Genomic DNA, 115,343 nt, shown 5'->3' with positions numbered 1-115,343 from the left:
TGCCGACGGTCTGGCCATGTCGAGCCGCAACTCCTACCTGGCGCCGGACGACCGTGCCCGTGCTCTGGCGATTCCGCGGGCTCTCACCGCCGCCTCCGAGGTGGCCGAGCGAGGCCGTGGGACGGCGGAGTCCGGCACCGGTGGCGGTTCTGACTCTGGGGCCGGCGCCAGTGGTGTCTCTGCGGGCTTGCCCGCTGCCGTCGAGGCGGCCGCGCTCGCCGAGCTGGAGCCGGCCGCTGAACGCGGGGATCTCGAGATCGTCTACTGCAGCCTCGTCGAGGCCGCGACCCTTCGGCCGTGCCCACCGGACTTCACGGGACCGGCTCTGCTTCTCGTCTCCGCGACGGTCGGTGGGACTCATCTCATCGACAATCTGCCGCTGGAATTCTGATCACGCAGGTACGCCTCTGAACGCACCGGGCGACGATCAGCCTCGGCATCCGGCCTTTCGTTGTTCGGAGCGGCTCAGATGGGGATCGCGATGACGGCGATGCCGATGATGAGCAGGATGAGCGTGGAGGCGGCCTCGATGAAGAAATCAGCGCTGCGGTGGGCCATCGCCGACGCTGCGAGGCTGGCCAGGCAGGCGAGGATGAGCTGGTAGGACAGGAGCACGCCGAGGATCAGCGCGACGAGCACGGTGTAGTCGATGCCGGTAGGGGATGCGGGCACGAGGGTCGGCAGGATCGCGAGGAAGAACAGGCCGACCTTCGGGTTGGACAGCGAGGAGATGATGCCGCGGCGATAGGACACGAGCGAACGCAGGTGGCCCCACGAGGTCGATTCCATGACGTGGGCGATCTCGGTGACGGGGCTCTCGGGGGAGTCTGATTCGGACGACGGAGCCGGGGATGCGTTCGTGGTGGGTCCGTCTGTCGCCTCGGTGGCCTTAAGCTCACGGCGGAGGCGAAGGGCCTGCCGTCCCGCGAGGATGCCGAGGAGGCAGAGGTAGAGGCCGCCGCCGATCTTGAGCACCTGAACGGCGGCCGGGTAGACGGTGAGCAGGGCGGAGACGCCCGTGAGTGCGAGGATCATCCAGATCACGGTGCCCGTGGCAGTGCCGAGCGCATAGACGAGCCCGGCCTTGCGGCGCAGCGAGGACAGGCGGATCGTCAGGATCGTCTCGGGGCCGGGGGTGACGGCCAGCGCAGCCGCGGCGCCGGTGATGGTGAGGATCTCGGGTCCGGTCACGGCACTCCTTCGGGGGTGAGGACGGTCAGCGGGGATGAAGTATCACTGTGGTCTGCGATGTCGGCGGAGCCGAGCACCATTCTGCCGGAAACGATCAATCGGGAAAAGCAATTGATCGTGAATGATCATCAGGTCTTGCCTAATGATATTTCGGGTGGTCGGCGACTACTCTTGAGGGCATGTGGGATCTCAATCGTCTGCGGGTCTGGCGGGCCGTCGCGGCCACCGGCTCCGTGGTCGCCGCGGCGAAGAACCTCAACTACACCCCGGCGACCGTCAGCCAGCACATCACCACCCTGCAGAAGGCCGTCGGGGCACCGCTCTACCGGCGGTCGGGCCGCGGCATCGAGATCACCGAACTCGGCCGACGCCTGGCCGATGACTCCGCGGAGGTCTTCACTGCTGTCGGCCGCCTCGACGATCTGGTCGAGGGATTCCGCAACGTCAGCAGGCCCCGGCTGCGGATCGCGGCGTTCACCTCGTTCAACGCGCGTCTGCTGCCGGGCATCATCGATGCTGTGGCCCGGGGTCATCCGAATCTGCGATTCGATATCCAACTCAACGAGCCGGCGAAGAATCGGCGCGGGCACTGCCTCATCGAGATCCGCGCCGAAGCCCCGCAGGACGGGGAGAACCACCTGCCGGAGATGACGCGGATTCCGCTCTTCGACGATGACTATCGGGTCGTGGTTCCCGAGGGGCACCGGTTCGCGAGTCGTCAGTCCGTGCCGTTCATCGATCTCGAGGACGAGCACTGGGTCGACTACGACATGTGGGCCGGGCCCTCGAGCAAGGTCGTCGACCATGCGTGCGCCGCGGCCGGATTCGAACGCAAGAGCTTCGCCGCCTGCGAGGACGACTTCGCGGCTCTGGCTTTGGTGGCGTCGCATATGGGCGTCACGGTCCTCCCGCGGCTCTCGACTCTGCATCTGCCGCCGGGCCTGACCGCCGTTGACCTCACCGACCCCGTCCCGATGCGTCGAGTCGTCATGCACATCCGCGACAAAGACGCGCACTTACCCCACGTCCGTGCCTTCGCCACAGCAGCGAAGGAAGCCGTCGCACCCCACCTCACCCCTTAACTGCTACCCGACGGGGGCCCAGCAACCTCGCGCCAGGTTGCTGGGCCCCCGTCAGGTAGTCCTGGGAGGGGAGATGCGCTGTTCCTCATAGTGGGCTGAGACCCCGCCGGGAGGGTGGTGGGATAGGCTGTTGGGGTGAGTTCTGAAATCGAAATCGGCAGAGGCAAGCGCGGCCGTCGCGCCTATTCGCTCGACGACATCGCCATCGTCCCCGCTCGCCGCACCCGTGACCCCGAAGACGTGTCCCTGAGCTGGCAGATCGACGCCTACCAGTTCGAGCTGCCCTTCATCGGCGCCCCCATGGACTCGGCCATGTCCCCGGAGACCGTCATCGCCCTCGGTCGATTCGGCGGCCTCGGCGTCCTCGACCTCGAAGGGCTGTGGACCCGGTACGAGGATCCGACCCCGCAGCTGGCCGAAATCGCCCAGCTGCCGGCGGAGATGGCGACCTCCCGGATGCAGGAGCTCTACTCCGCACCCATCCAAGCCGAACTCATCACCGCCCGCCTCGAGCAGATCCGCGAGGCCGGAGTCACCGTCGCCGGTGCCCTGACCCCGCAGCGGACTCAGGAGTTCTACAAGACCGTCATCGACGCCGGAGTCGACATCTTCGTCATCCGCGGCACCACGGTCTCGGCCGAGCACGTCTCGACCCACACCGAACCGCTCAACCTCAAGCAGTTCATCTACGAACTCGATGTTCCCGTCATCGTCGGCGGAGCCGCCACCTACACCGCGGCCCTGCACCTCATGCGCACCGGTGCCGCCGGCGTCCTCGTCGGCTTCGGCGGGGGAGCGGCGGCCACGACGCGGAAGACCCTGGGCATACACGCCCCGATGGCCACCGCCGTCGCCGACGTCCACGCCGCCCGGCGGGATTACATGGACGAATCCGGCGGCCGCTACGTCCACGTCATCGCCGACGGCGGACTCGGCACCAGCGGCGAAATCGTCAAGGCCTTCGGCGTCGGCGCCGACGCCGTCATGCTCGGCACCGCCCTGGCCCGATCGACCGAAGCTCCCGGTCGCGGAATGCACTGGGGCGCCGAGGCCCACCACCCGGACCTGCCGCGCGGCCACCGCGTGGAACTGGGCACCGTCGGCAGCCTCGAGCAGGTGCTCTTCGGCCCCGGCCGCACCGCGATCGGCGAACTCAACCTCGCCGGCGCACTGCGTCGGGCGCTGGCCACCACCGGCTATCTCGACCTCAAGGAATTCCAACGCGTCGACGTCACCGTCTCGCCCTACCAGACTGGTTCGGTGGTCTGATCTGTTCCGCCTGGCACTGACCCCCAAATGGCTGGGGTCCCTGCTCCTCGTCCTGGTGCTCGTCACCTGCTTCGTCGGACTCTCCGCGTGGCAGGTCGACCGCGCCCAGCACAAGAACGACGTCACGGAATCCGCTGAAGTCGATGAGCTCAAGGACTTCAACGACGTCATGGACGCCCAGGCCCCGATGCCCGGCATCCTCGCCGACCAGCGGGTCAGCCTGTCAGGACACTGGATCCCCGACGCTCAGGTCGTCATCCCCGGACGCGTCCAGGACGGGGACTCCGGATATTGGGTCGTGACGATGTTCGCCCCGGACGGGGGCCACCTCGGTGAGGGTGTCAAGGTCGCGAACGCCGATGAGAAGACGATCGCGATCCCCGTCGTCCGCGGTTTCACCACCGACGAGGATACGGCGATGACCTCCGAGGCCCGGGACGGCCAGGTCGAACTGACCGCGCGGATCGGGCCCATCGAAGGCCCCGTCGAGGGCAATGACCTGCCCGAGGGTCAGGTGCACACGGTCTCGACCTCGCAGATCATCAATCTGTTCCCCGACCTGCTCACCTACTCCGGGTTCCTCATCCCCGAAACCGCCGACGGCGCGGCCGCCTCGGTGGGCACCGACGGCCTCGAACAGGTACCGACGACGACCACGCGCGACGAGGGCGGATTCGATCTGCAGTCGGCGGTCTACGCCCTCGAATGGATCATCTTCGCAGCCATGGCCCTCTACATGTGGGTCCAGTTGCTGCGTGACGACTTCGTCCGGCGCCGCCTCGACGAGGACTCCCAGGATTCGGAGAAGCGCGTCGAGTATGTTGTCGTCAAACCCGCAGGCGACGCGACCATCGACCCCGAGGTGATGTCCGGACTGACCGGACTGCCGGCCCATCGTCACGGTGGGAAGAAGCCGGGGAAGACACCCGGAAAGAAGGCCGGGAAGACGCCCGGAAAGACATCCGAACCGACCGACACTTCCACGACCGGAGGAAACTGAGCGTGAGCGAAGAACACGAGTCCTTGGACTCCCGCCCCGATTTCGACGAGAACGACGTGTGGAGCGTCAAACGCTTCACCTCCGCGCGCAATGCGCTGAAGTTCTACCGTGTGATGGCGTTCATCACCGGCACGATGCTGCTCATCCTCACGGTCGAGATGATCTACAAGTACCTCATCGCCGCCGACCCGGCCACCGCCCTGAATTTCGGCGGCTTCAACCTCGCCGCGGCCATCGCGATCTGCCACGGCTGGTGCTACGTCGTCTACCTCATCGGCTGCTTCTGGCTCAATCAGCAGATGCGCTGGAGCCTCGGCCGCTACCTCATCCTCGCCCTGGCCGGCGTCGTGCCCGTGATGTCGTTCATCCTCGAACGTCGCATCCACCGCCAGGTCGACGCGGAGCTCGAAGCCGCCGTCGTCGTCGCCCCCAAGTCCTAAGACAGAACCCACCTCCCCGAGGTGGCCCACCGATCCGTGCGCAACCGCGGTGGTGAGGCCGGCCCAGTTCACCCCCCACCGAGGCGACCGTGCCCTCGTCTCCCACCCTCACCGAGGTGGCTCGTCGATGCGTGCGCAACCGCACTGAGATGGCCGTCTGACCCGAATTCGGGCGTCCGGTCGCCGACGCTTAGAATTGGATCATGACGCAATCCCAGAGCACGCAGGTGCCCCCTGTCCTCGTCGTCGATTTCGGCGCCCAGTACGCCCAGCTCATCGCGCGCCGCATCCGCGAAGCCGGTCTGTACTCGGAGATCATCGCCCACGACGCCCCGGCGTCCGAGTTCGCCGCGAAGAACCCTGTGGCCATCGTGCTCTCCGGTGGCCCCTCGAGCGTCAACGACGCCGGCGCACCGAGCTTCGACACGTCCGTGTTCGACCTCGGAGTGCCCACGATGGGCATCTGCTACGGCTTCCAGCTGATGTCGACCGCGCTCGGCGGTCGCGTGGCCAAGACCGATAAGCGCGAATACGGATCGACCCCGGTCTCCGTGGCCCAGACCGGGGCACTGCTGGCCGAGACCCCGGGCAACTACACGGTCTGGATGTCCCACGGGGACTCCGTCGCCGAGGCGCCCACCGGCTTCGACGTGCTCGCCTCCACTCCGGACACCCCCGTCGCGGCCTTCGAATGCGCGGCGAAGAAGTTCGCCGGCGTGCAGTGGCACCCCGAGGTCCTCCACTCGGAGAACGGGCAGAAGATCCTCGAGAACTTCCTGTTCAACGTCGCCGGCCTCACCGCCGACTGGACGAACGAATCCGTCATCGACGAGCAGGTCGAACTCATCCGCGCCCGCGTCGGGAACAAGAAGGTCATCTGCGGCCTGTCCGGAGGCGTCGACTCCTCCGTGGCCGCAGCACTGGTCCACAAGGCCATCGGCGACCAGCTCACCTGTGTCTTCGTCGACCACGGTCTGCTGCGTCAGGACGAGCGCGTCCAGGTCGAGAAGGACTACGTCGATTCGATCGGCGTCCGCCTGGTCACCGTCGACGCCCGTGAGCAGTTCCTGTCCCAGCTCTCCGGAGTCACCGACCCGGAGGAGAAGCGCAAGATCATCGGCCGCGAGTTCATCCGCACCTTCGAGACCGCTGCCGCCGACCTCGTGCTCGAGGCCCAGGAGGGCGAGGGCGAAGAGATCGCGTTCCTCGTCCAGGGCACCCTCTACCCCGACGTCGTCGAATCCGGCGGGGGATCGGGCACCGCGAACATCAAGAGCCACCACAACGTCGGCGGCCTGCCCGATGACATCCAGTTCCAGCTCATCGAACCCCTGCGCGCCCTGTTCAAGGACGAGGTCCGCGCCATCGGCCGCGAACTCGGCGTCCCCGAGGTCATCGTCTCCCGCCAGCCGTTCCCCGGGCCCGGCCTGGGCATCCGCATCATCGGCGAAGTCACCGAGGAACGCCTGAACATCCTGCGCAAGGCCGATGCGATCGCCCGCGCAGAGCTGACGAAGGCCGGCCTCGACGGAGAGATCTGGCAGTGTCCGGTCGTGCTCCTGGCCGATGTCCGCTCCGTCGGCGTCCAGGGAGACGGCCGCACCTACGGCCACCCCGTCGTGCTGCGCCCGGTCTCGAGCGAAGACGCGATGACCGCCGACTGGACGCGCATCCCCTACGATGTGCTCTCCGTGATCTCCAACCGCATCACCAACGAGGTCGATGACATCAACCGCGTCGTCCTCGACGTCACCTCGAAGCCTCCGGGCACGATCGAATGGGAGTGATCCTCCGCGACCGTTGAGGGGGTCCTGCGCACGTGAACGTGCGGACACCCTCGCCGAGGCGGCCCCGACCGGGACCCCGACTACCGTTCCTGAACACCGTTCAGTTACAGTGGGAGGGTGCTCGGGGCCGCCTCGAGCGTCCCCGATCCCGGTCGGGGAGGATCACGACCGATGGAGTACTCATGACACCGACCCACAGCACCACCTCGGCGGGAATCACCCGTCCTCGCTCGGCCGGCAGCGATATCGCCCTCGTCGCAGTATTCGCGGCGATGCTCGCCGCCTTCGCGATGATGCCGCCGGTCCCGGTCGGTCCCCTCGGTGTGCCGATCACCCTGCAGACCTTCGCTATCGCCCTGTGCGGGATGGTGCTCGGACCCTGGCGCGGCTTCTCAGCCACCCTGCTCTACGTCGTCCTCGGGCTCATCGGACTCCCGATCTTCTCGGGGATGCGCGGCGGAATCGGCGTCCTCGCCGGCCCCAGCGCCGGCTATATCCTATCCTTCGCCCTCTACGCACTGCTCGCCGGCCTCATCGCCCGCTGGGCCGTGCGCCGCTTCAGCGGAATGAAGCTCGGTGTGGTGCTGTTCCTCGGCGGCTTCGGCGGCAGCCTCCTGCTCAACCACCCGCTGGGGATCCTCGGCATGTCGATCAACGGTGATCTGCCGCTCGGCGTCGCCGCGGTCGCGGACCTCGCCTACTGGCCCGGTGACATTGTCAAGAACATCCTGGCCGCCTCGGTGGCGGTGCTCATCCACCGTGCGTTCCCCGATGTGCTGCGTCGTCGCGGCATCAGCGTGGAATCGGCGGCGACCGGTCAGGAGCGGGACGCGAAGTGACACGTGAGATCCGGTTGAGCGACGTCGGCGTCGGAGTCATCGACGACGGACCCGACGGCGATGTCGTGCGCCCGATCCTCACACACATCACCCTCACCCTCACCGAGGATGTCGTCGCCGTCATCGGCGCCAACGGTTCGGGCAAATCGACCCTGCTGCAGCTGTTCAACGGGCTGGTCACCGCGAATGCCGGCGAGGTCCTCGTCGACGGTATCGACCCGCGCCGGCAGCCGGCGAAGGTGCGCTCTCGCGTCGGTTTCGTCTTCACCGATCCGGCCGCGCAGCTGGTCATGCCGACCCCGATCGAGGACATCGAGCTGTCCCTGCGCAAGTCCGTGCCCAAGCGTGAGCGGCGGGCCGCGGCCCTGGCGGTGCTCGACGAGCTCGGCATCGCCGACCTCGCCGAACGCAGCGTCTACGAACTCTCCGGCGGTCAGCGTCAGCTCGTGGCCCTGGCCGCGGTGCTCGCGGTCGATCCGCAGATCCTCGTCCTCGACGAGCCGACGACGCTGCTCGACCTGCGCAACCAGGAGCGTCTGCGCGTGCATCTGCAGAATCTCGTGTCCAGGCGCGGGGTGCGCATCATCCTCACCACCCATGACCTCGAGTTCGCGCAGATCGCCGAGCGCGCGATCGTCGTCGACGACGGTCGGATCGCTGCTGATTCCACCCCCGCCGAGGCGGTCGCCGCCTACCGGAACCTCATCATGAGCGATACGCCATGACCCGGTCGGTGACGTGGCGGACGAACGCCGGCATCAAGGCCAGGCCGCAGCTCTTCGGGAAGGTGGCGCATCCTCGGGGATGGCTGCATTCGGTGCCGACGGGGGTGAAGCTGGCGGTGATCGCCGTTATCGGCATCGTCGCGCTCATCTTCCGCGACGCGGCGATCAACTGGTCGATGTTCGCTGTCCTCGTCGTCGTCGGCTTCACCGCCCGGCTGCGGGTGACGCACTTCCTGCGCACATGGATCTATGTGGCGGTGCTCGTGGCCATCGTCATGGGGCTGCAGTACCTCTTCGGGTCCGTGGAGTCGGGTCTGGCCGTCGGCGGGACCGTGTTCGCCTGTGTGCAGGCGGCCCTGATCCTCACCCTGACGACGTCGGTGGCGCAGCTGCTCGACACGTTCACGGTGCTGGTCTCACCCTTGCGCTTCGTCGGCGCGAACACCGAGGCGATCGCACTGACCGCGAGCCTCATGGTCCGGGCGATCTCGCATATCTCCGGTCTGCTCGGCGAGGCCGAACGCGCCGCCCGAGCCAGGGGACTGGACTCGAGCATCAAGGCCCGAGTGGTGCCGGCGATCCTGCGGTCGGTGAAATACGCGCAGGACACCGGTCGGGCACTCGATGCCCGCGGCATCGTGGACTGATCGTCTCCATCGACCGCTCGAGTTGCCGTCGATCGCTCATCGCACAGCTTGATACAACGACGCGGACTTGAGCTCTCGGCGAAGCGTGTGAATGAAAAGCCGGCGGGGCGGTGCTGTGTCAGCACCGCCCCGTAGTGTTCGTCGCACGTTGTCGAAAACGGACAGCTGTTTCGGATGAGAGCGGAGCCATGTCGAGCCCGAGCCTGCAGGCGCCTGCACTGGAGAGGTTCTACCTCTCAGCTGCCCCGAACCCGATCGCGTTCATCGACGAGTCGATGAGGCAGCCGGCCGTCGCGGGGGAGGACAGAGTCGGGCAGGAGGTGTCGTTCTATCAGATGGCCGCGGTCATCTTCTCATCTGCTCGCTTGGACTCCGTTCGCGAGCGACTCGTGGATGTGGCCGGCGGAACGTATTGGCACACGAACAGGAAGTTCCGCGGAAGCGATGTCGACCGTGGTGACATCGTCGAGATGATCGAGGCGGTCACCGAGGAATCGGTGTGGAACGTCATCGCAGTGAAGATGCCGATGGCAGGTGACGCTCGGAGAGACATAGCTCGCGCCAGGGCGCTGTGCCTGGACCGGCTCGTCCGCAACCTCACGAGCGGCACCGGAGACGAGGCCGTGCGCGGGATCGTCGCTGACAACAACAGGGATCAGAAGCTCAACTCTGTTGATGAGCAGGTCGTCGACAAGCTGCGCCGGTCGGGTGCGATTCACTCCGATGTGGCGTTTGCCCACGGTCGAATGGGGTCTGAACCGCTGTTGTGGTCGGCGGACGTGATGTCATGGGCGGTGCAGCGGAACCTCGCCCGGGACGATACGAGATTCATTGAGCCGACACTGCGAGAGGGAAAGCTGACGATGGTCAATGCCGTCGATGGAAAGCCCTTGAATATGAAGCACCCCCTGGGTGCTTCCGCATTCACCAGGGGGCCGTCTTCCCAAGGGCCGGGATTATCCGGTAGCCCGGGGCATGACGTTGCTTCACCATCCATGATACCAGCGCGTTTTTGGGTCGACAACGGCGCACTGTTCGCTCCGGGCCAGTCGGCAGGCCGTGATCTGCAGCGACAGATCCGCGCCCTGGGTGAAGCGGCTCGGCGGGCAATCGGACGATGAACCCGAAGACCCAGCGCATCTGAAGATCGGTCTCAGCGGATCATCCGGTATGGGGAGTAGCCTCGGCGACAGAGGGGACGAACCCCCACCCGAACCGAAGGAGACATGATGACCGGCACCGCGAACACCGTCCTGTTGGCCATGGACTTCCAGAACGGCATCGCCGGCGACGAGGCTTTCGCTGCGACCGGTGTGCTCGAACGCGCACGGGACGCCGTCGCCGCGGCCCGCAGCCACGACATCCCCGTCGTCTGGGTGCGGGTGGCCCTGCGCGAGGGACACCCGGAGTTGGCCGCAACGGCATCGTTCGTGCAGATCGCCGCCCATGGTGACCTCGATGAGGCGCATGCCTCGACGAGCATCCACGACACCCTTGACCGTCATCAAGGGGAACCGATCGTGACGAAGCGCCGCATCAGCGCCTTCACCGGCAGCGACCTCGAAGTGCTGCTGCGCGGCTACGGGGCGACGTCGCTCGTGCTCGCCGGTGTGGCCACGAGCGGTGTCGTGCTCTCGACGGTGCGTCAGGCTGCCGATCTCGACTTCGAACTCACGGTGCTCTCCGACGCCTGCGCCGACCGCGACCCCGAGGTCCACCAGGTGCTCACCGAGAAGGTGTTCCCCAAACAGGCGGCAGTGCTCACCGTCGCCGACTGGTCGGCGAATCTCGGCTGAGTGCACCAGCTTTTCAGCGCCGACCGCTCACCTCAGCGTCGACCGCTCACCTCAGCGGCTCGCGCTTTCGCCGACCGCTCACCTCAGCGGCTCGCGCTTTCGCCGACCGCTCACGTCAGCGTCGAGCGCTCACGGTACAGCTTGATACAGCGACGGTAACCTGAGCGGTCGGTGAAAGACCCGCCGGCAGTCAGGCAGCGTGGGCACTGTCAGTAGGGCAGAGGGTTCTCCAGCCCGGAGTTGACCATCGAGCTGAACCCGCGGCCGAGCACCTGCGGGGCGGGATTCTCGATCGCCCGCGAATAGTGGCCGACGAGCTGTGAGCACACGCTCTTCCAACTCCTCGCCTGCACCTGCTCACGGCCGGCGACCCCGAAGGCCCGACGTTTCGCCTCGTCGCCGAGGAGGTCGGCCGCATGCGCTCGCATGGCACGCAGGTCCTTCGGGGTGTAGAGCCACCCGGTGCGTGAGGAGTCGACGAGGTCGAGCGGGCCGCCCCGGGCGGGAGCGATGACCGGCACCTCGGAGGCCATGGCCTCCTGGATGGTCTGGCAGAAGGTCTCGAGCTCGCCCGGTGCGACCATGAGGTCGAAGCTCGCCACCGCTTGGACCAGGGCATCTCCGCCGAGGAACCCGGTGAAATGCGCCTCCGGCAGCAGCCGCTGCAGGCGCGTCCGCCAGGGACCGTCGCCGACGATGACGACCTTCGCCCCGGGCAGATCGGTGAGCGCGGCAAGGTCGTCGACCTGCTTCTCCGCGGCCAACCTGCCGACGAAGCCGATGATCTTCTCCCCATTCGGGGCAACGCTTCGACGCCACGCCTCGGACCGGTGACCCGGGTCGAAGCGGGAGGAATCGACCCCACGGGCCCACAGGGCCACCTCGGCGACACCGAGCCCTTCCAGCTGGTCGATCGTGTACGACGACGGGGCCAGCGTCAGGGAGGAATGCTGGTGGATATTGCGCACATGGTTCCACAGCATGGCTTCGATGCCGTGCATGCCGTACCGGGCGGCATAGGCGGGAACCTCGGTCTGGTAGATGGCCACGGTCGGCAGATTGAGCGCCTGGGCGGCCAGCACCCCGCGCCAACCGAGGACGAAAGGGCTGGCCAGGTGGACGACGTCCGGGGCGAAGCGCTGCAGCAGCCGGCGGATGCGGGTGACGCCGCCGGGAGCCACACGGATGCGCCGATACTTCGGCAAGGCGATCGAGGGAACCCGGACGATGCGGGCGCCGGCGACCTCCTTCGGACCGTCCCTGCGCGTGCCCGGAGCGATGACGAGGACCTCGTCACCGCGGTCGGCCAGATGGTCGAGGACCCGTAGGAGTGAGTGGGTGACCCCATTCATATTGGGGAGGAAGGATTCTGCAATGATCGCTACTCTCACGATTCCCAGCTAAGGCCCGCCGGATGACGAATGCGTGACCCGAAGGCGACCGGTCGGCGACATCTGGCCGAAATCGGTCCAGCGCACAGACGCCCCGGTGTCCGGGTGGTGGCCTGTTCGCGACGAGTCTGAACCCCGCGTAAACTGAGGTGTCGGAAAAGCTCGCGCAGCACAGGGAACGAGGAGATCGGCCATGGTCTGGTTCATCGTCGGCGGTTGTGTACTCGCCGCCCTCATCGTCCTCTTCGTCGTCCTCATCGTCCTGCGCTTCAATCAGCTGTCCATGGCCCGGTCGCTGTGCGACGAGGCCAGACGCCAGCTCATCGGTGAGATCCGCGCCCGCCACGCTCTCGTACCCGCCTATATCGGCACGCTCCAGCAGATCGCCGGGCACGACCTGTCCCGGCTCGAACTCGCGCTCGCCTCCGCCGAACGGGCTCCCTTCGACCACCGTGGAGCCGCGGCCGAGAACGCCCTGACCGCCGCCGTCGACGACGCCGCCCTCATCCCCGCGACGCTGCCGGAGAGGTCCCTGACCTCGGACTCTGCCCGGTCCCAGCAGGCAGCGGTCAACGACGAGGTCGACACGACGATCCAGCTGCTGCACGGTCAGCTGCAGGTGCTCACCGAACGGATCCTCGCAGGCTCCCGCTTCTACAATACGAACGTCGACCGCTATCACCGACAGCGGGAGCGACTGGTCTCCCGTCTCTTCGGCGGGGTCTTCAAGCCCCGCGCCCCGTTCACCGAAGCGATCGATGACGACGGCGGGCCCGGCTTGGCGGGCCCCGCCTCGGCGAGGATGACTCCATGACCCGCTTCCGCCTCGATCTGGGCTACCGCGGCACGGATTTCCACGGGTGGGCCAAGCAGCCGGGGCTGCGCACGGTCCAGGCCGCCGTCGAATCCGGACTCGAGCGGATCGCCGGCACCGAGGTGGCCACCGTCGTCGCCGGCCGCACCGACGCCGGCGTCCACGCCCGCCGCCAAGTCGTCCACATCGATCTCGGCGATGAGGCGATCGGCAAGCTCATCGGCCAGTCGAATCGACCCGCCGAGGCGGCCCTCCTGTCCCGCCTTCGCGGAGTGCTGACCGCCGGTGAGTTCCACGACATCGTCGTCCACGCGGTGACCGAGGTGCCCGAGGACTTCGACGCCCGGTTCTCCGCGCTGTGGCGGTCCTATCGGTACCGATTGGCCGACCGCCGGTCCTTCATCGACCCGCTGCTGACCCCGGTGACGCCACGCCACAAGGGCGAGCTCGACGCCGAAGCCATGGCCGAGGCCGCGAGCGAGGTCCAGGGACTCCACGATTTCCTGCCGTTCTGCAAACCCCGCGAGGGAGCGACGACGATCCGCACGCTCCATGAGCTGCGAGTCGAGCGTGACCAGGACGCTGTGATCACCATCGATCTGCGCGCCGACGCCTTCTGCCACCACATGGTCCGAGCCCTGGTCGGTGGGCTCATCAAGGTCGGTTCGGGCAGCTGGGACGTCACCCGCCCCGCCGAGCTCATCGCCGAGGCGGACGCCGGGCTGACCCCGGATGTGCCCATGTTCGTCACGCCTGCCGAAGGGCTCGTCCTCACGGAGGTCGGCTACCCGGCACCCGAGGGCTACGCGGCTCGGAACGCCCAGACGATGGCCCGCCGCGACGAGGAATGAGCCGACGGTTCGCCGTGGGCGTCGGCCGAAGCATCAAGACGCCTTTTATCGCGCAATTCTCGATTATGTGAGAATTCCTCTTTCCAGGTGTGAGAATCCTGTGTAGATTCACATGTAAGTAACTTTCAGTTCGCATTGGCACTGCAGGATGGAACCTGTCTTCATCCCCACCAGCACGGTTGATGTGCGCCTCACTGAACGATCGAAGGAACCGAATCTATGTCGAAACTTGTGACCAAAGTGCTGGGTGCCGGCGCTGCAGTGTCGATGCTGACCCTGCCCGGCCTCGCACCGGCCGTTGCGGCCCCCTCTCTGGGAGACGGAAACTCCGCCGCAGGCAGCGTTACGACGCCGAGCGAATCGGCGCCCGCTGACCCCGAGCAGTCATCGAGCGAATCATCCACCGGCAAGTCCGAGACAGCGGAGGATGCCGCCGGCGATGAGCAGGACTCCGGCAGCGCTGCGCAGTCGGCGCCCGAGGGCACCGCGGTCCAGCTGCTCAACATCACCGACTTCCATGGGCGCATCTCCGAGGCAGGCACTCAAGTCGCCTCGGTGGTCGAAGACGAACGCGCGCAGTTCGGCACCGGCGGCGACAATGCGGGCACCGCGCTGCTGTCGACCGGTGACAACATCGGCGCCTCGACCTACACTTCCTCGTCGCAGAACGACACCCCCACCCTCGAGGTCCTGGGCGCCATGGGACTCGACGCCTCGGCTGTCGGCAACCACGAATTCGACAAAGGCCTCGACGACCTGACAGGCCGCGTGAGCGACGAAGCCGATTTCCCGTACTCGGCAGCCAACGTCTACGACAAAGGAACCCAGAACGTCGTCGACGGTCTCGACGAGTACTCCATCGTCGACGTGGCGGGGGTCGAGATCGCCGTCATCGGCGTCGTCACCAAGGACACGACCTCGCTCGTCTCACCGGACGGCATCGCCGACCTCGATTTCGGCGATCCTACGGACGCAGTCAACCGCGTCGCTGACGATCTCGAGAACCTGCCCGACGACGAAAAGCCGGATATGACAGTCGTCGAGGCCCACCTCGGCGCCTCATCGGCTGAGAGCCTCGAGGACGCGGAGGCGTCGAACGCCGAGTTCAAGAAGCTCGTGACAGAGGCCGACGCCTCGGTCGACGCCATGTTCACCGGCCACACCCACATGCCGTATGCCTTCGAAGCGCCCGTGCCGGGAGAGTCCGACCGAACCCGTCCCGTCATCGAAGCCGGCAGCTACGGCGAATACGTCGGGCAGGTGACCATGCGCGCCGACGGCAACGGCGACTGGCAGGCAGGCGGCATCAATCTCATCGAGACCGAAGACAAGAGCTTCGACTCCGAGGTCGTCGACAAGGTCGCCGCCATCGTCGACGACGCAGAGGACAAGGCCAAGGAGCTCGGCTCCGAGGTCACCGGCTCGATCAGCGAGGACATCACCCGCGCGAAGACGGACGGCGAGGAGGACCGCGGTGCCGAGTCCACGCTCGGCAACCTCGTCGCGGATGCACTCAAGGAAGGCGTCGAGGAGACCCAGCTCGAGGAAGCCGATTTCGGGATCACCAACCCGGGCGGACTGCGCACCGACCTGCTCTGCGATGACATCTACAACACCGAGGACGAGTGCGAAGTCACCGTCGCCGAGCTCAACAGCGTGCTTCCCTTCGCCAACGACCACGGGGTGGTGACGATGAAGGGGGCGGACGTCATCGGCCTCTTCGAGGAGCAGTGGCAGCCCGACGACGCGTCCCGCCCGTTCCTGCACCTGGGCATCTCCGACGACCTGGACGTCGTCTACGACACGGACGCCGACAAGGGCGAGCACGTGAAATCCGTCAAGGTCGATGGCAAGGACCTCGACCCGGACAAGGACTATCGGGTCGCGACGCTGAGCTTCCTCGCCACCGGCGGTGACAACTTCTTCTCCTTCGCCAAGGGCGACTTCGAACAGTCGGGGCTGACCGACTTCGAGGTCTGGGAGAACTACTTCAACAAGCACCAGGCCGAGGGCGAGGACGTCACCCCGGACAAGAACGAGCGCCAGGCCGATGCGGCCAAGGACGTCATCGACAGCGGCGACCTCATCGCGGAGCTGACCGGTCCGACATCCATCAAGCCCGGTGAGAGCGCTGAGTTCGCGCTCAAGACGAATGCGAAGTCCGAGGTCGCCGGCCCCATCGACGTCACCGTCGATCTGCCGGAGGGATACACCGCCGAGGTGGCCCAGCAGTCCGGAGCCCAGTCGGCTTCCGCGAAGGCTGCCAAGAGCGCGTCCTCTGAGGTCAGCGCCGAGGCGGCTGCCACGACGATCACGCTCGACTCGATTCCGGCGGGGGAGTCCGAGACTCCGGTGACCGTGACCGCGCCGGACGATGCGTCCGGCGAAGTGACCGTCACGGTCAGCGTGCAGGCGAACGCCGAGGGTCCGTGGTGGGATGACAACCCGCTGCCGCTGGCTCACGAGTTCGAAGCCACCGCTGCCGTCGGTGACGACGCGGACGCCTCGGCCGGCGACGACGGTTCGGCCGACGGCGGCAATGCCGACGGCGGTGCCGCTGACGGCGGAGACAGCGCGGCCGGCGGCAACGCTGACGGCGGAGACAGCGCGGCCGGCGGCAACGCTGACGGCGGAGACAGCGCGGCCGATGGATCCGATAACGGTTCGTCGAATGCCGGCAGCGGAGCCGACGGCGCGAACGCCTCGGCCGACGGCGGTGCGGCTGATGGTTCGGGCGCCGATGCGAACGGTTCGAAGGACGGCGGGGACCTGCCGCGCACCGGCTTCGAGACCGTCAACATCGTCGCCGCGGCCTTGGCGCTCATCGTCGCCGGCACCACTGCGGTCACGATCGTCCGCCGTCGCAAGCTCAGCCTCCAGAGCTGAGTCGGCTGCTCAGAAGCACCTGACACTCAGGCGAGACCATCGCCGAGACGGGCGGGGTCGGAGAGTTCTTCTCTCCGGCCCCGCCGTCGTCGGCCCTGCCGTCGTCCGCAGACGCTTTTCGATCGGAGAGTCGTCTTCGCGGGGTATCCCTCACCGGTAGTGCCGCACCCGCGCGCTGCTTGCAATAAGCGCCGCTGCACAGGGGCGTTGTGTCGCTGCGGGGGTGGTTTGCGAGGAAGTGCGGCTGCTGACGCTGCCGGTGCGTGATGCTCGCAGAGTCAGGAGTGCTGCGTTGCGTCACCGGAGGCGTCACCGGCCGCCGGGACCGGTGGGCGGCCGGCGCGGAAAGTCTCGAGGTGAGTGAGCACCGGGACGAGGAAGAGGATGCCGACTGCCGGGACCACGATGCCCGAGTCGTTGATGAGGGTGCCGACGCCCAGCAGGATCGCCGAGCTGATCATCGCAGCTCTCAACAGCGGAACCCGCCGGTAGGTGTCTTGGAGTCCCCGCAGCCGGAAACGCTGCGGATCCAGTGCCATCCAGAACACGCCGATGATGATGAGCGGGAGCACCAGAGTCATCCACGACTGGGTGAGGATGTCGATGTTCATCCCGATCTTGCGAGCCAGCACGCTGAGCGCCTGCCCGCTGATGATCGAATCGAAGAACCGTCCGAAGTGCGTGCGCTGATCGGCCGGTCGCAGCCAGTCGAGGAACAGCACGGCGAGCATGACGAAACCGGCGATGCCCACCGTCAGCCCCAGCCGTTTGAGTGAGAACCGGATGCTCGCCGCAGCCAGCACGAGGTAGGCCACCCCGATGATGAGCGTCGGCACGGACCCGAACTTCGTCCCCAACCCCGGAGCGGCCAAGATGACGCACGAGACGAGGACGGGCACAGTGACGATGAGAACACGGTGCAGCGGCTTCGACACCAGGGACGCGAAGCCTGCGACCGCCAGCAGCAGCGCACAGCAGTACAGCGCCAGCGCCGAGTTCCCGATCCCGTAGAACCGGGAGGCGATGAGCAGCGGCTCGCCCAGCAGCGTCGACATCTGCAGCTGGGACCCGGTGAGGACGTCGTAGGCGAGCACGGCGACGGTCACGGTGGACACGAAGAGCACCGGCCCGAACGTGTGCCGCCGCCAGGGGCCGAGCAGGGCCAGCACGCCGAGCAGCAGCGACCACCCCGCCAGAGCACCGAGCATCGCGATGTCCGGATTCGTCGCCCGCTCCCACGGCACGGTGTTGACCAGATACGTCGAGATCGGCATCGCCGCGAACACGACACCGAGGCGGTACGCCCCGGAATGGACGAGCTCCCGGTGGTTCTTGCGCATGAACCACGCCAATGCCAGCAGCCCGACCATGAGCGTGGCAACGACGGGGAAGAACCAGGTCGACAGATCGTCCTGCGTCTTCACCGCCACCTGGCGGTCGAGCACGGCCTGATAGCGCGAGTGCCAATCGGATCCGTGCGCTCCCGAGGTCATCGGTGCCCCGGCCGCATTGTCCATCTCCTCGGCCCCTGACAGAGCCACGAGCGTCGGTGCCAGGTCGGGCACCTGCACCAGCCCCGGCTGCCGCGTCGACGAGGAGGTGAGCAGCCCCGCCGGCGCTCCCGGTTCGACCATCATCGTCGCCTGCATCGACGAGCCTTCGTGCGTGCCGTCGGCGATCGAGGAGAACACCACGGGAACGGTTCCCTCGCCGAGGCGGTTCGGCCGATCCGCACTCATCCACCCCGTCGATTCGAGGATGTCCCCGACCTGTGCATCGAGATTCTTCAGAGAGTAGCCGTCGGCGGCGGTGTTGCCGAGATCGACGAGGGTGAGCTCACCGTCAGAGGCCGATTTCGCCACGTCCGTTCCCAGGTCGGGCCCGACGGGCGACCAGTTCTCGACATGGCCGGAAGGGGAGGCGGCGGCGATCGCGGCACCGTTGCCGAAGGCGCGGATATCGGGCACCGCCTCGGCCAGCGCCCCGAGGGACGCATCGTAGTTGTCACCGCGGGCCACCTGCGCGTAGACGTCCCAATCGGCGACCCAGCCGTCGAGCGGTGAGGCCGGTACGCGGCACTGATCGCGGGGTTCATCGGCGGCTCGCCGTCCCGATCCGAGCCCCAGCCAGCCGTCGACCGGGCAGCTCGTCGAGCGCACGCTGCGCGGGGTGATCGTTCCGATCTGCCCGCCCTTCATCAGCACCCACAGGTGCGGTGTGGTGCGCGGGTCGAGGTCCTCGAAGCGGAACCCGGAGACGTTGATCGACACGACCCCGGACTTCGCCGAGGCGGCCCCGCCCTCACCCTCGCCCGAAGCCGGGCCCGCGTCGTCCGACACTGCTTCCGCCTGTGCGCCGGCCCGTGCCGACGGGCTCGCAGCCGGGCCCGCGGCCGGGGCCGCCTGCCCGGCGTGGGGCAGGCCGATTACGAGCAGCGCGATGGCGAGCATCCCGAGGAGAATCCGGGTGGCTGGGGAGGTCGCGGGGGCGCTCATCGGTGGGCCTCCTCGGCGTGTTCAGCACTGAGCGCCAGCAGGAAGGGCAGCAGCACCATGGCTCCGGTCGAGGGCACGGCGACACCGGAATCGGTGAGCACGAGCCCGACGCCGAGCCCGGTGGCGGCGGCGAGGAATCCATAGTGCAGGTCGGAATCGGCGAAGAGCTGGGGGAGCCGACCCCGCCACTTGTTGACCAGGCGCCCGGTGCGGCTGCCCGCGTGGACGCGCGGGAAGTGAAGGAGGTAGCGGAGGAAGATGAGGATCGCGATGACCGCGAGCGGGGTGACGATCGCCAGGGCCGGGTTGATCTGGATGATGTGGAGGTTCGCGCCGAGCTTGCGGCCGATCACCTGCAGGGCCTCACCGGTGACGATCTGGTCGAAGAACGTGCCGAAGTGCGAGCGTGCCCCGGCCGGGCGCAGCCAGTCGAGGAAGGCGATGCCGATGAGGATCGCCAGCGAAGTCAGACCGATGAGGGCGAGGCGCAGCAGAGTCAGTCGGATCTTCGTCAGCAGCGCCACCAGGACCATGAGGCCGGCGAGGATGGCGATCGTGCCGCCGAATTTCGCACCCCAGGACGGGTTCCCGGAGACGAACACGGCGGCCAGACCGATGACGAGCGGCACGATGATCACGGCTTTTCGCCGGCCGCGCGCCCGCAGCCACGACACCACGACGCCTAGGAAGATGAAGAGGCTGACGATGAAGATCGCCGCACCCTGATTGCCGAGCCCGTAGTAGCGGCCGCCGACGATCGGGTTGTAGCCGAGCAGCGAGTTCGCCTGCAGGTGGGACCCGGTGGCCAGGTCGGCAGCGAGGATGAGCAGGTTCGCCCCGGCCAGGGCCCCGATCCGTCCCCGCCAGGTCCGCCCCCACGGCGGAATGAGGGCAAGGACGAACAGGACGGCGGCCGTGCCGAGGACCGAGAGGAACAGGCCGAGTCCGGGATCGGCCGTCCGCGACCAGGGGACGAGCCCGGCGAGGAACGCCCCCATCGGCAGCGACGCGACGGCCAGGGACACCCAGCCGAGGAAGCGGTGGACGTGGGCAGCTCGGGTGGCGCCGCCTCGGCGACCGAGGATGGAGCGGTTGAGCAGAACCGCACACGCGATGAAGAGGACGTAGAAGATGATGTCGAGGGTGATGGAGAACGTCGAGAGATTCTGGTGGATCGTCGTCGACTTCTGCGCCTCGGCGACGAGATCGTCGATGCGCTGCTGCGGATCATCATCGGTGGGGGTGGAATCGAAGCCGACGGCGCGCGGGGAATCGACGTCGAGGACATCGAGGATGCCGGGTGCCAGATCCGTGATCTGCAGCAGCCCCGGGGTGCGGGTCGTCGCCGAGGACAGCGACCCGGGTTCGAAGCCGGGGCCCGCGGCGATGAACGCGCGCAGCTGCGGCAGACCCGAACTGTCACCGAGGCCGGCGACGATGATCGTCGGATCCGCGGCCCCGTCCTTCGCGTTCTCCCGCATCTCCTGCAGACGCACGCCGAGGCGGCGGTCGGCTTCGGCGACGCGGGTGTCCCGATCGAAATCCGGCGGAACCGTATAGGAGTAGTTCGGGATCGGGTCGAACAGCCAGGAGCGGATGCCGATCGCACCGAGGTCGACGATGCCGAGGCGGCAGTCCGTGGCGGTCGCGTCCTCCGTGAAGTTCGTCACCACCCCGTCGTCGTCCGCGGTGGCATAGGCGGCGCCGGGGCCTTCGGCGGCGACGCAGGGTTCGTACGCGGAGTCCTCACCGGCTGCGTCGGTGCCGGCGGGCACGGCTTGACCGGCGCCGGCGACGGTGCGCGCGAGCATTCCGTAGTCGACGGTGTAGCCGGAGCCGATGTTGGGCTCCGTGACCGCGTCGAAGCCCTCGATCCGCGCGGTCGTCGCTCCCGCAGCGGATTCGTCGGCATGAGCTTCATCACTGTCGGCGGCGTCCTTCGCCGAGGCGGCCCCGTCCTCGGCGTCCACGGAACCGTCCGTGGTGGGGGCGATCATCGTCGGGCATCTGGCCGAGTCATCGGGGTCGGCATCCTCGGCGGCGGGTGAGGGACCGGCCTGCGCGCGGGCGCCCGCGCCGAAGGACAGCCAACCCGACGCCGGGCAGGTGGCCGCGCCGATCGTGCGCACGTTGAGGTTCGCGGCCGCACCCTCGGAGAGCAGGCGGTAGAGGTTCGGAGTGCGCTCGGGATCGATATCATCGATGGTCAGGCCCGGAATGCCGAAGACGACCGTCTGCCCGGCCGCAGGCCCGCCGGTGTCCGCGGCCTGCGCGGAGGATGCGCTGACGTTCGCAGCCGAATCGTCGGTCGATGCCGTGCTGTCCGTTGATGCCGACGCGGAGGCGGGGCCGAGTCCGAGGCCTGCCGTCAGGAGCCCGACCAGCAGACCCAGCATCAGGATTCTCAATGCGGGAAGTCGGAAGAGCAGGCTGGAGTGAGTCGGCACAGATCAATACTATCGGCTCAGGTTTCGAGCCGCCCTGAGACCGCTCTGGGCGTTTGCTCCCCGGGCCTGCGGCCATGTATATTTGATTGTCGTTGTGTGTGCTTGTCGCACTCCCTTACATAGCCTCATGCGTTGCAGGCCCGTAGGTGAGGGGAATGCGTCGATAGGCTCACCCGATTGAAGACAACCAGCGCTTGAGACCCATTGGACTCACGACCCGATGCGGACCCGGCGCTGCACTGAACACAGATACGAAAAGAAGGCTACTTTTGCGTACGTATACAGCTAAGCCCGGTGACGTTGAGCACCAGTGGCACGTCATTGACGCCACTGACCAGGTGCTCGGTCGCCTTGCTTCGCAGGTGGCACGCCTCCTGCGCGGCAAGCACAAGACCACGTTCACTCCGAACACGGACACCGGTGACTTCGTCATCATCATCAACGCCGACAAGGTCGCGCTGACAGGTGCGAAGCTCGAGAAGAAGCGCGCTTACCGTCACTCCGGTTACCCGGGTGGCCTCAAGAGCGTGAACTACGCCGAGCTCCTCGCCACCCACCCCGAGCGTGCAGTCGAGAAGGCTGTCGCCGGTATGGTCCCGAAGACTCGTCTCGGACGTGCCCAGATGCAGAAGCTGAAGGTCTATGCAGGTGCCGAGCACCCGCACGCCGCTCAGAATCCGCAGCCGTACGAACTCAGCCAGGTCGCGCAGTAAGCGCCTGAGCTCTAGACATCCCGAGGAGAACCGTGGCTGATACCACCAACGCGACAGAAACTGTCGAAGAAGAGATCACCGAATACACTTCCGAGACTCCCGCATCCGCTGGCCTGGGCGAAAGCACCGCCGGTGGACGTGGACAGTCCCTGACCGCTCCCGGCAACGGAGTCGGCCGCCGCAAGCAGGCAATTGCTCGCGTGCGCCTCGTCCCCGGCACCGGTGAGTGGACCATCAACGGACGTACTCTCGAAGAGTACTTCCCGAACAAGCTGCACCAGCAGCTCGTCAACGAGCCCTTCACCCTGCTCGACCTGGGCGGACGCTTCGACGTCATCGTCCGGATCTCCGGCGGTGGACCCTCCGGCCAGGCCGGCGCCGTCCGCCTCGGCGTGGCCCGTTCGCTCAACCAGATCGACGCGGAGTCCAACCGCGCCGAGCTGAAGAAGGCCGGATACCTCAGCCGCGATGCTCGCGTTCCTGAGCGCAAGAAGGCCGGTCTCAAGAAGGCCCGTAAGGCACCTCAGTTCTCGAAGCGCTGATCTCGCTGGCGAACCGACTGCGGCTGGTCTGCCACTGAGTCGCAGTCATCGACAGTTCAGCATCATGAACATGAGAATGCGGTCCCGAACCTGGTTCGGGGCCGCTTTTCTCATATCCGGACTCATCTCACACGGTCACTGACGTGGCCACGGGTGCACTCGGCCGCCTCGGTGAGGGTGCCGATATCACGGCCGACACCCCGCGGATCGACTAAGATCGACTCCGACATTGACGAAAGGATCCCCCACCATGTCTCGACTCTTCGGCACCGATGGAGTGCGCGGACTGGCCAATCGCGATATCTCGGCCAAACTCGCGCTCCAGCTCTCGGTCGCAGGTTCGCGCGTGCTCAGCCGCGGCTGGACGGGCGAGAAGCGCCCCTTCGCCGTGGTCGGACGTGACACGCGCGTGTCCGGCGAATTCCTCTCCGCCGCACTGAGCGCCGGCATCGCCTCGACGGGAGTCGACGTCCTCGACGCGGGCATGCTGCCGACGCCGGGCATCGCCCAGGTCGTCAAGGACACCGGTGCCGCCTTCGGCGTCGTCATCTCCGCCTCCCACAACCCCATGCCCGACAACGGCATCAAATTCTTCGCCGCAGGCGGAACGAAGCTCGACGACGCCGTCGAAGACGAGATCCTCGCCATCTTCGACCAGGACTGGGACCGTCCGACCGGCGCGGACGTCGGTCGCATCGCGCGCTACCCGGCCGCTGCCGACGAGTACACCGAACACCTTGTGCGCTGTGTCGACGCCGACAATGTGCGCCCGCTGTCGGGACTCAAGGTCGTCGTCGACTGCGCCCACGGTGCGGCCTCCGTCGTCGGACCCGCCGCACTGCGTCAGGCCGGCGCCGAAGTCATCGTCTCCGCCGCCGAACCCGACGGCTTCAACATCAACGACGGTGTCGGTTCGACCCACCTCGAACCGCTGCAGCGCCTCGTCGTCGAGACCCAGTCCGATCTGGGCGTGGCCTTCGACGGTGACGCCGACCGCTGCCTGGCCGTGGACTCGCTGGGCCGCGTCGTCAACGGCGACCAGGTCATGGGCATCCTCGCGATCGGGCTCAAGGAGCTCGGTGAGCTGCGTGGCAACACGCTGGTCACCACCGTCATGTCGAACCTGGGCCTGACGCAGGCGATGGACAAGTACGGCATCAACACCGTGCAGACGGCTGTCGGCGACCGCTACGTGCTCGAACGGATGCTCGCCGACGGGTATGCACTCGGCGGGGAACAGTCCGGACATGTGCTCATGCTCGATCACGGCACCACCGGCGACGGTGTGCAGACGGCCCTGCACCTGATGAAGCGGATGGCCGATGCCAAGCGCACCCTGGCCGACCTCGCCGCGGAGATCCCGCAGCTGCCGCAGGCGCTCGTCAACGTCAAGGGCGTGGACAAGAACAACGTCGATCACCCGCAGGTCGCCGCCGCGGTGGCCGCCGTCGAAGCCGAACTCGCCGATACCGGTCGCGTGCTGCTGCGTGCCTCGGGCACCGAACCGCTCATCCGCGTCATGGTCGAAGCTGCCACCGAGGACGCCGCCGCCGCCCAGGCCGAGCGCCTGGCCGCGTCGGTCAAGGAGCACCTCGCGCTGTAGAGCGGTCGTGCCAACGGCTGCGGCAGTGCCTTGCGGGGCGTCCTCAGCTCGAGGCGAACTGGGTGGCGTAGAGCTCGGCGTAGCGACCGCCGCGGCCGACCAGCTGCTCGTGGGTGCCGGATTCGACGATGCGACCGGCCTCGACGACGAGGAACGTGTCGGCCTGCCGGATCGTCGAGAGACGGTGGGCGATGACCAGAGCCGTCCGCCCGTGCATCGCCTGGGCCAGGGCCCGTTGGATCGCGGCCTCATTCGTCGAGTCCAACGCCGAGGTGGCCTCGTCGAGCACGACGATCTCCGGGGAGGCCAACAGCATCCGGGCGATCGTCAGCCGCTGACGTTCGCCCCCGGAGAGCCGGTACCCGCGCTCACCGACGACCGTATCCAGTCCATCGGGCAGAGCATCGATGACACCACGCAGCTGTGCCCGGTCGATGGCATCGAGCATCTGCTCCTCGGTGGCGTCGGGATTGACCAGCGCCAGGTTGGCCCGGATCGATTCGTGGAAGACATGGCCGTCCTGGGTGACGACGCCGACGGCCTCGCGCAGGTCGGCGAACGACAGGTCGCGGACATCGACTCCGCCGATGGTGATCGTCCCGCCCGTGACGTCGTAGAGCCGCGGCAGCAGCGAAGCGATCGTCGACTTGCCCGCACCTGAGGATCCGACGAGAGCGACGGTGTGCCCGGCGGGAATGGTGAAGCTCAGGTCGTGGAGAACCTCATCGCCGCCGCGGGTGTCGAGCACGGAGACGTCCTCGAGGCTGGCCAGGCTGACCTGCGAGGCGCTCGGGTAGGCGAAGTCGACGTGATCGAATGTCACATCCAGTCCACCGGCGGGCAGAGCCTTCGGCTGCGAGGGTTCCTTGAAATAGGGCACGAGATCGAGGATCTCGAATACGCGTTGGAAGGACACGACTGCGCTCTGGATGTCCAGACGTGCGTTGGCGAGCATCGTCAGCGGTGTGTAGAGCCGGGTGAGCAGCAGTGCCAGGGTCACGACCTGACCGGCGTTGAGGTTGCCGACGACCGCCTGCACACCGCCGACACCGTAGACGAGGGCCAGCGCCAGTGCAGAGACGAGAGTCAGGGACGAGACGAACGTCGACTGCAGCATTGCGACCTTGACGCCGATATCGCGGACCTGACCGGCGCGGTCGGCGAACTCCTCGTTCTCCTGCCGGGGATTGCCGAAGAGCTTGACCAGGGTGGCCCCGGCGGCGGAGAACCGTTCGGTCATGCGCGTCGACATATCGGCGGAGTTGTTCGCCGCTTCGAACTGCAGGGACGCGAGCTTTCCGCTGAGCATGCGGGTGGGGATGATGAACAGCGGCAGCAGCAGGATCGACAGCACGGTCACCTGCCAGGAGATCGTGACCATGACTCCGACGGTCAGAGCCAGGGAGACGAAGTTCGACACGATGCCGGACAGGGTGTTCGAAAATGCCCGCTGCGCACCGATGACATCCGTGTTGAGTCGGGAGACCAGGGCTCCGGTGCGGGTGCGATTGAAGAACGCGATCGGCATCGACTGGACGTGATCGTAGACGGCCGTGCGCAGATCGAAGATGAGTCCCTCGCCGATCCGTGAGGACAGGTACCGGTTCGTGATCGAGATGGCCGCATCGGCGATAGCCAACCCGCCGATGGCCACGGCCAGCCACACGACCGTGGACACGGGACCGCCGCCGGTGATGGCGTTGACGACGTCACCGGCGAGCACCGGATTGAGGACGCCGATGCCGGCGGTGAGCACGGACAGCAGCAGAAAGACGATGAGTTTGCGCTTGTGGCGAGTCGCATACCCGCCGATCCGCTTGTAGATACCCGGTTGGATGCGCGTCTCGGGGGTCTTCTTGCTCTTGACCGAGGAGTACATGAGGTGATGTGCGGACGGCACACTCATAGTGGGTCCCTTTCTGCTGCCGAAACGACCGAGCATGCACGGGGACTCCCGTGACGGCGCGGGGATCGCCCGCCTCCGGTCGCCGCCGCAGGCAGGTGGCCTGCTGACGGTGAGTGGTTCAGTGCACCCAGTGCAACCGCCGGAGGGGTGAAACTATTTCCTCACCGCCCGGCGACTCCAGTCAAAGAGCCCCGCCCGGCAGCCCTGCTCACAGCTTCCGCAGCTGCACCTTCCGGATGGTGTGGTCCGAGGACTTGTGGAGCACGAGGTCGGCGCGGCCGCGGCTGGGTTGGACGTTCTCGCGCAGGTTCGGGAAGTTGATGGAGTCCCAGATCTCCGTGGCCAGGGTGATCGCTTCGTCATCGTCGAGCTGCGAGTAGCGGTGGAAGTAGGAGTCCTCGTCCTGGAACGCGCCGTGCTTGAGTTTGAGGAACCGCGAGATGTACCACTGCCGGATATCGCGGGAGCGCGCATCGACGTAGACGGAGAAGTCGAAGTAGTCGCTGATGGCCAAGCCCACGGTTCCGTCCTGACGGGGGCGGGCGGGTTGGAGGACGTTGAGGCCTTCGACGATGAGGACATCGGGGGAGCGCACGACCACCTCGGCGCCGGGAACGATGTCGTAGGTGTGGTGCGAGTACACGGGAGCGCGGACCTCGGGGGCCCCGGATTTCACGGCGGAGATGAACTTGAGCAGCTTGCGCCGGTCGTACGATTCGGGGAATCCCTTCCGCCCGTTGAGGCGGCGACGGTCGAGTTCGGCATTGGGGTAGAGGAATCCGTCGGTGGTGATGAGCTCGACGCGCGGGGTGTCGGGCCAGCGGGCGAGCAGTTCGCGCAGCACACGTGCCGTCGTCGACTTGCCCACGGCCACGGAGCCGGCGACGCCGATGACGAAGGGCGTGCGTTTGGCGTCCTGCGGTTCCAGCCCGCGTTCGTGCAGCGGAGAGAAGAACTCCCTGGTCAGGTCGTGTTTCGCTCGACGTGCGGAGACGTAGAGATTGAGCAGACGGGACAGGGGCAGGTAGACCTGAGCCACCTCGTCGAGGTTGATCCGATCGCCGAGCCCGCGCAGCCGTTCGATGTCGCGCTGCTTCAGCGGCAGGGGAGTGGCCTGGGCGAGCGTGCCCCACACCTCCCGGTCGAATTCCCAGAACGGGGACGTCGTGTCCGGTTCGCTGCGCCGGGCGGTATTGAGTCCGGCGAGCTTGCGCGCACGGTCCAACTGAGGGTCGACATGGCTCATTCCCCCATTGTGTCACGCGTCATGTTCTGCCCCCGCGCCAGGTCGGGCAATGCTCTCACCCGCGACAGGTCGGGCAATGCCCTCACCCTCGCCGAGGCGGTCCCACCGTGCCCGCGTGCGCGTGCGGTTGGTCACGTTGACCCGATCGTGACTCGCCGAACTATACGAGAACGGGCGGGAGTGCGTAAAATCTCCCTCATGTGTGGAATCGTTGGCTATGTATCCAAGGCCCCCGTTGACAATGCCGATCACACGGCGCTCGATGTCGTGCTCGGCGGCCTGAAGAGGCTCGAATACCGCGGCTACGACTCGGCCGGTGTCGCGCTCGTGACCGAAGACGGTCAGCTCGCCTCGGCGAAGAAGGCCGGAAAGTTCTCCGCCCTGACCGAGGAGATCGAGGCCAACCCGCTGCCGGCGGCGCAGACCGGAATCGGCCACACCCGCTGGGCCACCCACGGTGGACCCACCGACGTCAACGCCCACCCGCACCTGGCCGACGGTGGGAAGCTCGCGCTCATCCACAACGGGATCATCGAGAACTTCGCCCACCTGAAGAAGGACCTCGTCGCCGAGGGCGTCGAATTCCTCTCCGAGACCGACACCGAGGTGGCCGCCGCCCAGCTGGCGAAGAACTACCGGGAGACCGGCGACCTCACCGCCGCGATGCGCAGGACCGCGACCGAACTCGAGGGCGCGTTCACCCTGCTCGCCGTCCACGCCGATGCTCCCGGTCAGGTCGTCGCCGCACGCCGGAACTCACCGCTGGTCATCGGCCTCGGCGAGGGGGAGAACTTCCTCGGCTCCGACGTCGCCGCGTTCATCGACTACACCCGCACAGCCGTTGAGATCGGCCAGGACGAAGTCGTCACCATCACCCCGGAGACGGTCACGATCACGGACACCGACGGCAACCCCGTCGAAGGTGAGCAGTTCGAGGTCGACTGGGACACCGCATCGGCGGAGAAGGGCGGCTTCGCGTCGTTCATGGACAAGGAGATCCACGATCAGCCACAGGCCGTGGCCGACACCCTGCTCGGCCGTCTCGACACCGAGGGCCGCCTGACGCTCGACGAGATGCACATCGACGAGAACGTGCTCAAGTCCGTGGACAAGATCGTCGTCATCGCCTGCGGCACCGCCGCGTACGCCGGTCAGGTCGCGAAGTACGCGATCGAGCACTGGTGCCGCATCCCCACCGAGGTGGAGCTCGCCCACGAATTCCGCTACCGGGATCCGGTGGTCACGGAGAAGACGCTCGTCGTGGCGATCTCGCAGTCCGGGGAGACCATGGACACGATCATGGCCGTCCGCCACGCCCGTCAGCAGGGCGCGAAGGTCATCGCGATCTGCAATACCTTCGGCTCGACGATTCCGCGCGAATCCGATGCCGCGCTCTACACCCACGCCGGCCCGGAGATCGCCGTGGCTTCGACGAAGGCCTTCCTGTCGCAGGTCGTCGCCTGCTATCTGCTCGGCCTCTACCTCGCCCAGCTGCGGGGCAATAAGTTCCGCGATGAGATCGCATCCATCCTCGCCGAGCTGCAGTCCATCCCGGAGAAGATCCAGCACATCCTCGACGAGACGAAGTCGCAGGTTCTGGCGCTGGCCGACCGCAATCAGGACGTCGACTCGGTGCTGTTCCTCGGCCGTCACGTCGGCTACCCGGTGGCGATGGAGGGTGCGCTCAAGCTCAAGGAGCTCGCGTACATCCACGCGGAGGGCTTCGCCGCCGGTGAGCTCAAGCACGGACCGATTGCGCTCATCGACGACGGTCAGCTCGTCATCATCGTCGTCCCCTCCAAACGCGGCCGCGATTCGCTGCATGCGAAGGTCATCTCGAACATCCAGGAAGTCCGCGCCCGCGGTGCGAACACCGTCGTCATCGCCGAGGAGGGCGACGAAGAGGTCGATCAGTTCGCCTCCGAGGTCATCTACGTGCCCGAGACGACGACGCTCATGGCGCCGCTGCTGACGACCGTTCCGCTGCAGATCTTCGCGATGGAGCTGGCCACGGCCAAGGGCCTCGACGTCGACCAGCCGCGCAACCTCGCGAAGTCGGTCACGGTCGAATGATCCGCCTCGGTGCCGGGCACGACAAGGGTCGGTCCGGCACCTGAGTCGGTCGGGTATCTGAGGAGGTTCGAGTATGGCGATTCTGGGCATCGGCACGGACATCGCCGACGTGCCGCGTTTCGCCGAGCACATCGAACGCGTGCCCGAACTCCTCGATCGCCTGCTCACCCCCGGTGAACAGCTCAAACGCAACGGCAAACGTCGGACCGATGCCTCCCTGGCTGCGCGGTTCTCCGCCAAGGAGGCGCTGAAGAAGGCGATCGGCTTCCCCGGATGGCTGCCGTGGCAGTCCGCCGAGGTGGTCCCCGCCAGATCCGGTGCGCCGAGTTTCCGTCTGCGCGGGCTCGTCCTCGAGCATTTTCGTGCCATCGGGGGCACGAACATCCACCTGTCGATCACCCACGATGCGCACCTGACGATGACGTTCGTCATCGCCGAGGGTGACGGGCCGTCGCTGAGCCGCGGGATCGAAGGCGCCGCTGAGCACTTCACCCACTCGATGTACGGGAAGGTATCGCGCCTGGGGGAGCGGCCGGAGCAGTAGTTGTTTCGGGGCGCAAGTCAGTGAGCAGGGTCGACATCCCGGCTGCGGTGGCAGCCGGTGGTAATAGACTCAAGGCATGAGCTCACTTCCCAACGCCGCCACCACCGCCGCCGACGACACCGTCACTCACACGGTCCCGACCCCCGTCGAGGCGGCCGCCACCTCCGTCCACCTGCCCACCGCCGATGACGCGAATGACATCGCGCCCGGCCTGGTCACCCTGCGCCGGGCGCTGCACGAGAACGTCGAGGTCGGACTCGACCTGCCGGTGACGCAGAAGCTCGTCCTCGACGCCATCGAAGGCCTCGACGTCGAGGTCACAACGGGGGAGAGGCTGTCGTCGATCGTCGTCGTCCTGCGCGGCGGTGCCCGCAAGGAGGACTCGACCGGCGTCGTGCCCGCCGTGCTCCTGCGCGGGGACATGGACGGACTGCCCGTCACCGAGGCGACCGGATTCGACTTCGCGGCCACCTCGGGGAGGATGCATGCCTGCGGCCACGATCTGCACACCGCCGGCCTCGTCGGGGCACTCAAACTCCTCCACCGTGACCGCGACTGCCTGCCCGGCGACGTCGTGTTCATGTTCCAGCCTGGTGAAGAGGGCTTCGACGGTGCCGGAAAGATGATCGACGAAGGAGTCCTCGACGCCGCGGGTCCCCGCGTCAAGGCCGCCTTCGGCATCCACGTCTCCGCCGACGCCGACCTCGGGGTCGCCAGCTCCCGTCCGGGTTCGTACATGGCGGCGTTTTCGAAGATGACGATCACCGTCAACGGCAAGGGCACGCACGCCTCCCGCCCGGCCACCGGCAAGGACCCCATCCAGGTCGGCGCGATGCTCGTGGGCCAGCTGCAGGAATACGTCACCCGCCGCTTCGACATCTTCGACCCGCTCGTGATCACCGTCGGCCAGTTCAACGGCGGCACCGCCCCCAACGTCGTCCCCGACTTCGCGACCTTGGTCGTCAGTGTGCGCACGTTCTCGGAAGCTGTGACGTCCCGCGCCGAGGCGGAGCTGCCTCAGCTCGTCCGTGACCTCGTCGCCGCCCACGGCCAGTCGGCCGACGTCGAGTACGAGCAGATCCTGCCGCCGACGATCAACGACGATGCCGAAGCCGAATTCTTCCTGGCGACCTTCACCGACCTCTTCGGTGAGGAGAGGACCGTGCGCAAGGCGAATCCGCTGCCCGGGTCCGAGGACTTCTCCCGGGTACTGGACGCCGTGCCCGGAGCCTATGGACACTTCGGAGTCGCGTTGCCGAATCTGCCGGTCTCCGAACGCGAAGCCAATCATTCCCCGCGCGCCCGCCACAGCGACGACGGCCTGGCCGATCAGGCACTGTTCCTCGCGCATCTGGCCGGGCGCCGGTTGGCGCAGTTGGCCGAGAGCTGAAGCGTTCGACCCTGGCACCGGTGCGTGAGAAGGCATACGGTGCAGGGATGAGCCCTGTGCAGGGCGACAACGAAGCAGGACCCGCGTCGTGAAGAGGAGCAGTCGATGAGTGTGTTCGCCTACCCGAGCGAGACCATCAGGGAGGCCGAGGTGCCTCTCCTCGAGGCCGGTGTCCCGCTCATGGCCCGGGCGGCCCGAGCGCTGGCGAACAGTGCGGCCGCCATGCTGAAGGCCGACTACGGACAGGTCACCGGCACTCGCGTGAGCGTACTGGCCGGGCCGGGCAACAACGCCGGGGACGCGCTCTTCGCCGCGGCGACACTGGGCAGGCGCGGTGCCGCCGTCACCATCATCACTCTCCTCGATCGCACTCACGGTGAGGGGCTGACTGCCGCGCGCCGTGCCGGGGCACAGGTCATCGCGTTCACATCGTCCGAGACCGAGGCCGACGCCGAGGCCGCCCGGGCCGACGCTCTGCGCGAACTCTCCCGCGCCCATCTCGTCCTCGACGGCATCCTCGGCACCGGCGGGCGACGCGGACTGCCCGACCACATCAGCTCACTCATCGCCGACTGGGCCCCGCACCGCACCGGCCGCCTCATTGCCGTCGACATCCCCTCCGACCTCGACCCGAACCACACCGGGGCCGAGAAACGACTCCACGCCGACCGCACTGTGACCTTCGGCGGACTCAAGACCGAACTCATCGATCCGCGCGTAGACGAGTTCACCGGAACCATCAACGTCATCGACATCGGCCTCGGCCTCGACCCCCGCTCGGCCGCCGCAGAGTTGCTCGATCGCGATGATCTCGTCTCCGAATTCCCCCGCCCCGATGCGACCGGGCACAAATACTCCCGCGGTGTCACCGGGGTCCTCGCCGGATCCGAGGACTACCCGGGTGCTGGAGTGCTCACCACCACCTCGGCGGTGAACACCGGAGCAGGGATGGTCCGTTACCTCGGCTCGCCGCTCGTGGCCGAATACGTCCTCGGACTCCACCCCGAGGTCGTCAGCGCCTCCGGCCGCATCGACGCCGTCGTCCTCGGCCCGGGCGACTCCGAGACCGAATTCGTCGACAACGTCGCCGAGGCACTGACCGGCAACCGCACCCCGGTCGTCGTCGACGCCGGCGGCCTCGACATGATCGCCCGGGCCGAATCGATGGCCGGCACCTGGCTGGCCGACCGACCGCTCATCATCACCCCGCACGCCGCCGAGCTGGCGCGGCTGCTCAGCCGCCTCCTCGGCGAGATCATCACCGCGGGTCGGATCGGGGCGAACCCGATGTGGTGGGCACAGCGGGCCGCGGAGCTGACGGGTGCGATCGTCCTGCTCAAGGGCCATCACACGGTCATCGCCGCTCCCGACGGACACCTCGTCCTGCCGGCACCTGGGCCGGGCAGCCTGGCCACGGCGGGCTCCGGGGACGTGCTCGCCGGTATCCTCGGCACGCTCGCCGCGATCACCGCCGCCCACAGTCGCTACGACAGCGACGACCGGATGCATCCGCCCCGCGAGTGGGCTCGCCTGGCCGGACTCGCAGTGCTTTTGCACAACGAGGCCGGCCGGCGTGCGGTGACCGCGTCCGGGTTCGCCGATGCCCTCGCCGAGGTGGTCGGCGAACTCATCCACGGCACCGACGCTGTGGGATCGGCCTCGTCCGGCCCCGGCAGCAGATCCCGATACTGCTGACGGGCGAGGGTCGGCGGTAGTCTTATCCAGTGACATCTTTCGACATCCCCGAGGCTCTCGTGCGGGCCGAGATCGACGAGGCGGCCCTGCGCGACAACGCCGCCGTCCTTGCCGATCGCCTCTCACCGGCCCGCCTCAAATGCGTCGTCAAGGCAAACGCCTACGGCCACGGCATCGACCTCATTGCACCCGCCCTCTTCTCGGCCGGATGGCGCGAGTTCTGCGTGGCCACGATCCCCGAAGCCCTTCGTCTGCGCAGCCTGCTCGGCCCCGAAGCGCAGATCCTCGCCTGGCTCTACGGACCCACCACCGACCTCGACGAAGCGGTGCGCGCCGACATCGAACTGGGCATTTCGACGGTCGGGGCTCTCGAACGGCTCGCCGAGGCGGCTCGCCGCACCGGCGTCACCGCCCGAGCCCATCTGAAGATCGACACCGGTCTCGGCCGCAACGGTCTGTCCCCGGAAGCCCTCGTCCGCGCCTTCGACTGGCTGCGCCGCCACGCCGACGACAGCCGCACTGATGACGCCGAAGCTCGCGCCGCCGCTGCCGATATCCGCGTCGTCGGGATCATGAGCCACTTCGCGGTCGCCGACGAACCCGAACGCCCAGAGACCGCAGCGCAGAGCGCGGTCTTCTCCTCCGCCCACGGGCAGCTGCGGGCAGTGCTCGACGCCGCGGACGGCCGCCTCGGCGAATCGGACGACCTGGATGTGCACATCGTGAACTCACCGGGTGCGCTCACCCTGGGACCGTGCCCGGGCACCTCGGCGCGGGTGGGGCTCGCCCTCTACGGTCTGTCCCCGCTCGACGACGGCGATCCGACGGTTCTCGGACTGCGACCGGTCATGCGGCTGGTCTCCACCGTCATCAATCTCAAGGACATTCCCGCAGGTCACGGTGCTTCCTACGGGCTGACGTTCACCGCTGCGACCGACACCCGGTTCGCGCTCGTGCCCGGTGGGTACGGGGACGGACTGCCGCGGGCGGCATCCAACCGCGCCGAGGTGGCCATCCGGGGTCGCCGCTATCCCGTCGTCGGGCGCATCGCCATGGATCAGATGATCATCGACATCGGCGCCGGCAACGAAGAGGTGGCCATCGGCGACGAGGTCGTCATCTTCGGTCCCGGTGGGCCGAGCGCGGCCGAATGGGGGACCTGGGCGAACACGATCAATTACGAAATCGTCACCCAGCTCAGCGCCCGCGTCGACCGGGTCGCCCGGAAGGGAGACGGACGATGAGGGTCCATCTCGAATCCCTGGAGCAGATGCGCACGTTCGCTGCGGCCCTGGCCGAGCACCTGCGCGCCGGTGACCTGCTCATCCTCACGGGCAACCTCGGTGCGGGGAAGACGACATTCACCCAATCGCTGGGCAAGACCCTCGACGTGGCCGGGCGGATCACCTCACCGACGTTCGTCATCGCCCGCGAACATCCGTCGCGGACGGGCGGACCCGCCCTCGTCCACGTCGACGCGTACCGCTTGGCCGACGGGGAGGAGCTCGAGGACCTCGACCTCGACTCCGAACTGGACGAGTCGATCACGGTCGTCGAATGGGGTGCCGGGATGGCCGAACAGCTCAGCAGCGATCATCTCGACATCACCATCACCCCGGTATGGGACGAGATCGCCGAGGGCGGGAAGGCCGACGGTGAGCCGGTCGGCGCGAATGACGAGGACGAACCCGAGGACGAGCCCGAGGACGAGCCCGAGGACGCACCCGAGGACGAGCCCGAGGCCGAGCGGCGCACCGTCGACCTCACCGGTCGCGGAGCTGCCTGGGCCGAGCGGATGCCCGCGGTTGAGGCCGCTGTCTCAGCACTGGCAGGCGTGAGAGTCGACGACCTGAGCCCTGCAGATCTGCCTGCCGAGGACTTCGCGAATGAGGGAGACGAATCATGATCATTCTGGCCATCGACACCTCGCAGTCGGCCTCCGTGGCGCTGGTGGACACGGACACCGGTTCGATCATCGCTGCCGAACACGCCGATGACCAGCGGCGGCATGTCGAGTTCATCGGTCCCGCGCTCGCCAGTGTGCTCGCCGAGGATTCCCAACCCGAACTCGTCGTCGTCGGCATCGGTCCTGGTCCCTTCACCGGACTGCGGGTCGGCATCGCCGCCGGAATCGCCGTCGGTCAGGCCCACGGGATCCCCGTCAAGGGACTGCTGTCCCAAGCCGCGATCGCCGAAGAGTTCGTGCGCAGCGCCGCTGACCTGGCGACGCCTGCATCTCAGGTCGCATCGCCCGCGGCGAACGAATCCGGCCGGCCCGTCCTCATCGCCTCCGACGCCCGCCGCAAAGAGGTCTACTTCAGCGTCTACGACTCCACCGATGCCACACTGAGCGCAGGACCTTTTGTGGCGAAACCGGCCGAGGTCGCCTCGGTTCTCGCCGACAACGGCTTTCGGCTCGAAACGATCGAGGAGAGGCTCGGCCGTGGGTTCCTCCTCTATCCGGACATTCTCGGAGAGCCGAGCGTCGAGTTGATCACCGATCCCCGTGCCGAATACCTCGCCCTCGCCGCGGCACGGGAACTCACCGCCGGCCGAGAACTGCGCGAACCGATTCCCGAATACCTGCGCGAAGCCGATGCGAAGGCAACCCCGGTGCGGGAGAGCTCACTGAGATGACGTCCACGACCATCGCTGAGCTTCCCTGGTGGGACCTCGCCGAGGTGGCCGACCACGATGCGGCGATCTTCGGCCCGACCGCGTGGACGCTCGGCTACTACTGGTCGGTGAAGGCACAGAACGGCACGATCATGCTCGCCGCCAGAGCCGCCTCGGCGGACGATTCGGATGCGGACTCCACAGCCTCAGGCGAGGACGCCACCGCCTCGGCGGGGGAGCTGGCCGGATGGATCGTCATGTCAGGGGCCGGTGCGGAAGCCGATGTGATGACGATCGCCACCACCGAGGCGGCACGCGGCCAGGGCATCGGCCGCGCCCTGCTGCGGGCGGGAATCGACTGGGCGAAGGACCGCGGGGCCGAGGTCGTCCACCTCGAAGTCGACGAACGCAACACCGCGGCGCTGGAGATGTACGCAGCCTTCGGATTCGAGGAATGGGGACGGCGCCCGGACTACTATCCGGGAGCCGCGGGAATCCTCATGCGTCTGCGGATCCGAACCTAGGCCACCGCAGCCGCGCGGTGGCCGGTCGCCTCGGTGAGGCCGACCATGAACACGGTGTGCTCGGCATCAATGCACAGCGATGCCGTGGCCTGACCCGAGCTCCGGGTTGATGATCCGGTCCCGAAGTCGTGGAGGTCGAACGGGTAGTCTGGAGGGTATGACACGTGTGCAATTGGCAGATACCGATCTCTTCGTCCACCCTCTTCAGCTGGGCGGCAACCCCTTCGGCTGGGGTGCGGATCGGGATCAGAGCTTCGCCGTCCTCGACGCCTATGCCGAGGCCGGTGGAAATTTCATCGACACCGCGGATGCGTATTCGGCCTGGGTCGAGGGGAACTCGGGCGGAGAGTCCGAGACCATCATCGGCGAATGGATGAAGGCGCGCGGCAACCGCGACGACATGGTCATCGCCACCAAGGTCGGCATGCACCCGAAGGGCCGGGGCCTCGACCCGGCGAACATCCGCAACTGCGTCGACGACTCGCTGCGCCGACTCGGCACCGACCACATCGACGTCTACTACGCCCACAGAGACGATGACGAGGTCGACCAGGTCGCCGTCGCCGAGACCTTCGACGCTCTCGTCCGCTCCGGCAAGGTCAGCTACCTCGGAGCATCGAACTTCAGCCTCGAACGTCTGCAGAAGGCCCGGAAGATCTCGACGAAGTTCTCGCTTGCCTGCTATCGGGTCGTCCAGGACCGGTTCAACCTCGTCTCCCGTGCCGCCGTCGATCCGCAGAAGCAGGCGTACCTGCGCGCTGAGGGCATCGCCGAACTGCCGTTCCACTCGCTGGCGTCGGGGTTCCTCACCGGCAAACACACCGGCGGAGACGCCACCGGCAGCGTCCGCGGTGACCGTGTGGCCGATTTCGTCGACGACCAGAAAGCCCTCGGCGCCCTCGAAGCCCTCCATGATGTCGCCGCCGACCACGGAGCGTCGATGACGGCCACGGCCATCGCCTGGCAGCTCACGCACGATTTCATCCCCTCGACGATCGCCTCGGCACGTGTGCCCGAACAGCTCACCGAGCTGCTTGCCGGCACGGAGCTGCAGCTGAGCGCGGATGAGAAAGCCACCCTCGACGGAGCCTGGGTCGAAGCATGAGCGAGCCCAGCCCCCGCCTGGTCACCTGGGAAAACGGCACCGACCTCGTCATCGAGCTGCTCCTGGCCCGCGACGTCGAAACGGTGTGGAACGCACTGACCGATGCCGAGACCGCAGGAACATGGTTCGCGCCGTTCCGCCTCGGCGAGGAAACGGCAGATACGGGCGACGACGGCGATGGGCCAGCTTCCCGGCCGCTGACCTTCGAGCTCGAAGACGCCGACTTGGACGGCTCCGTCCTCAGCTGCGACGACTACGACCACGTGCTGCTCGAACTCGAAGCCTTCGGAGTCCTCGGCATTCGACTCCTGCCGGTCGAAGGAGATTCGGGTGACGAGAGCCTGCTGGTGTTCACCCACACCGCCGCCGATGTCGAATCTGCCCGAGGCCAGGCAGCCGATTTCGGTCCCATGTGGGACACGCACCTGCGCCTGTTCGCCCGCGCCCTCGGCATCGACATCGCCGAGGCGACCGAACCCGAACTCGTCGCCGCCTATTCCGATCTCTCGCTCGAGGCTGCGGATTCCGGGGACGGCACGGATTCGGCCGACGCTGACGAGGACGAAGCATGAGCGAACCACTCGTCCTCGGCATCGAATCCTCGTGCGACGAGACCGGGGTCGGCATCGTCCGCGGCCGCACGCTGCTGACGAACACCGTGTCCTCGTCGATGGACGAACATATCCGCTTCGGCGGAGTCGTGCCCGAGGTCGCCTCCCGCGCTCATGTGCAGGCCATCGGCCCCGCCATCGCCTCGGCATGTGAGGCCGCCGAGGTGGAGCTGTCCGACATCGACGCCATCGCCGTCACCGCCGGGCCGGGTCTCTCCGGTGCACTCATGGTCGGGGTCGGCGCGGCCAAAGGCCTTGCCGCCGCTCTGGGCAGACCTCTCTACGGCGTGAACCATCTGGCCGCGCACGTCGCCGTCGATCTCGTCGCCGAGGATGTCGACGGGCTGACCACGCCGACCATCGCCCTGCTCGTCTCGGGCGGTCACACCGAGATTCTGCGCATCGGAGATGTCGTCGACGACATCGAGCTCCTCGGCGCCACGATCGACGATGCCGCAGGTGAGGCCTTTGACAAGACCGCGCGTCTGCTGGGGCTGAACTATCCCGGCGGCCCGAACATCTCGAAGGCGGCCCTCGGTCTGCTCGACGGCACCGGAGTCCCCGGCGACCGGAAGGCAGTGAAGTTCCCGCGCGGACTGGCGAAGAAACAGGACCTTCGGGACCCCGAGCGTCGGTATAACTTCTCGTTCTCCGGGCTCAAGACCGCTGCACTGCGCGAGGTGACGAAGGCCGAGACTCTGGGCGCGGACCTGCGGGTGGCCGATATCGCCGCCGGGTTCGAAGATGCTGTCGTCGACGTGCTCGTGACCAAGACTCTGCTGGCGGCAGCCGACACCGGCATCAACCATGTCGTGCTCGGGGGAGGAGTGGCCGCGAACTCGCACCTGCGTGAGGTGCTCGCGGCTCGCTGCGCCGAGGCGGGCGTGACTCTGCGGGTGCCGCCCTTGACACTGTGCACGGACAATGGAGCCATGGTCGCAGCCCTCGGCGCGGAGCTTGTCTCCCGCGGAATCGGGCCGAGCGACCTGTCCTTCGCCGCCGTCTCCTCTTTGGATGTCGATCATGTCCTCGTCTGAGAACGAAGAGACCCGAGCCGGCGACGAGGCTGCCAGCAGCGCTGCGCACGATGCGGCGATCGACGCCGCCGAACGCAACGCACAGGCGGCGAAGTCCACACATCTGCCTGACGGTCGGCCGCCTCGGCGATCCGGTGATGGGTGGACGTACGGGTCCGATGGGAAGAAGCATTGGGGGCTCAATGGGGCCGCGGGGCTCATGCTCGTCGATCCCGAGCGCGGGGTGCTCATGCAGCACCGGGCGCTGTGGTCGGTCGAGGGCGGGACCTGGGGCTTCCCCGGCGGCGCCCGCGATATGGGCGAGTCGGCCATCGACGCCGCGGTCCGGGAGTCGTGGGAAGAGGCCGGGGTGCCCGACCAGGACGGATCGGGCATCGAGATCCTCGAGACGCATGTCCTCGACCTCGGCACCTGGAGCTACACCACGGTGATCGCGAAGACCCTGCGCCGCTTCGACGCCGTCATCAACGACCCCGAGAGCATCCAGCTGTCGTGGGTGCCGGTGGACGAGCTCGAGGATTTTGAGCTGCACCCGGGAGTCGCCGCTGCGCTGCCGACGCTGCTGGAACTGCTGCGCCCGCACCTGTGACCGGGCGCCCGCCTGCCTGCTGCCGCCTGCTTGCTGCCGAGAAACGGGTAGCGTGTCGAAAAACGGGTGCGCACGTGCGTTTCTCGACACTCCACCCGTGTCTCGACGGACGGCTGCTCGCCCAGCCCCTCAGCTGTACGAGTTGCGCAGGTCGCCGATGAGCGAGCGGGTCACCTCGGTGAGCGAGCCCGTGGTCCCAAAGACCTTCTGTAGGCGCTGGTAGGGCACGCCTCGTTCGATGATCGAGGTGATCGAGTGCAGCTCGTCGACACAGCCGAGGCGTTCGGCAACGGGCGTGAGTCGTTCGACCTCGTCGGCGAGGCACTCGGTGACGAGACGCTCGTCGGCCGCGGCGTTTTCGATGATGATCGCGTCCATGCCGTAGCGGGCGGCGCGCCATTTGTTCTCGTTGTGGAACCAATCCGGCATCGTCGGCAGGGTCTCACCGGCGTCGAGGCGTTCGGACATGTCATCGACGAGGCACTGGATGAACGCAGTGACAGCGAGGATCTCCTCGAGGGTCGGCAGTCCGTCGCAGACGCGGACCTCGACGGTGCCCCAGTGCGGGGCGGGGCGGATGTCCCAGCGGATCTCGTTGATATTGTCGATGATCCCGGTGGTGAGCATATCGTCGACGTACTTCTCGTAGTCCGCCCACGCATCGAACTGGAACGGCAGACCCGCCGTGGGCAGCTGCTGGAACATCATCGCCCGGTTCGAGGCATAGCCGGTGTCAGTCCCGCCCCAGAACGGAGACGATGCGGACAGTGCCTGCAGGTGAGGGACATAGGCGAGCAGCGCGTTGACGATCGGCAGCACCTTGTCGCGCGAGTCGATGCCGACGTGGACGTGGACTCCGAAGATCAGCATGTTCCGCCCCCACCACTGGGTGCGATCGACGAGTTCGAGGTAACGGTCCTTCGCCCTGACCTCCTGCGACTGCCACTGGGCGAACGGGTGGGTGCCCGCCGACATCAGTTCGACGCCGCGCGCCTCGGTCAGCGTCCGCAGCGCTCCGAGCGAGGTGGCCAGGTCATCCGCAACGGTCGACACCTGGGTGTGCACGCCGGTGACGAGTTCGATGGTGTTCGTGAGCATCTCACCGACGATGTGCTTCTCGAACTCGGGCGCATGCTCGGCCACATCCGCCAACAGAGTCTCGGCAGCCGGAGTCAGGTCCAGGCTGCGAGAATCCAGCAGAGCCAGTTCCCACTCGACACCGAGGGTGGAGCGGGCAGAGCGTGCGAAATCGACCATGATCCGATCATAATCGCGCACGCTCGATTCGCCTGACTCAGCGGCGAGATTCGGCCTGTGTGATGTCCCGCATTCGCTCCCCGAGGCGGCTCTGCCGTCCCGCGATGCGCTCGCTTCCCTTGCCCCGCCGATCACGGCGCCCGACCAGCCAAGCATGGCCCCCGGCTCGCCGATCACGCAGCGCGACCCGTCGATCACGCAGCGCGACCCGTCGATCACGCAGCGCGGCGTGCCGTACGCTCGCGTCCCTCGCCCCGCCGAGCACGGCGCCCGGCCCGCCGATCACGCAGCGCGGCGTGCGTCCTCGGCCAGGCGGCTGCCCGAAGCGGTGTCGAAGAGGTGCAGGCGTGCGGCATCGGGAGCCACGCGCACGGTGTCACCGCGGCGAATGGTCGACCGACCGGCGACACGTGCCACGACCGTCTTCACGCCCGAGGCCAGTCCCGCACGACCGTGGACGAAGGCATCGGCGCCGAGCTCCTCGACGAGATCGACGGTGACCTCGAGGCCTTGAGTCTCGGTGACCTGCAGGTCCTCCGGTCGGATGCCGACGGTGACGGTCTCACCCGTGACCTGGTCACGCTGCTCCGCCGTCAGGGACAGTTCGACATCGCCGAGGCGCAGCGACGTTCCCTCGACAGACACGTCGATGAGGTTCATCGCCGGCGAGCCCATGAAGCCCGCGACGAAGAGATTCGCCGGACGATCGTAGAGATTCGCTGGAGTGTCCACCTGCTGCAGCCGGCCATCGGCGAGGACCGCGACCCGGTCGCCCATCGTCATCGCCTCCACCTGATCGTGGGTGACGTAGACCGTGGTGACACCGAGGCGGCGAGTCAGGGAGGCGATCTGCGCGCGGGTCTGCACACGCAGCTTCGCATCGAGGTTCGACAGCGGCTCGTCCATGAGGAAGACCTGCGGGGAGCGGACGATGGCGCGTCCCATCGCCACCCGCTGTCGCTGACCGCCGGACAGTGCCTTGGGTTTGCGGTCGAGGTACGGCTCCAGGTCGAGCAGCCGCGCGGCTTCGGCGACGCGCTGATCGCGTTCCTGCTTGGCGACTCCCGCGATCTTGAGCGCAAACGCCATGTTCTCGCGCACGCTCATGTGCGGGTAGAGCGCATAGTTCTGGAACACCATCGCAATGTCCCGTTCCCTCGGGGAGAGGTCCGTGACATCGTGGTCGCCGATGCGGATGTGCCCGGAGTCGACGGGTTCGAGCCCGGCGAGCATGCGCAGGGTCGTCGACTTCCCGCAGCCCGAGGGGCCGACGAGGACGAGGAACTCCCCGTCGGCGATATCGAGGCTGACCTCGTCGACGGAGGGTTTGAGCGCCTCGGGATACTGACGCAGTGCTTTGTCGAAGGTGACAGTGGCCATTGTTCTCAACCTTTCACGGATGCGTGCGCACCCGAAGATCCACGGTGATCGGGCAGTGATTGATCGGACGATGAGCGTTCGGACGTAGAGGACTTGGACGAAGACCGTTCCGACGTAGAGGACTTGAACGAAGACCGTTCCTGCGTTGTGCGGTCGGGCGAGACGAGACCCGCCGTCTGCTGAGCAGCAGTCTGCTGAGCAGCCGTCTGCGCTGCAAAGGACCGGTACTGCTGCCGTACCTGGGATGGCCGCGGATGCAGCGTGGCGACCAGCTCGACGGTCCAGTCGGGCAGGGCTCCCGACAGTGTCCACGCCGCCTGCCGAGCCGCCCCGATGGCGACGTATTCGGCCTGTTCGGGAACGTCGATGGGTACGGTGAATATATCGCGGGCGACCTCCCGGACGGCAGGATTGCGCGCCGCCCCGCCGATGAGCAGCAGCCGTCCGGCCTCCAGACCCTGCGCCTGCACGGCATCGAGTCCGTCGGCCAGACCGCACAGCATGCCTTCGACGAAGGCACGAGCGACGTTCTCCGCCGAGGAGTTGCCCAGAGTCATCCCCTCGAGGCGGGCCGTGGCATCGGGCAGGTTCGGGGTGCGCTCGCCCTCGAAGTACGGTACGAGCGTGAGCCCGTCCGCTCCCGGCCGGGACGCCAGCGCCAGGGCCGCGAGTTCGTCGTGGCTGACCCGCAGGAGCGTCGCCGCCGAATCGAGGACCCGGGCGGCGTTGAGTGTGGCAACCAGCGGCAGGCGCCCGCCGTCGGCGGAGGCGAATCCGGCCACCGCTCCGGACGAATCGGCGATGGGCAGGTCGGTGGTCCCGAAGACAGTGCCCGAGGTTCCGATCGAGATGACGAGATCCCCCGAGGTGACCCCGAGTCCCAGTGCCGCGGCCGCATTGTCGCCGGCCCCGGGCCCCACGACGATTCCGTCCGGGCTGTGCCCGGCCGCCTCGTTGGGGGTGAGGACGCGGGGAAGGATGATCGCCGAGGCGGCGTCGCCCTTTTCGTTCACGTCCGGTGAATCCGCCTCGACGTCCGTATCCGCGGCACATGGCAGACCTGCGGCCTCACGAGCGGACGCACCGAAGGCGATGCGGAAGAGATCGAGATCGTAGCGTGAAGTGGAGGGGTCGAAGTAGGCGGTGCCGCTGGCATCGGAGGCGTCGGTGACCAGAGCATCGAGCACGGGACCGCGTGCGGAGGATTCGGCGGGGCCGTATCCGAGGAAGCGCCAGCTCAGCCAGTCATGGGGCAGGGCGACGGCGGCGACCCGGGCGGCATTGTCCGGTTCGGCGACTCGGAGCCATCGCAGCTTGGCGGCGGTGAAGGAGGCGACGGGCAGGATCCCGGTGCGTGCGACATAGTCGGCGGCTCCGACCTCGGCGATGAGGTCTCTGGCCGCGGCCTTGCTGCGCAGATCGTTCCACAGCAGGGCATCGCGGATGACCCGGCCCTCGGCGTCGAGGGCGACGAGTCCATGCTGCTGACCGCTGATGCTCAATCCTGCGACGTCGTCGAGTCCGCCGGCGGCCGCGATCGCCTTCTGCAGGGCAGTCCACCATGCCTCGGGGGCGACCTCGGTGCCGGGAGGGTGCGGGGCCGAACCGGTGCGGATGATGTCCCCGGAGTCCGGGTCGGCGATGACGACCTTGCAGCTCTGCGTCGAGGAGTCGACACCGGCGACGAAACGACGGATGCTCATCGGGACTCCTCGGCGGCGGCCGAGGCGACCTCGGACGGTTCGGCGGAGGAGGGAGCGAACTCGGACGGTTCGGCTGCGGGCGCACCGGGGCCGACCGCCTCGGCGAGGATCTCATCGGCCAACGCTCGGTCGATGATCGCGATATCGAGGATCCCGGCAGCACAGGCCGCGCGGACCGCGCGGGCGCGTTCGGCTCCGCGAGCGACTCCGACGGTCCTCGTGGCGCGGCGGAGCTGATCGAGGGTGACGGCGATGACGCGGTCGTCGATCGTGGTGACATCGGATCCGTCGGCGGCGAACAGACGTCCGGACACCTCGGCGATGGCACCGTCATCGATGCCCGCCTGCCGCTGGGCGGGGGAGCACTTCCCCCACACCGAGGACAGGCCCTCGGCCCAGGAGGCCACGGAGACCACGGCGAGGTCGAGGTCATCGGCGGCGGCCAGGGTCCCGGAGATCTCGGGCAGGGCACGCAGGTCATCGGCGGTACCGGCCTCGGTGACGAGCAGCGGGGCGGGGAGCCGAACCATGCTCACGGCCGGATCCTGGCCCAACCGGGTGAAGATCTCCGAGCTGGGACGATGCGATTCCAAACGGAGGGCACCGGCGAGCTGGACGATCGTGCACCGGGGCAGAGCCGGGGTGAACGCGGCCGCCGAATCGAGGGTGCGTGACCAGGACAGGCCGATGCGCATCCCGGCGCGAGCCTGCCGGCCGACCAGTGACAGGGCGGCGCGGCCCATCTGCTGGGAAGCCTGGGAGGCATCGGGGATGTCGACGATGACGACCGAGTCGAGACTCAAGGTCGCGGCGACCTGCTCGGCCACGCCGTCCTCCTCACCGGCATCGGCTTCGATGGTGATGGTCACGACGCCGGTGTCGACGGCCTCTTGGAGGAGGCGGGCGACCTGGAACCGGCTGAGTCCGTGCGCCTTGCCGATCTCGACCTTGGAACGGCCCTCGAGGTAGTGATCGCGGGCCAGCTGCGCGAGAAAGCGGCGGTGGCGGGCGGTGGGCACCGTGGGCATGGTCCTCCCTTCGGCGTCGACGTCTCTGTGTTCGCTCATATGTGAAGTGTTGCACATCTGATTGGTTCGTGACACAGTATTGCACATATGAGCACAGATGCTCATATGATTTTCTCGCAGCGAACCGATGGCGGGCTGCAATCCCGCAAGGACGAGGGAAGGCACAACGATGAAACACCTGATCACAGGCCGGAGAGTCACATGGGCGGCCATCGGCATGGTCGGAGCGCTGGCATTGTCCGGCTGCGGCGGCGCCGGCGGCAGCTCGGCCGGAGGCGGCGGCGATGAAGTCAACGTCCTCATGGTCAACAATCCGCAGATGCAGGATCTGCAGAAGCTCACGGCCGACCATTTCACCAAGGACACCGGCATCAAGGTCAACTACACCGTGCTGCCTGAGAACGAGGTGCGGGCGAAGATCGGCCAGGAGTTCGCCGCTCAGGCCGGCAACTACGACGTCGCCTCGCTGTCGAACTACGAGATCCCGACCTATGCGAACAACAAGTGGCTCACGCCCATGGACGAAGGCGTCGCCGATGCCGAAGGCTTCGACCAGGACGACATCCTCGCCCCCATGGCCGAATCGATGACGGTCGACGACAAGATCTACGGTGAGCCGTTCTATGGTGAGGGCTCGTTCCTCATGTACCGCACGGACATCTTCGACAAGGCCGGTGTGGAGATGCCGGAGAAGCCGACCTGGGACGAAGTCGCGAAGCTCGCGGCGAAGGTCGACGGTGCGGAGAAGGGCACGAAGGGCATCTGCCTGCGCGGACTGCCCGGCTGGGGTGAGATGTTCGCCCCGCTGACGACCGTGGTCAACACCTTCGGCGGAACCTGGTTCGACGAGGACTGGAATGCCCAGGTCGACTCCAAGGAATTCAAGGAAGCGACGAACTTCTACGTCGACCTCATCAAGGACCACGGCGAATCCGGCGCCCCGCAGGCCGGCTACACCGAATGCCTGACGAACCTGCAGCAGGGCAAGGTCGCCATGTGGTACGACTCGACGGCCGCCACCGGCACCCTCGAAGCCGATGACTCTCCCGTCAAGGGCAAGATCGGCTACGTCGCCGCCCCGGTGAAGGAGACGGATTCGAGCTCCTGGCTCTACACCTGGGCATGGGGAATCCAGGCAGCGGGCAAGAACCAGGACGCGGCGAAGCAGTTCGTCGCCTGGGCCTCGTCGAAGGACTACGAGGAGACCGTCGCCGAGGAGCTCGGCTGGCAGCACGTACCGGCCGGCAAGCGCACCTCGACGTACGAGAACCCCGAGTACCAGAAGGCCGCCGAACCCTTCTATCAGCAGACGGAGGACGCCATCAACTCGGCCGATCCCGAGAACCCGGGCGTGCAGCCGCGCCCGACGCTGGGCGTCCAGTTCGTGACGATCCCCGAATTCGCGGACCTCGCCACGGGCATCTCCGAAGACGTCAGCTCCGCCATCGCCGGACGCACGACCGTCGACAAGGCACTGGAGAAGGGACAGAAGGAAGCCGAGAAGGTCGGAGACAAGTACAAGAAGTGACCGATCGCCTCGGGGCGGGTGACGATTGCCCTCCCCGAGGCGGCCCCGGTCGGTCCGTGACACCGGACCGGCCCCGGCCCTGCCGAACCACTCACCCGACGAAGGATGTTCGAAGTGTCAGCTCCCGCCGCCGAGCGTGCATCACAGCCGATCACGCCGCCGAAACCCCGTGCCAAGGACCGATGGCTCAAACGTGCGCCCATGCTGCCGGCGCTGATCTTCGTCATCCTCGTCACCCAGATTCCGTTCGCGATCACGATCATCATCTCGTTCATGAACTGGAACGCCGCCTACCCCGATGACATCAGCTTCGGCACCGTGGCCAACTATGTCACCGTCTTCACCGATGCAGACCTGCTCAAGGCCGTCATGGTCACCGTCGGGCTCACCGTCGGCGTCGTGCTGGCCTCGGCACTGCTGGGCCTGGGCATCGCCCTGCTGCTCGATCGGAAGTTCATCGGCCGCGGCTTCGTCCGCACCCTGATGATCACCCCGTTCCTCGTCGTCCCCGTCGCCGCGGCACTGCTGTTCAAACATGCGATCTTCAACCCCTCGTACGGACTGATCAACGGGCTGCTGACGACCGTGTTCGGTGACAACGCCCCGCAGCCGGACCTCATGACCTCGAACCCCCTGCTGGGCATCGGGATCGTCCTCGTCTGGCAGTGGACGCCGTTCATGATGCTCATCATGCTCGCCGGACTGCAGTCACGACCCATGGACGTCTACGAGGCGGCCCTGGTCGACGGGGCCGGACACTGGCAGACCTTCCGCTTCATCACGCTGCCCCACCTGCGCCGATACATCGAACTCGCCGCACTGCTGGGCACGATCTACATCGTCCAGAACTTCGACATGGTCTTCACCATGACCTCCGGCGGGCTCGGCACCGCCACTCTGCCGTACGTCATCTACCAGGAGTTCTTCGTCGCCCAGGACTACGGAGTCGCCTCCGCCGTCGGCGTCATCGTCGTCATCGCCTCGCTCATCATCGCGACCTTCGCCCTGCGCACCGCATCGACCCTGCTCAAGGAGGAGAACTCATGAGCACCCACGAGACCCGGGCGCCGTTGAACACGCGCCCTGCCCCCGGCGTCACCCCCGCCGCGACCGACCCCGGCTCACCCGGATCGGTCGAGCCGCCTCGGCGAAAGGCGAACGCACCGAGGCGGCCCGGCCAGGGGCGGGCCGGCAAGATCCTGCTCGGCCTGTTGGCCTGGTGCGTCGGACTCCTGTTCGTCTCACCCCTGCTGTGGATGCTGCTGACCAGTCTGCACGCCGAAACCGACGCCTCGACGAACCCGCCGAGCTACTTCGCCCCACTGACGCTGGAGTCCTTCGTCAACTTCTTCGGCGGCGGCAACGGCGCGAACCCGTGGCCGTTCCTCATCAACTCCGCGGTCGCCGCGATCGTCTCGACGCTCATCGTCCTCGTCCTGTCCACGATGGCCGCATACTCGCTGGCGATCCGCCGCATCGAACGCTGGTCGGACGTGCTGTTCTTCCTGCTGTCGACGAAGATGCTGCCGATGGTTGCGGGCCTCCTGCCCGTCTACCTCGTCGCGAAATCCTTCGGCATCCTCGACACCTGGCTGCTGCTCATCATCATCTACTCGGCGATGAACATGCCGATCGCGGTGTGGATGATGCGCTCCTTCCTCGCCGAGGTGCCCGTCGAAGTCCTCGAAGCCGCCGAACTCGACGGTGCCCGTCTGCCGCGCGTGTTCGTCCAGATCCTGCTGCCGCTGACCGCCCCCGGACTGGCCGCGACCGCACTGATCTGCTTCATCTTCTCGTGGAACGAACTCCTCTTCGCCACCGTGCTCACCTCCACGGCGGCGTCGACGGCACCCGTGTTCCTCACCAGCTTCGTCACCTCCCAGGGCCTGTTCGTGTCGCAGGTGTGCGCTGCCTCGCTCATCATCTCCGTGCCCGTGCTCGTGGCCGGAATCGCCGCCCAGGACAAACTCGTCCAGGGCCTGTCCATGGGAGCCGTCAAATGACCGCACCACACACCGCACCGTCCGATCCTCGCCGAGGCGCGACCCCCTTGGCCCTGACCACGGAGAACCTCGCCGAAATGGCCGACCACGGCATCGCCGTTCCCACCTATGATCGCTCGGCCGTGAGTCCCGGCATCGTCCACTTCGGAGTCGGCGGATTCCACCGCGCCCATATGGCGATGGTCCTCGACGACCTGCTCGGTGCTGGACTCGCCGCCGACTGGGGGATCGTCGGAGCCGGAGTGCTGCCCCACGATGTGGCCATGCGCGATGCGCTCGCCGACCAGGATCACTTGTACACGCTCACCCTCAAACACGCCGATGGAACCAAGGAACGGCGGGTCATCGGGTCGATCATCGACTACCGATTCGGACCCGATGACCCGGCCGGACTGCTCGATCTGCTCACCGATGAGGCGATCCGGATCGTCTCGTTCACCGTCACCGAAGGCGGATACAACGTCAACCCCGTCACCGGAGAGTTCATCACGCAAGAGCCGACGATCGTCGCCGATGTCGAGGCGTTGCGGGCGGGCGCACTGCCGGCGACGGTTTTCGGCTATGTCGTCTCCGCGCTGCGGGCGCGACGCGCGGCCGGTATCGCTCCGTTCACCGTGCAGTCGTGTGACAACATCTCGGAGAACGGCGATGTGGCGGCGAAGATGTTCTCGGCCTTCGCTCGTCTCGTCGATGCCGAACTCGCCGACTGGATCGCCGAGTCCGTGGCGTTCCCGAACTCGATGGTCGACCGCATCACCCCGGCCACCACCGACGGTGACCGCGCCGATCTGGTGGCCGACACGGGCGTGGCCGATGCCTGGCCGGTCGTCGCCGAACCGTTCTTCCAATGGGTGCTCGAAGACGAATTCACCTCTGGTCGTCCGCCCTATGAGGAGGCACGGGTGCAGGTCGTCGACGATGTGCAGCCCTATGAGCACATGAAGCTGCGCCTGCTCAACTCCGGGCATCAGGGGCTCGCGTACTTCGGCCTCCTCGGCGGATACACCTTCGCCCACGAGGCGATGGCGAACCCGGACATCCCCGTCTACCTGCGCCGATACATGGATGAGGAAGGCACACCGAGTCTGGCACCGCTGCCCGGAATCGACCTGGACGCCTACAAGGACTCCCTCATCGAACGGTTCAGCAACCCGGAGATCCGCGACACCCTCGCCCGCCTCGGCGCGGAGTCGTCTGACCGGATCCCCAAATGGCTGCTGCCGGTCGTCAAGGACAACCTCGCCTCGGGCCACCCGATCGAGGTGGCCGCGGCGATCTGCGCCTCGTGGGCCCGCTATGCCGAAGGGCATGATGAGACCGGCGGTCGGTTCACCATCGTCGACCGCTATGCCGACGAACTGCAGACAGTGGCGGCGACACAGGGAGAGGACCCGCTGGCATTCGTCCGGCAGGAACAGTTCTTCGGACCGCTGGCCGAGGAGCCGAGGTTCACCGAACCGTATCTCAAGGCACTGACATCGCTGCACGAACGGGGAGCGAAGGAGACCGCACGCCGCCTGGCCGCTCACGACGAGCTCTGACCCAGGCGACACGCAGGCGAGAACGTCTAGCATGGGGACATGTTGCGTTCTCGCCTGAGCATTCTGGCCCTGACCACGACTCTCTCGCTCGTCGGTTGTTCCGGCGGAGCGTCAGCCCCCGAATCCTCCACGGCCGGACAGAATTCCTCCGCCGATTCGGGTGCTCAGACCCAAGCACAGTCTGAAGCCCAGACCGAATCGTCCCTCGACGACCCTGCCGACGCGGATTCGGCCGATTTCGAGGACGAGGCCGCGGACATCGTCGCAGGCTTCTCCGACGAGGAGCTCGCCGGGTCTCTCATCATCGGCACCTGGGAAGGCACGGACACGCAGACCCCGGTGGACATGGTCAAGCAGAACCACCTCGGCGGGGTCATCGTCATGGGCTACAACCTGTCGGAGAACCCGACGAAGGACCAGGTCACGGAACTGACCGGTCAGATCTCCGGGGCACGGACGAAGGGCCAGCCCGTATCGATCGGCGTCGACCAGGAGGGCGGCCCGGTGTCACGCCTGGGCACCGCTGCGCTGCCGTTCCCGCCGCTCATGGGCTTAGCCGCGACTGATGATTCCGATCTCATCACCGACGCCACGACCGTGCAGGGGCGGAACCTCACCGATCTGGGCTTCACCATCGACTTCGCTCCGGACTCCGACGTGACGGTCGGGCCGAAGGACAAGGCGATCAACGTCCGTTCGGGCGGCACCGACCACGAGGATGTCGCCGAGGTCGTCGCCGACGCCGTCGAGGGATACCGGTCCGGTGGAGTGTCGAGCTCGGCGAAGCACTTCCCGGGACACGGCCGCCTCGGCGTCGATTCGCACGAGAGCCTGCCGGTGTCGGAGAAGTCGATCGAGGAGATGCAGGATTCGGATCTCCTGCCATTCAAGTCCGCGGTCAAGGCCGGAGTGCCGATGGTGATGATGGGGCATATCGGTCTGCCCGATGCGAAGACGACGCCCGCGACGTTGAACAAGAAGGCCTACTCGGCGCTGCGGGAGACCCTCGACTATGACGGTGTCATCACCACGGATGCCCTGAACATGAAAGCCGTGCCGCAGAACCTCAAGGGCGGAGAGACCGTCAAGGCGCTCGCCGCCGGAGCCGATATCGCGCTCATGCCCCCGGATTCGGCGGCCGCGCAGAAGGCGATCGTCACGGCGATGGGGGACGGGACGCTGAAGAAGAAGGACCTCGTCGAGAAGTCCGAACGCGTCGTCGCCGCACAGCTGGCCACCGCCGAAGCGCAGAAGAGCGTGCGGGCCGGGGACTCGGATGCGAAGGATCCGCAGAAGGTCCTCACCGAAGTCGCCGACAAGTCGCTGACCGTGCTCAAGGGCGAATGCTCCTTCACAGGCACCGATTCGATCTCGATCGTCGGCGGCAGCGACAAGGAGAAGGCAGCGCTGAAGGAAGCGGCCGAGGCCGAAGACCTCACCGTCGGATCCGGTGGAACCTCCGTGAGTCTGAGCCCGTCGACGTCGGCCGAGGTGGCCGTCGGCACCGCCGCTCCGTGGACGATGCGCAGCACTCCGGCGAAGTCTGCGGTGACCGCATACGATTCGAACCCCTATGCGCTGCGAGCCGTGGCGAAGTGGCTGAAAGGCGACCTCGAAGCATCGGGTCAGCTGCCTGCCGAATACGACGGCAGCGACAAGGCCCCCGACTGCGGGTGAGCACGGCCGGCCGGGGCTGACCAGGGCCGAACGGGGCCGACCGGGGCTGACCAGGGCCGACCAGGGCCGACCGCAGCCGACTGTGCGAGTTCCGGACGATGCGTGCTGGAAAACCACCTGGAATCCCGCACGGATCGTCCGGAACTCGCTCCTGTGACCCCTCGGGGCCGAGAAGCCCCGCAGCGCCAAGGATTCGGAGACGAGAACACCCCTCGCCAGCCGGCGAGGGGTGTCCCTGGAGTTGAGGGGCTCCTCCGAGTTGAGAAGACAGCTCAGAGCCGCTGCGGGACTCAGTGCTGTTGTGGGAATCAGAGGACGCGGACGAACTGGGCGCCCTGCTGAGTCATCCAATCGACGCTGCGGTAGCTGGTGTTCACGCGCGTGTTCCCTGCGTCGTACATCATTCCGTCGCCCGCGTAGATGCCGATGTGCCCCGGCGACCAGATGATGTCTCCGGCCTTCGCCTCGGATGCCGAGACGATCTGCCCGGCACCCTTCTGAGCCGAAGACGTCCGCGGAAGATTCACCCCCACCTTGCCGTAGACGTATGAGGTGTAGCCCGAGCAGTCCCAACCGCTGGGCGACGTCCCGCCCAACACATATGGCGTGCCGACGTACTGTTTTGCGATGGCGATGACCTGCTCGGCCTTCGAGCCGTCCGGGACCTCGACACCCCCGGAACCCGAGTCCGCGCTGTCGTCCTTGCTCTTGTCATCGCCCGAATCGGCTGGACCCTCATCGCTGGTGCCGGGGGAATCGGACGAACCATCGTCCGAGGACTCGCTCGGCTCCTCCTCCGGCTCCTCCTCCGGCTCCTCGGCAGGCGCCGGCTCTGCGACGGTCGTCTCCGGCTCCTCCTTCGGCTCAGGTTTCGGCTTCGGTTTGGGCTTCGGCTTGGGAGCGGCTTCGGCGGTGACGAGGTCTGTGTCGACGGTGACCTCAGCCTCCTGGTCGCCCTTCTCCGATGAACCGCCGGCGTCGATCGTCGGTGTCTGGTTCTTGAACTCGACGGGCGCCTGCTTCTCGGACTCAGCCGCGACCTTCGCCTCGTCGTCGGTTCCCTGTCCGGCAGCGGGGAGGACCGCTGCGGTGAGCAGTCCGCCGCTGGCGGCGACGACTGCGGCGCGGCGGCCGAATGCGCCGGAGTTCGCAGCGAGCAGTTCGCTCAACTCGGTCAGTGGTGTTTTGGCCTTGACGTTCGCGGCGCGGCGGCCGTGCTGCTGAGATGCCACGATTTCCTCTCGTTGCCTGGCTGTCTGTGACGATGTGCTCCACTGTAACTAATTCGTGATCTTCTGTCACGTTTTTGTTACAGAAGGATTCCGCGGCAGGGGCGGATGCATAATCCCAGGTCACACGCTTATTGCTGGAAGGAATGGCTGGTGAGGGGCCGTGTTTCCGTCTGCTTGTGCCTGTGACTCGGCACGCAGTCGCAGCCGTGAATAACGGTTCGTGACATTGGCGAAGCGTGATTCTCAGGACGATCCGCGTCGTTTTTCACGCCCAGACGGCAGTGGATCGACCCAAGAATGCCGCGGGCGTCGGTGGCGGTGGTGAATGAGTCTCAGGCTCCGGTTTCGGCAGGTCGGTCGGGATCGGACGACCAACCGGACCAGCTCGCGGGGTAAAGGCTGGCGTCGACTCCGAGGGTCGCCAGCGCCAGAGCATTGTGGCAGGCGGTGACTCCCGAACCGCAGTACACGCCGACGGGACCATCGAGGGCGCCCAACTCATCGAAGCGTTCGCGCAGCAGCGCCTCGGGCAGGAATGTCCCCGCGGGGACGTTCTCCGTGGCAGGGGCACTCTTCGCCCCGGGAATATGACCGGCCCGCGGATCGAGCGGTTCGGTCTCCCCACGGAAGCGCTCACCGGCGCGGGCATCGAGCAGGACTCCGTCGAAGCCGGCCGCCGCCTCGGCACCGATGACGGGCAGCGAGTCCGGGCTGATCTCCACGGCACTGGGGACGACGTCGGGGGAGTCGCCGGTCTCGAGTGTCCCGCCGGCATCACGATAGGCGGCGAGTCCGCCGTCGAGGACCCGCGCGCTCAGCCCGGCCCAGCGCAGCAGCCACCAGGCGCGGGCCGCGCCGAGGGAGGAGTTGTCGTCATAGACCACGACCTCGGTGCCTTCGTCGATGCCCCAGGAGCGTACCGTCTTCTGGAAGGCTTCGGGGCTCGGCAGCGGGTGGCGGCCGGCCGTGCGGTCGGTGGTGTCGTGGTCGGCGAGTTCGGTGTCGAGGTCGACATAGAGTGCGCCGGGGATGTGTCCGGCGGCGAAGTCCTCGCGGCCATCGGGTTTGGGCAGGGTCCAGCGGACGTCGAGCAGTCTCGGCGCGGGGGAGTCGGCCATTCGGGCGAGCAGGTCATCGGCGCTGATGAGAACGTCGGAGCGGGTCATTTCGATCTCCTTCACGGGCAGGTGGGGCAGGGTTGCACCGGTGGGCGAGCAGAGTCGTACCGGTACTGGGACGGGGTCACACCGGTTGGGTGAGCAGGACGACGTGCTTGTCGCCGAGCCGGGTGAACACGAGTGTGGCTTTGTCGCCCTTGGGCAGTTTGAGTTGGCGTCGGACCTGGTCGGGCACGATGTCGGCCCCGCGCTTCTTGATCACGACCGAGCCGATTCCGCGGGAGACGAGCTCCTTGCGCAGGCTCGGGACCTTCGCGGGCAGAACGTCGACGACCTCATAGGCGGTGACACCTGCCGATGCTGGGCCGCTCGGTGCGACATCGGTGGTCAGATACGCGATCTTCGGGTGGAGTCGGCGGGCCTGCAGCGGTGCGCACAGGGCGGCGACGAGTCCGGCGCGCACGATCGCCCCGTCGGGTTCGAGGAGGTACTTTCCGAGCTCCCCGATGCCCGCTTCGTCCTCGTCGGGCAGGTCGTCCTCGTGGACGAGGAGGGTGCGCTCGCCCATGACGAGGGCTCCGCGGCCCGGTCGCTGCCGGGCAGCACCGAAGTAGAGGCAGACCTCGACGACCTCTCCGTTATGGGAGACCCACTGGGCTTCGGCATCCTCGGGCACGAGGTCGTGGTCGAGTGCCGGGCCGAGCTTCACTCCGGCCGACTTCGCCGCGCTCGCCTGCTCGATCACCCAGGACAGTGAGGGGGAGAACGCCTCGGGGTCGGTGATGCGGGCGGTCGATCCGCGTTTGTCGGCCTTGCCGACGGTCCGTCGGGCCGGATCGAACCAGAGGGCATCGAATCCGCCTAAGTCGACATCCTCAGCGCGAGTGTGTTCGACGGCGGCATCGGGCAGATGACGGAGGTTGAAGGCGGCGATGGCGGCGGTGACCTCGTCGGCGTCGACGGCCGAGACCTGCGCGCCCATTCCGGCGAAGGCGACCGAATCCGCGCCGATCCCGCATCCGAGATCGGCGATGCGGAACGACTCACCCTCGGCCGCGTCCCCGATGAGGCGACGCGCGTGATGAGCGGCGACCGGCAGCCGCGTGGCCTGGGCCAGCCCGTCCCGGGTGAAGAGCATGTCCTCGGCGAAGGGACCGAGCTTCGCTGCCGCCTCCTGCCGCAGCCGCGCCTGAGTGAGCAGGGCCGCGGTCACCTCGGCGGAGTAGCCCTCCTTCCGCAGGGCCGTCGACCGGGCGAGCTCATCGCCTGCGAGGTCGTCGATGCGGTCGAGCCGGTCGAGGACGGCGACGTCGAGCAGTTCGGTCAGTGTCTGCGGATCCATAGGCTTCACCCTATCGTCTGCGCGGTGGGGTCTTCCCTCGCCGAGGCGGCCCGGCCGAACCGCAGGGCCACTGCGGTGATTGTGCGAGCCGACCGTTGCGGTAAGTTGTTGGCTGTGACGTTATTGACCGCCCGCGATATCCGCGAATTAGCCGCTGACATCGGTCTGCGCCCGACGAAGCAGAAGGGCCAGAACTTCGTCATCGACCCCAATACCGTGCGCTCGATCGTCGCTGCCGCAGGACTTGCGGAGAACTCGAACGTCGTCGAGATCGGTCCGGGGCTCGGTTCGCTCACCCTCGGTCTGCTCGAAGCCGGCCACACCGTCACCGCCGTCGAGATCGACGAACTCCTCGCGCAGAAGCTGCCGAGCACAGTGGAGACGTTCGCCGGCAGCGACGCTCCGTTCCGGCTGGTCCACGCCGATGCCCTGCGGGTCACGAGGCTTCCCGCGCCGCAGCACACGACCGAACCCGTGGCAGGCACGCCCGACGCCGGTGAGAACCAGCCCGATGCCCTCGTGGCGAACCTGCCCTACAACGTGGCCGTGCCCGTGCTGCTGCACTTCCTCGAGACCTTCCCGAGCCTGACGACCGTCCTCGTCATGGTCCAGCTCGAAGTCGCCGAACGGCTCGCCGCCGCACCGGGTTCCCGCACCTACGGAGTCCCCAGCGTCAAAGCGCAGTGGTACGGGGATGTGCAGCTGGCGGGCAAGATCGGCAAGAACGTGTTCTGGCCGGCCCCGAACATCGACTCCGGACTCGTGCGCATCGACGTCACCCGCACCGACCGCGACCCGGTGACCCGCAGCCGCCTCTTCGCCCTCATCGACTCAGCCTTCGCCCAGCGCCGCAAGACCCTGCGCGCCGCCCTGTCCGGCTGGGCCGGCAGCCCCCAGCAATCCGAAGACCTGCTGACCGCGGCCGGAATCGACCCGAAGACCCGCGGCGAGGCACTCACCGTCGCCGACTTCGAACGCCTCGCCGCCGTGGCCGTCGACGATGAGGCCTCCGCGCCGACCACGCCCACCGAGGATCCCTCACCATGACCGTCCCGCTGCGCCCGCGTATGACGATCCCGGCCCCGGTGAAAGTGTGGGCGCCGGGGAAGATCAACATTCACCTCGGTGTGGGCGCGGTCGACGACGGATTTCACGAGCTCGCGACCGTGTTCCAAGCGCTCAACCTCGGCGAGACGCTGACCCTCATTCCCGGCGGAACACGAACGATCATCATCCAGGGCCGCTACGCGGATGCCGCGGTCCCACGCGATGAGTCGAACGTCGCCAGACGCGCCGTCGACCTCCTCATCACCGCACTCGAAGACGATCGTGACGTCGCCGTGCTGCGTGACCTCGACATCGTCATCGACAAGCAGGTGCCCGTGGCCGGCGGAATGGGTGGGGGATCGGCCGACGCTGCCGCCGCCCTCGTCGGAGCCGCCCACCTCGTCGGCGGCGTCGACGAGGCGATCCTCCACGAGTGCGCGGTCGCCGTCGGCGCCGACGTCGCGTTCCTCCTGCGCGGGGGCACGGCCATCGGCCACGGTCGCGGGGAGAAGCTGAGCCCCGTGCTCACCCGCGGAACCTTCCACTGGGTGATGGCCACCTCGGCGTCGCCCCTGCCCACCCCGGACGTCTACGCCCGCTTCGACGAACTCAACCCCGACCCGGCGCCCGCGACCGTCCCCGACCGGGTGCTCACGGCGCTCGCCGCCGGTGAACCGGACACGCTCGCGGAATCCGCGGCGAACGACCTCACCGAGGCGGCCGTGTCCTTCATGCCCGAAATCGCCGAGGTGATGGAGGCCGGCCGGGACGCCGGAGCGCTCCTGCCCCTGCTCAGCGGGTCCGGCCCGACGATCGGCTTCCTCGCCCGCGATGCCCACCATGCCCTCGACCTCGCCGTTCTCCTGCAGGCCACGAGAGGCGTCAACGAAGCGCTGCGCACCACCGGGCCCGCCCCCGGAGCGCACATCGTGGACGGCAGCTGACCGTGGGGAGAGGAACGGCACCCCCGCCGAGGCGGGCAGTGCCGCACCCATTTAGGCTCAGCGCCGCCTCGGGGAGGGGCGAAACTGACGTTCGGCCACCTTGGTGACGGTCGAACTGATCTCACCCACCGACGGCGGTGGCCCGGATGTCGGACTGTCGATATGTTAGAGCCATGACTTTGCCACACGAAGATGTTGACCCAGACGGCCTGCTCGAATACTCGGTGGTCTTCACCGACCGATCGCTCAACCACATGTCGCAGCGATTCGTGTCCGTGATGCAGGAGATCAACCGGATCCTGCGCTCGGCCTACGATGCCGATTCCGCAGCCATCGTCCCCGGCGGCGGCAGCTACGCCATGGAATCCGTGGCTCGCCAGGTGGCCACCGGCAAGAAGGCGCTGATCGTGCGCAACGGTCTGTTCTCCTTCCGCTGGTCGCAGATCCTCGACGCCGGAGCCATCGCCTCGGAGACGACCGTGCTCAAGGCCTCCCCGGACAGCGCCGAGCACCAGTCGCCGTGGTCGCCGGCCCCCATCGCCGAGGTGGTCGCCGCTATCGAGCGCGAGAAGCCCGCTGTCGTGTTCGCTCCCCACGTCGAAACCGCCTCGGGAATGGTCCTGCCCGATCACTACGTCCGCCAGGTTTCCGAGGCCGTGCATTCGGTCGGCGGAATCTTCGTTCTCGACTGCATCGCCTCGGGTGCGGTGTGGGCATCGATGACCGACCTCGGCGTCGATGTGCTCATCTCCGCCCCGCAGAAGGGGTGGAGCGGATCGCCGTGCGCCGGATACGTCATGCTCAGCAAGGCCGGCCGTGCCGCCGTGGAGGCGACGACGTCGACGAGCTTCGCGATGGATCTGAAGAAGTGGCTGTTCATCGCCGACGAATACGAAGCCGGCCGTGCGCCGTACCACGCGACGATGCCCACCGACGCTCTGGCGCACAACGCCAAGCTCATGGCCGAGAGCGAGGAGCGCGGCTTCGACAAGCTCGCCGCCGCGCAGGCCGAGCTCGGGCAGCGCGTGCGCGCGGTCTTCGCCGAACGCGGACTGCCCTCGGTGGCGTCGGACGAGTTCGCCTCGCCGAGCGTGGTCGTCGTCCACACCGACAACCCGCAGCTCGCCACCGGCGCCGGCTTCAAGGAGGTCGGCGTGCAGATCGCCGCCGGCGTGCCGCTGCAGTGCGATGAGCCCGAGGATTTCTCGAGTTTCCGCATCGGCCTGTTCGGTCTCGACAAGCTCGGCGACATCGACGGCACGATCGCTCGCCTCGAGGCCGCTCTCGACTCGATCGGCGTGACCGCCGAAGCCTGAGCGGCGCGCACGAACCTGCACCGGCAGCGCCCGCGCCCACAGGCAGTCGCAACTTACACAGTCAGCGCCATAACCTCCCGTTGCATCGAGAGGTTATGGCGCTGACTGTATGGTGTGACGCTGACGGTGCAGGCCACCATCAACGGTGAGGGAGGCTCGGAGAGGCTCGCGCGGCCGCCACGGGTTGAGCCGCGCGCAGCCGAGTTCAGCAGTGCTCGACGCGACCGCCCGATTCTCCGGGAGGTAATTGCAGAAATCTTCGTGGGAAATCAACAATTACCTACCGGAGAATCCTGCGCGGGCACGTTCCGGCCCCGGGCACGCTGCGCCGCCGGGCACCCTCGCCGGGCGGGCCTCGGCTCTGCGCTCGGCCTCAGGCGGAGTCTCCGAGGGCGACGACGTTGTCGGCGAGCCGTTCGTTGCTGCCGTACATGAAGTGGTTGGCCATGTTCTCGGAGAACCGGCTGGCTTCTGTGGTCAGCCCGACCGCCTCGGCGACCTCGCGGATGTGCATCGGGGTGGCGCCGCAGCACACGCCGATGTAGTTGACGCCCAGGTCGTAGGCCTCCTTCGCGAACGCACCGATCTCGTAGCGGTTGGTCTGCAGGGGATCGAGAGCGGTGGGGAACGTGCGCCCGTGCGGGGAGGCCACCTCGGCGCGGGGGTCGGAGAGGTTGAAGAACGTCGGCTCGTCCTCCGTGGTGCGGTAGGGGATCGGCAGGGCACCGACGTGACAGGACACGGCCGCTCGGATCTCCTTGAGCCACGGCAGCATCGTCGTCGGCCCGCGGAAGCAGTTGAGGCCGACGACATCGACGCCGAGCTGCTCGAGGCGCTGCGCGGTCTCGACGATCCCGACCCCGTCGGCCATCTCCTGGAAGGCCATCGGTGCCAGTGTGAGCACGACGGGCAGTCCGCTGGCCTTGGCGATCTCGGCGGCGGTGATGGCCTCACCGGCGAAGTAGAAGGTCTCGCCGATGATGAGGTCGGCACCTTCCTCGACCGCCCAGCCGACCATCTCGGCGAACATGGCCCGCACCTCGGCCTGCTTGGACTCATCGGCCGGGTCCCAGATGTTCGAGTTCGAGATGTTGCCGGCCATGAAGTTCCCGGGCTCGGCATCGGCGACGGACCGGGCGATCTGCAGGGCGGCGCGGTTGAGAGGCTCGAGCAGGTCCTCCTTGCCGATCACGCGCATCTTCTCGCGGTGTCCGTTGTAGGTGAAGGCCTCGACGATGTCGGAGCCGGCCCGCTGGAAGTCGACGTGCAGCGACCGCAGGGCATCGGGGAATTCGAGGGCCACCTCGGGGACGAACTCGCCGGCGGACAGGTATCCGCGTTTCTCGAGCTCGAACAGGAAGCCTTCCGCGCAGATCACGGGGCCGGCATCGAGGCGTTGGGTCAGTGCGTTGGTCGCGGTCATGGTTGCTCTCCGATTCGATGATGTGGTCGAGCCCGGGCGAGCGGCCCGAACCTGGGTATCACACCATCGATCGGCGCAGCGACGTCCGTCACATCGACATAAATCGTCGCCGATCGCCATGAAAGGACACGACATTCGCCGAGGCGGCCCGCCGAAGAGCGCTCACAGCTGGGCTCCGGTGGGGCCCGGTCGGGGGCAGGCACCGCCGGTTGCGGACCGAGGGTCAGCTGTCCTCGTCGCCGCTGAGGTAGACCGGCAGGCGACGGTAGCGCATTGCCCGCTGGGCGGCTCCGGCGGGAACCTCCTGCGTGGTTTCGTACGTGGCGTTGTTCTGCGGAACCTCGTGCGAACCCGGCAGCGGGTACGCCTCGCCCGCGACCGGTGCCGGCGAGGCGAAGGACTGCTGCTGGCCCGGCTGCTGTTCGAAGCCGGGGGAGTGCTGGTAGCCGACTCCGGGCAGCGGCTGCAGGCCGAGTCCCTGCCGGTCCGGTCCGTCGCCCTCGCTGTAGGCGTTGCCGGGGTGATGAGCGTCGCCGGAGTAGTAGGCATCTCCACGGCGGCCACGTCCGCCACGTCCGCCGCGCCGGTCGGAATCCTCCGGTCGCAGGAATGGGAACGGTTTGAGCAGCAGGCCCGTGACGGTCGAGGACCACCAGCGCAGAGCGCGTTCGAAGGGCCCCCAGGACAGCACGCCCGTCCACACCACGGCCAGGGCCACGCAGATGAGGAGGACGACGGCGTCGTGGAGGACGGTGCGGCTGTCGTCGAGGACCGGCTGCAGACCGCGGACGACGAAGCCGTGAAGGATGTAGACCGCCAGGCTGTGCTTGCCGATCGTGGCGATCGTGTCCTTCGTGTTCGACAGCCACGTCAGCAGCGCCAATGTCAGCAGCACCGCTCCGAGGTCGACGATGAGACGCAGGCCCACGCCTTCGGGAACGCTGACGCCGAAGTGGGCGAAGTTGAGGCTGCCGTAGAGCCAGTAGTGATCGACCTGGTCGAGGTAGAAGTATCCGACGGCGGCGAGTGCAGCGACGCTGAGGCCGAGCTTCTGCCAGAGGGCAAGGCTGCCCGCCCAGCCGATGATCTGCTTGCCGTAGAGCTTGCCGATGACGAAGAACGGCCAGAACGCCATCGTCCGAGCCGCGGAGAGTTCGGTGTCGAGGATCGGCAGGAGTCCGCCGAAGAGCCCGACGACGAGCGAGGCGACGAGCATCGTGCGGGGGAAGCGCTCGATGAAGGGGACCGTGATCATCCACCACGCCATCGACAGCAGGAACCACGTGTACCAGAACGGTCTGAGGAAGTCGTAGTCGGGATTGAGCCCGAAGATCCACATCCACCCCCACATGAGCGGCAGCACCGTGGCGAGGAGGACGAAGTAGGTGAGAACCCGCTCGGCCAGCTTGTTCGACTTCGCCGTGATTCCGGCGAGGAATACGAACGCCGGCATGTGGAACATGTAGATGAAGTACATCGGTGCGCCCAGGATCGGCGACTCCCACGGAGAGGTTCGAGCGAGAAGGTGGCCCAAAACCACCAGGAAGATCAGTATTCCCTTGGCGCGGTCGATGCGATAGTCCCGTGTTGACACGCCGATACACTACCGCACCCGGCAGGCTTTGGGGAAAGATCACACCATCGCCGAGGTGGTCGCCCGGTCATGTGGGACGCTGGCCTCGCGTGTGCGACCAGCGATGGAAACGACTAGTCGCGGGCGGCGCAATCTACGCATTTGGCCGCATAGGGGCGGGCCTCCAGCCGCGCCTCGGCAATGGGTCTGCCGCATTCGATGCAGATCCCGAACGTGCCCGCGGCGAGGCGGTCGACGGCCTCGGCGATCTCATTGAGGCGATTTTCGGACTGTGCGAGCAGGGTCGCGGCCTGCGACCGTTCGAAGGCGAGCGTCGCCCCTTCCGGATCGTGTTCGTCGTCGCTGTTGTCACCGTCGCGGGCGGCCGAGACCTCGTCGATACCTTGGGTCAGGCGGCCGATGAGCGCCTGCGTCTCCGCCCGCTCATCCTCGAGCCGCTCCCGCATCTGCGCTTCGTCGATCATCGTCGTCTCCTCGGCTTCGACTGGTCCGTCGTCCCGCGTTATCGTCGTTCGTCGCCTCGAACCCTCAGGCTTCCAGCGCCTCGGACGCTTCGAGCCAGCGCATCTCGAGCTCGTCGAGTTCGTCCCGGGACTCGCGGATCGCTGCCGTGAGCTCAGCCAGTCCTTCGAAGTCGGTCTGGTCGTGGGCGGCCATCTCCTCGTGCTTCTGCGCGATCTGATTGTTCAGCTTGTCCATCCGCCGTTCGATCGCGGACACTTCCTTCTTCGCCGCCCGGGCTTCCGCACCGGACAGTTTCGGAGCCGACGTCACTCCCTCGCTCGCCGAGGCGGCCCCACCGGAACCGTCCCCGCCGGCTCCCGTCGCGGCCCCGTTCGAACTGCCGGACGCCTTGTTCGAACCGGCGGCACCCCGGCGTTCCTCTTCGGCTCGCAGTCGCAGGTACTCCTCGACGCCGCCGGGAACATGGCGCAGTCCGTGATCGAGGATCGCGTACTGCTGATCGGTCACGCGCTCCAGCAGGTACCGGTCGTGGGAGACGACGATGAGGGTGCCCGGCCAGGAATCGAGGAGATCCTCCATGGCCGCAAGCATGTCCGAATCGACGTCGTTGGTCGGCTCATCGAGGATGATGACATTGGGTTCGGCCATGAGCAGCAGCAGAAGCTGGAGGCGGCGCTTCTGTCCGCCGGAGAGCTCCTTGACCCGTGCGGACAGATGTTCCTTCGCGAAGCCGAGCCGTTCGAGCAGCTGAGCCGGGGTGAAGTCCTTGCCTTCGATGGTGAACGACGTCTTCGACTCGGCGAGGACTTCGCGCACACGGGAGTCGGCGATCCGGGCCAGATCCTTGAACTGCTGATCGAGCACGCCGATCTGCACGGTCTTGCCGCGCTTGACCCGTCCGGCATCGGGGTCGATCTCTCCCGAGATCAGACCCAGCAGGGTCGACTTCCCGGCGCCGTTGGGGCCGAGGATTCCGGTGCGTTCGCCGGGACCGATACGCCAGGTGACATCGTCGAGGATCGTGGTCTCACCAAAGTGCTTGGACACGTCGAGCAGATCGACGACGTCCTTGCCCAGGCGGGCCGTGGCCATCTTCTTCAACTCGATCGGATTGCGGACCTCGGGCACGTCGGCGATGAGCTGGTTGGCCGCCTCGATGCGGAACTTCGGCTTCGACGTCCGAGCGGGTGCGCCGCGCCGCAGCCATGCGAGTTCCTTGCGCATGAGATTCTGTCGCTTCGCCTCGGTGGCGGCAGCGATCCGGTCGCGTTCGACGCGCTGGAGGACGTAGGCGGCATAACCGCCTTCGAAGGGCTCGACGATGCGGTCGTGGACCTCCCAGGTCTTCGTGCACACCTCGTCGAGGAACCACCGGTCGTGGGTGACCAGCAGCAGGGCTCCGGCGTTCTTCGGCCACCGGCCGCGCACATGCTTGGCCAACCATGCGATGCCGTCGACGTCGAGATGGTTCGTCGGCTCGTCGAGGATGATCATGTCCCAATCGCCGATGAGCAGCGCCGCCAGGGCCACCCGGCGGCGCTGACCGCCGGAGAGCGAGGAGATCTGCGCATCCCAATCGAGATCGGCGATGAGTCCGGAGATGATGTCACGGGCCCGCGGATCGGCCGCCCATTCGTGATCGGCGGCATCGCCGACGACGGAGAAGCCCACGGTCGCTTCGTCATCGAGGTCATCGCTTTGGCCGAGCATGCCCAGACGCAGACCGCCGCGATAGGTCACGCGTCCGGAATCGGGTTCGATGGTGCCGGCGAGCATGCCGAGCAGACTCGACTTGCCGTCGCCGTTGCGGCCGACGATGCCGATCATGTCGCCGGACTCGACGCCGAGGGTGACGGAGTCGAAGACGACGCGCGTGGGATATTCGAGGTGGAGGGCTTCTGCCCCGAGGAGATGTGCCATAGCGCTCCCTAGCCTAGTTCACGATGACCGGGTCCCGGCCACTGCTGGGGCTCTGCTCTGTGCCCCAGCGGAGTGTCTGCTCTGTGTCGGCAGGCGGTCTCCGCGCCACGGTCGACTGTCTCAAAGATGGAGGTCTGTGCGTTCGCATTGCGGACCGCGAACGGCCGTGCGTGACGGAATATTTCTTTTTCATATCGGTGTCCGTGATTGAGGTGCTAGCGGAGCCGCCGAAACGACTTCGGTGCATTAGACTGACCGAAACTCATCAAAATATGACAGTTCGTCCAGTGGTTTCACATCTTCGGTAGGGGCAGACAGCGCCCTCATCCGTGTGCACTGTCTGTATCAGAAAAGAGAAAACGTGAAGAAGCTCGCTTCAGCGGTGTCGATGATCGCCGCATCCGCCCTCGTCCTCTCGGCCTGTGGTTCAGGTGAAGGAGGCGAATCCGGCTCCGACTACCTCGCCTGCATGGTCTCCGACTCCGGCGGTTGGGACGACCAGTCCTTCAACCAGTCCGGTCGGGAAGGTATGGAGAGCGCGAAGAAGAACCTGGGAATCGAAGAGAAGCTCGCCGAATCGCAGGGCGACGCGGACTTCGGGCCGAACGTCGACAACATGGTGCAGCAGGGCTGCAACCTCACCTTCGGCGTCGGATTCCTCCTCGAGGACACGATCCAGGAAGCCGCCGAAGCGAACCCGGACCTCAACTTCGCGCTCATCGACTCCACGTTCTCCGACGCCGACGGCAAGCCGGTGACGCTCGACAACGCCAAGGCAGTCGTCTTCAACACCGCCGAGGCCGCGTATCTGGCCGGCTATGTTGCGGCCGCGACCTCGGAGTCGGGCAAGGTCGGCACCTTCGGCGGCATCCAGATTCCGTCGGTGACGATCTTCATGGACGGCTTCGCCGATGGCGTGGACAAGTTCAACGAGGACAACAACAAGGACGTCAAGCTGCTCGGCTGGAACAAGGAGAAGCAGGACGGATCGTTCTCCGGTGACTTCGAGAACCAGGGACAGGGCCAGGAACTGACCAAGCAGCTCATCTCGCAGGGCGCGGACGTCATCATGCCCGTCGCCGGACCCGTCGGCCTCGGTGCCGCAGCGGCGGCGAAGGAAGCCGGCGACGTCAACCTCGTGTGGGTCGACTCTGATGGCTACGAGTCGACCGAATACGGCGACATCATCCTCACCTCGGTGGTCAAGCAGATCTCGCAGGCCGTCGAAGACACCATCAAGGAAGGCACCGAGGACAACTTCACCAATGAGCCCTACGTCGGCACGCTCGAGAACGAAGGTGTGGGCATCGCTCCGTACCACGACTTCGAGGACAAGGTTCCCGAAGACGTGAAGAAGGACGTCGAAGAGCTGAAGAAGCAGATCATCGACGGCAGCCTCGTCGTCGAGTCGGAGAGCACACCGAAGTAAGCTCGTCGGATAAACTGCAGGGCCGAGTTCTTTCGGCCCTGCAGTTTTCAAGTTTGTGAGGAGAACCGGAAGCAGTGAAACTCGAGCTTCGCGGGATGACCAAGGTGTTCGGATCGTTCGTGGCCAACGACCACATCGATCTCACCATCCAGCCGGGCGAGATTCACGCCCTGCTGGGTGAGAACGGCGCCGGCAAATCCACCATGATGAACGTCCTCTACGGACTCTACGACGCCGATGGAGGAGAGATCCTCATCGACGACGAGCCGGTGAAGTTCTCCGGCCCGGGCGATGCTGTGGCCGCGGGAATCGGCATGGTCCACCAGCACTTCATGCTCGTGCCCGTGTTCACCGTGGCCGAATCCGTGGCGCTGGGCTACGAACCGACGAAGAGCCTCGGACTCCTCGACATCAACGAGGCGCGGAAGAAGGTCGAAGAGATCTCGTCGCGCTTCAACTTCAATATCGACCCCGACGCCCTCATCGAGGACCTGCCGGTCGGCGCCCAGCAGCGCGTGGAGATCATCAAGGCCTTGTCCCGGGACGCCGAGATCCTCATCCTCGATGAGCCCACGGCCGTGCTGACTCCGCAGGAGACCGACGAACTCATCTCGATCATGCGCCAGCTCAAAGAGCAGGGCACCTCGATCGTGTTCATCACCCACAAACTGCGCGAGGTCCGCGCGATCGCCGACGCGATCACCGTCATCCGCCGCGGCAAGATCGTCGGCGAGGCCTCCCCGGATTCGACCGAGACCGAACTGGCCAGCCAGATGGTCGGCCGCGCCGTGTCCCTGACGACCGAGAAGGACGCCGCCGATCCGGGCGACGCCACCTTCCAGGTCCGCGGACTCACCGTCGTCGACAAGGCCGAGAACGTCGTCGTCGACGACGTGTCCTTCGACGTCCGTCGGGGGGAGATCCTGGCCGTCGCCGGTGTCCAGGGCAACGGGCAGACCGAACTGGCCGAGACGATCATCGGCGTGACCGAACCCCGTCTGGGCTCGATCACCCTCGACGGCAAGGACCTCACCGGGAAGTCGGTGAAGGGCCGCCTCGGTGCGGGCATCGGATTCGTTCCCGAGGATCGGTCGACCGACGGCATCATCGCGGAGTTCGCCATCCGCGAGAACATGATCCTCGACGTCTACGACCGTGAGCCCTATGCCAAGGGCCTCAATCTCAAACCGAAGGTCATCACGGAAGAGGCGAAGAAGAAGGTCGACGAGTTCGACATCCGCCTCGGAAGCGTGGTCGACCCGATCGCGACCCTGTCGGGAGGCAACCAGCAGAAGGTGGTGCTCTCCCGCGAGCTCGGTCGTGACCTGCGACTGTTCATCGCCAGCCAGCCCACTCGCGGACTCGACGTCGGATCGATCGAGTTCGTGCACAAGCGCGTCATCGCCGAACGCGATGCCGGCACTCCCTGCATCATCGTCTCGACCGAACTCGACGAGGTCTACGGCCTCGCCGATCGCATCGCCGTGATGTACGCCGGACGCATCGTCGGCATCGTGGGACCCGAGACCTCTCGTGAGGCACTGGGCCTGATGATGGCCGGCGTTCCCGCCGACGAAGCCCTCGAAGCCACGGCCGGCAGCACGAGCACCGATGGTGCCGCGACCCCGGCCGCCGATGCGGAACCGGTCGCCACCTCGGCCGATTCCGCATCCACCGCCACCCCGGCGGACGACGACTCAGCCACCACCTCGGCGGAGGAGACCAAATGACGACTGATATCGCACCGACGGCTCCTTCGCCGGCACCGCCGCCGAAGGCCGAGGCCGCAGACGGCAAGGAACAGACCCTGCTGCAGCAGATCATGTCGGGTTCATGGCTCGTTTCGCTGCTGGCGATCGTGCTCGCCCTCCTGTTCGGCGGCGTCCTCATCGCCGTGTCGAACGCTGAGGTCGTCGCGGCGGCCGAGAACTTCTTCGCCGCTCCCGGCGATTTCTTCGCCACGCTCTTCCAGACCGTCGGCAACGCCTACTCGGCGCTGTTCCGCGGAGCCGTCTTCGACTGGGAAGCACGCACCACCGAACGCGCCATCCGGCCCCTGACCGAGTCGATGGTCTCGGGCACCCCGCTCATCCTCACCGGTCTCGGCATCGCCCTGGCCTTCCGCTGCGGTCTGTTCAACATCGGCGGTCAGGGCCAGGTCATCCTCGGCGCGACCATCGCCGGATTCCTCGGCTATGCGCTGCCGCTGCCTCCCGTCGTCCACATGCTCGTCGCAGTCGTCGGCGGCATCATCGGCGGTGCGATCTGGGCCGGCATCGCCGGTGTGCTCAAGGCGCGCACCGGCGCCAACGAAGTCATCGTGACGATCATGCTCAACTCGATCGCCGGGTATGCACTGGGCTACCTGCTCAAGCAGAACTGGTTCACGCACACGAGCTCGGCCAACCCGCAATCACGTGTCATCGATGACTCCGCGCAGATGTTCTTGCTGCTGCCTGCGCCGTTCCGCCTCCACTTCGGCTTCATCATCGCCATCCTCGCCACGATCTTCGTGTGGTGGCTGCTCGAGCGGTCGACGATCGGCTTCGAGTTCAAGGCCGTCGGTGCGAACCCGCACGCGGCCCGGACCGCCGGCATCTCCGTGTCCAAGGTGACTGTGACGGTCATGATCGTCGCCGGCGCCTTGGCCGGACTCGGCGGTGCCGCCCAGGTGCTCGGCACCGAATACAAACTCACCGGCGGCATCAGCGGGTCGATCGGCTTCGACGCGATCACCGTCGCCCTGCTGGGACGGTCGAAACCGCTGGGGACGTTCCTCGCCGGTCTGCTCTTCGGTGCGTTCAAGGCCGGCGGTTACCTCATGCAGTCCCAGACCGGTACGCCGATCGACATCGTCCTCGTCGTCCAGTCAGTCATCGTGCTGCTCATCGCGGCCCCGCCGCTGGTGAGGTCGATCTTCCGGTTGCCCACACCGGTGCTCAAGCGGAAGGAGGACTGAGATGACCGCTCAGACCATGGATAAGACACCTTCGACCCAGGTCAAGGCGCTTGCGCCGATCGCCTGGAAGTTCCCGATCGTCTATACGATCCTGGCGCTGGTCTCGCTCGTCTTCTTCGGCCTCATCGGCCGTGACGGAGAGACGACCTTCCGCGTGGCCACCGGCGGAGACTTCTTCGCCATCCCCGACTTCGCCGTGTCTTCGACTGCGGCGGGGCTGACGCTGGGCATCCTGCTCGTCATCATGGCCGCCGTGTCGATCTATGTGGCGATCAAGCGCATCGACACGGGCTCCTGGTTCCCGATGCTCTTCGGCGTCATCTTCGTGCTGTCCTTCCTCGCCTGGGCCGGCGGCGGATCCGGTGGCGTGATCCCGCTGACCACGCTGCTCGCCGGTGCCCTGGCACTGTCCGTGCCGCTGATCTTCGGCGCCATGTGCGGACTCGTGGGAGAACGGTCGGGCATCATCAACATCGCCATCGAAGGCCAGCTGCTGGCCGGCGCCTTCCTCGCCGCGGTCGTCGCCTCGGTGGTGAAGAACCCGTACGCGGGTCTGCTCGCCGCCCCCATCGCCGGGGCGCTCGTCGCCGTGGTGCTCACCTTCTTGGCGGTGAAGTACTGGGTCAACCAGATCATCATCGGCGTCGTCCTCAACGTCCTCGTCGTCGGCATCACGAGCTTCCTGTACTCGACGGTGCTCACCCAGGACCCGGGACTGTGGAACTCCCGGCAGAAGCTGCCGAATCTGCCGATCCCGCTGCTGTCGGACATTCCGGTGCTCGGGCGGGTGCTGTTTGACCAGAACATCCTCGTCTACATCATGTACGTCGTCGTCATCGCCCTGCAGATCTTCGTCTTCCGATCGAAGTGGGGACTGCGGATGCGCGCCGTCGGTGAGCACCCGAAGGCCGCGGACACCGTCGGCATCAAGGTCAACTTCACCCGAGTGCGCAATACGCTGCTCGCCGGTGCCATCGCCGGTCTCGGCGGTGCCTTCTTCACCGTCGGCTCCGGACTGGCCTTCGGCAAGGAGATGTCGGCCGGGCAGGGCTATATCGCCCTGGCCGCGATGATCCTGGGCAAATGGAACCCGAAGGGTGCGCTGCTGGCGGCTCTGCTGTTCGGCTTCTCCAAGAGCCTCGGCAACACTCTGCAGTCCATCGGCACCCCGGTGGCCAACGAGCTGCTGCTCATGCTGCCCTACATCGTCACCGTCTTCGCTGTCGCCGGATTCGTCGGTCGGGTCCGCCCGCCGGCCGCGGAAGGTGTGCCCTACGTGAAGTGAGTCCCGCCTCGGCGACGGATCGGTCAGCCACCGTCCCCGACGAACCGGCACGACCCCTCGAGCACCCCACAGTCACCACCCGAAGGAAGAGGTCTCCCCATGACTGTCCCCGAACCTCACCCGACCGACCCGGCTTGGAGCGAGGAACCCACCCCGGTCGCCCCCGAGGACCTCAGTGAGGGCACGTGGGAGCTGCTGCGGGCCGAAGCGAAGCGGGCGATGGCGCGGGCCTATGTGCCCTATTCGAACTATCCGGTCGGGGCGGCCGGTCTCGTCGACGACGGGCGCATCGTCGGCGGCTGCAATATCGAGAACGCCTCGTTCGGGGTGACTCTGTGCGCGGAGTGCTCGCTCGTCTCCGAGATGTTCATGACCGGCGGCGGCCGCCTCGTCGCCTTCGACTGTGTGGACGGGGAAGGCAACACCCTCGTTCCCTGCGGACGGTGCCGACAGCTGCTGTTCGAACACGGCGGCAACGACCTCGTCATCAACATGCCCAGCGGACGTGAGCCGATGTCCGTGGTCCTGCCCGAGGCGTTCGGACCCGATCACCTGGCCGCCGCACGCCGCGACCATGAGGCCAAGCACTGACCGATCGTCCCCTCACCGAGGCGGTCGTGGCCGGAACGAGACGGCAGGGCCTTGAAGGCGACGGCTGAGCTGACAACGAAGATTTCGACGACAACGAAGGATTGAGACCGTGAGCGTAGAAGCATTCGACACCGTCGACGTCATCGCCGCCAAACGCGATGGCCGGGCCCTGAGCAAGGAGCAGATCGACTGGGTCATCGGCGCCTACACCCGCGGCGCCGTCGCAGAAGAGCAGATGGCGGCCCTGGCCATGGCGATCTTCATCAACGACATGGCACCGGTTGAGATCGCGCATTGGACGCAGGCGATGATCGACTCCGGTGAGCGCATGGACTTCTCGTCCCTGACCCAACCGACGTCGGACAAGCATTCGACCGGGGGAGTCGGCGACAAGATCACCCTGCCCCTGGCCCCGCTCGTCGCCGTCTTCGACGTGGCCGTCCCGCAGCTCTCCGGCCGCGGTCTCGGCCACACCGGCGGCACCCTGGACAAGCTCGAATCGATTCCCGGGTGGCAGGCGGGACTGAGCAATGAGGCGATCGTCGCACAGCTTGACGGCGTCGGCGCCGTCATCTGCGCGGCGGGATCCGGTCTGGCTCCGGCGGACAAGAAGCTCTACGCCCTGCGCGACATCACCTCGACGGTCGACTGCATCCCGCTCATCGCCTCCTCGATCATGTCGAAGAAGATCGCCGAGGGCACCTCCGGGCTCGTCCTCGACGTCAAGGTCGGCTCCGGAGCGTTCATGAAGGACCTGACGAAGGCCCGCACGCTCGCCGAGACGATGGTCGAGCTCGGCAAGGCCGCCGGGGTGAAGACCTCGGCGCTGCTGACCGATATGTCCACACCCTTGGGTCTGACCGTCGGCAATGCTCTCGAGGTCCGCGAATCCGTCGAGGTCCTGGCCGGCGGCGGACCCACCGACGTCGTCGACCTCACCGTCGCCCTGGCCGAGGAGATGCTGCGCCTGGCGGGCAAGACCGATGTCGACGTCCGCGCCGCCTTGGCCGACGGGCGCGCCATGGACAAGTGGAAGCAGATGATCCGCGCCCAACACGGCGACCCGGACGCCGCTCTGCCCGTGGCCGAGCACACCGAGGTCGTCACCGCGACCGATTCCGGGGTGCTCACCTCACTCGATGCGCTCTCGGTGGGAGTCGCCTCGTGGCGGTTGGGTGCCGGGCGGGCGCGGAAGGAAGACCCGGTCCAGGATGTGGCCGGAATCGAACTCCACGCGAAACCCGGGGACACGGTCACGGCCGGACAGCCGCTCATGACACTGCACACGGCCACCCCGGAACGATTCGACCGGGCGATCGAAGCGCTGGAGGGCGCGGTCGAGATCGGCGGGGACGCCGCCTCGGTGCCGGAGTCGATCGTCTTCGACACGATCACCTGAGCCGAATCGCACACTCTCAGCACTGCCGCGCGGCCGCTGGCCTCGCTACGCTGGACCTGACGATACTTCGCGCGTCATCTGCACGCGCAGCCATGCACGACCATGCAACCTTGCTCGACCACGCAACCTTGCACGACCACTTCTGGAGGACCGAATGACCAGCCGCACCGATGTCGCGAACATTATCGACCACACCCTGCTCAAGCCCGAAGCGACCCCCGCCGACGTCGACGCCCTCGTGGCGGAAGCGAAGGAGCTGGGCGTGCTCGCGATCTGCGTGTCACCGTCCATGCTGCCGATCACCGATCCGGGTGAGCTCGTCGTGGCCACCGTCGTCGGATTCCCCTCCGGCCAGGTGAAGCCGGAGATCAAGGCCGCCGAGGCTGCTCAGGCCGTCGCCGACGGTGCTGCCGAAGTCGACATGGTCATCAACATCGGACAGGCCGTCGCCGGGGACTTCGACGGACTCGAGGCCGATATCCGCGGCGTCGTCGAGGCCAGCGGGGACGCCCTCGTCAAGGTCATCATCGAGTCGGCGGCGCTGGGCGATGAGCAGATCGTCGAGGCCTGCCGCCGCGCCGAGGCCGCCGGAGCCGGATTCGTCAAGACGTCGACCGGGTTCCACCCCGCCGGAGGCGCCAGCGCTCACGCTGTGTCTCTGATGCGCGAGACCGTGGGCGACCGCCTGGGAGTGAAGGCCTCCGGCGGAATCCGCACTGCCGAGGCAGCCGAAGAGATGATCGCCGCCGGCGCGTCCCGCCTGGGCCTCTCCGGCAGCCGCACCATCCTCAACTCCCTCTAATTACTACCTGACGGCGGCCCAGCAACCTCGCGCGAGGTTGCTGGGCCGCCGTCACGTGGTAATTGGGGTCAGAGGCCGAAGAAGGTTTTGAGTTCGGTGCTCAGCGAGGTCAAGCGTTCCTTGAGGGCCGGTTTGAGGGAGGCACTCGCCGAGGCGGCCGGCAGACGCACTCCTGCGCTGGCGGCCGCACGGGCATCGGCATCGGTCGCAGCCTGGAGCTCGGAGGGCTCGGCGACGACTTCGAGATAGCACTTGAGCTTCGGTTCGGTGCCGGAAGGACGCACGATGACCCGCGAGTTCGACTCCGAGAGCAGCAGGATTCCGTCGGTCGGAGGCAGCCCCTCATACCCGGCTGCGAGGTCGTGGACCTCGGCGACGGGGGAGCCGGCCAGCGTGGCCGGAGGATTCTCGCGCAGCTTCGCCATCGCCGTGGCGATGAGGGAGACATCGTCGAGGCGGAAGCTCAAAGGAGCGGTGGCGAAGTAGCCGTCGCGGACCCGGATCCGATCGAGTTCGGCCTCGATGCTCGATCCCTCGGCTTTGAGCCGGGATGCCAGAGCCGCGAAGGTCACGGCCGCCGAAATGCCGTCCTTGTCACGGACCGCAGCCGGATCGACGCAGTAGCCGAGCGCCTCTTCATAGCCGAAGACAAGGTTGGGAACTCGGGAGATCCACTTGAACCCGGTGAGCGTGTTCACCGCTGCGAACCCGTGGCTGGCGGCAGCGGCGGCCAGCCCACGGGAGGATACGATCGAGTTCGCGAACACCGGAGCCTCCGCCCCCGCCGCATGATGTGTTCCCGCAGTCAGGCGCGTCGCGGCATCCTCACCGAGGAGGAGCCCCACCTCGTCACCGGACAGCTGTCGGTAACCGGTCGCGGCAGAGTCATCGGGAATGGCCGCGGAGAACCGGTCGGCGTCCGGGTCGTTGGCGATGATGAGCTCGGCGCCGACCTCACGGGCCAGGGCGAAGGACTCGTCGAGAGCCCCGGCCTCCTCGGGATTCGGGAACGACACGGTCGGAAAATCCGGATCCGGTGCCTGCTGGGAGGTCACCGGGTGAAGGTTCGTGAACCCGGTGCGGGTCAGCGCCGCCTCGGCGACACCGGCACCGACACCGTGCAGAGAGGTGAGCACGATCGACAGATCCGCTTCGGCCCGCACCCTCAGATCATCGATGCGAGACAGGTACTCCTCGACGATCGACTCGTCGAGGTGCTCCCACCCTGATTCGGCTCGTGCCACCGAGGCCACGGATTCGACCGCGGCGATCTTCTCGGCGATGAGCGCATCTGCCGGGCTGACGATCTGCGCCCCGGCACCGGCGAGGGCGGCAGCAGGCTCGGATTCGATGGCCTGCAGCGGACGCTGTCCCAGGTAGACCTTGTACCCGTTGTCGGCCGGGGGGTTATGGCTGGCCGTGACCATGACACCTGCATCCGCTCCCCGCTGTGACAGCGCGAACGCCAACAGCGGGGTCGGCAGCTGGTCGGGCAGCTGGATCGCGACCCCGCCGGCGGCGGTGATGACGGCGGCGGTATCTCGAGCGAACTCCGCGGACTTGTACCGGGCATCGCAGCCGATGACGACGCGGAAACCCTCACCGACGGTTTCGGCGAGGAACGCGGCCAACCCTGCGGCAGCCCGGATGACGACGGCCCGGTTCATCCGGTTCGGGCCGGCGGCGATCTCGCCGCGCAGGCCGGCGGTGCCGAAGACGAGGGGACCGGAGAATCGGTCCTCGAGGTCGGCGATCGCCGCCTCGTCGCCGTCCTCCGCGGAGGCGAGGATGTGTTCCACGGTGGTGGCCGTCTGCGGATCGGGGTCATCGGCGATCCAGGCGCGGACCACCTCGGCGTCGAATCCATGTCTGAAGCGATCGGCTACGCGGGTCATATGAGTCCTTTGCGTGTTCGCGGTGGCGGGTTGGGGGAGTGCGGAGTCGGCCGGGCCGTCTCAGAGCTTCGCGACGATGTCGGCGAGCAGACGGGAGATGCGCGGGGCCGCTGCGGCTCCGGCTTCGATGACTTCGGCATGGGAGAGCGGGGTCTCCTGGATGCCGGCGGCGAGGTTCGTGACCAGGGAGATGCCCATGAGCTCGAACCCGGCCTGACGTGCGGCGATGGCCTCCAACGTCGTCGACATGCCCACGAGGTCGGCACCGAGGATCCCGGCCATGCGCACCTCGGCGGGGGTCTCGTAGTGAGGTCCGCGGAACTGCGCGTACACGCCTTCGTCGAGCGTCGGGTCGATCTCCTTGGCGATGGCGCGCATCCGCGGGGAGTACAGATCGGTGAGATCGACGAAGTTCGCGCCCTCGATGGGGGAGGCCCCGGTGAGGTTGATGTGATCGGAGATGAGCACCGGGGTGCCGGGTGCCCAATTGCGGTTGAGGCCGCCGCACCCGTTCGTCAGCACGAGCGAGGAGCAGCCGGCCGCAGCGGCGGTGCGCACACCGTGAGCGACTGCGCGGACCCCCTTGCCCTCGTAGTAGTGGGTGCGCGATCCGAGGACGAGCGCATGCTTGCCGCTGGCCTCGATACGCACCGTGCGCAGGGTCGCGCCGTGGCCTTCGACGGCCGGAGCATGGAATCCGGGGACCTCGGCCGCGGAGATCTCGGCAACGGTCTCGCCGAGGAGGTCCGCCGCCCCGCCCCAACCGGAGCCGAGGACAAGCGCGACGTCATGGGCGTCGATGCCCGCGTTGGCGTTGATGGTCGTGGCCGCGGCGTGCGCGGCGGCGGTAGGATCGCTTAAGTCAGTCATGACGCCAAGATTATCAAGTTCCCCACCGCCCAAGGAGCGAGCACATGCCGATTCGAGAGCTGACCGACGGTGACGATCTGCGCCTGAATGAGGTGTTCGCCGATGCGACCACCCCGGCCGGTCATATGGCCAGGTCCCTGTTCCGTCCGTCCTCGGATTCGCCGCTGATCCGCTCCGTCATCGCCGAGGTGGTCCCCGACGTTCCCGTCGGAGCCGCCGCAATCGCCGAATCCCCGCTTCACCCCTACCGGGCATGGGTCCATGTGGAGGTCGCCGCCGAGGAACAGGGCCATGGTCAGGGGCGAGAACTCTTCGAGGCGGTGTGTGCCGAGACGCGGGGAACCGCGCTCGAAGGCCTCGATCTGCGCGCCCGTGTGCACGCCGGCAGCCCGGGCGAGGGCTTCGCGCAGGCACTCGGCTTCACCCCGCTGACGACGACTCGCGTGATCAAGGTGCCCGCCGGTGCTCTGCCCCCGGCAGGAGGCGGTCGGGCCGAGGACCTCGAGATCGTCGCCACCGGTTCGGTGAAGCTGACGAAGGCGTTCCTCAACTGGTACACCGCAGTCAACCGCGACGATGCCGTCGGCCCACTGACCATCGGACAGGTGAACAACGCGTTCCTCTCCGAGGCGGCCGGTGCTCACGGTGCTGCTCTGCTGAACGGCGCGGCCGGAACCGCCGAGGCGGGTGGGCTCAGTGCCTTCGCCGTGTCGTATGCGAGGGAAGCCGATGAGACAGCCGGTGTTCTGCCCTCGGCCGGTGAACCAGGTGCCGGAGACGGACCCGGTGACGGGTCCGCTGTCGTCGATCAGGTCGACGAGGAGCCGCCGACCGAGCTCATCCTCGGATCGATGTTCGAAACCCGCGATCATGCCGCCGACACGACGGGCGAGGACTTCGCCGCGGCCGTCGCCGATGCCGAACTCCTGCTGGCCCGGCTGTCGGTCGATGCCGATGTCGTCATCGAAGTCACGAGCGGAATGCCCGTGATCTCCGCTCTCGCCGACCGGCTGCTCGAAGCGGGAACCGCGACCGAGCTCTACCGCTACGAGACTCTCTCAGGACCTCCTGCCGACGTGAGCTGAGTCAGGTTCGACTCCCATCGAGGCTGACGACGCGGACGGGGCGGGCCTGATCCTCGGTGACGAACCAGCCCGTCCCAGCCAGCCCGTCGAGCGGAGCCTGTCGCAGCACTCCGAGCGCGGTGAGATCCTGCCCGGTGTGTACGCCGAGCACGAGCAGCGGCCCGAGATTCTGAGCCTTGGCCAGCGGGGAACCATAGCCGGGAGTGAACCGTGTCGGCGCGGTGAGCACATGGTCGTGTCCGTCGAGCAGATCCCAGTCGAGCGGGTCCGACTCCAGATGCGCATCATCGTGGACATCGACCACGCCGAGGCTGCCCAGGTAGGTCGCGAATCCGGTCTTGCCGCTCTGCGGAGAGCCGCGAACCGTGAGCACCGAACCGTCCCGCCGGGGATCCCACATGACAGGGTCGCCGAATGCGTCGACACCGATGGGGATGCCGCCCGGCATGCTGCCGAAAGGTTCCTCGGACGCGACCGCAGGTTGGTCAAGACCCCGCCAGCGTGGAGCGAATCCCTTTCGGGACTCCGGAATGCCGGGTGGTCCGCCGAGGATGCTCGTGCCCGCCCCGGACATCGACGAATCGAATCGTGCCGCGACGTCGGGTGCGAATTGCACATCGGCACCGTCCCCGCCGGCAGCCTGTGCGCAGGGGCCGCGGATGACGGCGCGCAGATCCGGCCATCTGCCGGCGAATCGCTGGCGGCTGAGTCCGACACTCGTCCCGTCGTCCCCGGCCTCGGGAGGAAAGACGATCTGAGTGGCGAACCGCGAGCTTCTGCTCGTCATGTTCCGGCACCCGGCGAGCAGGAAAACGAGATCTGATCCGGCACCGTGCCCGAGCAGACGTTCGGCTCGTTCGGCCCAGCAGTGGTCGAGCGAGTCGACGAATTCGGCCCAATTGCTGCACACGAGCAGGCTCGGCGGCTGTCGACTCGGCCCCGAACTCGTCGGGGCATCGGCGCCTCTGCCGTCGTGCAGGAACCTACCCGGATCCGCACCGGCCGCGAGATGGTCGAGAACCGCCTGAATCTGCCAGCCCGTGTTCATGCCGCAGCTGATCTCGGCCCAGTCGAGGGCTGGGGCGATCCTGCCGATTGCGATGATCCGTCGGGTCGGGGCGGCCGCTCGTGCCATGGTCGCGAGCACGGATTCCACGGTGTCCGGGCTGCCGCCCGTGAGGATCGTGGAACCGTCCGCATCCGGGTCGAATGTCCACTTCTCCTGCAGCTGCTGACTGGGAACATCGACGATCCCTGTGACCCCGGCGAAAGGTTCACCGCCTGCCACCTCATCCGGTTCCGGCAGGGGCGGCAGCACCACCTGCCGCTGAACCGACGGTTCCCCGGGATCGGCACTGTCCCCGGCCGCTGTGACGATGTTGTCGACGTCGACGCCGACGACGCCGCCGGCCAGGGACGGAACCGGTCCCCGACCCCAGGAGCGAATACGGGGTCGGAGGGCCGCCTCGGCGTGGGTGTCATGTCCGAACGGCACCGCCACGCGGAACCGGGTGACGCTGATCCCGGAGTCCAGGCAGGCGGCGCCGGGTTTGTCCGCGGGCAGGAACGCGCCCGCCTCCGTGCCGATGACGTCGAAGGAATCGGTCTCATCGCGCACTCGCAGGCACACGCGGACGTTGATGTTCGCCTTCATCTGCCCGGTCACGACGCCCATGGGGCGCTGAGTGGCGAGAATGAGGTGAACGCCGAGGGACCTGCCCAGGGCGGTGAGGTGTTCAAGCAGGTCGGCGGCTCGCGGGTGGGTCGCCATGAGTGCATGGAACTCGTCGATGACGACGACGAGGCGTGGGGGAGGGTCAGCGAGGTCGGCGACATCGGCGCACCCGTGATCGGCCAGCAGTCGTTCCCGATGGGTGATCTCGGCGCGCACCGAGACGAGAGCGCGAAAGGCCAGACCGGAGTCGAAATCGTCGAGCACACTGTCGGTGTGCGGCAGCTTCTGTAGTGGTGAGAACGTGGCCCCGCCCTTGAAGTCGATGAGCACGAAGCGCAGTCGCCGCGGCGGCTGTGCCAAGGCCATCGACAGCAGCCATGTCTGCAGGAGCAGGGATTTCCCGCTGCCCGTGGTGCCGGCGACGAGAGCGTGGGGACCGTCGGAGAACAGATCGATGCCGGTCTCACCGTCGGTTCCGCGACCGATCGGCACCGGCCCCGCGGCGGGAGACCGCCACCGGTTCCGAATGGATTCGGGCGCATCGTCGCAGAGTTCGCCGAGCCCGTGGTCGGGCCAGGCGCGGGTGCCGGTATCGGCAGAGCGGCCACAGTTCAGGGTGACGAATCGTGCGGCCGGCATGAGCGTGGCGATGAACGTCCGTCCGGGTACCGGGCCGCCGGGGGCGGTCGAGGAGTCGGCGCGAGCCTGCGCGAGGGTGCCGACCGTCATCGAGACCGCAGAGCCGGCATGCGGGGCGGTGAGCGTGAGAACGGCGGGGTCGACCTCCTCGTCGAGGGTGACCGAGATGGGATCGTCCATGTTGGTGTCTGCGCGGGTACCGGACCGGACCGTGGTCGATGCGCAGTCGTCGGAGAACTCGGTGCCTGCCAGTTCCGGCAGCAGTGCCAGTTCGGACTCCGGCCGCCATCTGAATCGCCGGTCGGCCAGCCAGGCAAAGGCCATAGTGCGCAGGACTGTCGGTGTCCCGCTGACGGTGACCGTCGTTGTGCGCGGATCGATGCGGATCGGCATATCGGCGCAGACGACTCGACCGTCGACGTGGTCGGTTCCGTCCTGCAGCTGTTCGTCGATGGTGAGGTCGCTGAAGACCGTCCCGAAACCCAGGCACAGGCCAGGGGAAGAGAAGATCCTGTGTCGCTGCGCCGCCTCGAGCCGGCGCAGCCTGGCTCGCGCCTCGGCCAACGCTTCGTCACGGTCGAGTCGGCATTGTGCGCTGTCACGAGTGAAGCGCTTCTTCTCCACCAGGTAGGCGACCCACCCGGAGAGCGGGGCCGAGACGCTGAAGAGGAGGAACCACCACATTCCGGTGGCCACGGCCAGCACCACGCCGATGCCGACGGGGATGAGGAACGTCCACCATTGTGGGGGTCTGGCCGGCCGAGGATCGTCGATCGTCTTCGGGGCGATGTGGATGTCATCGCTGTGGTGCAGCGGCGGGGACCGGATCGGCGGAGTCGAATGGGCGGTCGAGGACGAATCACGGGCGGACGAACCATCTGCTGTGCCCGGTGCGAGCACAGTCGTTCCCAATCGCATTGTGGGCTGATCTCCTGTGGCATCGAGTCGCAGCGGCTGTGGGGTGCGGGAGATGCTGGGGTCGATGACGGTCAGGCAATCGGTGTGGGACAGTCGGGCCAGGCAGGCTCGCCGAGGGTCGAGGCTCAGAGTGAAGCCGGAGTCGGGCCCCGCCAGGACGGATACGCTCGTCCGTGCGGAGACGGCACAGGTGTCGGCAGTGCGCAGAGAGTCCGCCCCGACGACGGTGATCGGATTGAGTCGCTGCCAGTGACCCCAGCTGATCGACTCGACGCTGCGATTCTCGAGCCGGTTGCCGGTGATGAGGTCCTGATGCATCAACTCGGGTCCGAGAGCAGACCGGAAGACGGCGACGGCCGGTTGGGCTGAATCAGCTTCGAGGCTGATGCTCGTGACGGCTCCGTTCGTCTCGAGGCGGTGGACGAGGCCCAGAGTTCTCATGCCCACAGACTCACCGCGATCGCACTGTTCGGGCAAGAGAGAGAAGACATCCTGTGGAAACGGTGCGGGCATCCACAGCCTCAAGGCGTGTGAGTGGGCCCGGAATCCACAGGTATCGGAGGCGAAGTGACGACGACGGGCCACGATCAGTCGAGGCGCAGGGCGCCCCGGGCATAAGCGGTGGCGTGGAGGTCGATGAGACCGGGCACGAACGGTGAGAGCAGCGCCGGAGAGTAGCGTGCCTCGATGCGGATGCGCACCGAATGCGCCCCATCCGCATCGGCACTCAACCGCAGATCGCCCATGTCCTTCGGAGTCGGCACCGCGTCGAGGTACCGTCCGGCGGCGCGTTCGGCCGCCGGAGGTGAGAACACGAGCCCGGGATCGTCACCGGGAGCCGGTTCGAACGAGTCGGAGGCAGCCAGCGCCGCAGAGTCGGCCAGCCCCTGCAGCTCACGGCGGGCCATGTGCAGATCGGTCAGGGCTGCGATGAGGAAGGCCAGCAGCAAGGCGATGACGACGAAGCCGATGGCCAGCGGCGTGATGGACCCGGCATCCGAATCATGATCCGACTCTTGACCGCGCGTCGAATCCTCGCGTCGTTCCGATCTGTGCTCTCCCGTGGTCGACATATCACTGGCCGCCTGCGGCGACGACGTCGGTATGGTTCGCGCGCAACGTGATGTGCGGCGAACGGTCGGGGCCGAAGAGGAGCGGGAACCCGGGCAGAGACACCTTCGTTTCGACTCTTGCGGTCACGAGGGACCCGGCCTGTCCACAGGGCCCGGCGCACGAGTAGGTGATGGAAGTCGGCGCATCCCGCAGCCCGAAGTCCGCGAAATGCATCTTCGCGACGGCGTGGGCTCGAGCCTCCGAAGGGTTCGCGTCGCGGGCGGCGATGCGTGAGGCCGACATCGCCGCCGAGGTGGTCGCATAGCTGGCCGCCTGCAGCTGAGACAGGGTGAGCATGAGGTAGATGACCGGGATGAGCAGGACGATGGAGGCGAAGACGAACTCGATGACCGCTGTTCCCTCGTCTGCGTCGTCGGCCGCGACTCCCTGAGCAACCTCGGGCTCAGTCACGGTCGATGTCCTCGACGATGGATCGACCGCGCAGGTCCCAGACCTCGGGCGGTCCCCACAGGCCGAGGACCGGCAGCGGGGTCGTCACCTGCACCTCGACGATCTCGACGGCACCGCGCTGCGACGTCGAGACGGTGACCTTCTGGGCATAGCGCTCGCCCACGGACACACGGATGAGGTCGCGGGTGAGCTTCTGTCCGTCGCGGGGAGTCTGATCGGCCAGGCTCGCCTGCCTCGCTCCGGCGATGGCGGAGTCGATGACCGTGTTGCGGACATGGATGACGAGACCGATCTGCAGGGCTCCGGCCAGGATGAGGGCCAGCAGCGAGGCGATGAGCGCGAACTCGGCGACGGCGGATCCCGAATCGCTGCGCTCGCCTGCCGCCGTCACCGAATCAGCCCTCCTCCGGCCGCCCGGTTCCGTCTCGTCATCTGTGGTCACCGCCTGGTCACCCGGCCCCGCGGACCTTGTTCATCGCATCTTGGAACATCGAGGTGAAGGCTTCGCCGGCCAGCGCCCACAGGGCAACCACCAACCCTGCGGTCATGAGAGTGATGAGGACCCAGCCGGGAACGTCCCCGCGATCGGGTCGGTCGACATCGGTGGTGAGGTTCGCGTCGATGTCTGTCTCGGCCGCCTCGGTGATGGTGGTTCCCCCTGGTGGAGGGGGACCGGGGATGAGCCCGAGCATGAACGGGACGAGGCGGTAGGTGAACTGGCGGAACATCGTGTCTCCTTCATCGGCGAGGTCGAGGTTTCGATCCGCGTGGTCGGTGGTGCGGGACTGGCTTTGGGAGCGGGGAATGGTCGGTGGTGCGTGGCGTGGACGTTACGGACTGAGGTCGAGGACGGTCAGGGACGGGAAGACGGCGAAGATCACGGTGACGGGAAGCACGAAGACAACGACCGGAATCAGCATCCCGATCTCCTTCTTCCCGGACAGTTCGAGCAGCCGCCGTCGGGACTGTTCGCGCACGTCAGCGGCTTGGGAGCGGAGCACTTCGGCGAGCGGCGTACCGCGGGTCATCGACACTGCGAGGCCGTCGACGAATTGGACGATCTCCGGGATGGCGATACGCGTGGCCATCGCGTCGAGCGCTTCGACCAACGGCGTGCCGGTGCGGGTGTCCGCCAGAGCCGCGCGGAGTTCGTCGACGAGCTCGCCGGAGCAGGTACGGCACACGCGTTCGAGGGCCTCCACGATCCCCTCTCCTGCGGTGATGGACAGTGCGAGGAGTTCGGCGACGGTGGGGAATTCGGCGAGCACGCGGGATTCGTGGCGGGCGATGGCCTGGCTGAGTCGCCAATCGTTGAAGACGTGCCCGGCGATGCCGCCGCTGATGACGAGGACGACGGTGACGATGGGGGAGAAGCCGCGTTGTGCCGACAGCGCACCGGCCGGACCGCCGGCGACGATCATCCCGACGAGGATGCTCAGCACCTGGCTGATGCGGAACCGTTCGACCGTGGCATTGCCGCCGAGGCGGTCGATGCGCAGCCGCAGACTCGCATCCGTGGTGATGCGCGACGTCACCCACAGGGTCGAGGTGACCAGCCATGACTTCGCCAGCCCCCAGAAACCGTCGGCGCGCGGGGTCGGCGGAGCGTAGATGTCGACCAAAGACTCCTGATCCCGCAGGTAGGGTGCGATCCGTGAGGACAGCGTCGGCCTGCGCAGCGGCGGAAGGGAGAGGACGAAGACACAGAGAGCGAAGCCGTTGAAGAGTCCGAGGGCCAGGATCGACAGTGGCTCGCCGAGGAGACTCATGCTGCCCGTCCGTCCGAGGAGTCGTCGCTGTCGGCGGAGAATCCGCTGCTCAGGCCGGCGTTGTCTGCGAAACGTCGGTGGGCGGCGCTGAGCGAGGACCCCTCGATGACCCGGGGTTCGGCCGGGAGCCGGCCGATGCGCTTCATCGCCTGATATGCCAGCAGAGACACGACGAAGCCCGCCGCCAGGAGGATCAGCCCGGTTCGCGAGTTGTACGCAACTGCCGTTTCGGGTCGAGTCGACAGGAATGCGAGGACCACCCACGGCGCTGCGACGGCCAGTCGGGCGCCGTTGACCGTCCACTGCTGCCGGGCGGAGAGCTCGTTGCGGGTGCGGGCATCATCACGGACGAACTGTGCCAGGGCCCGCAGCATGGTGCCCAGGTCGCTGCCGCCGACCTGCCGGGTGACGCTGAGTGCGACGACGATGCGGTCGGCCACCGGGTCGGCGCTGACCTGTCTGAATCGTTCCAACGCCAAGGCGAATGACCCGCTGGCCCGATATTCCTCGGCGAAGACTTCGAACAGCGGCCGCAGCGGTTCGGGTCCGCGATGGGCCAGAGAGCTCAGCGCTTCGGGCAGAGACAGTCCCGCGCGGACTCCGGAATTGAGATGGTCGAGGGTTTCGGGCCACAGCTCACGCCGCATCACCTGTCTGCTGCGCGCCCGATGCTGCAATGCCCGGTGCGGCAGCCAGGAGGCGAAGAGGCCGAAGCACAGCGCGATCGCCCACGATCCTGTGAGCACCGTCGAAACGACGGTCACGATACAGAACGCCGCGACCGAGATGAGCAGCAGATGGGCCGGACGCAGCCTGGGGAATCCGGCACCGGTGAGCATGTCATCGAGTTCGCGCACCCACCGCGACTGAGTCCGCTTGCTCTGCGGTCGCTGCCACAGTGACATCCAGATGAGGAAGAGCCCTGCCCCGAGGCAGGCACCGCTGAGCAGAGCGAACTGCGAATAGCTCATGCCGCCTCCAGAATGGAGTGCAGATCGCGGCCGATGGCCGCAAATCGCTCGCCGAGGTGGCCGAACCCCTGACCGCGGATGAGCTGTCCTCGGGGCGAATGGAAGATCGTGTCGAGTTCGACGACGTCGCCTTCGACTCCGCCTGGCACCGCGCAGATCTCATCGACCCGGCGTACCCCGGACGGATCCCTGCGCAGGTGGACGACGACGTCGAGGCTGACGGCGACCGTGGGAACGACGAACGCCGAGGAGATGTTCGCTCCGGCCAGCAGCGGCAGAGTGCAGATCTTCGTGATCGCCGCCCGGGCGGAGTTCGCGTGGATGGTGCCCATCCCGGGCAGCCCCGAATTCAACGCCACGAGGAGGTCGAGGCTCTCGGCCTCTCTGACCTCGCCGACGATGATGCGCGTCGGCCGCATCCGCAGTGCCTCTTTGACGAGGGCGCGGAGGGTGACTTCGCCGGTGCCTTCCAATGAGGGCTGGCGACACTGCATGGGGACCCAGTCGCGGCTGGGCAGATTCAGTTCGAAGACCTCTTCGCAGGAGATCGTGCGTTCACGGGCCGGAATCGAGCCGGCCAAGGCGTTGAGCATCGTGGTCTTGCCCGCCTGAGTGGCCCCGGAGACAAGGATATTGGCCCCACTGGCCACGGCAGCGTCGAGGAACTCGGCGGCCCCGGCCGTCAGCGATCCATGCGCGATCAGATTGGCGAGATTGCGCGGTCGGGCGATGAACTTGCGGATATTCACGGCCGGATGGGTGCGAGTGATATCGGGCAGCACCACATGCAGACGGGACCCGTCGGGCAGGATGGCGTCGACGAACGGCTGCGACAGATCGACGCGGCGGCCCGAGGTGCGCAACATCCGCTCGATGAGGTCATCGAGTTCACCCGAACTGAGTTTCGTCGTCGTCAGCTGATGGATTCCGTCGACGGCGATGAACACCTCGCTCGGTGAGTTCACCCAGATCTCTTCGACGTGCGGATCGTCGAAATAGTCCTGCAGGGCACCGAAACCCGAGAGCTGATGATCGATATGCCGGAACGTCGCCTCTTTGTCCTCGAGCAGGGGGAGATCGGCGACGAGGCTGCGCTCGTCGTATTCGGCGATGACGGTGCGAATGAGCTCACGAGAGCGCTGAATATCGGCGCGGGGATCCACATCGAGATCTCTGATCCGTTTGTGAACCTCGCTGGTGATGACTTCGGTGGCTTCCACTCTGAACCCTTGCCTGATCATTCAATAGACAGCGTGATTTGCTGTTTAACCTATCTGTAGTCGAATGAAGAATCTAGTGAAAAACCAAATCTGTGGATAACGGAGAATCGGTTCGGCAAATGCCCGCCGTGTAGTTTCACGAATGTCACTATGGGGCTGTTCGTCTTGCGCAAGGGTGGGTTTCGATCTATATTTCCCTCACCAGTCTTCGTGTGAAGCGATGTGAGCAGCGCCGCCGGCGGGATGAATGAGATCTCCCGCCGGCGGCGCTTTGTTCTGATCTCGAAGGGATCCTCGCCTTCCGGCTGGTACGAAGAATCTCATATTCTACAATGCGTAGAATTCGGCGTTGTGGTCCGATTACGATCGAAACTGCCAAGAAGAACAGCGACCTGGAAGGGCCGTTCCCGCTGCGCGGCGCACCGGTGCCGCAAAAGGAGCACAAGTGATCTCCCGACCCGCTCTCACCAGCGTCAAAGGCACCCTTCCCGTCATCGGATCGGCCATCGGCGACATCACCCCGATCTTCTATGACCGGATGTTCACCGCCCGTCCCGACCTGCTTGCTGACCTGTTCAATCGCGGCAATCAGGCCCAAGGCGAACAGCAGAAGGCGCTGGCCGGCGCGATCGCCGCCTATGCCAGCCTGCTCGTGTCCGAGGATGCGCCGAACATCGACGCGATGATGAGCCGGATCGCGAACAAGCACGCGTCGCTGGGCATCACCGAAGACCAGTACCCGATCGTCTACGAGCACCTCTTCGCGGCCATCGGCGAGGTCCTCGGCGAGGCGGCCACCCCCGAGGTCGTCGACGCGTGGACCGAGGTCTACTGGGATATGGCGAATACCCTCATCGCCGCCGAACGAACGCTCTACGCCCACCACGACGTCGACCCCGGTGACGTTTGGTCCGACCTGGTCGTCAGCCGCCGCCGGCAGGAATCACCGCACACCGTCAGCCTACTCCTCGCTCGCCCCGATGGTGGAGCTCTGCCGCAGGCCCGTCCCGGGCAGTACATCTCAGTCCAGGTGCAGCTGTCTGACGGGGCGCGGCAGATCCGCCAGTACAGCCTCACCCGGACGAGTTCGAACGACTCCTGGGCGGTGACGATCAAGGCCGAACCGGGCCGCGCGGAAGCGGGCGTCCCTGCTGGTGAGGTGTCGAACTTCATCCATGAAATGTCTTCGAAGGCGACCGGGTCCGCTGCTCGCTGCCCTACGGCGACCTCGTCGTCGAAGAGGCCGAGACCCCGCTGCTCCTCGTCTCTGCGGGCATCGGCTGCACCCCGATCCTCGGTGCGCTCAATGACCTCGTGTCCAAGGAATCCCGGCGCGAGGTCACGGTCCTCCACGCCGACCAGTCGATGGCCTCCCACGCCCACCGGCAGGAGATGGTACAACTCGTCGCCCAGCTGCCGGGTGCCCGGATGCACCACTGGTACGAACAGCTCGGTGCGCGCACGGCGACTGAGACCGTCCATGAAGGCTTCATCGATCTCGCCGAGGTGGGCGTCCCCGTCGACGCGCAGGTGTACCTGTGCGGTCCGCCACCATTCATGAAGGACGTGTTCCGCGGACTCGATGCGCTCGACGTGCCCGAGGACAATATCCACTTCGAGGTCTTCGGCCCCGACACCTGGGCAACCGTGCCCGAACTCGTCCCCGCCTGACCTCAACCGGGGGATGGTGCAGATGCGCGCCGAGGCGGTCCCGCCTCGGCGCGCATCCGTCGGTTCTGGGTGGGGAGGGGGCATGCACTAGAATCGCATCATTATGGCCTCTACTGATTACTCTTCTGAAATCGCCAACCTCCGCCAGACGTACAAAGCGATTCTCGACGTGTCCGATCTGGACAATCTGCGCGACGAGGTTGCCGAGCTCACAGAGCAGGCCTCGTCGCCCACGTTCTGGGACGACCCCGACTCGGCGCAGAAGACCTCGGCCAAGCTCTCGCACAAGCAGGGCACCCTGGAGAAGCTCGAGAAGTTCGGACAGCGCATCGACGATGCCGAACTCCTCGTCGAGATGTCCCAGGACGAAGGCGACTCGGACTCGCTCGAAGAAGCCGACCGCGACATCAAGAAGCTGCGCGATCAGCTCGCCGAACTCGAGATCTCGACCCTGCTCAGCCACGAATACGATGAGCGCTCCGCCGTTGTGACCGTGCGCTCGGGCGCCGGCGGCGACGACGCGACCGACTGGGCGCAGATGCTCACCCGCATGTACGTCCGGTGGGCGGAGAACCGCGGCTACAAGGTCCAGGAGCTCGACACCTCCTATGCCGAAGGTGCGGGCATCAAGTCCGCGACCATCCAGATCGACGCGCCCTACGCCTACGGCACACTGTCGGTCGAAGCCGGCACCCACCGCCTCGTGCGCATCAGCCCCTTCGACAATCAGGGCCGCCGCCAGACCTCCTTCGCGGCCGTCGAGGTGGTCCCGCTCATCGAGTCGACGGACCATGTCGAGGTCGACGAGAACGATCTGCGCATCGACGTCTACCGGTCCTCGGGCCCCGGCGGACAGTCGGTGAACACAACGGACTCGGCGGTGCGCATCACCCACATCCCCACCGGAGTGGTCGTGAGCATGCAGAACGAGAAGTCCCAGATCCAGAACCGCGAGGCCGCGATGCGCGTCCTCCAGTCCCGCCTCCTCGACCTCAAGCGCCAGGAAGAGGCTGCACAGAAGAAGGAGCTGGCCGGCGACATCAAGGCCAGCTGGGGCGACCAGATGCGCTCGTACGTCACGCATCCGTACCAGATGGTCAAAGACCTGCGCACCGGCTACGAGGTCAACAACCCCTCGGCAGTCTTCGACGGCGACCTCGACGGACTCATCGAAGCCGGCATCCGCTGGCGCAAGGAACAGGAGATGGCCGAAGAAGCCGAGGCCTGAGCCTCCGGCCGGGACCTCTCCCGGTCTGCCCGCCCCCGGTCTGCCCGCCCCCGGTCCGCCCGCCCGTCGGCAGCCGGACTATCCGGCGCGCATCCGCCTCGGCGACGGTTCCCCTGACGGGGCATCGCCAATTGCAGGGAAGAGAATGTTGATTTTCGCTGCCGAAACCAACATTCCCTTCCCTCGGAATTCCGGGCTCGCGGGCGGCTCGCCGGCCCGACTGTGAACTTCATCAGATCGCACCACACGCCCGGCCGCCTCCGCAAACATCACGGAACTGTTACGTACAGTGGAAGCGGCCGAGCCACCCGCAACATGATTGAAGACCGACTTGATCAGATTCGACTCCGTTTCGAAGTCCTACGACACGCGTTCCCGCAAAGCACTCGACGACATCTCGTTCGAGGCTGACCGCGGGGAATTCGTGTTCCTCGTCGGGGCATCCGGATCGGGAAAGTCCACAGTCATCCGACTCATTCTGCGTGAAGAGGCCCCCAGCGCCGGACGCATCCACATCGCCGGAAAGTCCGTGGTGAAGATGCCCAGCTGGAAGGTGCCCTACCTGCGGCGGGGGATCGGAACCGTGTTCCAGGACTTCCGCCTGCTGCCGAACAAGACCGTGTTCGCCAATGTGGCCTTCGCCCTCCAGGTGATCGGAAAGTCCCGCGCGGCCATGTCGACCCTCGTCCCCGACGTCCTCGAGACCGTGGGCCTGGCCGGCAAGGAGAAACGGTACCCCAGTGAGCTCTCCGGCGGTGAGCAGCAGCGTGTGGCCATCGCCCGCGCCGTGGTCAACAAACCCGGAATCCTGCTCGCCGACGAGCCGACGGGCAACCTCGACCCGGCCACAAGCGCCGACATCATGAACGTGCTGGAGAAGATCAACCGCAACGGCACCACCGTGCTCATGGCCACCCACGACGGAGAGATCGTCAACCGGATGCGTCGGCGGGTCATCGAACTGCGCGAAGGCGAGATCGTCCGCGACGTCGAAGAAGGCACCTACGGAGTCGCCTCATGAGGGCCGGGTTCATCCTCTCCGAAGTCTGGTCGGGCCTGCGCCGGAACTTCTCCATGGTCATCTCCGTCGTGCTCGTGACATTCGTGTCCCTGCTCTTCGTCGGAGCCGCGATCCTGCTGCAGATGCAGGTCGGTCAGATGAAGGACTTCTGGTACGACCGTGTGCAGGTCTCCGTGTTCCTGTGCCCGCCGGATTCGGAGGCGACGAACTGCGTCGACGGTGAGGTCACGGGCGACCAGAAGGATCAGATCCGGGCCGAACTCGAAAGCTCCGATCTGGCCCCCTATGTCGACAAGGTCTACTTCGAGGACAAGACCGAGGCCTACGAACACTTCCAGGAGCAGTTCAAGGGCACCAGCCTCGAAGGCACCGTGCCCGAGGACGAGATGAACGAGTCCTTCCGGGTCAAACTCAAGGACGCCGAGAAGTACGACATCATCAAGGAGACGTTCTCGTCGACTCCCGGGGTGGAAGAGGTCGTCGACCAGAATCAGCTGCTCGACCGTCTGTTCGGGGTGCTCAATATCGCGACGATCGTCGCGATCGCGATAGCCGGCATCATGCTGCTGTGTGCGATGCTGCTCATCGCCACCACCATCCGACTCTCCGCGTTCTCGAGACGCCGGGAGACCGGCATCATGCGACTGGTCGGTGCGTCGAACACCTTCATCCAGATGCCGTTCCTGCTCGAGGGGGTCATCGCTTCGGCCATCGGGGCGACTCTGTCCGCCGGTGCTCTGGGCCTGCTCGTCCGCTTCGGTGTCAGCGGCTGGCTGCAGGCGCAGGCCACTGGATTCAGTCTCATCTCCGGATGGGACGTCCTCCTCATCACCCCCGTGCTCATCATCATCGGCGTGCTCATGGCCGGAGCCTCGTCGCTGATCACGCTGAACAAGTACACGAAGGTCTGAGATGAGACGCAGACTGGGACTCGTCGTCACGGCCGCCGCATTGGCGGTGATCATGCCGGTCACCTCGGTGGTGGCCGACCCGCGCGACGACAAAAGCGAGGTCGACGAACGCGTCAAGGAACTCCAGCAGGAGTTCGAGGGCCTCGATGAGGAACTCGCCCGCGTCATCGCCGAACGCGACGCCGCGCAGGAGAAGCTGCCGGATGCCGAAGCCGAATCGAAGGCCGCCGACGATGCGTTGGCGAAGGCGATCGAAAAGGATGAGGACATGGCTGCGCGCCTGTCCTCGGCGGAGAACGCGCAGAAGGACCTCAAGGATAAGATCACGTCCGGCACCGAGGAGATCGACAAGCACAAGACCTCGGCCGCGCGCATCGGGCGGCAGGCCTACCAGAATTCGGGCATCACCTCAGATCTCGCGATGCTGCTGCAGATGGCCGAGGGCACGAGTGCCGACGGCGGTATCGGCCGCGTCGACTCAGCGGTGCGGTCCCAGCAGCGCACGATCGACGAACTCTCCGAACAGCGGGCGCTGAACAAGAACAACGAAGAGCGGCTTTCGGGCGTGACGGAGAAGATCTCCGACCTCAAGGACGAAGCCGCCGAAGCGGTGCTGGCCAAAGAAGCCGCGCAGGTCGATGCGAAGAAGAAGGCCGACAACCTCAACGACCTCATCTCCGCGAAGGACGATGCGGAGAAGACCATCTCCGACAACAAAACCAAGACCGAGAAGGAGCTGGCCGACGAGAAGGCCGAGCAGGATCGTCTGGCCAAGAAAGTCCGCGAATGGGAGAAGGAGCAGGAGAAGAAGGGCAAGTTCGTCTTCGGTGACGGAGACTTGGCCAACCCGGCCAAGGGATACCCGATAACGTCTCCGTTCGGATACCGCATCCACCCGATCACCGGCGCCCGGAAGCTGCATACCGGAATGGACTTCGGTGTGCCCTGCGGAACACCGATCCGTGCGGCCGGCGACGGGATCGTCGTCACCTCCGGCTGGACCGGCGGGTACGGCAATCGCGTTGTCATCTCCCACGGCAAGATCGAGGGCAATTCGATCGCGTCGACCTACAACCACAACACGAAGCTCAAGGTCCACGACGGGCAGAAGGTCAAGAAAGGCGACATCATCTCGTACTCCGGTACGACGGGCGCATCGACCGGTTGCCACCTGCACTTCGAGATCATGAAGAACGGCACCTACGTCGATCCCAAACCCTACATCTCCTAATTCCTACCTGACGGCGGCTCAGCAACCTCGCGCGAGGTTGCTGAGCCGCCGTCAGGTAGTTCTGGGAGGGGTTTCGAGGAATAGGGGAGTCGACGGTGTCGTTGCCTCATCCGGAGACGGTCCCCGGCGTTGGGACGTGGTCCGCTTTGGGATAGAATGGATGGCTGTGCGCGCGAACGCGTGCACAGGCGATCGGGGGCAGAGAGGAGGCCGGTCATGCCAAAGGACACTGGCAAGAAAGTCATTGCGAGGAACCGCAAGGCACGCCACGACTACCACATCGAAGACACGTGGGAGGCCGGGCTAGTGCTCACCGGCACCGAGGTGAAGTCGCTGCGCGAAGGCAGGGCCTCACTGACCGACGGCTTCGCCCTCATCTTCCAGAACGAAGCATGGTTGGAGAACGTCTACATCCCCGAGTACCTGCAGGGGACCTGGACGAATCATTCGGCCAGGCGTCGCCGGAAGCTGCTGCTCCACCGCGAGGAGATCCTCAAGCTCTCGCAGAAGGTCAAGGAGTCCGGCCGGACTCTGGTGCCGCTCGAACTCTACTTCGACGGGTCGCGGGTCAAGGTCGAGATCGCTCTGGCCAAGGGCAAGCGCGAATGGGACAAACGTCAGGCCCTGCGTGAGGCGCAGGACAAGCGCGAAGCCGAACGCGCGATGAAGGCCAAGCAGTTCCTCTGAGGCCTGCTCGGCACCTTTCGTGAACGGCCGGGAATGCAATTGGCTCGGTCTGCGTTGTAGGAGTATGCTGGAGTACCTGATCGGCGCCAGCAGCCTCCTCGGCGGATGAAACAGCTGATCAGTTTTGGTAACAGAATATGGGGATGATCGGTTTCGACGTCGGACACTGCGTCGGGAGAAGCGGGCCGAGAATGCAGAGTCATCTCGTTAATGTCCTCTGTAAAACAATAGGTGCTAAGTCTAACAACCGCACCGATTTCGCCCTCGCTGCCTGATAGAGCGCGAGCTGCGAATCCGTCAGCCTAGAGTTGCCTCTGCTCTAGTGTCTGGCGTCGCTTAAGAGGCCACTGCTTCAGACACATGTTGGGGGTGTCTGAGGAACTTTCACTCAACTCCGTTCGTTGGTCCATGTGTTCGTGCAAGGGCCAGAACCTAAGAGACATTTTCACGAACTGCGCCCGGAGAAGTCCTGACAATCTGCCGACGGACGCGGGTTCGATTCCCGCCATCTCCACGTGTCTAAGCCCCGGATTCCTTAAGGATCCGGGGCATTTCGCTGTCCGGAGATCCCCAGAGCTGCCACTTTGCCCCGTCGAAGTCGACGAAGCGTCGAATAGAGCGAACACCATCGCCGAGGCGGCCGGACAGGGCCGTTCCCACCTGTCCCTTGGAGATCGGCTGAGTTCAGCCCCGATGAGATACGGTGGATCCGAGCTCAGAGAGGGGACCGGTACCGATGTTCTATCCGCCGCTGATCGGTTACCTGCTCCTTGCCGTTGTCTGCGTCGTTCTCGTGTTGGTCATCCGCGGCGACCGTCTGCCCCGCAATCGTGCAATCGGAATCCGGTCGGCGCTGACGCTGCGGTCCGAGGCCGCTTGGAAAGCTGGCCACCGTGCGGCGATTCCCATGCTGATCACCATCAGCATCATCGCCGTCGGCTTCTCGATTGCACTGTTGAGCCTTGAGAAATTCGCCTGGCCGAAGGCAGTCGGAGCCGTTCTCGCGGTCTCGGGGTGGCTTCTCATCCTCGGCCTCTTTGTCAGAGTCTGGACGACGGCCCACCGCGCGGCGCGGTCCGCAGACAACTGACCTCCCACGGCGACGACCGCCGTACCAACATCTGGGCACCCTCTTCGCGACGCCCTCGCGAGACCCCGGAGTTCCGACCACTCGGCCGATCACGATCGTCATCGCCGTGGCCGTCGGCTTGCCCATCCTCATTCGAGCTCAGTTGCGTCCGGGACGGGCTGCACGGCTGGAGTGGGCAGTCCTCGGACTGCTCGGCGGCCTCGCCTTGGCCGCCGTCGCCGCCACGCTGGGTCTGTCGACTCTGTGGCTGAGCCTGACGGTGCTGGCGATGCTCGCCCGAACGTCGTCGAGCCGGATGAGCCTCGCCGTCATCGTCATTCTCGCAGTCGCGAACATCGTCTGTCCCCTGGTCACGGCCGACGGTGCGACCTTTGCGCTCATGGGGTTCGCCCTGGTCATCGCCGCGATCGCGATCGGTCTGATGCTGCGATCGAATGACTGCACCCTGATCGAACGACAGGCCACCGCCACCGAGGCGGAACGACGTCGCATCGCCACCGTCGAACCGGGCCAAGTCGGGCACTGCCAGCCGAACGGCGACAAAGATCACGGTAGCGCCGACGTAGTTGCTCAGCGCCAACGGACGCAGCGGTACGAATATGGACAGTCGTCGTCTCAACTCTGTGGCTGCGCCGTTTCTGACAGGGCCGGCTGGAGAAGTTGTGGCGCCTCGTCACCTGGGGTCGGTCGGCACAGCAAGACCAGCGTCTGCACCCGGGCCGCCACCAGCTGTGCAACCGGCCAGGCGCGGTCACGAGTTCACGCGAATGACCTCTTCCTGGTACGGCGCGATGACCTCGCCGGAGATCCGCAGGTCGAGAAGCAGGAAGGGCCGTTCGTCGACCGGACGAGCCTTCCACTCCTCGACGATGTCGAGATCGGACAGGGATCGGACGACGACGCCGTGTCCGCCGGCGGCCGTGGCCAGGGCCGCGAAGTCGATCTCGTCGATGAGCATGGGTGACTTCTCCAGCCCCTTGAGCCCGTACAAGTTGACCTCGGCGCCATAGGCCGCGTCGTTGAAGACCACGGCCATTCCGCGACCGTCGGCGACCCGGATCGCGGTGTCGAGGTCGGACAATGCCATGGCTCCGCCGCCGTCACCGCTGGTGAGCACGATCGTCGACTCCGGGTTCGCGCGGGCGGCTCCGGCGACGGAATGCCAGCCGAGTCCGATCGATTGGAACGCGGTGCCGACCATCGCCAGCCGGTCCGGGGCGCTGGGTTCCCAGAACATGTTCGCCCAGGCGATGAAATGTCCGCCGTCGGAGACGACGACCCGATCTTTCGGCAGAATCTCGCCGAGGCGGCTCGCCGCCGCACGTGGATCGAGCCGACCGTCCCCGGCGAGCTCCGACCCGACGGCGTAGGCACGGTCGGCGGTGGTGTCGACGGAATCGTGCCAGCGCGGAGCGCCGCTGTCCGAATATTTCGCACCGTCGATTCCGGTCGACTTCAGCCGTGCCACGAGGTCGGCGGCAGCGAGTTTCGCATCGGCTCGGATGAAGCCGCCGACGCGGGCGTTCGTGGCACGGTCGTCGGTGTCGATCTGCCACACCGTCGTCGAGGGATGGAAGAGGTCTCCGAAACGCATCGTGAACTGATTGAGCGAGGCTCCGAAGACCACGGCGACATCGGCTTCCCGGACGCGATCCATCGCGGCCGGGGCGCCGAAGCCGCCGGCGACTCCCAGGTCGTGTTCGGCAGCCGGGAAGAGATTGCGGCCCAGCGCGGTCGTCACACTCAGCGCACCCGTGAGCTCGACGAGTTGACCGAGCTCGTCGCTGGCTCCGGCCAACCAGGCTCCGCGACCGGCGAGCAGCAGCGGGCGCTTCGCCGCAGCCAGATCTGTGGCGAGACGATCCAAGGCCGCATGAGTGAACTCCCCGGTCGGTGCTGTCGGTGCCGGACGGCTGGGACCGGGGACGGCCGGAATCTCACCGATCTGAAGAGTCGCGACATCGTAGGGGATCGCGAGCACCACGGGCACCCGGTAGGTCAGCGCGTGCTCGATCGCGGTCACGGTCGCGGCGGCCGCATCGACCCGACCGACGGTGTACGTGCGTACACCCACCGCCGAAGCCATGGCGATCTGGTCGACGTCCCACGGCCGCGGACCCGATGTCGGCTCATCCCCGACGACGAGGACGAGGGGAACTCTGGCTTGGGCCGCCTCGGCGAGGGCGGTGAGCGTATTCGTGAACCCGGCACCATAGGTCGTGGTGGCGGCGGCGATCCGCCCGGATGTGCGGAAGTGAGCGTCGGCGGCGACGACGGCTCCGGCCTCGTGGCGGACGGCGGTGTAGGTGGCCGAGGTGCCACGCAGCAGGGCGTCGAGGAAGTAGGCGTTGCCGTTGCCCATGAGGCCGAAGACCTCGTCGATGTGGGCGGCGAGTGTTTGCGCGACGTGCGCGGAAGTATGAGCCATGGCTGGCCTTTCGCGAATGAGATATGGAAACGAGGGATCCATATATGTCTCACACGCGCGACTCGGCGGCTTCGTGCCCCTTTTTCGGGCACCGGCTGATGTGCCGCTCGCCCTGGGGACCCAATTCCGAGGGTTGCCGCGGTCGGCTCAGCCTGACCCTTCGAATATAGGTGACTGTGGCCTGAGGCACCAAGTCGGGCGACGTCCCGGCACGCAGATCGCACCGTCCAGAACTACCTGACGGCGGCCCAGCAATCTCGCGCGAGGTTGCTGGGCCGCCGTCAGGTAGTAATCAGCGGTTGATGCGTTCCTTCCAGGCGGCCATGATCTCGGGGGAGGTCGGCTTCGATGCGAAGGACCCGACGAGGTATCCGACCAGCGAGGCGATGAGGCCGAGGTAGATCGCCTCGTTCGAGTAGATGCCCATCGTGATCATCACCACCACGGTGGTCACGGCACCGAGGATCATGCCGGCCATGACGCCGACGATCGTGCCCCGCTTGAACACGAGGCCGCCGAGGATCGGGATGAACAGGCCGGCCACCAGCAGGTTGTAGGCCACGGTGAGGGCCTCGACGACGCTGGGCATGATCATCGCGAGCACCAGGGTGACGACACCGAGCACGATGAGGTAGATGCGCGAGTCGCGCACCTCGTCACCGGTCTCGCGCACCAGCGACCGTACGAGCGTCGACCTCGCGCTCGTTCCCGATCCGGTTCCATTCGCCGAGGCGGCCGACCCATCCGTCGCTGCGCCGTCCACAGACGATCCGGCCGAAGCCGGCACGATGTCCTTGCGGGCGAGGATCGGTTCGACGATGTCCTGGCGGCAGACGGTCGAGGCGGCCATGAGCGAACCGGACGCCGTCGACATCATTGCGGCCAGCGCCGCAGCCAGCACGATTCCGCCGAGCACCGGCGACATGGAGGCATCGACGACGGCGGCGAACACATCGTCCTGGACCTCGATGCCGGGCACGATCGTGGTCGCGGCCATGCCGATGAGCGCACCGGCCGCGGCGTAGAGCAGGCAGTAGACGCCCGCGGAGAATCCGCCCCACCGGGCCACTCCCGGGCTGCGGGCGGTGAACACGCGCTGCCAGATGTCCTGGCCGATGAGCAGACCGAGGGTGTAGATGAGGATGTAGCCGAGGATCGCCTGCCAGCCGATGCCCACCGGTGAGGTGTGCGTGTCGGGCAGCGAGGAGAACAGCTGACCGATGCCCCCGGACTTCGAGAGCACGAGCGGCAGCATGATGAGGAAGATGCCGATCGTCTGGATGAAGAACTGCACGAAGTCCGTCAGCGTGATCGACCACATTCCGCCGAGCATCGAATAGAGGATGACGATGCCGCCGCCGATGAGCACCGACCACACCTTGTTGAGGTCGAACAGGGTATGGAAGACCGTCGCGTAGGCGACCGTCGACGTCGTCGAGATCATCAGACCGTAGGCGGTCATGATCGCTCCGGAGACGAACCGGGAGCCCCTGCCGTAGCGGAGTTCGAGCATCTGCGAGACCGTGTAGATCTCGAGCTTCTGAATCTTCGGCGCGAAGAACAGCGACAGCGCGATGATGCCCAAGCCGATCGACAGCACGAGCCACATGCCCGACAGTCCGGCCGTGTAGCCGAGGCCCACACCGCCGATCGTCGACGCGCCGCCGAGGACGACGGCCGACATCGTGCCGGTGTAGAGCAGCCCGCCGAGGCGGCGCCCGGCGACGAGGAAGTCCTCCTGATTATGGGCCTTGAACCGGCCCCAGACTCCGAATCCCACCATTGCGGCGAGATAGATGATGACAATTGCAGAGTCCACGGTGACCCTCTCTGTTGGATCGGCTCAGTGACCGACGGTGATGTGAATGGCGGTGGGCACCCTGCGACCGAGCGCCTCGGCGATGGCCTGCGGCAGCGCGGAATCGATGTCCGCCTCGGCGATCGTCACCCCGGCCCCGCCCATGGACTGACCGAGCTTCGCGAAGTCCGGACGGGCGAGCCGGACGGCGAAGGGTTCGATGTCGCGATCGACCATCTGGCCCTCGATCTCCGCGTACCCGCCGTTGTCGACGACGACGAAGGGAATGCCCAGTCCCAGCTCGGCCGCGGTCATGAGCTCCTGGATGGAGAACATGGCCGCACCGTCGCCGAGGATGCACACGACCGGACGCGCAGGGTCAGCGAGCTTCGCCCCGAGCGCGGCGGGAATGCCGTAGCCCAGGGTGGCGAATCCGGGCATGTAGAGCAGCTGGTCGGGTGTGCTCGCCGTCAGGGCGTGCACGGTGCCGTCGTAGGTGACCTGCGAGGAGTCACCGGAGATGACGACGGTCGATCCCGCTCCCTCTTCGACGAGCCGGGTGACCCTGGCCCCGATCGCGTCGAAGTCGAAATCGGTGGCCCAGCTCTGCCGGATCCGGGTGACCCGATCGGCCCCGGATTCCCTCGCCGAGGCGGCCGATCCGTGCGAGTCGGACGCATCCGTTCCGGCATTCCTCGCCGAGGCGGCGGTGGCCGTTGCTGACTCGAGCGCGGTCATGAGCGCGGTGAGGAACTCCGCGGTGTCCGCGCAGGCGAGGATGTCACCGGGCAGGTTCTTATTCAGCTGGTCGGGGTCGATATCGCAGCGGATGACGGTCTGCCGGGCAGAGTCATCACGGACGCCGATGCTCGTCTGCGCGCCGATGACTCCGCCCCAGAGGTCGGAGTCGGCCAGTTCGGATCCGAGCACGATGAGCACATCGGCAGCCGCGGACTCGGCCTGCACGCTGGGGAAGCGCACGTTGGAACCCAGAGACAGCGGATGCGTCTCGGACACGATGCCCTTGCCGTTGGCGGTCGTCGCCAGGGGAGCGTCGAGGGCCTCGATGAGACGGGCCACCTCGGCGTGAGCGCGCCGGGCTCCGCCGCCGGCGATGACCAGCGGGCGCGTGGCCGTACGGATCGCCTCGGCGGCACGGGCCACGACATGATCGTCGAGTCCGGGGCGGCGGCCCGCGAACGGGACCGGCACGCTGCCGTTCCATGCCCCCTCGAGCACGTCGAGGGGAACCTCGATGTGCACGGGTCCGGGACGGGCCGAGTCGAACATGGCGAACGCCTCGGCGACGGCCTGAGCGGCGCCTTCGGCGGTGCGGGTGCGCTGGGAGGACACGAGGAGGTGGCCCACCGCCCCGGAGGAGTCCTTCGTCTCGTGGAGCATGCCGACGTCGGCGCGTTCGAATCCGGTGGGCACACCGGGGGAGAGGATGAGCATCGGGCGGGACTCGGCATAGGCGGTCGCGGCGGCGGTGATGACATTGGTCAGTCCCGGCCCCGAGGTCGTGATGACGACCCCGGGTTTGCCGGAGACGAGGTAGTACCCGTCGGCAACGTAGCCGGCTCCCTGCTCGTGCCGCGGTGTCACGGCGCGGATCCCGAACTCCGGCAGATGCCGGTAGAACTCGAGGTTGTGGGTGCCGGGGATGCCGAAGATCGTATCGACACCGTGGGCGGCCAGGGTCGCCACCACTGCGCGACCGCCGTTGCGGACGTTGTGTTCGTCGTTCATGCTCAGACTCCGAGGGCGCTGCCGGACGGGCCGGAGGGCGCCGTGATTCCGTTGTTCTCAGCCGCCCACAGGGACAGGATCTCGTAGCCGACATGGGCGGCGGCGAGTCCGGTGACCTCGGCGTGATCGTAGGCCGGGGCGACCTCGACGATCTCGGCGCCGACGACACCCAGTCCCTGGAGTCCGCGGATCGAATTGAGCAGCTCACGGCTGGTCATTCCGCCTGCCTCGGGGGTGCCGGTGCCGGGAGCGGCCGCCGGATCGAGGACGTCGATGTCGACGGAGATGTAGACAGGGGCATCACCGAGTCGCTTGCGCATGCGGGCGACGACGTCGGCGACAGAGGTGAACTGGTATTCGTCGCTGCGGATGATCTGGAAGCCGAGCACCTCGTCGTCTTCGAGGTCCTTCTTCCCATAGAGCGGACCGCGGATGCCGATGTGCATCGACGCGGTCATATCGATGAGGCCCTCTTCGCTGGCGCGGCGGAACGGAGTGCCGTGCGTGTAGGGCGCACCGAAGTAGGTGTCCCAGGTGTCCAGATGCGCATCGAAGTGGAGGACGGCGATCTTCCCGTGCGTCTTGTGCAGGGAACGCAGGTTCGGCAGGGCCAGGGTGTGGTCTCCGCCGAGGGTGAGCAGCTTGGCGCCATCGGCGCGCATCGCGTCGGCGTTGGCCTCGACGGTGGTGATGGCCTCTTCGATGTCGAAGGGGTTGACGCCGAGGTCACCGCAGTCGGCGACCTGCTGCCAGGTGAACGGGTGGACGTTCGTGGCCTGGTTGTAGGGGCGCAGCAGCTTCGAGGACTGGCGGATGTGAGCGGGTCCGAAGCGGGCGCCGGGACGGTAGCTGACGCCGGCGTCGAAGGGGATGCCGATGACCTTGACGTCGATCTTCTCGCCGGGACGTTCGGCTTCGACCTCGTCGATGCGAGGCAGCAGTCCGAACGTCGGGGGGCCCGCGTAGCGGGGTGTCTTGCTGTAGTCGGCAGGGCCGAGCGGCTGAGACGTCACTGGCTTCTCCTTCGTCGTGGCGGCTGACCCGACCCCGATGGGTCGGAGGTTGTGCCCTCAGCCTAGGACCTGGGTCACACAACACCGATATCCAAAGTGGAGTAATTGAACTCGGTGCTGTCCAATGTGGATAGAATCGGGTGCATGGTCACCTTGGAACAGATCTGGTCACGCACCGAACTCGCGCTCGACGTCATCGTCGATTCGCCCACCGCAGCTGAGCAGGATGTCACGATCGTCCATTCCTCGGAGCTTCCGGAGGTCGACGAATGGCTTGCCGGCGGTGAGGTGCTGCTGACGATCGGGGTCGGCCAGGACCTCGGCGGGGACACGGTCGCGGACTATGTGCGCCGCCTCAAGTTCGTCGGCGTGCATGCGCTCGGCATCGGTCTGGGCTCCGACCTGCCGTGGCAGCAGGTCCCGCCGAAGCTCGTCGCCGCCGCGCAGGAGGCGGGGCTGGCGCTGTTCGGAGTGCCCGAGCCGGTGCCGTTCGTCGCCGTCGTCGATGCCTTCACCCGGATGCGTGAGGCCGAGACCAACAGGGAGCTGACCCGGGCGAGCAGCGCCGCACGTCGTTTCGCGACCGCGTTGGCCGGTGAGGGGCCTGCTGCTCTCGTGGCCGATCTGGCGGAGACGCTGGAGGCTCCGGTCCGGTTCGTCTCGCCCACCGGCCGGGCGTTGAGCGGGGACGATGCCGAGGCCGACGTGCGTTCGGCGCTCATCGAGGAGTCATTGAAACCGACGGCGGGACCTCGACTGATCCGCACCGGTTCGCGGATCGTCGAGGCCGTGCCGATCGGCGGTGACCATCCGCTCGGGTGGATTCTCACCCCCGCCGAGGCGGCCGGATCCCCGAAGACACGTGCCCTGCTGCTGTCGACCGCCGCGGCGCTGTTGGCGATGTCGTTGGCGGATCTGCCCGTTCCCTCCGGTCGGTCGCTGCTCTTCGACACCGATCTGGCCGATGGTCAGGCGCGCGGGGAGTGGACGCGGGTGACGGGACTGGCGCCGGTGGCGACAGTGGGGATGCACATCTTCGGCGGTGTCCGCGGCGACTCCGCCGAACGCCTCATCGCCGACATCGTCGGGCGGAGTCTGCTCACCCGCACCGGTTCGCTGCTCGGAGTCGTCGGGGCGCAGGAGCGTGGGCTCGACGAGCTGGTGGCGAAGGCAGCCGAGGTCACCGGCCTGGACGTGCTTGCGGAGAAGAGACTGCCATTGGGGCAGCTCCATCACACGTGGATGCTGTGGCGGACGCAGCATGAGTCCGAGGCGTCCGAGGTCAGGGCGCTGCTCTCGGCCGTCGATGAGGAGGCTGCCGACCGGTTCGTCGAGCGCATCCTCGGCGAGCTCTTCCGGGCCCGTGGTGGTCAGGAGCTGTTGGAGACTCTGCGGGTGTTCATCGCCGCCTCCGGGGCACGGGAGCGCATCGCCGCCGAATTGGGAGTCCACCGGCATACGGTGCGGGCACGGTTGGCGAAGATCGAGAAGCTGCTCGGCCGCGACCTCTCCCGTGCCGAAACGCGTCAGGCGGTGTCGATGGCCCTCGAACTCGCCGAACTCTAGGCTCACCTCTCAAGGCTGACCTCTCACCGGCTGCCCGGCACAGTGTTCTGCGCGGCAGTCTTCTGCCCGGCAGTGCTCGCTGACTACTCCTCGAAGTGTTCGATGCGGAAGCGTTCGGCGATCTCAAGCACCCGGGCCAGCGCTTCGTCCTCGCCGATGCTGATGCGCACACCGGCACCGAGGTTGCGCACCGCCACGGCCTGCTCGACGCATGCGTCTTCGAAGGCATCGGATTTCTCACCCAACGGCAGCCAGACATAGTTCGCCTGTGCTTCGGGCACGTCCCAGCCCTGTTCGCGCAGAGCGGCCGCGAAGGCATCGCGGGTCTGTGCGATCTCGCCGGCCCGCTCGAGCACGTCGTCCCAGTGATTGAGGGATTCGAGGGCGGCGGCCTGGCTGAGGTCGGTGACGCCGAAGGGGACGACGGCCTTGAGCAGTCCTGCGATGACCGGCGGGTGGGCGACGGCGTAGCCGACGCGCAGTCCGGCGAGCCCGTGGGCCTTGGAGAAGGTGCGCAGCAGAACGAGATTCGGATAGTCGCGGACGAGACCGAGTCCATCGGCTCGGCCGGGTGCGGTGGCGAACTCCCAGTAGGCTTCGTCGAGGGCGACGAGGACGTGGGCAGGGACTGTGTCGAGGAAAGCGCGGACCTCGTCATCGCGCAGCACCGGGCCGGTCGGGTTGTTGGGTGAGCACAGGATGATGAGGCTGGTGGCCTCGGTGATCGCCGCCGCCATCGCGTCGAGGTCGTGACGGCCGTCGGCCGTCAGCGGCACCTCGTGGCGAGTGGAACCGGCGAGCCCGGTGGTCTGCGGGTACATCTCGAACGACGGCCACGGATAGATCGCCTCGGTGGTGGAGTCCGAGGTGATCTGGGTCAGAGCGACGAGCAGTTCGCTGGCTCCGGTGGTCACGACGAGCTGATCCAGTCCGACGCCGAGGCGGTCGGCCAGTCCCTGGCGCAGGGCCAGTGCGGCATCGTCGGGGTAGAGCGCGGGGTTCGTCGCATGAGCGACCATGGTGTCGAGGACTGCCGGCAGAGGAGGCAGGAAGTTCTCGTTCGAGGAGAGCTTGAATGACTCCAAGCCGTCGACGCGGCGGGGAGGTTTGCCCGGAATATAGGGAGGGAAGGTCTCCAGAGCGGCCCGCAGCCGCGGCGCGGCCGCGGAGGAGGGGGACACCGAAGCGGCGGAGCCGGATGCGTTCGACGACGACGTTCCGGGCGTGGAGGACGAAGCTGGATCTGAGGCGGCGGGGTCGGAGACGGTCATGGACTCATGATGTCACAGGGCAGCGGCGCCGCAGCCTCTCGCCGGAGCGATCGGAGGCCCGCGCCGGTGATCACCAGGGTTTCTCCGGGGTCGACCGGCCGCCGTCGCCGCCTGGGCCCTGCTGTCGCTGCTGGCGTTCGGAGTCCTCGCGGCGCTTCTCGAGCTCGTCTCGCTTCTTCTCACGTTCGGATTTGCCGGAGGTATCGTCCGGCTTCTTCTCCTCGTCGGAGTCCTGGCCCTCGTCTCCGGAGGATGTGTCGTCGTCGGAGTCCTGATCCTGCGAATCCTCGTCATCGGACTCGCTGTCGTCGGTTCCCTCTTCCTTGGCCTTCTCGCCCTGCTTCTTGTCCTCGACGCGTTCCTTCGCCTGGCTGCTCTTCTGCTTCTCTTCGCTCTTCTTCGGCTGGCATTCCTCGGGCGCGTCCTCGAGCGTCTTCAGCGATCGGTCGTAGAGCTCCTGCGACTGGTCGGGGTCCTGCGAGGCGATCTGATCTGCCTGCTTCTCGTAGACATAGGACAGGTTGATCCGCACCGCACACTCGGCCGAGGTCGGAGCGATCTCCAGAGCGGATTCGAGGTCGGTCTGGGCGGCATCGAAATCGCCGACGGCCGCCTCGGCGGTGCCGCGGTTGAAGTAGCCGATGTGACGTTGGAACGGGCTGACCCGAAGGAACGCCGTCGCCGCCTTCTTCGCACCGGGGAAGTCATTCGAGGTGTATCGGACCTGCGAGGCCGTTCCGAAATAGGTGGCCATCGCGATATAGCCGAACACCAGGGCGAATATGGTGCCGAGGATGAGGTTGATCTTCGTGATCCGGCGCCGCCGTGACCACAGTTTCTTCACACGGTTCATCGCGGACCTCCCCGGTAGGGCGCCGATTGGTGAGGCGACGGCCCATGGGGAACCGCCTGATGGGGAACCGCCTGATGGGGAACGGCCTGCTGGGGGACCTGCTGGTAGGGAACCGGGCCGCCGGGACCGGGCGGGCCGCCTCGGCGAGGGCGTTTCGGGGTGATCGCCTTGAGGCGAAGATATTCGCGGACTCCGAAGACGAGCTCCACGGCGATCCACGCGAAGACGAGGATGAGCGGGACCCAATAGTATTCGTCGACGGTGACCCGGCCGTCCTTCCTCACCAGGGCCTGATCGTATTTCGGAGCGGTGTAGACGCTGGAGATCGCGCCGTTTCCGTCGCGGTGGTGGTAGTCGACGCCGAGGTCCGAGGCGATCCGGCGCAGGTTGCCCTCGTCGATCGTCGAGATCCCGGGTTCGCCGTTGCGGTCCTGGACGTATTCGGGTGGTGCCTGATCGTCGTCGGGGTCATCGGGGTCGCCGATGCCGGGCGCAGTGCCGGGATCACCGACTCCGGACCCGTAGCCGAACGGCTGGCTGTCGCGCATCTTCCCGCCTTGTTCGGTGCCGTATCCGAAGACGGCTCCGCTGTCGATGCGGGACGCGAACGACGACCACGATTCCGGGGTCTCCGACACGGTCTGCTCACCGTCGCCGAAGTAGAACACGACGTTCTTGTTCTCCGGGCGGTCCTCATCGTTCGACGTCATCCGCTTCTCGAGCTCCTCACCGGCCTCGGTGATCGATGAGCCCCTCGAGTTCATCGACGACTCGGGTTCGAGGACGTCGACGGCGGAGGCGAAGGCGGCGTGATCGGTCGTCAGCGGCATCACGGTGGCTGCGGTCGACGCGAAGGTGATGATGCTCAGCCGGGTGCCGGGGAAGGCATCGGCGAGTTCGAGCATGTCCTCCTTGACCCCGGTCAGACGGGTGTCGTTGCCGTCGAAGTCCTCGGCGGCCATCGACGTCGTGACATCGACGACGAAGTACACATCGGCTCGCGTCTCGTACTCCTCGGTCGAGGATTTGATGGGGACGCCGGGGCGGGCCAGAGCGAGCGCGAGCAGGGCGACGACGCCAATGCGGGCGAACCACCTCCAGCGCGGACCGTCGCCGCGGATGACCGGGATGATGCACACGGTGAGCAGGGCGAGGACGAGGAAGCCCCAGCCGAACCAGGTGAACACGGGATCGAAGATCATGATTTCGTCCTCCATGCCAGCACGAACACTCCGGCGAGGCCGAAGACGGCGATGCCGAGCGGAACCATCGGCATGTCATGGACGATCGTGTACGACCGCCCGGGCGTGTTCGCCGCCTCCTGGCTCTGGATCTCTTCGACGATGCGGTCGATCGTCGAGGCCGAGCCCATGTCGAACTGTTCGCCGCCGGTGCGGTCGGACACGGAACGCAGCTCCTTCGTCTGAGTGGTCGTCAGCACCGAGGGAGGGGAGAGGCTGTAGACGCGGACCTTCGCGTCGACGGCGATATCGGCGGCTTCGTTGAGTTCGAAGAGCGGCTGACCGGCGAGCATATTGTCCGTGGCGAAGATGATCGACCGGGACCGGTCCTCGTCCTGTCGGTCGAAGTTGTCGACGCAGCTGACGAGCCCGTCGCCGATGAGTGAGGAGCCGCCGATGTTCGGGGGCGAGGTCGACCATGAGTAGTCGGTGCCCTCGGCACCCCAGGTGCGGAACCCCTCCTCGGCCTCGGCGAGGTAGTTCTGGACCATGTCGTAGTCGTCGGTGAGCGGGAATGCGGAGACCGCGGTGGCGTTGAAGACGGTCAGTCCGATGCGTTCGCCGTCGAAGCGGTCGACGAGTTCCTGGTAGGACTCGAGCAGATCGGCATCGTAGCCGAGCATCGAGCCGGACACGTCGAGGCAGAGCATGACATCGCGCATCTTCCGTTCCGGGTTGACCGTCTCGATCCAGGCCGGGCGAGCGATTCCCGCCAGCGCGGACAGTCCGGTGAGGACGACGACGCCGAGGAGGGCGACCGTGGTCACCAGCCGTCTGCGCATGGCTCTGCGGAAACTCGGCAGGCTCGTCATCCGTCCGCTGTGAGCCACGGCCAGTGAGGACTCCGTCGACTTCGGACGGCGGAAGAAGAACACCGCGGCCGCGGCGAGGACCAGCAGGATGAGCGCCAGCCACCAGAACATCAGGACCATCGCGCCACCAGCTTCCTGGCCTCGGCGATCTGCGGCTGCAGACCCGCCGGCTCCGCTTCGGCGAACTCCGCCTCATAGAGGCCGAGCAGGCAGTCCGCGAGGTCATCGAGACCGGCGACGGCCGCATCGCGGTAGGTCAGATGTTCGGCTTTGACGCCCCACGCGTCATGGGCGAATTCGCGCACGATCGCTGCCAGTTCCTGTGCCGATTCGCGCACGTCCGCGGACTCGGCGCTCAAGCCCGTCTCCACCGCGCTGATGCGGGAGAGGTAGGTGCTGCGCACGGGAATCGGGATGCGCGGACCTTCCGCCGCGGTGACTCCGGCAGCGGAGCGGAAGAGCGGGGCGAAGACGTTTCCGAGCACCAGCAGCAGCACGAAGCAGGCCGCCACGTACCACGCCGGTGAGACCTCCAGGGGCCCGATGAGTTCAGCGGGGCCCACGGCGGTGCCTCAGCAGAAGAGTGTGGAGGCGGCCGAGGGCCGACTTCGGATGGTCGATTTCGATGTGGGCGATCCCCAGTTTGGCGAGAAGGTCGTTCCGCTGCTGACGGCGGGCTGCCTCGGCGAGGGCGAATTCCTGTCTGACCTCGGGTTTCGTCATCACCGAGGTCGGCAGCCCATGGTCGGGGCGGGCGACGTCGAACGGCGCCGAGGCGGCCGGCAGACCCGCGAGGTCCGCGTCGGTGATCGTGATCCACAGGACCTCGTGTTGGGCGCGCAGTCGGCGGATCGTCGCTTCGGCCTCCGGTCCCAGCGGGGCCTGATCGGAGATGACGACGAGCAGCATCCGACGGTTGATGTGGCTGGTGATCCACTGCAGCTGAGTGTTGATCGACCCGGGGGAGGTGGTGCCGGTCTCGGCGAGGATCTGCTGCAAGAGGTGTTCGAGGTGGGCCTCGCTGCCCTTCCGCGGGGAGGCGGTGGTGTGGTTCGCGTGGCCGTGGATGAGCATGACGTCGTCGGCGTGGCGGACGGCGAGGTACCCGACCATTCCGGCCATGAGGATGGCCAGGTGGCGTTTGTCGGCGCCGGCGGAGGTCACGGCGTCGAAGTTCCGGGAGGTGTCGACGACGAGTCCGAGGATGTGCCTGCGGTGGGCGACATAGCGTTTGACCAGGGGCTCGGTGTGTCTGGCGGTGGCTTTCCAGTCGATGTCGCGGATCTCGTCACCGGGGATGTAGTCGCGCAGATCATCGAAGTCGAGGCTGTGGCCGTGGAAGACCGAGGAGTAGTCCCCGTCGAGGAGGCGCCGGGTCCGCCGGTGGGCGTGGATGGTCATCCGCGCCTTGATGCGATTGAGCAGGACAGTCATGGGTATCGCCGCTCAGGGGGTCGGCACGGCCATGAGGAGGGCGTCGACGATCTGGGCGCTCGTGATGTTCTCGGCGGCGGCTTCGAAGCCCAGTTGGATGCGGTGGGCCAGCACTCTGTGGGCGAGGTCCTTGATGTCTTCGGGGATAACGTAGTTGCGGCCGCGGATCATCGCCAGCGCCCGGCCGGCGTTCGTGAACGCGATGGAGGCACGCGGACTGGCTCCGTATTCGATGTACGGGGCGAATCGCCCGAGGTACTTCGTCGTATTGCGGGTGGCGTGGACGAGTTCGACGAGGTAGCGGGTGATGGCCGGGTCGATGTAGACGGTGCGGGCATAGCTCTGCATGGTCACGACATCGTCGAGGGTGCAGGCCGGATCGGGCACCGAATCCTTGTCGAAGACTCCGGAGTCGAGGCGGGAGAGGATCTCGACCTCCTCGCCGGGGTTCGGGTGGGTGAGCAGATCCTTGATCATGAACCGATCGAGCTGAGCTTCCGGCAGCTGGTAGGTGCCCTCCTGCTCGATCGGGTTCTGGGTGGCCATGACGAGGAAGGGGCGGGGGAGTTCGAAGCGTTTGCCGCCGATCGTCGTCTGCTTCTCCTGCATGGCCTCGAGCATCGCCGACTGGGTCTTCGCCGATGACCGGTTGATCTCGTCGAGGAGGACGATGTTCGCATGCACGGGGCCGAGTACCGTATTGAACGAGCCCTCATGCGCGTTGTAGATCTGCGAGCCGATGATGTCGGCCGGCAGCAGGTCAGGGGTGCACTGGATGCGGGAGAACTGTCCGTCCACGGCATTGGCCAACGCGGCGGCGGCCGTGGTCTTCGCCAGCCCCGGCACGCTCTCCAACAGCAGATGACCGCTGGAGAGGAGCCCGATGAGCAGGGATTCGCGCAGCCGCTGCTGCCCGACGACGAAATGGTCGAGGTAGGACTCCAAGGCCTTGAGGATCGTCTGTGCGTGCGCGATCTCCTGCGTGTTCGCCGGTGCCGTTGCCGTCATGGTCCCTCAGTCTCTCGGTGTCACTGGTCGCTCGGTGTCACTGTGCTCGTCAGTCACGCAGTGCGGTGCGTTTCTGTGGTCTCCAGCATATTGGGTGGCACTGACACGCAACAGCCGTCGACGTTGCAGTGCTGACACACTTCGACCGCGTCCCGGTCTGCTCCCGCCGGCCAGCCACCCTCCGTTCACGGCGGGGCCATCTCATGTCAGGACCGAGCTGTAGCGTCGGTGGGACCGACAGACAGATGGGAGGAGGTGCTGTGATGATCGCCTCCGCTACGACGTGACCGGCACCGCATGGAGGAGGTCGAAATCGTCGATCGAGGGTTCCGCAACATGCCCACAGGCAAAAAGTTTTCCTGTGGAAAGCGGTGGAAAACGTCGGTGGAAAAAGAGCCGAAAATGAATCTGGAAGCCGCCGATACCAGCGTCCGCGCAGGTGATCGAACTACACGAGTGTCGTTCACAGCCTGTGGACGATTGTGGACGGTGATGACACAGGGTGTGGAGCCTCCGAATGACACTGGTGTAACACTGGATATAGGGGTAAGGTCTAACCCGAACACAACATCTAGTGGTCACCCCTGAGCCTGCGCCTGGTGATATTCATCATGATCGAGCAGTTGACGGGACACGGTCACAGCCATCAGAATGCCGAACTGCACAGCAGATTGAAGGAGTCGTCATGATCACCGTGTACACCAAGCCAGCTTGCGTCCAGTGCAACGCCACCTACCGTGCTCTCGACGCCAAGGGCCTGAAGTACAAGTCGGTCGATCTCAGCGTCGACGAGAACGCCCTCGATGTCGTCAAGGCGATGGGCTACATGCAGGCTCCTGTCGTCGTCACCGACAACGACCATTGGTCGGGCTTCCGTCCCGACAAGATCGCCACTCTGACCGGCGAACAGTCTGCGTCCGTCGTGGCCTGACAATGCTGCTGGTCTACTTCTCTGCCAACTCCGAGTACACGCACCGCTTCGTCGCGAAGCTGCGTCACCGGGCAGTGCGGCTGCCGACGTTGACCACGGAGCCGACGCTGCGAGTGGATGAGCCATTCGTTCTCGTCACCCCCACATATGGGGCCGGCCGCAATCGCGGGGCTGTTCCCAAGCAAGTCATCAGATTCCTCAATGTCGAAGAGAACCGACGTCATCTCGTCGGTGTCATCGGCGCCGGAAACACGAACTTCGGCGAGGACTACTGCCGCGCGGCCGTCAAGGTCGCGGCAAAGTGTCAAGTACCCCTCATGTATCGAGTCGAACTCCTGGGCACTCAGGATGATGTCGACGCTGTCAACCTAGGATTGGACAAACTGTGCGCGAGCTCGCTGAAGACCGCAATGTAGAGGACATCATCCGCGAAGAGACGGATCTGGATTACCACGCGCTCAACGCGATGCTGAACCTGTACGACGAGGACGGCAGGATCCAGTTCGAACGTGACAAGCAGGCTGCCCGCCAGTACTTCCTGCAGCACGTGAACAACAACACCGTCTTCTTCCATAACCTCAAGGAGAAGCTCGACTACCTCGTCGAGAAGGACTACTACGAGCCCGAGGTCCTGGAGCAGTATTCGTTTGAGTTCATCGAACAGCTGTCGACGCGCGCCTATGATCAGAAGTTCCGCTTCCAGACCTTCCTCGGTGCGTTCAAGTTCTACACCTCCTACACGCTGAAGACCTTCGACGGGAAGCGCTACCTCGAACGCTTCGAGGACCGCGTCGTCATGGTCGCTCTGTTCCTGGCCCGTGGCGACGAGACGCTGGCCACCCAGCTCGTCGACGAGATCATCGCCGGCCGTTTCCAGCCGGCCACCCCGACGTTCCTCAACGCCGGAAAGAGGCAGCGCGGTGAGCTCGTCTCCTGCTTCCTGCTGCGCATCGAAGACAATATGGAGTCGATCGGCCGCTCCATCAACTCCGCTCTGCAGCTGTCCAAGCGCGGCGGCGGTGTGGCCTTCGCCCTGACGAACATCCGCGAATCCGGTGCCCCGATCAAGAAGATCGAGAACCAGTCCTCCGGCGTCATCCCCGTGATGAAGCTGCTCGAGGACTCGTTCTCCTATGCCAACCAGCTCGGAGCGCGTCAGGGCGCCGGTGCCGTGTACCTGCACGCCCACCACCCAGACATCTACAAGTTCCTCGACACCAAGCGCGAGAACGCCGATGAGAAGATCCGAATCAAGACCCTGTCCCTGGGCGTTGTGATCCCGGACGTCACCTTCGAGCTGGCCAAGCGCAACGAGGACATGTACCTCTTCAGCCCCTACGACGTCGAGCGCGTCTACGGTGTGCCCTTCTCCGACATCAATGTCACCGAGAAGTACACCGAGCTCGTCGACAACGCGGCGATCAAGAAGAAGAAGATCAACGCCCGCGAATTCTTCCAGACTCTGGCCGAGATCCAGTTCGAGTCCGGCTACCCGTACGTGATGTTCGAGGACACCGTCAACAAGGCGAATCCGATCGACGGCAAGATCATCATGTCCAACCTCTGCTCGGAGATCCTCCAGGTCTCCGAGCCCAGCAAGTACGACGATGATCTCGGCTACGATGTCGTCGGCAAGGACATCTCCTGCAACCTCGGTTCGCTCAACATCGCTCTGACGATGGACTCGGACAACTTCGGTCAGACCATCGAGACCGCGATCCGCGGACTCACCGCTGTCGCCGAGACCTCGAACATCCAGTCCGTGCCCTCGATCGCCCGCGGCAATGACATGTCGCATGCCATCGGCCTGGGGCAGATGAACCTCCACGGCTATCTGGCTCGGGAGCACATCTACTACGGCTCCGATGAGGGCCTGGACTTCACGAACATGTACTTCTACACCGTCGCCTACCACTGTGTGCGCGCGTCGATGGAGATCGCGAAGGAGCGCGGTGAGGCCTTCGCCGGCTTCGAGCGGTCGAAGTACGCCACCGGCGAATACTTCGACAAGTACACCGATGAGGCCTGGCAGCCGCGCACCGCTCGTGTGGCCGAACTGTTCTCCGCAGCGAACGTGCACATCCCGACCCAGGACGACTGGCGAGAGCTCAAGGCTCAGGTGGCCGAGCACGGCATCTACAACCAGAACCTCCAGGCCGTGCCGCCGACCGGTTCGATCTCGTACATCAACAACTCGACCTCGTCGATCCACCCGGTGGCCTCGAAGATCGAAATCCGCAAGGAGGGCAAGGTCGGCCGCGTGTACTACCCGGCTCCCTTCATGGACAACGACAACCTCGAGTACTATCAGGATGCCTACGAGGTCGGCTACGAGAAGATCATCGACACGTATGCCGAGGCCACGAAGCACGTGGACCAGGGGCTGTCGCTGACGCTGTTCTTCATGGACACCGCCACCACTCGTGACATCAACAAGGCGCAGATCTACGCCTGGCGCAAGGGAATCAAGACCATCTACTACATCCGGCTCCGGCAGCTCGCTCTGCAGGGCACGGAGGTCGAAGGCTGCGTCTCCTGCATGCTCTGATCAATGGAATCGGCGGACCGATGTGAATCGGTCCGCCGGCTTCGTGCGGGCCCCGTCCCACCGGCCGGGCCCGCGCATATGACTTTCGTCTGCCGCGCAGACAACTCGTACTCACGACGAACAGCACTTTGGGAAGAGAGAAAGCGTTGGAGAATCTGACTCTGGCATCGCATGTCGATGCCATCAATTGGAACCGCGTCGTCGATCCGATCGATGATGAGGTCTGGGATCGCCTGACCGGCAACTTCTGGCTGCCGGAGAAGGTCCCGCTGAGCAACGACATCCAGTCCTGGGCGACTCTGACCGATGATGAGAAGACGCTGACGATGCGCGTCTTCACCGGTCTGACCCTGCTCGATACGATCCAGGGCACTGTCGGTGCGATCTCGCTCATCCCTGATGCGGTGACCCCGCACGAAGAGGCTGTGCTGACGAACATCGCGTTCATGGAGAGCGTCCACGCGAAGTCGTATTCCTCCATCTTCTCGACCCTGTGCTCGACGAAGGAGATCGACGAGGCCTTCCGCTGGTCGCGTGAGAACAAGTACCTGCAGTCCAAGGCCGATATCATCCTCAGCTACTACCGGGGAGACGATCCGCTCAAGCGCAAGGTCGCCTCGACGCTGCTCGAGTCCTTCCTCTTCTACTCGGGCTTCTACCTGCCCATGTACTGGTCGGCACACGCCAAGCTGACGAACACTGCTGACCTCATCCGTCTGATCATCCGCGATGAGGCCGTGCACGGCTACTACATCGGCTACAAGTACCAGAAGGGTCTCGAGTCGCAGTCCGAGGAGCGCAAGCAGGAGCTCAAGGACTACACCATGAACCTCATGTTCGAGCTCTACGAGAACGAGGTCGCCTACACCCACGACATCTACGATTCGGTGGGCCTGTCGGAGGACTGCAAGATGTTCCTCCACTACAACGCCAACAAGGCGCTGATGAACCTCGGCTACGAAGCGATGTTCCCCAAGGAGGTCACGAAGGTCAATCCGGCGATCCTCGCGGCTCTCTCGCCGGGCAGCGATGAGAACCACGACTTCTTCTCCGGTTCGGGTTCGTCCTACGTCATCGGCAAGGCCGAGAACACGGAAGACGACGACTGGGACTTCTGAGACCCCGTAGCTTGCTCGAGGCCCGAAAGGGCTGATGGGAGGCCCGGACCTGCAGGTTTCTGCAGGTCCGGGCCTTTTTTCGTGCCTCCATCCGAAGGACAGAGGAGAGCACAGATGAACATCAGTACCCGTTCGGCATGGCACACGGGTGGCACGGACACACCTTCCACCCGAGAGCGGACGCCTTCACACACGCGATTTTGGTGGAGGAGCACCCACAATGTCGTGCCACTTCGTGCCACTGACGACCACCGCGAGGCGGCAAAACCCGAGGCCAGAAGCGGTTTCGAGGAGGCAAGAAGATCTAGTGGCACGAAGTGGCACGACCGTCCGCTCCAGTCCGTTCGAGGCGACTGGAGGACACGATGAGCGCGACGACGAAGGAGAAGAAGGCGTCTCCACGAGAGGCCTGGGGGAGCCTGCGCAAGCTCCCATCCGGTCGATGGCAGGCGCGCTACCCCGGCCCGGACGGTGAGACCCATACGGCGCGAACCGAAGACGACAAGGCCCTGACGTTCCAGACCAAGACGGACGCCCGAACCTGGCTGTCTAGTGTGCACACGAAGATCGCGCTCGGGACGTGGGAGATACCAGAGGTCCAGGCCACACGCCGACGTGCCGAAGCCGAGGCAGAAGCTGCTCGCACGATCGGCTTCACCGAGTACGCCGACCGCTGGATCGAGATGATCCGCACCCAGCCAAATCGCAGCGGCAAGATGCGCTCCGAAGGAACAATCCGTTCCTACAAGGGCAAGGTCAACGGCTACCTCATTCCCGAGTTCGATGACACCCCCATTCGAGACATCGACAAAGAGCGGATCCGGCTCATGACCGACAAGCTGGACAAGATCCCTTCCCCACTCAATCCCAAATCGAAGTTCAACGGAGTCACACGCCCGGTGCTCATCGTTCTCATGATGATCCTGCGGCAGGCCGCCAGAGACGGCATCATCGCCAAGGAACCGGACGTGCCCATGCCTCGGCAGAAGCCTGTTCGCCATGATGCCGACCACGACCCCGGTGAAGACGTGGCGACCCCGGCACAGGTCGAGGCTCTCTACGATGCCATGCCCAAGCGGTGGGCCATCGCGGTCTTGCTGGCCGCTTGGTGCCAGCTGCGACGCGGGGAGTGCCTGGGCTTGCAGCGTCGCGACATCGAATGGCGCCCCGATGGCAGTGCCATCCTCCACGTACGCAGGCAGCTCAACGCGAACACCGGGGACTTTACCGATCCGAAGAGTGAAGCGGGCAAGCGGTCTCTGAGCGTGCCACGGATCATGCGTGATCGCCTCTGGGAACACCTGCGCGACTACGTAGCGAAGGAGGCCAAGGCTCCAGTGATCGCGGCCAGCGTTCAAGGCAGCGTGCCGCTGTCGAACACCCGCTGGTGGAACGTCTGGAGCGAGGCGAAAGACGCCGTGGACGTCATCGACTCAGGGTTCCGATTCCACGACCTACGGCACACCGGCCTCACGATCTTCGCGCAGGAGGGAGCAACGCTCGCCGAGCTGATGAGACGGGGAGGCCATTCGGACATGCGCGTCGTGCTTCGATACCAGCACGCCACGATGGCCCGCGACCGTGAACTCGCAGACCGGATGAGCGATCGCGTGGAGGCTCATCTCCGCAAGAAGGAAAACGGTGAAGCCGCGTCATCTCCGGACGGCGATGGACACCTGTGAGGGGAAAGGACCCTGCTCGCTGGAAGGAACCATCATGGACCAACGTAAACGACCCGATGAGTCCGCGCAGACCCTGGTATCGCTCGCCAACGCGGCGGACCAACTAGGGATCTCCGTCAAGACACTACGACGGCGGATCTCCGATGGAACTATCCATGGGTATCGAGTCGGACGCTTGATCCGGGTGGACCCGGAAGAGCTTCGGCGAAGTCTGATCATCGAGATGCCATCGGTTAGATGATGCACAGAGACGGGGTGAGCGTACATGCTCACCCCGTCTTCGCTGCCACGATCTGGTTATTCCACGTCTGATGCGGTATCGACGTCGGCCGCGATCGCGGCGAGAAAGGTGGAGGCCTGCTTGGCTAAGGCGATCTCACGCTCGCGGGAGACTCCCGCAGTTTCGAGGTCGGCGGGAAGCTGATTCTCGTCGACCAGTCGGGGAAGCTTTGCGCAGAGGACCGCCGCCCGGTGGAGCACGCCGACCGGGGAACCGGCTTGTTCCCAGGCACGGACGATGCTCTGCCGGAGCACATCCGCACCTTCGGTATCGAGAGCCCCGATGCTGTCGAACCCCACGTGCCGGGAGAACGCCCTGCTGGCGAGATTACGTGCGACTTCCTCGTCTCGGGCCGTTGCGAAGTCCATG

The 115,343-nt window shown here is 66.4% G+C and carries 98 protein-coding genes, 1 other RNA gene and 2 pseudogenes (1 of these 101 cut by a window edge); 61 read left to right on the top strand and 40 right to left on the bottom strand.

The annotated features are described in order from the left end of the window. Positions 1 to 391, top strand: partial view of a pantoate--beta-alanine ligase gene (gene panC / locus BLIN9172_RS05455; RefSeq protein ID WP_101554136.1) — the end only. The gene continues 521 nt to the left of window position 1, outside the view; only the last 391 of its 912 coding nucleotides appear in the window; the start codon falls outside the window, past its left edge; its stop codon occupies positions 389 to 391. 74 nt (positions 392 to 465) lie between these two features. Here panC and BLIN9172_RS05450 read toward each other — a convergent pair whose 3' ends face one another. Further along, positions 466 to 1,191, bottom strand: a complete 726-nt coding sequence (locus BLIN9172_RS05450; RefSeq protein WP_101554135.1) for a LysE family translocator — start codon at positions 1,189 to 1,191, stop codon at positions 466 to 468. A gap of 179 nt (positions 1,192 to 1,370) precedes the next feature. Here BLIN9172_RS05450 and BLIN9172_RS05445 point away from each other — a divergent pair, with 179 nt between their 5' ends. The 10 genes from BLIN9172_RS05445 to BLIN9172_RS05400 all read left to right on the top strand — a co-directional run bounded on the left by BLIN9172_RS05445 (position 1,371) and on the right by BLIN9172_RS05400 (position 10,776). Continuing rightward, a complete protein-coding gene (locus BLIN9172_RS05445) occupies positions 1,371 to 2,273 on the top strand; it encodes a LysR family transcriptional regulator (RefSeq protein ID WP_101554134.1) in 903 nt (300 codons plus the stop codon). Positions 2,274 to 2,408: 135 nt separating this feature from the next. After that, entirely contained in the window at positions 2,409 to 3,542 is a 1,134-nt protein-coding gene (locus BLIN9172_RS05440) for a GuaB3 family IMP dehydrogenase-related protein (RefSeq protein WP_025776834.1), read from the top strand. Between the two features lie 55 nt (positions 3,543 to 3,597). Then, entirely contained in the window at positions 3,598 to 4,542 is a 945-nt protein-coding gene (locus tag BLIN9172_RS05435) for an SURF1 family protein (RefSeq protein WP_240812011.1), read from the top strand. Positions 4,543 to 4,544: 2 nt separating this feature from the next. Continuing rightward, the gene (locus tag BLIN9172_RS05430; protein WP_101554133.1) at positions 4,545 to 4,982 is read left to right on the top strand and encodes a DUF3817 domain-containing protein; all 438 of its coding nucleotides are present in this window, start codon (positions 4,545 to 4,547) and stop codon (positions 4,980 to 4,982) included. A gap of 203 nt (positions 4,983 to 5,185) precedes the next feature. Further along, a complete protein-coding gene (guaA, locus tag BLIN9172_RS05425) occupies positions 5,186 to 6,769 on the top strand; it encodes a glutamine-hydrolyzing GMP synthase (RefSeq protein ID WP_101554132.1) in 1,584 nt (527 codons plus the stop codon). 182 nt (positions 6,770 to 6,951) lie between these two features. Then, a complete protein-coding gene (locus BLIN9172_RS05420) occupies positions 6,952 to 7,608 on the top strand; it encodes a biotin transporter BioY (protein ID WP_101554131.1) in 657 nt (218 codons plus the stop codon). Further along, positions 7,605 to 8,333: an energy-coupling factor ABC transporter ATP-binding protein gene (locus BLIN9172_RS05415; protein WP_180956943.1), complete on the top strand. Its 729-nt coding sequence runs from the start codon at positions 7,605 to 7,607 to the stop codon at positions 8,331 to 8,333. Before BLIN9172_RS05420 ends, BLIN9172_RS05415 begins: the two co-directional genes overlap by 4 nt. Beyond that, positions 8,330 to 8,980 carry an energy-coupling factor transporter transmembrane component T family protein gene (locus tag BLIN9172_RS05410; protein WP_240812012.1) on the top strand — a complete coding sequence of 217 codons (651 nt, stop codon included), beginning with the start codon at positions 8,330 to 8,332 and terminating at the stop codon, positions 8,978 to 8,980. Before BLIN9172_RS05415 ends, BLIN9172_RS05410 begins: the two co-directional genes overlap by 4 nt. A 188-nt stretch (positions 8,981 to 9,168) precedes the next feature. Further along, positions 9,169 to 10,101: a hypothetical protein gene (locus tag BLIN9172_RS05405; RefSeq protein ID WP_101554130.1), complete on the top strand. Its 933-nt coding sequence runs from the start codon at positions 9,169 to 9,171 to the stop codon at positions 10,099 to 10,101. 105 nt (positions 10,102 to 10,206) lie between these two features. Further along, the gene (locus BLIN9172_RS05400; RefSeq protein ID WP_240812013.1) at positions 10,207 to 10,776 is read left to right on the top strand and encodes a cysteine hydrolase family protein; all 570 of its coding nucleotides are present in this window, start codon (positions 10,207 to 10,209) and stop codon (positions 10,774 to 10,776) included. 209 nt (positions 10,777 to 10,985) lie between these two features. Here BLIN9172_RS05400 and BLIN9172_RS05395 read toward each other — a convergent pair whose 3' ends face one another. Next, on the bottom strand, positions 10,986 to 12,167 hold the full coding sequence (locus BLIN9172_RS05395) for a glycosyltransferase family 4 protein (RefSeq protein ID WP_180956942.1): 1,182 nt from the start codon (positions 12,165 to 12,167) through the stop codon (positions 10,986 to 10,988). Between the two features lie 193 nt (positions 12,168 to 12,360). On the opposite strand from BLIN9172_RS05395, the gene BLIN9172_RS05390 reads away from it, so the two are divergent. From BLIN9172_RS05390 to BLIN9172_RS05380, 3 genes are all read left to right on the top strand, one after another. Continuing rightward, complete coding sequence (locus BLIN9172_RS05390) at positions 12,361 to 12,981, top strand: LemA family protein (RefSeq protein WP_101554127.1); 621 nt, start codon at positions 12,361 to 12,363, stop codon at positions 12,979 to 12,981. Beyond that, positions 12,978 to 13,832, top strand: a complete 855-nt coding sequence (truA, locus tag BLIN9172_RS05385; RefSeq protein ID WP_101554126.1) for a tRNA pseudouridine(38-40) synthase TruA — start codon at positions 12,978 to 12,980, stop codon at positions 13,830 to 13,832. Before BLIN9172_RS05390 ends, truA begins: the two co-directional genes overlap by 4 nt. A 219-nt stretch (positions 13,833 to 14,051) precedes the next feature. After that, a complete protein-coding gene (locus BLIN9172_RS05380) occupies positions 14,052 to 16,718 on the top strand; it encodes a 5'-nucleotidase C-terminal domain-containing protein (protein WP_101554125.1) in 2,667 nt (888 codons plus the stop codon). 278 nt (positions 16,719 to 16,996) lie between these two features. Here the strand turns inward: BLIN9172_RS05380 and BLIN9172_RS05375 are convergent, their stop codons facing one another. Together BLIN9172_RS05375 and BLIN9172_RS05370 are read right to left on the bottom strand one after the other, a co-directional pair. Beyond that, the gene (locus BLIN9172_RS05375; protein WP_240812014.1) at positions 16,997 to 19,213 is read right to left on the bottom strand and encodes a hypothetical protein; all 2,217 of its coding nucleotides are present in this window, start codon (positions 19,211 to 19,213) and stop codon (positions 16,997 to 16,999) included. After that, positions 19,210 to 21,660: a hypothetical protein gene (locus BLIN9172_RS05370; RefSeq protein ID WP_145997923.1), complete on the bottom strand. Its 2,451-nt coding sequence runs from the start codon at positions 21,658 to 21,660 to the stop codon at positions 19,210 to 19,212. The genes BLIN9172_RS05375 and BLIN9172_RS05370 overlap by 4 nt, the downstream gene beginning before the upstream one ends. Positions 21,661 to 21,929: 269 nt before the next feature. Between BLIN9172_RS05370 and rplM the strand changes: the two genes are divergently transcribed. The 3 genes from rplM (at position 21,930) to glmM (ending at position 24,518) form a co-directional block, all read left to right on the top strand. After that, the gene (gene rplM / locus BLIN9172_RS05365) at positions 21,930 to 22,373 is read left to right on the top strand and encodes a 50S ribosomal protein L13 (protein WP_101554123.1); all 444 of its coding nucleotides are present in this window, start codon (positions 21,930 to 21,932) and stop codon (positions 22,371 to 22,373) included. A 32-nt stretch (positions 22,374 to 22,405) separates the two neighbouring features. Then, the gene (gene rpsI, locus BLIN9172_RS05360; RefSeq protein WP_025779545.1) at positions 22,406 to 22,915 is read left to right on the top strand and encodes a 30S ribosomal protein S9; all 510 of its coding nucleotides are present in this window, start codon (positions 22,406 to 22,408) and stop codon (positions 22,913 to 22,915) included. Between the two features lie 250 nt (positions 22,916 to 23,165). Further along, a complete protein-coding gene (gene glmM, locus BLIN9172_RS05355; RefSeq protein WP_101554122.1) occupies positions 23,166 to 24,518 on the top strand; it encodes a phosphoglucosamine mutase in 1,353 nt (450 codons plus the stop codon). A gap of 43 nt (positions 24,519 to 24,561) precedes the next feature. On the opposite strand, the gene BLIN9172_RS05350 is transcribed toward glmM, so the two are convergent. Together BLIN9172_RS05350 and coaA are read right to left on the bottom strand one after the other, a co-directional pair. Next, positions 24,562 to 26,424, bottom strand: coding sequence for an ABC transporter ATP-binding protein (locus BLIN9172_RS05350; protein WP_101554121.1), 1,863 nt, complete (start codon positions 26,422 to 26,424; stop codon positions 24,562 to 24,564). Positions 26,425 to 26,632: 208 nt separating this feature from the next. Next, positions 26,633 to 27,670: a type I pantothenate kinase gene (gene coaA / locus BLIN9172_RS05345; protein ID WP_025779539.1), complete on the bottom strand. Its 1,038-nt coding sequence runs from the start codon at positions 27,668 to 27,670 to the stop codon at positions 26,633 to 26,635. Positions 27,671 to 27,868: 198 nt separating this feature from the next. On the opposite strand from coaA, the gene glmS reads away from it, so the two are divergent. The 8 genes from glmS to BLIN9172_RS05305 all read left to right on the top strand — a co-directional run bounded on the left by glmS (position 27,869) and on the right by BLIN9172_RS05305 (position 36,512). Beyond that, on the top strand, positions 27,869 to 29,743 hold the full coding sequence (glmS, locus tag BLIN9172_RS05340) for a glutamine--fructose-6-phosphate transaminase (isomerizing) (RefSeq protein WP_101554120.1): 1,875 nt from the start codon (positions 27,869 to 27,871) through the stop codon (positions 29,741 to 29,743). 73 nt (positions 29,744 to 29,816) lie between these two features. Further along, entirely contained in the window at positions 29,817 to 30,287 is a 471-nt protein-coding gene (locus BLIN9172_RS05335; protein ID WP_101554119.1) for a holo-ACP synthase, read from the top strand. A 76-nt stretch (positions 30,288 to 30,363) separates the two neighbouring features. Then, positions 30,364 to 31,677 (top strand): M20 metallopeptidase family protein, encoded by a 1,314-nt coding sequence (locus tag BLIN9172_RS05330; RefSeq protein WP_101554118.1) that lies wholly within the window; start codon positions 30,364 to 30,366, stop codon positions 31,675 to 31,677. 105 nt (positions 31,678 to 31,782) lie between these two features. Next, positions 31,783 to 33,372: a bifunctional ADP-dependent NAD(P)H-hydrate dehydratase/NAD(P)H-hydrate epimerase gene (locus tag BLIN9172_RS05325; protein ID WP_101554117.1), complete on the top strand. Its 1,590-nt coding sequence runs from the start codon at positions 31,783 to 31,785 to the stop codon at positions 33,370 to 33,372. Positions 33,373 to 33,401: 29 nt separating this feature from the next. Further along, positions 33,402 to 34,616 (top strand): alanine racemase, encoded by a 1,215-nt coding sequence (alr, locus tag BLIN9172_RS05320; protein WP_101554116.1) that lies wholly within the window; start codon positions 33,402 to 33,404, stop codon positions 34,614 to 34,616. Next, a complete protein-coding gene (tsaE, locus tag BLIN9172_RS05315) occupies positions 34,613 to 35,278 on the top strand; it encodes a tRNA (adenosine(37)-N6)-threonylcarbamoyltransferase complex ATPase subunit type 1 TsaE (protein WP_101554115.1) in 666 nt (221 codons plus the stop codon). Before alr ends, tsaE begins: the two co-directional genes overlap by 4 nt. After that, complete coding sequence (gene tsaB, locus BLIN9172_RS05310) at positions 35,275 to 36,009, top strand: tRNA (adenosine(37)-N6)-threonylcarbamoyltransferase complex dimerization subunit type 1 TsaB (RefSeq protein ID WP_101554114.1); 735 nt, start codon at positions 35,275 to 35,277, stop codon at positions 36,007 to 36,009. Before tsaE ends, tsaB begins: the two co-directional genes overlap by 4 nt. Beyond that, positions 36,006 to 36,512 (top strand): GNAT family N-acetyltransferase, encoded by a 507-nt coding sequence (locus BLIN9172_RS05305; RefSeq protein WP_101554113.1) that lies wholly within the window; start codon positions 36,006 to 36,008, stop codon positions 36,510 to 36,512. The genes tsaB and BLIN9172_RS05305 overlap by 4 nt, the downstream gene beginning before the upstream one ends. Here BLIN9172_RS05305 and BLIN9172_RS18065 read toward each other — a convergent pair. Further along, positions 36,509 to 36,676, bottom strand: coding sequence for a hypothetical protein (locus BLIN9172_RS18065; RefSeq protein ID WP_164742821.1), 168 nt, complete (start codon positions 36,674 to 36,676; stop codon positions 36,509 to 36,511). The two genes, BLIN9172_RS05305 and BLIN9172_RS18065, sit on opposite strands and share 4 nt — an antisense overlap. Here BLIN9172_RS18065 and BLIN9172_RS05300 point away from each other — a divergent pair. The 4 genes from BLIN9172_RS05300 to BLIN9172_RS05285 are packed head-to-tail and all read left to right on the top strand — an operon-like array spanning position 36,670 to position 39,854. Beyond that, entirely contained in the window at positions 36,670 to 37,617 is a 948-nt protein-coding gene (locus tag BLIN9172_RS05300) for an aldo/keto reductase (protein ID WP_164742820.1), read from the top strand. The genes BLIN9172_RS18065 and BLIN9172_RS05300 overlap by 7 nt on opposite strands. Continuing rightward, complete coding sequence (locus BLIN9172_RS05295) at positions 37,614 to 38,189, top strand: SRPBCC family protein (protein WP_101554112.1); 576 nt, start codon at positions 37,614 to 37,616, stop codon at positions 38,187 to 38,189. Before BLIN9172_RS05300 ends, BLIN9172_RS05295 begins: the two co-directional genes overlap by 4 nt. Beyond that, entirely contained in the window at positions 38,186 to 39,265 is a 1,080-nt protein-coding gene (gene tsaD / locus BLIN9172_RS05290; protein WP_101554111.1) for a tRNA (adenosine(37)-N6)-threonylcarbamoyltransferase complex transferase subunit TsaD, read from the top strand. Before BLIN9172_RS05295 ends, tsaD begins: the two co-directional genes overlap by 4 nt. Continuing rightward, positions 39,252 to 39,854, top strand: coding sequence for an NUDIX domain-containing protein (locus tag BLIN9172_RS05285; protein ID WP_101554110.1), 603 nt, complete (start codon positions 39,252 to 39,254; stop codon positions 39,852 to 39,854). The genes tsaD and BLIN9172_RS05285 overlap by 14 nt, the downstream gene beginning before the upstream one ends. 129 nt (positions 39,855 to 39,983) lie before the next feature. Here the strand turns inward: BLIN9172_RS05285 and BLIN9172_RS05280 are convergent, their stop codons facing one another. The 4 genes from BLIN9172_RS05280 to BLIN9172_RS05265 form a co-directional block, all read right to left on the bottom strand. Continuing rightward, positions 39,984 to 41,111 carry a glutamate--cysteine ligase gene (locus BLIN9172_RS05280; protein WP_101554109.1) on the bottom strand — a complete coding sequence of 376 codons (1,128 nt, stop codon included), beginning with the start codon at positions 41,109 to 41,111 and terminating at the stop codon, positions 39,984 to 39,986. Between the two features lie 282 nt (positions 41,112 to 41,393). Then, positions 41,394 to 42,491, bottom strand: coding sequence for an ABC transporter ATP-binding protein (locus BLIN9172_RS05275; protein ID WP_101554108.1), 1,098 nt, complete (start codon positions 42,489 to 42,491; stop codon positions 41,394 to 41,396). A gap of 5 nt (positions 42,492 to 42,496) precedes the next feature. Next, positions 42,497 to 44,194: a xylulokinase gene (locus BLIN9172_RS05270; protein ID WP_101554107.1), complete on the bottom strand. Its 1,698-nt coding sequence runs from the start codon at positions 44,192 to 44,194 to the stop codon at positions 42,497 to 42,499. Then, entirely contained in the window at positions 44,191 to 45,261 is a 1,071-nt protein-coding gene (locus BLIN9172_RS05265) for a sugar-binding domain-containing protein (RefSeq protein WP_170286876.1), read from the bottom strand. Before BLIN9172_RS05265 ends, BLIN9172_RS05270 begins: the two co-directional genes overlap by 4 nt. Positions 45,262 to 45,391: 130 nt before the next feature. Here BLIN9172_RS05265 and BLIN9172_RS05260 point away from each other — a divergent pair, with 130 nt between their 5' ends. From BLIN9172_RS05260 to BLIN9172_RS05240, 5 genes are all read left to right on the top strand, one after another. Then, positions 45,392 to 46,750: an ABC transporter substrate-binding protein gene (locus tag BLIN9172_RS05260; protein ID WP_101554106.1), complete on the top strand. Its 1,359-nt coding sequence runs from the start codon at positions 45,392 to 45,394 to the stop codon at positions 46,748 to 46,750. A 105-nt stretch (positions 46,751 to 46,855) separates the two neighbouring features. After that, positions 46,856 to 47,797 (top strand): carbohydrate ABC transporter permease, encoded by a 942-nt coding sequence (locus BLIN9172_RS05255; RefSeq protein WP_240812016.1) that lies wholly within the window; start codon positions 46,856 to 46,858, stop codon positions 47,795 to 47,797. Beyond that, complete coding sequence (locus tag BLIN9172_RS05250) at positions 47,794 to 48,753, top strand: carbohydrate ABC transporter permease (protein WP_240812017.1); 960 nt, start codon at positions 47,794 to 47,796, stop codon at positions 48,751 to 48,753. Before BLIN9172_RS05255 ends, BLIN9172_RS05250 begins: the two co-directional genes overlap by 4 nt. Continuing rightward, entirely contained in the window at positions 48,750 to 50,294 is a 1,545-nt protein-coding gene (locus BLIN9172_RS05245) for a mannitol dehydrogenase family protein (RefSeq protein WP_373270451.1), read from the top strand. Before BLIN9172_RS05250 ends, BLIN9172_RS05245 begins: the two co-directional genes overlap by 4 nt. Before the next feature lie 39 nt (positions 50,295 to 50,333). Next, a complete protein-coding gene (locus BLIN9172_RS05240; protein WP_101554105.1) occupies positions 50,334 to 51,971 on the top strand; it encodes a glycoside hydrolase family 3 N-terminal domain-containing protein in 1,638 nt (545 codons plus the stop codon). Between the two features lie 308 nt (positions 51,972 to 52,279). Here the strand turns inward: BLIN9172_RS05240 and BLIN9172_RS05235 are convergent, their stop codons facing one another. The 3 genes from BLIN9172_RS05235 to BLIN9172_RS05225 form a co-directional block, all read right to left on the bottom strand. After that, positions 52,280 to 53,203 (bottom strand): C40 family peptidase, encoded by a 924-nt coding sequence (locus tag BLIN9172_RS05235; protein ID WP_101554104.1) that lies wholly within the window; start codon positions 53,201 to 53,203, stop codon positions 52,280 to 52,282. 332 nt (positions 53,204 to 53,535) lie between these two features. Then, positions 53,536 to 54,369, bottom strand: a complete 834-nt coding sequence (locus BLIN9172_RS05230; RefSeq protein WP_101554103.1) for a sulfurtransferase — start codon at positions 54,367 to 54,369, stop codon at positions 53,536 to 53,538. A gap of 76 nt (positions 54,370 to 54,445) precedes the next feature. Further along, entirely contained in the window at positions 54,446 to 55,663 is a 1,218-nt protein-coding gene (locus BLIN9172_RS05225) for a class I SAM-dependent methyltransferase (RefSeq protein WP_101554102.1), read from the bottom strand. Positions 55,664 to 55,777: 114 nt separating this feature from the next. Between BLIN9172_RS05225 and rsmA the strand changes: the two genes are divergently transcribed. The 3 genes from rsmA (at position 55,778) to BLIN9172_RS05210 (ending at position 58,970) form a co-directional block, all read left to right on the top strand. Then, on the top strand, positions 55,778 to 56,710 hold the full coding sequence (gene rsmA, locus BLIN9172_RS05220; protein ID WP_101554101.1) for a 16S rRNA (adenine(1518)-N(6)/adenine(1519)-N(6))-dimethyltransferase RsmA: 933 nt from the start codon (positions 55,778 to 55,780) through the stop codon (positions 56,708 to 56,710). Continuing rightward, complete coding sequence (locus BLIN9172_RS05215) at positions 56,707 to 57,654, top strand: 4-(cytidine 5'-diphospho)-2-C-methyl-D-erythritol kinase (RefSeq protein ID WP_101554100.1); 948 nt, start codon at positions 56,707 to 56,709, stop codon at positions 57,652 to 57,654. Before rsmA ends, BLIN9172_RS05215 begins: the two co-directional genes overlap by 4 nt. 173 nt (positions 57,655 to 57,827) lie before the next feature. Continuing rightward, complete coding sequence (locus tag BLIN9172_RS05210) at positions 57,828 to 58,970, top strand: pyridoxal-phosphate-dependent aminotransferase family protein (protein ID WP_101554099.1); 1,143 nt, start codon at positions 57,828 to 57,830, stop codon at positions 58,968 to 58,970. A 373-nt stretch (positions 58,971 to 59,343) separates the two neighbouring features. Here the strand turns inward: BLIN9172_RS05210 and BLIN9172_RS05205 are convergent, their stop codons facing one another. The 4 genes from BLIN9172_RS05205 to BLIN9172_RS05190 all read right to left on the bottom strand — a co-directional run bounded on the left by BLIN9172_RS05205 (position 59,344) and on the right by BLIN9172_RS05190 (position 64,372). Further along, positions 59,344 to 60,393, bottom strand: coding sequence for a homocysteine S-methyltransferase family protein (locus BLIN9172_RS05205; protein ID WP_101554098.1), 1,050 nt, complete (start codon positions 60,391 to 60,393; stop codon positions 59,344 to 59,346). 223 nt (positions 60,394 to 60,616) lie between these two features. Then, entirely contained in the window at positions 60,617 to 61,987 is a 1,371-nt protein-coding gene (locus BLIN9172_RS05200; protein WP_101554097.1) for an acyltransferase family protein, read from the bottom strand. 113 nt (positions 61,988 to 62,100) lie between these two features. Continuing rightward, the gene (locus BLIN9172_RS05195) at positions 62,101 to 62,451 is read right to left on the bottom strand and encodes a TraR/DksA family transcriptional regulator (protein ID WP_101554096.1); all 351 of its coding nucleotides are present in this window, start codon (positions 62,449 to 62,451) and stop codon (positions 62,101 to 62,103) included. Positions 62,452 to 62,515: 64 nt separating this feature from the next. Beyond that, positions 62,516 to 64,372: an ABC-F family ATP-binding cassette domain-containing protein gene (locus BLIN9172_RS05190; protein ID WP_101554095.1), complete on the bottom strand. Its 1,857-nt coding sequence runs from the start codon at positions 64,370 to 64,372 to the stop codon at positions 62,516 to 62,518. 361 nt (positions 64,373 to 64,733) lie between these two features. On the opposite strand from BLIN9172_RS05190, the gene BLIN9172_RS05185 reads away from it, so the two are divergent. From BLIN9172_RS05185 to deoC, 7 genes are all read left to right on the top strand, one after another. Then, entirely contained in the window at positions 64,734 to 65,801 is a 1,068-nt protein-coding gene (locus BLIN9172_RS05185; RefSeq protein ID WP_240812018.1) for a BMP family lipoprotein, read from the top strand. Between the two features lie 74 nt (positions 65,802 to 65,875). After that, positions 65,876 to 67,531: an ABC transporter ATP-binding protein gene (locus tag BLIN9172_RS05180; RefSeq protein ID WP_101554094.1), complete on the top strand. Its 1,656-nt coding sequence runs from the start codon at positions 65,876 to 65,878 to the stop codon at positions 67,529 to 67,531. Further along, positions 67,528 to 68,760, top strand: a complete 1,233-nt coding sequence (locus tag BLIN9172_RS05175) for an ABC transporter permease (RefSeq protein WP_101554093.1) — start codon at positions 67,528 to 67,530, stop codon at positions 68,758 to 68,760. The genes BLIN9172_RS05180 and BLIN9172_RS05175 overlap by 4 nt, the downstream gene beginning before the upstream one ends. 1 nt (position 68,761) lies before the next feature. After that, a complete protein-coding gene (locus tag BLIN9172_RS05170; RefSeq protein ID WP_101554092.1) occupies positions 68,762 to 70,045 on the top strand; it encodes an ABC transporter permease in 1,284 nt (427 codons plus the stop codon). A gap of 99 nt (positions 70,046 to 70,144) precedes the next feature. After that, positions 70,145 to 70,636 carry a cytidine deaminase gene (locus tag BLIN9172_RS05165; protein WP_101554091.1) on the top strand — a complete coding sequence of 164 codons (492 nt, stop codon included), beginning with the start codon at positions 70,145 to 70,147 and terminating at the stop codon, positions 70,634 to 70,636. 109 nt (positions 70,637 to 70,745) lie between these two features. Next, positions 70,746 to 72,035: a thymidine phosphorylase gene (locus BLIN9172_RS05160; RefSeq protein ID WP_101554090.1), complete on the top strand. Its 1,290-nt coding sequence runs from the start codon at positions 70,746 to 70,748 to the stop codon at positions 72,033 to 72,035. A gap of 154 nt (positions 72,036 to 72,189) precedes the next feature. After that, positions 72,190 to 72,837 (top strand): deoxyribose-phosphate aldolase, encoded by a 648-nt coding sequence (gene deoC / locus BLIN9172_RS05155; RefSeq protein ID WP_101554089.1) that lies wholly within the window; start codon positions 72,190 to 72,192, stop codon positions 72,835 to 72,837. A gap of 68 nt (positions 72,838 to 72,905) precedes the next feature. Here the strand turns inward: deoC and BLIN9172_RS05150 are convergent, their stop codons facing one another. Both BLIN9172_RS05150 and BLIN9172_RS05145 read right to left on the bottom strand, forming a co-directional pair. Then, positions 72,906 to 74,732: a phospho-sugar mutase gene (locus BLIN9172_RS05150; RefSeq protein WP_101554088.1), complete on the bottom strand. Its 1,827-nt coding sequence runs from the start codon at positions 74,730 to 74,732 to the stop codon at positions 72,906 to 72,908. Positions 74,733 to 74,792: 60 nt separating this feature from the next. Continuing rightward, positions 74,793 to 75,602 (bottom strand): purine-nucleoside phosphorylase, encoded by an 810-nt coding sequence (locus BLIN9172_RS05145; protein ID WP_101554087.1) that lies wholly within the window; start codon positions 75,600 to 75,602, stop codon positions 74,793 to 74,795. Between the two features lie 44 nt (positions 75,603 to 75,646). Here BLIN9172_RS05145 and BLIN9172_RS05140 point away from each other — a divergent pair, with 44 nt between their 5' ends. After that, complete coding sequence (locus BLIN9172_RS05140) at positions 75,647 to 76,687, top strand: GNAT family N-acetyltransferase (protein WP_101554086.1); 1,041 nt, start codon at positions 75,647 to 75,649, stop codon at positions 76,685 to 76,687. 1 nt (position 76,688) lies between these two features. On the opposite strand, the gene BLIN9172_RS05135 is transcribed toward BLIN9172_RS05140, so the two are convergent. From BLIN9172_RS05135 to BLIN9172_RS05100, 8 genes are all read right to left on the bottom strand, one after another. Next, positions 76,689 to 80,360, bottom strand: a complete 3,672-nt coding sequence (locus BLIN9172_RS05135) for an FtsK/SpoIIIE domain-containing protein (RefSeq protein ID WP_101554085.1) — start codon at positions 80,358 to 80,360, stop codon at positions 76,689 to 76,691. A gap of 146 nt (positions 80,361 to 80,506) precedes the next feature. Then, entirely contained in the window at positions 80,507 to 80,992 is a 486-nt protein-coding gene (locus tag BLIN9172_RS05130; protein ID WP_101554084.1) for a pilus assembly protein TadG-related protein, read from the bottom strand. A 1-nt stretch (position 80,993) separates the two neighbouring features. Further along, positions 80,994 to 81,443: a hypothetical protein gene (locus tag BLIN9172_RS05125; protein WP_101554083.1), complete on the bottom strand. Its 450-nt coding sequence runs from the start codon at positions 81,441 to 81,443 to the stop codon at positions 80,994 to 80,996. Continuing rightward, positions 81,436 to 81,834: a TadE/TadG family type IV pilus assembly protein gene (locus BLIN9172_RS05120; RefSeq protein WP_101554082.1), complete on the bottom strand. Its 399-nt coding sequence runs from the start codon at positions 81,832 to 81,834 to the stop codon at positions 81,436 to 81,438. The genes BLIN9172_RS05125 and BLIN9172_RS05120 overlap by 8 nt, the downstream gene beginning before the upstream one ends. 58 nt (positions 81,835 to 81,892) lie before the next feature. Further along, positions 81,893 to 82,171: a hypothetical protein gene (locus BLIN9172_RS05115; protein ID WP_164742729.1), complete on the bottom strand. Its 279-nt coding sequence runs from the start codon at positions 82,169 to 82,171 to the stop codon at positions 81,893 to 81,895. A gap of 102 nt (positions 82,172 to 82,273) precedes the next feature. After that, positions 82,274 to 83,212 (bottom strand): type II secretion system F family protein, encoded by a 939-nt coding sequence (locus BLIN9172_RS05110; protein ID WP_101554081.1) that lies wholly within the window; start codon positions 83,210 to 83,212, stop codon positions 82,274 to 82,276. Beyond that, a complete protein-coding gene (locus tag BLIN9172_RS05105; RefSeq protein ID WP_101554080.1) occupies positions 83,209 to 84,183 on the bottom strand; it encodes a type II secretion system F family protein in 975 nt (324 codons plus the stop codon). Before BLIN9172_RS05105 ends, BLIN9172_RS05110 begins: the two co-directional genes overlap by 4 nt. After that, positions 84,180 to 85,403, bottom strand: coding sequence for a TadA family conjugal transfer-associated ATPase (locus tag BLIN9172_RS05100; protein WP_101554079.1), 1,224 nt, complete (start codon positions 85,401 to 85,403; stop codon positions 84,180 to 84,182). Before BLIN9172_RS05100 ends, BLIN9172_RS05105 begins: the two co-directional genes overlap by 4 nt. Before the next feature lie 538 nt (positions 85,404 to 85,941). Between BLIN9172_RS05100 and BLIN9172_RS18810 the strand changes: the two are divergent. The 9 genes and pseudogenes from BLIN9172_RS18810 to BLIN9172_RS05060 all read left to right on the top strand — a co-directional run. Beyond that, positions 85,942 to 86,238, top strand: a pseudogene (locus BLIN9172_RS18810) (globin domain-containing protein); the annotation flags it as partial. Positions 86,239 to 86,717: 479 nt separating this feature from the next. After that, a pseudogene (locus BLIN9172_RS18805) lies at positions 86,718 to 86,912 on the top strand (hypothetical protein); the annotation flags it as partial. Positions 86,913 to 87,177: 265 nt separating this feature from the next. Then, positions 87,178 to 88,302, top strand: a complete 1,125-nt coding sequence (gene prfB / locus BLIN9172_RS05090; RefSeq protein WP_101554078.1) for a peptide chain release factor 2 — start codon at positions 87,178 to 87,180, stop codon at positions 88,300 to 88,302. Positions 88,303 to 88,633: 331 nt separating this feature from the next. After that, positions 88,634 to 89,323 carry a cell division ATP-binding protein FtsE gene (gene ftsE / locus BLIN9172_RS05085; RefSeq protein WP_101554193.1) on the top strand — a complete coding sequence of 230 codons (690 nt, stop codon included), beginning with the start codon at positions 88,634 to 88,636 and terminating at the stop codon, positions 89,321 to 89,323. Beyond that, positions 89,320 to 90,234, top strand: a complete 915-nt coding sequence (gene ftsX, locus BLIN9172_RS05080; RefSeq protein WP_101554077.1) for a permease-like cell division protein FtsX — start codon at positions 89,320 to 89,322, stop codon at positions 90,232 to 90,234. Before ftsE ends, ftsX begins: the two co-directional genes overlap by 4 nt. A 1-nt stretch (position 90,235) precedes the next feature. Beyond that, on the top strand, positions 90,236 to 91,465 hold the full coding sequence (locus BLIN9172_RS05075; RefSeq protein WP_101554076.1) for a M23 family metallopeptidase: 1,230 nt from the start codon (positions 90,236 to 90,238) through the stop codon (positions 91,463 to 91,465). 216 nt (positions 91,466 to 91,681) lie between these two features. Beyond that, the gene (gene smpB, locus BLIN9172_RS05070) at positions 91,682 to 92,152 is read left to right on the top strand and encodes an SsrA-binding protein SmpB (protein WP_025780801.1); all 471 of its coding nucleotides are present in this window, start codon (positions 91,682 to 91,684) and stop codon (positions 92,150 to 92,152) included. A gap of 139 nt (positions 92,153 to 92,291) precedes the next feature. Continuing rightward, positions 92,292 to 92,669: a transfer-messenger RNA gene (gene ssrA / locus BLIN9172_RS05065) on the top strand. Positions 92,670 to 92,855: 186 nt separating this feature from the next. Next, positions 92,856 to 93,242, top strand: coding sequence for an SdpI family protein (locus tag BLIN9172_RS05060; protein ID WP_145997922.1), 387 nt, complete (start codon positions 92,856 to 92,858; stop codon positions 93,240 to 93,242). Between the two features lie 751 nt (positions 93,243 to 93,993). Here BLIN9172_RS05060 and BLIN9172_RS05050 read toward each other — a convergent pair. The 4 genes from BLIN9172_RS05050 to speB form a co-directional block, all read right to left on the bottom strand. Then, positions 93,994 to 95,670: a thiamine pyrophosphate-binding protein gene (locus BLIN9172_RS05050; protein WP_101554073.1), complete on the bottom strand. Its 1,677-nt coding sequence runs from the start codon at positions 95,668 to 95,670 to the stop codon at positions 93,994 to 93,996. 292 nt (positions 95,671 to 95,962) lie between these two features. Beyond that, positions 95,963 to 97,489, bottom strand: a complete 1,527-nt coding sequence (locus tag BLIN9172_RS05045; protein WP_180956941.1) for a sodium:solute symporter family protein — start codon at positions 97,487 to 97,489, stop codon at positions 95,963 to 95,965. Between the two features lie 24 nt (positions 97,490 to 97,513). Next, positions 97,514 to 99,217, bottom strand: coding sequence for a thiamine pyrophosphate-binding protein (locus BLIN9172_RS05040; RefSeq protein ID WP_101554072.1), 1,704 nt, complete (start codon positions 99,215 to 99,217; stop codon positions 97,514 to 97,516). Positions 99,218 to 99,219: 2 nt separating this feature from the next. Beyond that, positions 99,220 to 100,230 (bottom strand): agmatinase, encoded by a 1,011-nt coding sequence (gene speB / locus BLIN9172_RS05035; protein ID WP_101554071.1) that lies wholly within the window; start codon positions 100,228 to 100,230, stop codon positions 99,220 to 99,222. Positions 100,231 to 100,374: 144 nt separating this feature from the next. Here speB and BLIN9172_RS05030 point away from each other — a divergent pair, with 144 nt between their 5' ends. Beyond that, on the top strand, positions 100,375 to 101,796 hold the full coding sequence (locus tag BLIN9172_RS05030; RefSeq protein ID WP_101554070.1) for a PucR family transcriptional regulator: 1,422 nt from the start codon (positions 100,375 to 100,377) through the stop codon (positions 101,794 to 101,796). An 83-nt stretch (positions 101,797 to 101,879) separates the two neighbouring features. On the opposite strand, the gene BLIN9172_RS05025 is transcribed toward BLIN9172_RS05030, so the two are convergent. The 7 genes from BLIN9172_RS05025 to BLIN9172_RS04995 all read right to left on the bottom strand — a co-directional run bounded on the left by BLIN9172_RS05025 (position 101,880) and on the right by BLIN9172_RS04995 (position 108,415). Then, positions 101,880 to 103,067, bottom strand: coding sequence for a histidinol-phosphate transaminase (locus BLIN9172_RS05025; protein ID WP_101554069.1), 1,188 nt, complete (start codon positions 103,065 to 103,067; stop codon positions 101,880 to 101,882). 70 nt (positions 103,068 to 103,137) lie between these two features. Next, positions 103,138 to 103,920: a hypothetical protein gene (locus tag BLIN9172_RS05020; RefSeq protein WP_101554068.1), complete on the bottom strand. Its 783-nt coding sequence runs from the start codon at positions 103,918 to 103,920 to the stop codon at positions 103,138 to 103,140. After that, complete coding sequence (locus BLIN9172_RS05015) at positions 103,917 to 105,122, bottom strand: vWA domain-containing protein (RefSeq protein WP_101554067.1); 1,206 nt, start codon at positions 105,120 to 105,122, stop codon at positions 103,917 to 103,919. The genes BLIN9172_RS05020 and BLIN9172_RS05015 overlap by 4 nt, the downstream gene beginning before the upstream one ends. Further along, positions 105,119 to 106,093, bottom strand: a complete 975-nt coding sequence (locus BLIN9172_RS05010; RefSeq protein ID WP_101554066.1) for a vWA domain-containing protein — start codon at positions 106,091 to 106,093, stop codon at positions 105,119 to 105,121. Before BLIN9172_RS05010 ends, BLIN9172_RS05015 begins: the two co-directional genes overlap by 4 nt. Further along, a complete protein-coding gene (locus BLIN9172_RS05005) occupies positions 106,084 to 106,536 on the bottom strand; it encodes a hypothetical protein (RefSeq protein WP_101554065.1) in 453 nt (150 codons plus the stop codon). The genes BLIN9172_RS05010 and BLIN9172_RS05005 overlap by 10 nt, the downstream gene beginning before the upstream one ends. Then, complete coding sequence (locus BLIN9172_RS05000) at positions 106,523 to 107,407, bottom strand: DUF58 domain-containing protein (RefSeq protein WP_101554064.1); 885 nt, start codon at positions 107,405 to 107,407, stop codon at positions 106,523 to 106,525. The genes BLIN9172_RS05005 and BLIN9172_RS05000 overlap by 14 nt, the downstream gene beginning before the upstream one ends. A 12-nt stretch (positions 107,408 to 107,419) precedes the next feature. After that, on the bottom strand, positions 107,420 to 108,415 hold the full coding sequence (locus BLIN9172_RS04995; protein ID WP_025778733.1) for an AAA family ATPase: 996 nt from the start codon (positions 108,413 to 108,415) through the stop codon (positions 107,420 to 107,422). 685 nt (positions 108,416 to 109,100) lie between these two features. Here BLIN9172_RS04995 and nrdH point away from each other — a divergent pair. From nrdH to BLIN9172_RS04965, 6 genes are all read left to right on the top strand, one after another. Further along, complete coding sequence (gene nrdH / locus BLIN9172_RS04990) at positions 109,101 to 109,346, top strand: glutaredoxin-like protein NrdH (RefSeq protein WP_025778731.1); 246 nt, start codon at positions 109,101 to 109,103, stop codon at positions 109,344 to 109,346. A 2-nt stretch (positions 109,347 to 109,348) separates the two neighbouring features. Then, complete coding sequence (nrdI, locus tag BLIN9172_RS04985; RefSeq protein ID WP_101554063.1) at positions 109,349 to 109,762, top strand: class Ib ribonucleoside-diphosphate reductase assembly flavoprotein NrdI; 414 nt, start codon at positions 109,349 to 109,351, stop codon at positions 109,760 to 109,762. Between the two features lie 5 nt (positions 109,763 to 109,767). Further along, positions 109,768 to 111,894, top strand: a complete 2,127-nt coding sequence (gene nrdE, locus BLIN9172_RS04980) for a class 1b ribonucleoside-diphosphate reductase subunit alpha (RefSeq protein ID WP_240812192.1) — start codon at positions 109,768 to 109,770, stop codon at positions 111,892 to 111,894. Positions 111,895 to 112,040: 146 nt separating this feature from the next. Next, positions 112,041 to 113,012, top strand: coding sequence for a class 1b ribonucleoside-diphosphate reductase subunit beta (gene nrdF, locus BLIN9172_RS04975; protein WP_025778726.1), 972 nt, complete (start codon positions 112,041 to 112,043; stop codon positions 113,010 to 113,012). A gap of 365 nt (positions 113,013 to 113,377) precedes the next feature. Then, the gene (locus BLIN9172_RS04970; protein ID WP_009881981.1) at positions 113,378 to 114,694 is read left to right on the top strand and encodes a tyrosine-type recombinase/integrase; all 1,317 of its coding nucleotides are present in this window, start codon (positions 113,378 to 113,380) and stop codon (positions 114,692 to 114,694) included. Next, positions 114,681 to 114,935 (top strand): helix-turn-helix domain-containing protein, encoded by a 255-nt coding sequence (locus BLIN9172_RS04965; RefSeq protein ID WP_308297939.1) that lies wholly within the window; start codon positions 114,681 to 114,683, stop codon positions 114,933 to 114,935. The genes BLIN9172_RS04970 and BLIN9172_RS04965 overlap by 14 nt, the downstream gene beginning before the upstream one ends. Before the next feature lie 56 nt (positions 114,936 to 114,991). Here the strand turns inward: BLIN9172_RS04965 and BLIN9172_RS04960 are convergent, their stop codons facing one another. Next, the gene (locus BLIN9172_RS04960) at positions 114,992 to 115,342 is read right to left on the bottom strand and encodes a hypothetical protein (RefSeq protein WP_009881985.1); all 351 of its coding nucleotides are present in this window, start codon (positions 115,340 to 115,342) and stop codon (positions 114,992 to 114,994) included. Position 115,343 lies beyond the last annotated feature (1 nt).

Source organism: Brevibacterium linens ATCC 9172, from assembly GCF_900169165.1.
GTDB classification, from domain to species: domain Bacteria; phylum Actinomycetota; class Actinomycetes; order Actinomycetales; family Brevibacteriaceae; genus Brevibacterium; species Brevibacterium linens.
This window is presented reverse-complemented; position numbering and strand designations above follow the sequence as displayed.

Excerpts from the sequence above, each read along its gene's own strand:
- BLIN9172_RS05445 (WP_101554134.1), top strand. The coding sequence starts at position 1,371 with ATGTGGGATCTCAATCGTCTGCGGGTCTGGCGGGCCGTCGCGGCCACC.
- guaA (WP_101554132.1), top strand. The coding sequence starts at position 5,186 with ATGACGCAATCCCAGAGCACGCAGGTGCCCCCTGTCCTCGTCGTCGAT.
- BLIN9172_RS05420 (WP_101554131.1), top strand. The coding sequence starts at position 6,952 with ATGACACCGACCCACAGCACCACCTCGGCGGGAATCACCCGTCCTCGC.
- BLIN9172_RS05410 (WP_240812012.1), top strand. The coding sequence starts at position 8,330 with ATGACCCGGTCGGTGACGTGGCGGACGAACGCCGGCATCAAGGCCAGG.
- BLIN9172_RS05405 (WP_101554130.1), top strand. The coding sequence starts at position 9,169 with ATGTCGAGCCCGAGCCTGCAGGCGCCTGCACTGGAGAGGTTCTACCTC.
- BLIN9172_RS05400 (WP_240812013.1), top strand. The coding sequence starts at position 10,207 with ATGATGACCGGCACCGCGAACACCGTCCTGTTGGCCATGGACTTCCAG.
- BLIN9172_RS05390 (WP_101554127.1), top strand. The coding sequence starts at position 12,361 with ATGGTCTGGTTCATCGTCGGCGGTTGTGTACTCGCCGCCCTCATCGTC.
- truA (WP_101554126.1), top strand. The coding sequence starts at position 12,978 with ATGACCCGCTTCCGCCTCGATCTGGGCTACCGCGGCACGGATTTCCAC.
- BLIN9172_RS05380 (WP_101554125.1), top strand. The coding sequence starts at position 14,052 with ATGTCGAAACTTGTGACCAAAGTGCTGGGTGCCGGCGCTGCAGTGTCG.
- BLIN9172_RS05375 (WP_240812014.1), bottom strand. The coding sequence starts at position 19,213 with ATGAGCGCCCCCGCGACCTCCCCAGCCACCCGGATTCTCCTCGGGATG.
- glmM (WP_101554122.1), top strand. The coding sequence starts at position 23,166 with ATGTCTCGACTCTTCGGCACCGATGGAGTGCGCGGACTGGCCAATCGC.
- BLIN9172_RS05350 (WP_101554121.1), bottom strand. The coding sequence starts at position 26,424 with ATGAGTGTGCCGTCCGCACATCACCTCATGTACTCCTCGGTCAAGAGC.
- coaA (WP_025779539.1), bottom strand. The coding sequence starts at position 27,670 with ATGAGCCATGTCGACCCTCAGTTGGACCGTGCGCGCAAGCTCGCCGGA.
- glmS (WP_101554120.1), top strand. The coding sequence starts at position 27,869 with ATGTGTGGAATCGTTGGCTATGTATCCAAGGCCCCCGTTGACAATGCC.
- BLIN9172_RS05335 (WP_101554119.1), top strand. The coding sequence starts at position 29,817 with ATGGCGATTCTGGGCATCGGCACGGACATCGCCGACGTGCCGCGTTTC.
- BLIN9172_RS05330 (WP_101554118.1), top strand. The coding sequence starts at position 30,364 with ATGAGCTCACTTCCCAACGCCGCCACCACCGCCGCCGACGACACCGTC.
- BLIN9172_RS05325 (WP_101554117.1), top strand. The coding sequence starts at position 31,783 with ATGAGTGTGTTCGCCTACCCGAGCGAGACCATCAGGGAGGCCGAGGTG.
- tsaE (WP_101554115.1), top strand. The coding sequence starts at position 34,613 with ATGAGGGTCCATCTCGAATCCCTGGAGCAGATGCGCACGTTCGCTGCG.
- tsaB (WP_101554114.1), top strand. The coding sequence starts at position 35,275 with ATGATCATTCTGGCCATCGACACCTCGCAGTCGGCCTCCGTGGCGCTG.
- BLIN9172_RS05305 (WP_101554113.1), top strand. The coding sequence starts at position 36,006 with ATGACGTCCACGACCATCGCTGAGCTTCCCTGGTGGGACCTCGCCGAG.
- BLIN9172_RS05300 (WP_164742820.1), top strand. The coding sequence starts at position 36,670 with ATGACACGTGTGCAATTGGCAGATACCGATCTCTTCGTCCACCCTCTT.
- BLIN9172_RS05295 (WP_101554112.1), top strand. The coding sequence starts at position 37,614 with ATGAGCGAGCCCAGCCCCCGCCTGGTCACCTGGGAAAACGGCACCGAC.
- tsaD (WP_101554111.1), top strand. The coding sequence starts at position 38,186 with ATGAGCGAACCACTCGTCCTCGGCATCGAATCCTCGTGCGACGAGACC.
- BLIN9172_RS05285 (WP_101554110.1), top strand. The coding sequence starts at position 39,252 with ATGTCCTCGTCTGAGAACGAAGAGACCCGAGCCGGCGACGAGGCTGCC.
- BLIN9172_RS05280 (WP_101554109.1), bottom strand. The coding sequence starts at position 41,111 with ATGGTCGATTTCGCACGCTCTGCCCGCTCCACCCTCGGTGTCGAGTGG.
- BLIN9172_RS05275 (WP_101554108.1), bottom strand. The coding sequence starts at position 42,491 with ATGGCCACTGTCACCTTCGACAAAGCACTGCGTCAGTATCCCGAGGCG.
- BLIN9172_RS05270 (WP_101554107.1), bottom strand. The coding sequence starts at position 44,194 with ATGAGCATCCGTCGTTTCGTCGCCGGTGTCGACTCCTCGACGCAGAGC.
- BLIN9172_RS05265 (WP_170286876.1), bottom strand. The coding sequence starts at position 45,261 with ATGAGCGAACACAGAGACGTCGACGCCGAAGGGAGGACCATGCCCACG.
- BLIN9172_RS05260 (WP_101554106.1), top strand. The coding sequence starts at position 45,392 with ATGAAACACCTGATCACAGGCCGGAGAGTCACATGGGCGGCCATCGGC.
- BLIN9172_RS05255 (WP_240812016.1), top strand. The coding sequence starts at position 46,856 with ATGTTCGAAGTGTCAGCTCCCGCCGCCGAGCGTGCATCACAGCCGATC.
- BLIN9172_RS05250 (WP_240812017.1), top strand. The coding sequence starts at position 47,794 with ATGAGCACCCACGAGACCCGGGCGCCGTTGAACACGCGCCCTGCCCCC.
- BLIN9172_RS05245 (WP_373270451.1), top strand. The coding sequence starts at position 48,750 with ATGACCGCACCACACACCGCACCGTCCGATCCTCGCCGAGGCGCGACC.
- BLIN9172_RS05240 (WP_101554105.1), top strand. The coding sequence starts at position 50,334 with ATGTTGCGTTCTCGCCTGAGCATTCTGGCCCTGACCACGACTCTCTCG.
- BLIN9172_RS05230 (WP_101554103.1), bottom strand. The coding sequence starts at position 54,369 with ATGACCCGCTCCGACGTTCTCATCAGCGCCGATGACCTGCTCGCCCGA.
- BLIN9172_RS05225 (WP_101554102.1), bottom strand. The coding sequence starts at position 55,663 with ATGGATCCGCAGACACTGACCGAACTGCTCGACGTCGCCGTCCTCGAC.
- BLIN9172_RS05215 (WP_101554100.1), top strand. The coding sequence starts at position 56,707 with ATGACCGTCCCGCTGCGCCCGCGTATGACGATCCCGGCCCCGGTGAAA.
- BLIN9172_RS05210 (WP_101554099.1), top strand. The coding sequence starts at position 57,828 with ATGACTTTGCCACACGAAGATGTTGACCCAGACGGCCTGCTCGAATAC.
- BLIN9172_RS05205 (WP_101554098.1), bottom strand. The coding sequence starts at position 60,393 with ATGACCGCGACCAACGCACTGACCCAACGCCTCGATGCCGGCCCCGTG.
- BLIN9172_RS05195 (WP_101554096.1), bottom strand. The coding sequence starts at position 62,451 with ATGATCGACGAAGCGCAGATGCGGGAGCGGCTCGAGGATGAGCGGGCG.
- BLIN9172_RS05190 (WP_101554095.1), bottom strand. The coding sequence starts at position 64,372 with ATGGCACATCTCCTCGGGGCAGAAGCCCTCCACCTCGAATATCCCACG.
- BLIN9172_RS05175 (WP_101554093.1), top strand. The coding sequence starts at position 67,528 with ATGACGACTGATATCGCACCGACGGCTCCTTCGCCGGCACCGCCGCCG.
- BLIN9172_RS05170 (WP_101554092.1), top strand. The coding sequence starts at position 68,762 with ATGACCGCTCAGACCATGGATAAGACACCTTCGACCCAGGTCAAGGCG.
- BLIN9172_RS05165 (WP_101554091.1), top strand. The coding sequence starts at position 70,145 with ATGACTGTCCCCGAACCTCACCCGACCGACCCGGCTTGGAGCGAGGAA.
- deoC (WP_101554089.1), top strand. The coding sequence starts at position 72,190 with ATGACCAGCCGCACCGATGTCGCGAACATTATCGACCACACCCTGCTC.
- BLIN9172_RS05150 (WP_101554088.1), bottom strand. The coding sequence starts at position 74,732 with ATGACCCGCGTAGCCGATCGCTTCAGACATGGATTCGACGCCGAGGTG.
- BLIN9172_RS05145 (WP_101554087.1), bottom strand. The coding sequence starts at position 75,602 with ATGACTGACTTAAGCGATCCTACCGCCGCCGCGCACGCCGCGGCCACG.
- BLIN9172_RS05140 (WP_101554086.1), top strand. The coding sequence starts at position 75,647 with ATGCCGATTCGAGAGCTGACCGACGGTGACGATCTGCGCCTGAATGAG.
- BLIN9172_RS05135 (WP_101554085.1), bottom strand. The coding sequence starts at position 80,360 with ATGAGAACTCTGGGCCTCGTCCACCGCCTCGAGACGAACGGAGCCGTC.
- BLIN9172_RS05130 (WP_101554084.1), bottom strand. The coding sequence starts at position 80,992 with ATGTCGACCACGGGAGAGCACAGATCGGAACGACGCGAGGATTCGACG.
- BLIN9172_RS05115 (WP_164742729.1), bottom strand. The coding sequence starts at position 82,171 with ATGTTCCGCCAGTTCACCTACCGCCTCGTCCCGTTCATGCTCGGGCTC.
- BLIN9172_RS05110 (WP_101554081.1), bottom strand. The coding sequence starts at position 83,212 with ATGAGTCTCCTCGGCGAGCCACTGTCGATCCTGGCCCTCGGACTCTTC.
- BLIN9172_RS05105 (WP_101554080.1), bottom strand. The coding sequence starts at position 84,183 with ATGAGCTATTCGCAGTTCGCTCTGCTCAGCGGTGCCTGCCTCGGGGCA.
- prfB (WP_101554078.1), top strand. The coding sequence starts at position 87,178 with ATGGCCTCTACTGATTACTCTTCTGAAATCGCCAACCTCCGCCAGACG.
- ftsX (WP_101554077.1), top strand. The coding sequence starts at position 89,320 with ATGAGGGCCGGGTTCATCCTCTCCGAAGTCTGGTCGGGCCTGCGCCGG.
- BLIN9172_RS05075 (WP_101554076.1), top strand. The coding sequence starts at position 90,236 with ATGAGACGCAGACTGGGACTCGTCGTCACGGCCGCCGCATTGGCGGTG.
- smpB (WP_025780801.1), top strand. The coding sequence starts at position 91,682 with ATGCCAAAGGACACTGGCAAGAAAGTCATTGCGAGGAACCGCAAGGCA.
- BLIN9172_RS05050 (WP_101554073.1), bottom strand. The coding sequence starts at position 95,670 with ATGGCTCATACTTCCGCGCACGTCGCGCAAACACTCGCCGCCCACATC.
- BLIN9172_RS05040 (WP_101554072.1), bottom strand. The coding sequence starts at position 99,217 with ATGAACGACGAACACAACGTCCGCAACGGCGGTCGCGCAGTGGTGGCG.
- BLIN9172_RS05030 (WP_101554070.1), top strand. The coding sequence starts at position 100,375 with ATGGTCACCTTGGAACAGATCTGGTCACGCACCGAACTCGCGCTCGAC.
- BLIN9172_RS05025 (WP_101554069.1), bottom strand. The coding sequence starts at position 103,067 with ATGACCGTCTCCGACCCCGCCGCCTCAGATCCAGCTTCGTCCTCCACG.
- BLIN9172_RS05020 (WP_101554068.1), bottom strand. The coding sequence starts at position 103,920 with ATGAACCGTGTGAAGAAACTGTGGTCACGGCGGCGCCGGATCACGAAG.
- BLIN9172_RS05015 (WP_101554067.1), bottom strand. The coding sequence starts at position 105,122 with ATGATCTTCGATCCCGTGTTCACCTGGTTCGGCTGGGGCTTCCTCGTC.
- BLIN9172_RS05010 (WP_101554066.1), bottom strand. The coding sequence starts at position 106,093 with ATGGTCCTGATGTTCTGGTGGCTGGCGCTCATCCTGCTGGTCCTCGCC.
- BLIN9172_RS05000 (WP_101554064.1), bottom strand. The coding sequence starts at position 107,407 with ATGACTGTCCTGCTCAATCGCATCAAGGCGCGGATGACCATCCACGCC.
- BLIN9172_RS04995 (WP_025778733.1), bottom strand. The coding sequence starts at position 108,415 with ATGACGGCAACGGCACCGGCGAACACGCAGGAGATCGCGCACGCACAG.
- nrdH (WP_025778731.1), top strand. The coding sequence starts at position 109,101 with ATGATCACCGTGTACACCAAGCCAGCTTGCGTCCAGTGCAACGCCACC.
- nrdI (WP_101554063.1), top strand. The coding sequence starts at position 109,349 with ATGCTGCTGGTCTACTTCTCTGCCAACTCCGAGTACACGCACCGCTTC.
- BLIN9172_RS04970 (WP_009881981.1), top strand. The coding sequence starts at position 113,378 with ATGAGCGCGACGACGAAGGAGAAGAAGGCGTCTCCACGAGAGGCCTGG.
- BLIN9172_RS04965 (WP_308297939.1), top strand. The coding sequence starts at position 114,681 with ATGGACACCTGTGAGGGGAAAGGACCCTGCTCGCTGGAAGGAACCATC.
- BLIN9172_RS04960 (WP_009881985.1), bottom strand. The coding sequence starts at position 115,342 with ATGGACTTCGCAACGGCCCGAGACGAGGAAGTCGCACGTAATCTCGCC.